Annotated in this window: 104 protein-coding genes, 1 tRNA gene, 2 rRNA genes and 1 pseudogene (1 of these 108 only partly in view); 37 read left to right on the top strand and 71 right to left on the bottom strand. The window is 32.9% G+C overall.

The annotated features are described in order from the left end of the window. Both E9099_RS00540 and rrf read left to right on the top strand, forming a co-directional pair. Positions 1–749 (top strand): 23S ribosomal RNA (locus E9099_RS00540); it begins 2,072 nt to the left of the window's first position. A gap of 102 nt (positions 750–851) precedes the next feature. Then, a 5S ribosomal RNA gene (rrf, locus tag E9099_RS00535) occupies positions 852–959 on the top strand. Between the two features lie 1,552 nt (positions 960–2,511). Here rrf and E9099_RS19415 read toward each other — a convergent pair. From E9099_RS19415 to trmD, 9 genes are all read right to left on the bottom strand, one after another. Further along, complete coding sequence (locus tag E9099_RS19415; RefSeq protein WP_136581819.1) at positions 2,512–2,754, bottom strand: DUF6095 family protein; 243 nt, start codon at positions 2,752–2,754, stop codon at positions 2,512–2,514. Next, positions 2,744–3,583, bottom strand: coding sequence for an N-acetylmuramic acid 6-phosphate etherase (murQ, locus tag E9099_RS00525; protein ID WP_262710441.1), 840 nt, complete (start codon positions 3,581–3,583; stop codon positions 2,744–2,746). Before murQ ends, E9099_RS19415 begins: the two co-directional genes overlap by 11 nt. An 84-nt stretch (positions 3,584–3,667) precedes the next feature. Beyond that, on the bottom strand, positions 3,668–4,480 hold the full coding sequence (locus tag E9099_RS00520; RefSeq protein WP_136581817.1) for a DUF4249 domain-containing protein: 813 nt from the start codon (positions 4,478–4,480) through the stop codon (positions 3,668–3,670). 5 nt (positions 4,481–4,485) lie between these two features. Then, a complete protein-coding gene (locus E9099_RS00515; protein WP_136581816.1) occupies positions 4,486–6,861 on the bottom strand; it encodes a TonB-dependent receptor in 2,376 nt (791 codons plus the stop codon). 234 nt (positions 6,862–7,095) lie between these two features. Beyond that, positions 7,096–9,321 carry an NADP-dependent isocitrate dehydrogenase gene (locus E9099_RS00510; RefSeq protein ID WP_136581815.1) on the bottom strand — a complete coding sequence of 742 codons (2,226 nt, stop codon included), beginning with the start codon at positions 9,319–9,321 and terminating at the stop codon, positions 7,096–7,098. A 153-nt stretch (positions 9,322–9,474) separates the two neighbouring features. Further along, positions 9,475–10,047 (bottom strand): pentapeptide repeat-containing protein, encoded by a 573-nt coding sequence (locus E9099_RS00505; protein WP_136581814.1) that lies wholly within the window; start codon positions 10,045–10,047, stop codon positions 9,475–9,477. Positions 10,048–10,639: 592 nt separating this feature from the next. After that, on the bottom strand, positions 10,640–11,647 hold the full coding sequence (locus tag E9099_RS00500) for an IS30 family transposase (RefSeq protein ID WP_136581813.1): 1,008 nt from the start codon (positions 11,645–11,647) through the stop codon (positions 10,640–10,642). 248 nt (positions 11,648–11,895) lie between these two features. Continuing rightward, complete coding sequence (rplS, locus tag E9099_RS00495; protein ID WP_101018052.1) at positions 11,896–12,249, bottom strand: 50S ribosomal protein L19; 354 nt, start codon at positions 12,247–12,249, stop codon at positions 11,896–11,898. 190 nt (positions 12,250–12,439) lie between these two features. After that, positions 12,440–13,117 carry a tRNA (guanosine(37)-N1)-methyltransferase TrmD gene (gene trmD, locus E9099_RS00490; protein WP_136581812.1) on the bottom strand — a complete coding sequence of 226 codons (678 nt, stop codon included), beginning with the start codon at positions 13,115–13,117 and terminating at the stop codon, positions 12,440–12,442. Between the two features lie 487 nt (positions 13,118–13,604). Here trmD and E9099_RS00485 point away from each other — a divergent pair, with 487 nt between their 5' ends. After that, positions 13,605–14,228, top strand: a complete 624-nt coding sequence (locus E9099_RS00485; protein WP_136581811.1) for a hypothetical protein — start codon at positions 13,605–13,607, stop codon at positions 14,226–14,228. Between the two features lie 523 nt (positions 14,229–14,751). Here E9099_RS00485 and E9099_RS00480 read toward each other — a convergent pair. Continuing rightward, complete coding sequence (locus tag E9099_RS00480; protein WP_136581810.1) at positions 14,752–15,570, bottom strand: hypothetical protein; 819 nt, start codon at positions 15,568–15,570, stop codon at positions 14,752–14,754. 175 nt (positions 15,571–15,745) lie between these two features. Between E9099_RS00480 and E9099_RS00475 the strand changes: the two genes are divergently transcribed. Next, entirely contained in the window at positions 15,746–17,383 is a 1,638-nt protein-coding gene (locus tag E9099_RS00475; protein WP_136581809.1) for an ABC-F family ATP-binding cassette domain-containing protein, read from the top strand. Between the two features lies 1 nt (position 17,384). Here the strand turns inward: E9099_RS00475 and E9099_RS00470 are convergent, their stop codons facing one another. Genes E9099_RS00470 through E9099_RS00455 form a run of 4 tightly spaced genes read right to left on the bottom strand, consistent with a single transcriptional unit; the run spans position 17,385 to position 21,237 of the window. Continuing rightward, a complete protein-coding gene (locus tag E9099_RS00470) occupies positions 17,385–18,392 on the bottom strand; it encodes a hypothetical protein (protein WP_136581808.1) in 1,008 nt (335 codons plus the stop codon). 28 nt (positions 18,393–18,420) lie between these two features. Beyond that, complete coding sequence (locus E9099_RS00465; protein ID WP_136581807.1) at positions 18,421–19,347, bottom strand: DUF4421 family protein; 927 nt, start codon at positions 19,345–19,347, stop codon at positions 18,421–18,423. 2 nt (positions 19,348–19,349) lie between these two features. Then, positions 19,350–20,021, bottom strand: coding sequence for an SIR2 family NAD-dependent protein deacylase (locus tag E9099_RS00460; RefSeq protein WP_136581806.1), 672 nt, complete (start codon positions 20,019–20,021; stop codon positions 19,350–19,352). A gap of 1 nt (position 20,022) precedes the next feature. Next, positions 20,023–21,237 (bottom strand): hypothetical protein, encoded by a 1,215-nt coding sequence (locus tag E9099_RS00455; protein WP_136581805.1) that lies wholly within the window; start codon positions 21,235–21,237, stop codon positions 20,023–20,025. Between the two features lie 106 nt (positions 21,238–21,343). Here E9099_RS00455 and E9099_RS00450 point away from each other — a divergent pair, with 106 nt between their 5' ends. Together E9099_RS00450 and E9099_RS00445 are read left to right on the top strand one after the other, a co-directional pair. Beyond that, a complete protein-coding gene (locus E9099_RS00450; RefSeq protein ID WP_136581804.1) occupies positions 21,344–22,165 on the top strand; it encodes a hypothetical protein in 822 nt (273 codons plus the stop codon). A 64-nt stretch (positions 22,166–22,229) separates the two neighbouring features. Continuing rightward, positions 22,230–22,898: a TrmH family RNA methyltransferase gene (locus E9099_RS00445; RefSeq protein ID WP_136581803.1), complete on the top strand. Its 669-nt coding sequence runs from the start codon at positions 22,230–22,232 to the stop codon at positions 22,896–22,898. A 94-nt stretch (positions 22,899–22,992) separates the two neighbouring features. Here the strand turns inward: E9099_RS00445 and E9099_RS00440 are convergent, their stop codons facing one another. The 4 genes from E9099_RS00440 to E9099_RS00425 all read right to left on the bottom strand — a co-directional run bounded on the left by E9099_RS00440 (position 22,993) and on the right by E9099_RS00425 (position 27,854). Then, positions 22,993–23,826: a carboxypeptidase-like regulatory domain-containing protein gene (locus tag E9099_RS00440; RefSeq protein WP_136581802.1), complete on the bottom strand. Its 834-nt coding sequence runs from the start codon at positions 23,824–23,826 to the stop codon at positions 22,993–22,995. 115 nt (positions 23,827–23,941) lie between these two features. Continuing rightward, a complete protein-coding gene (locus E9099_RS00435) occupies positions 23,942–25,828 on the bottom strand; it encodes a DEAD/DEAH box helicase (protein WP_136581801.1) in 1,887 nt (628 codons plus the stop codon). A 310-nt stretch (positions 25,829–26,138) separates the two neighbouring features. Then, a complete protein-coding gene (locus E9099_RS00430; RefSeq protein ID WP_136581800.1) occupies positions 26,139–27,167 on the bottom strand; it encodes an acyltransferase family protein in 1,029 nt (342 codons plus the stop codon). Positions 27,168–27,278: 111 nt separating this feature from the next. Further along, the gene (locus tag E9099_RS00425) at positions 27,279–27,854 is read right to left on the bottom strand and encodes a non-canonical purine NTP diphosphatase (protein WP_136581799.1); all 576 of its coding nucleotides are present in this window, start codon (positions 27,852–27,854) and stop codon (positions 27,279–27,281) included. A 76-nt stretch (positions 27,855–27,930) separates the two neighbouring features. Between E9099_RS00425 and E9099_RS00420 the strand changes: the two genes are divergently transcribed. Together E9099_RS00420 and E9099_RS00415 are read left to right on the top strand one after the other, a co-directional pair. Then, positions 27,931–28,119 carry a hypothetical protein gene (locus E9099_RS00420; RefSeq protein WP_136581798.1) on the top strand — a complete coding sequence of 63 codons (189 nt, stop codon included), beginning with the start codon at positions 27,931–27,933 and terminating at the stop codon, positions 28,117–28,119. A gap of 78 nt (positions 28,120–28,197) precedes the next feature. Next, complete coding sequence (locus E9099_RS00415; protein ID WP_136581797.1) at positions 28,198–30,360, top strand: prolyl oligopeptidase family serine peptidase; 2,163 nt, start codon at positions 28,198–28,200, stop codon at positions 30,358–30,360. Positions 30,361–30,379: 19 nt separating this feature from the next. Here E9099_RS00415 and rlmH read toward each other — a convergent pair whose 3' ends face one another. Beyond that, complete coding sequence (rlmH, locus tag E9099_RS00410) at positions 30,380–30,853, bottom strand: 23S rRNA (pseudouridine(1915)-N(3))-methyltransferase RlmH (protein WP_136581796.1); 474 nt, start codon at positions 30,851–30,853, stop codon at positions 30,380–30,382. A gap of 113 nt (positions 30,854–30,966) precedes the next feature. Between rlmH and nadC the strand changes: the two genes are divergently transcribed. The 4 genes from nadC to priA all read left to right on the top strand — a co-directional run bounded on the left by nadC (position 30,967) and on the right by priA (position 35,731). Next, on the top strand, positions 30,967–31,827 hold the full coding sequence (nadC, locus tag E9099_RS00405) for a carboxylating nicotinate-nucleotide diphosphorylase (protein WP_136581795.1): 861 nt from the start codon (positions 30,967–30,969) through the stop codon (positions 31,825–31,827). Between the two features lie 63 nt (positions 31,828–31,890). Beyond that, entirely contained in the window at positions 31,891–32,820 is a 930-nt protein-coding gene (locus E9099_RS00400; protein ID WP_136581794.1) for a YihY/virulence factor BrkB family protein, read from the top strand. 2 nt (positions 32,821–32,822) lie between these two features. Then, positions 32,823–33,242, top strand: coding sequence for a DUF2147 domain-containing protein (locus tag E9099_RS00395; protein WP_136581793.1), 420 nt, complete (start codon positions 32,823–32,825; stop codon positions 33,240–33,242). A 35-nt stretch (positions 33,243–33,277) separates the two neighbouring features. Then, the gene (gene priA / locus E9099_RS00390; protein ID WP_136581792.1) at positions 33,278–35,731 is read left to right on the top strand and encodes a primosomal protein N'; all 2,454 of its coding nucleotides are present in this window, start codon (positions 33,278–33,280) and stop codon (positions 35,729–35,731) included. Between the two features lie 191 nt (positions 35,732–35,922). On the opposite strand, the gene E9099_RS00385 is transcribed toward priA, so the two are convergent. Beyond that, positions 35,923–36,618, bottom strand: coding sequence for a LytR/AlgR family response regulator transcription factor (locus E9099_RS00385; RefSeq protein ID WP_101018070.1), 696 nt, complete (start codon positions 36,616–36,618; stop codon positions 35,923–35,925). Between the two features lie 212 nt (positions 36,619–36,830). On the opposite strand from E9099_RS00385, the gene rpsF reads away from it, so the two are divergent. The 7 genes from rpsF (at position 36,831) to hisS (ending at position 44,328) form a co-directional block, all read left to right on the top strand. After that, on the top strand, positions 36,831–37,169 hold the full coding sequence (rpsF, locus tag E9099_RS00380; protein ID WP_101018071.1) for a 30S ribosomal protein S6: 339 nt from the start codon (positions 36,831–36,833) through the stop codon (positions 37,167–37,169). Positions 37,170–37,171: 2 nt separating this feature from the next. Further along, positions 37,172–37,468 (top strand): 30S ribosomal protein S18, encoded by a 297-nt coding sequence (rpsR, locus tag E9099_RS00375; protein WP_101018072.1) that lies wholly within the window; start codon positions 37,172–37,174, stop codon positions 37,466–37,468. A gap of 13 nt (positions 37,469–37,481) precedes the next feature. After that, on the top strand, positions 37,482–37,925 hold the full coding sequence (gene rplI / locus E9099_RS00370) for a 50S ribosomal protein L9 (protein WP_136581791.1): 444 nt from the start codon (positions 37,482–37,484) through the stop codon (positions 37,923–37,925). Between the two features lie 143 nt (positions 37,926–38,068). Further along, positions 38,069–41,215: a carboxypeptidase regulatory-like domain-containing protein gene (locus E9099_RS00365; RefSeq protein ID WP_136581790.1), complete on the top strand. Its 3,147-nt coding sequence runs from the start codon at positions 38,069–38,071 to the stop codon at positions 41,213–41,215. 129 nt (positions 41,216–41,344) lie between these two features. Continuing rightward, positions 41,345–42,250: a glycerophosphodiester phosphodiesterase family protein gene (locus E9099_RS00360; protein ID WP_136581789.1), complete on the top strand. Its 906-nt coding sequence runs from the start codon at positions 41,345–41,347 to the stop codon at positions 42,248–42,250. Between the two features lie 5 nt (positions 42,251–42,255). Then, positions 42,256–42,723: a DUF6495 family protein gene (locus E9099_RS00355; protein ID WP_136581788.1), complete on the top strand. Its 468-nt coding sequence runs from the start codon at positions 42,256–42,258 to the stop codon at positions 42,721–42,723. 222 nt (positions 42,724–42,945) lie between these two features. Next, the gene (hisS, locus tag E9099_RS00350) at positions 42,946–44,328 is read left to right on the top strand and encodes a histidine--tRNA ligase (protein WP_136581787.1); all 1,383 of its coding nucleotides are present in this window, start codon (positions 42,946–42,948) and stop codon (positions 44,326–44,328) included. A 285-nt stretch (positions 44,329–44,613) separates the two neighbouring features. On the opposite strand, the gene E9099_RS00345 is transcribed toward hisS, so the two are convergent. Continuing rightward, a tRNA-Met gene (locus tag E9099_RS00345) sits at positions 44,614–44,687 on the bottom strand. Positions 44,688–44,829: 142 nt separating this feature from the next. On the opposite strand from E9099_RS00345, the gene E9099_RS00340 reads away from it, so the two are divergent. Together E9099_RS00340 and E9099_RS00335 are read left to right on the top strand one after the other, a co-directional pair. Beyond that, positions 44,830–45,216, top strand: a complete 387-nt coding sequence (locus E9099_RS00340) for an START-like domain-containing protein (protein ID WP_101018077.1) — start codon at positions 44,830–44,832, stop codon at positions 45,214–45,216. A gap of 52 nt (positions 45,217–45,268) precedes the next feature. Then, positions 45,269–46,111 (top strand): aminotransferase class IV, encoded by an 843-nt coding sequence (locus tag E9099_RS00335; RefSeq protein ID WP_136581786.1) that lies wholly within the window; start codon positions 45,269–45,271, stop codon positions 46,109–46,111. Here E9099_RS00335 and E9099_RS00330 read toward each other — a convergent pair. The 5 genes from E9099_RS00330 to E9099_RS00310 form a co-directional block, all read right to left on the bottom strand. After that, positions 46,108–46,668: a YqgE/AlgH family protein gene (locus tag E9099_RS00330; RefSeq protein ID WP_136581785.1), complete on the bottom strand. Its 561-nt coding sequence runs from the start codon at positions 46,666–46,668 to the stop codon at positions 46,108–46,110. The two genes, E9099_RS00335 and E9099_RS00330, sit on opposite strands and share 4 nt — an antisense overlap. Positions 46,669–46,789: 121 nt before the next feature. Next, complete coding sequence (locus E9099_RS00325) at positions 46,790–47,062, bottom strand: HU family DNA-binding protein (protein ID WP_136581784.1); 273 nt, start codon at positions 47,060–47,062, stop codon at positions 46,790–46,792. Between the two features lie 192 nt (positions 47,063–47,254). Continuing rightward, complete coding sequence (gene fmt, locus E9099_RS00320; protein ID WP_136581783.1) at positions 47,255–48,205, bottom strand: methionyl-tRNA formyltransferase; 951 nt, start codon at positions 48,203–48,205, stop codon at positions 47,255–47,257. Next, the gene (locus E9099_RS00315) at positions 48,202–50,103 is read right to left on the bottom strand and encodes an ATP-dependent DNA helicase RecQ (RefSeq protein WP_136581782.1); all 1,902 of its coding nucleotides are present in this window, start codon (positions 50,101–50,103) and stop codon (positions 48,202–48,204) included. The genes fmt and E9099_RS00315 overlap by 4 nt, the downstream gene beginning before the upstream one ends. After that, complete coding sequence (locus E9099_RS00310) at positions 50,103–50,645, bottom strand: AAA family ATPase (protein ID WP_136581781.1); 543 nt, start codon at positions 50,643–50,645, stop codon at positions 50,103–50,105. Before E9099_RS00310 ends, E9099_RS00315 begins: the two co-directional genes overlap by 1 nt. An 89-nt stretch (positions 50,646–50,734) precedes the next feature. Here E9099_RS00310 and E9099_RS00305 point away from each other — a divergent pair, with 89 nt between their 5' ends. The 5 genes from E9099_RS00305 (at position 50,735) to E9099_RS00285 (ending at position 56,046) form a co-directional block, all read left to right on the top strand. Further along, positions 50,735–51,028 (top strand): DUF493 family protein, encoded by a 294-nt coding sequence (locus E9099_RS00305; RefSeq protein WP_136581780.1) that lies wholly within the window; start codon positions 50,735–50,737, stop codon positions 51,026–51,028. 71 nt (positions 51,029–51,099) lie between these two features. Further along, on the top strand, positions 51,100–51,765 hold the full coding sequence (locus E9099_RS00300; RefSeq protein ID WP_136581779.1) for a DUF4290 domain-containing protein: 666 nt from the start codon (positions 51,100–51,102) through the stop codon (positions 51,763–51,765). Positions 51,766–51,773: 8 nt separating this feature from the next. Further along, positions 51,774–53,090, top strand: coding sequence for a UDP-N-acetylglucosamine 1-carboxyvinyltransferase (gene murA / locus E9099_RS00295; protein ID WP_136581778.1), 1,317 nt, complete (start codon positions 51,774–51,776; stop codon positions 53,088–53,090). A 198-nt stretch (positions 53,091–53,288) separates the two neighbouring features. Next, positions 53,289–54,968 (top strand): right-handed parallel beta-helix repeat-containing protein, encoded by a 1,680-nt coding sequence (locus E9099_RS00290; protein ID WP_136581777.1) that lies wholly within the window; start codon positions 53,289–53,291, stop codon positions 54,966–54,968. 361 nt (positions 54,969–55,329) lie between these two features. After that, positions 55,330–56,046, top strand: coding sequence for a hypothetical protein (locus tag E9099_RS00285; RefSeq protein ID WP_136581776.1), 717 nt, complete (start codon positions 55,330–55,332; stop codon positions 56,044–56,046). Positions 56,047–56,386: 340 nt separating this feature from the next. Here the strand turns inward: E9099_RS00285 and E9099_RS00280 are convergent, their stop codons facing one another. Both E9099_RS00280 and E9099_RS00275 read right to left on the bottom strand, forming a co-directional pair. Then, entirely contained in the window at positions 56,387–56,899 is a 513-nt protein-coding gene (locus E9099_RS00280) for a hypothetical protein (RefSeq protein WP_136581775.1), read from the bottom strand. A 506-nt stretch (positions 56,900–57,405) separates the two neighbouring features. After that, a complete protein-coding gene (locus E9099_RS00275; protein ID WP_136581774.1) occupies positions 57,406–58,173 on the bottom strand; it encodes a hypothetical protein in 768 nt (255 codons plus the stop codon). Positions 58,174–58,584: 411 nt separating this feature from the next. Between E9099_RS00275 and E9099_RS19410 the strand changes: the two are divergent. Then, positions 58,585–58,731, top strand: a pseudogene (locus E9099_RS19410) (IS110 family transposase); the annotation flags it as partial. Positions 58,732–58,780: 49 nt separating this feature from the next. Here the strand turns inward: E9099_RS19410 and E9099_RS00265 are convergent. From E9099_RS00265 to E9099_RS00230, 8 genes are all read right to left on the bottom strand, one after another. Beyond that, positions 58,781–60,442 (bottom strand): serine hydrolase domain-containing protein, encoded by a 1,662-nt coding sequence (locus tag E9099_RS00265; protein ID WP_240788926.1) that lies wholly within the window; start codon positions 60,440–60,442, stop codon positions 58,781–58,783. A gap of 54 nt (positions 60,443–60,496) precedes the next feature. After that, positions 60,497–61,567 carry a hypothetical protein gene (locus E9099_RS00260; RefSeq protein WP_136581773.1) on the bottom strand — a complete coding sequence of 357 codons (1,071 nt, stop codon included), beginning with the start codon at positions 61,565–61,567 and terminating at the stop codon, positions 60,497–60,499. 808 nt (positions 61,568–62,375) lie between these two features. Then, complete coding sequence (locus E9099_RS00255) at positions 62,376–62,936, bottom strand: hypothetical protein (RefSeq protein WP_136581772.1); 561 nt, start codon at positions 62,934–62,936, stop codon at positions 62,376–62,378. 891 nt (positions 62,937–63,827) lie between these two features. Then, positions 63,828–64,187, bottom strand: a complete 360-nt coding sequence (locus E9099_RS00250) for a hypothetical protein (protein ID WP_136581771.1) — start codon at positions 64,185–64,187, stop codon at positions 63,828–63,830. Between the two features lie 1,043 nt (positions 64,188–65,230). Next, positions 65,231–65,590 (bottom strand): hypothetical protein, encoded by a 360-nt coding sequence (locus E9099_RS00245; RefSeq protein ID WP_136581770.1) that lies wholly within the window; start codon positions 65,588–65,590, stop codon positions 65,231–65,233. A gap of 173 nt (positions 65,591–65,763) precedes the next feature. Continuing rightward, on the bottom strand, positions 65,764–66,579 hold the full coding sequence (locus tag E9099_RS00240; RefSeq protein WP_240788886.1) for an IS3 family transposase: 816 nt from the start codon (positions 66,577–66,579) through the stop codon (positions 65,764–65,766). A 35-nt stretch (positions 66,580–66,614) separates the two neighbouring features. Continuing rightward, complete coding sequence (locus tag E9099_RS00235) at positions 66,615–66,986, bottom strand: transposase (RefSeq protein WP_100945294.1); 372 nt, start codon at positions 66,984–66,986, stop codon at positions 66,615–66,617. Positions 66,987–67,766: 780 nt separating this feature from the next. Then, the gene (locus E9099_RS00230; RefSeq protein ID WP_136581768.1) at positions 67,767–68,552 is read right to left on the bottom strand and encodes a hypothetical protein; all 786 of its coding nucleotides are present in this window, start codon (positions 68,550–68,552) and stop codon (positions 67,767–67,769) included. A 626-nt stretch (positions 68,553–69,178) separates the two neighbouring features. On the opposite strand from E9099_RS00230, the gene ltrA (E9099_RS00225) reads away from it, so the two are divergent. Next, positions 69,179–70,459 carry a group II intron reverse transcriptase/maturase gene (gene ltrA, locus E9099_RS00225; protein WP_136581767.1) on the top strand — a complete coding sequence of 427 codons (1,281 nt, stop codon included), beginning with the start codon at positions 69,179–69,181 and terminating at the stop codon, positions 70,457–70,459. A gap of 102 nt (positions 70,460–70,561) precedes the next feature. Here ltrA (E9099_RS00225) and E9099_RS00220 read toward each other — a convergent pair whose 3' ends face one another. Together E9099_RS00220 and E9099_RS00215 are read right to left on the bottom strand one after the other, a co-directional pair. Then, positions 70,562–72,004, bottom strand: coding sequence for a hypothetical protein (locus E9099_RS00220; RefSeq protein ID WP_136581766.1), 1,443 nt, complete (start codon positions 72,002–72,004; stop codon positions 70,562–70,564). Positions 72,005–72,883: 879 nt separating this feature from the next. After that, positions 72,884–73,669: a hypothetical protein gene (locus E9099_RS00215; protein ID WP_136581765.1), complete on the bottom strand. Its 786-nt coding sequence runs from the start codon at positions 73,667–73,669 to the stop codon at positions 72,884–72,886. Positions 73,670–74,297: 628 nt separating this feature from the next. Between E9099_RS00215 and ltrA (E9099_RS00210) the strand changes: the two genes are divergently transcribed. Continuing rightward, positions 74,298–75,578 carry a group II intron reverse transcriptase/maturase gene (gene ltrA / locus E9099_RS00210; RefSeq protein ID WP_136581764.1) on the top strand — a complete coding sequence of 427 codons (1,281 nt, stop codon included), beginning with the start codon at positions 74,298–74,300 and terminating at the stop codon, positions 75,576–75,578. Positions 75,579–75,666: 88 nt separating this feature from the next. On the opposite strand, the gene E9099_RS00205 is transcribed toward ltrA (E9099_RS00210), so the two are convergent. Together E9099_RS00205 and E9099_RS00200 are read right to left on the bottom strand one after the other, a co-directional pair. Beyond that, positions 75,667–76,287: a hypothetical protein gene (locus tag E9099_RS00205; RefSeq protein WP_136581763.1), complete on the bottom strand. Its 621-nt coding sequence runs from the start codon at positions 76,285–76,287 to the stop codon at positions 75,667–75,669. A gap of 210 nt (positions 76,288–76,497) precedes the next feature. Continuing rightward, complete coding sequence (locus E9099_RS00200) at positions 76,498–77,457, bottom strand: transglutaminase domain-containing protein (RefSeq protein WP_136581762.1); 960 nt, start codon at positions 77,455–77,457, stop codon at positions 76,498–76,500. Positions 77,458–77,703: 246 nt separating this feature from the next. Here E9099_RS00200 and E9099_RS00195 point away from each other — a divergent pair, with 246 nt between their 5' ends. Both E9099_RS00195 and E9099_RS00190 read left to right on the top strand, forming a co-directional pair. Continuing rightward, positions 77,704–78,696 (top strand): IS110 family transposase, encoded by a 993-nt coding sequence (locus E9099_RS00195; protein ID WP_136581761.1) that lies wholly within the window; start codon positions 77,704–77,706, stop codon positions 78,694–78,696. Between the two features lie 208 nt (positions 78,697–78,904). After that, positions 78,905–80,464: an IS1182 family transposase gene (locus E9099_RS00190; protein WP_136581760.1), complete on the top strand. Its 1,560-nt coding sequence runs from the start codon at positions 78,905–78,907 to the stop codon at positions 80,462–80,464. Between the two features lie 109 nt (positions 80,465–80,573). Here E9099_RS00190 and E9099_RS00185 read toward each other — a convergent pair whose 3' ends face one another. From E9099_RS00185 to E9099_RS00070, 24 genes are all read right to left on the bottom strand, one after another. Next, entirely contained in the window at positions 80,574–81,122 is a 549-nt protein-coding gene (locus E9099_RS00185; protein ID WP_136581759.1) for a hypothetical protein, read from the bottom strand. A gap of 6 nt (positions 81,123–81,128) precedes the next feature. Beyond that, positions 81,129–81,599: a hypothetical protein gene (locus E9099_RS00180; RefSeq protein ID WP_136581758.1), complete on the bottom strand. Its 471-nt coding sequence runs from the start codon at positions 81,597–81,599 to the stop codon at positions 81,129–81,131. 156 nt (positions 81,600–81,755) lie between these two features. After that, the gene (locus E9099_RS00175; protein ID WP_136581757.1) at positions 81,756–82,253 is read right to left on the bottom strand and encodes a hypothetical protein; all 498 of its coding nucleotides are present in this window, start codon (positions 82,251–82,253) and stop codon (positions 81,756–81,758) included. Between the two features lie 4 nt (positions 82,254–82,257). Further along, on the bottom strand, positions 82,258–82,491 hold the full coding sequence (locus E9099_RS00170) for a hypothetical protein (protein WP_136581756.1): 234 nt from the start codon (positions 82,489–82,491) through the stop codon (positions 82,258–82,260). A 700-nt stretch (positions 82,492–83,191) separates the two neighbouring features. After that, the gene (locus E9099_RS00165) at positions 83,192–84,496 is read right to left on the bottom strand and encodes a cryptochrome/photolyase family protein (RefSeq protein WP_136581755.1); all 1,305 of its coding nucleotides are present in this window, start codon (positions 84,494–84,496) and stop codon (positions 83,192–83,194) included. 3 nt (positions 84,497–84,499) lie between these two features. Then, positions 84,500–84,961 carry an SRPBCC family protein gene (locus E9099_RS00160; protein ID WP_136581754.1) on the bottom strand — a complete coding sequence of 154 codons (462 nt, stop codon included), beginning with the start codon at positions 84,959–84,961 and terminating at the stop codon, positions 84,500–84,502. A 9-nt stretch (positions 84,962–84,970) separates the two neighbouring features. After that, on the bottom strand, positions 84,971–85,432 hold the full coding sequence (locus E9099_RS00155) for a TspO/MBR family protein (RefSeq protein WP_136581753.1): 462 nt from the start codon (positions 85,430–85,432) through the stop codon (positions 84,971–84,973). Then, positions 85,429–85,971, bottom strand: a complete 543-nt coding sequence (locus E9099_RS00150) for a glutathione peroxidase (RefSeq protein ID WP_136581752.1) — start codon at positions 85,969–85,971, stop codon at positions 85,429–85,431. The genes E9099_RS00155 and E9099_RS00150 overlap by 4 nt, the downstream gene beginning before the upstream one ends. A 3-nt stretch (positions 85,972–85,974) precedes the next feature. Then, positions 85,975–86,658, bottom strand: coding sequence for an SDR family NAD(P)-dependent oxidoreductase (locus E9099_RS00145; RefSeq protein WP_136581751.1), 684 nt, complete (start codon positions 86,656–86,658; stop codon positions 85,975–85,977). A gap of 97 nt (positions 86,659–86,755) precedes the next feature. Further along, positions 86,756–86,980: a hypothetical protein gene (locus E9099_RS00140; RefSeq protein ID WP_090840613.1), complete on the bottom strand. Its 225-nt coding sequence runs from the start codon at positions 86,978–86,980 to the stop codon at positions 86,756–86,758. A gap of 4 nt (positions 86,981–86,984) precedes the next feature. Beyond that, positions 86,985–87,680, bottom strand: a complete 696-nt coding sequence (folE, locus tag E9099_RS00135) for a GTP cyclohydrolase I FolE (RefSeq protein ID WP_136581750.1) — start codon at positions 87,678–87,680, stop codon at positions 86,985–86,987. Positions 87,681–87,740: 60 nt separating this feature from the next. Then, positions 87,741–88,019, bottom strand: coding sequence for a TIGR03643 family protein (locus E9099_RS00130; RefSeq protein WP_136581749.1), 279 nt, complete (start codon positions 88,017–88,019; stop codon positions 87,741–87,743). Next, complete coding sequence (locus tag E9099_RS00125; protein ID WP_136581748.1) at positions 88,020–88,448, bottom strand: hypothetical protein; 429 nt, start codon at positions 88,446–88,448, stop codon at positions 88,020–88,022. Positions 88,449–88,558: 110 nt separating this feature from the next. Continuing rightward, a complete protein-coding gene (locus tag E9099_RS00120; protein WP_136581747.1) occupies positions 88,559–90,043 on the bottom strand; it encodes a cryptochrome/deoxyribodipyrimidine photo-lyase family protein in 1,485 nt (494 codons plus the stop codon). Between the two features lie 52 nt (positions 90,044–90,095). Then, on the bottom strand, positions 90,096–91,628 hold the full coding sequence (locus E9099_RS00115) for a cryptochrome/photolyase family protein (RefSeq protein WP_136581746.1): 1,533 nt from the start codon (positions 91,626–91,628) through the stop codon (positions 90,096–90,098). Between the two features lie 1,466 nt (positions 91,629–93,094). After that, positions 93,095–94,408 (bottom strand): DASH family cryptochrome, encoded by a 1,314-nt coding sequence (locus E9099_RS00110; RefSeq protein WP_136581745.1) that lies wholly within the window; start codon positions 94,406–94,408, stop codon positions 93,095–93,097. Beyond that, positions 94,378–94,530, bottom strand: coding sequence for a DUF2256 domain-containing protein (locus E9099_RS00105; RefSeq protein WP_136581744.1), 153 nt, complete (start codon positions 94,528–94,530; stop codon positions 94,378–94,380). The genes E9099_RS00110 and E9099_RS00105 overlap by 31 nt, the downstream gene beginning before the upstream one ends. After that, positions 94,523–95,947, bottom strand: a complete 1,425-nt coding sequence (locus E9099_RS00100; RefSeq protein ID WP_136581743.1) for an SDR family oxidoreductase — start codon at positions 95,945–95,947, stop codon at positions 94,523–94,525. Before E9099_RS00100 ends, E9099_RS00105 begins: the two co-directional genes overlap by 8 nt. 234 nt (positions 95,948–96,181) lie before the next feature. Continuing rightward, the gene (locus tag E9099_RS00095; RefSeq protein WP_136581742.1) at positions 96,182–96,802 is read right to left on the bottom strand and encodes a flavin reductase family protein; all 621 of its coding nucleotides are present in this window, start codon (positions 96,800–96,802) and stop codon (positions 96,182–96,184) included. Further along, complete coding sequence (locus E9099_RS00090) at positions 96,803–98,113, bottom strand: ABC1 kinase family protein (RefSeq protein ID WP_136581741.1); 1,311 nt, start codon at positions 98,111–98,113, stop codon at positions 96,803–96,805. Between the two features lie 93 nt (positions 98,114–98,206). Continuing rightward, positions 98,207–98,866, bottom strand: a complete 660-nt coding sequence (locus E9099_RS00085) for a TetR family transcriptional regulator C-terminal domain-containing protein (protein ID WP_136581740.1) — start codon at positions 98,864–98,866, stop codon at positions 98,207–98,209. A gap of 167 nt (positions 98,867–99,033) precedes the next feature. Next, positions 99,034–99,483 carry an N-acetyltransferase family protein gene (locus tag E9099_RS00080; RefSeq protein ID WP_317130635.1) on the bottom strand — a complete coding sequence of 150 codons (450 nt, stop codon included), beginning with the start codon at positions 99,481–99,483 and terminating at the stop codon, positions 99,034–99,036. A gap of 40 nt (positions 99,484–99,523) precedes the next feature. Further along, the gene (locus E9099_RS00075; protein ID WP_136581738.1) at positions 99,524–99,994 is read right to left on the bottom strand and encodes a DUF6428 family protein; all 471 of its coding nucleotides are present in this window, start codon (positions 99,992–99,994) and stop codon (positions 99,524–99,526) included. A gap of 34 nt (positions 99,995–100,028) precedes the next feature. Continuing rightward, positions 100,029–100,358, bottom strand: coding sequence for an ArsR/SmtB family transcription factor (locus E9099_RS00070; protein ID WP_136581737.1), 330 nt, complete (start codon positions 100,356–100,358; stop codon positions 100,029–100,031). 148 nt (positions 100,359–100,506) lie between these two features. Between E9099_RS00070 and E9099_RS00065 the strand changes: the two genes are divergently transcribed. Then, positions 100,507–101,355 carry a DUF2911 domain-containing protein gene (locus E9099_RS00065; RefSeq protein ID WP_136581736.1) on the top strand — a complete coding sequence of 283 codons (849 nt, stop codon included), beginning with the start codon at positions 100,507–100,509 and terminating at the stop codon, positions 101,353–101,355. 85 nt (positions 101,356–101,440) lie between these two features. Here E9099_RS00065 and E9099_RS00060 read toward each other — a convergent pair whose 3' ends face one another. The 4 genes from E9099_RS00060 to E9099_RS00045 all read right to left on the bottom strand — a co-directional run bounded on the left by E9099_RS00060 (position 101,441) and on the right by E9099_RS00045 (position 105,713). Further along, positions 101,441–101,878: a GNAT family N-acetyltransferase gene (locus tag E9099_RS00060; RefSeq protein ID WP_136581735.1), complete on the bottom strand. Its 438-nt coding sequence runs from the start codon at positions 101,876–101,878 to the stop codon at positions 101,441–101,443. Between the two features lie 67 nt (positions 101,879–101,945). Then, entirely contained in the window at positions 101,946–102,575 is a 630-nt protein-coding gene (locus E9099_RS00055; protein ID WP_136581734.1) for a tRNA (guanine-N1)-methyltransferase, read from the bottom strand. Positions 102,576–102,704: 129 nt separating this feature from the next. After that, the gene (locus E9099_RS00050) at positions 102,705–104,153 is read right to left on the bottom strand and encodes a glyceraldehyde-3-phosphate dehydrogenase (RefSeq protein WP_136581733.1); all 1,449 of its coding nucleotides are present in this window, start codon (positions 104,151–104,153) and stop codon (positions 102,705–102,707) included. Positions 104,154–104,300: 147 nt separating this feature from the next. Next, positions 104,301–105,713 carry a trypsin-like peptidase domain-containing protein gene (locus E9099_RS00045; RefSeq protein WP_136581732.1) on the bottom strand — a complete coding sequence of 471 codons (1,413 nt, stop codon included), beginning with the start codon at positions 105,711–105,713 and terminating at the stop codon, positions 104,301–104,303. Positions 105,714–105,839: 126 nt separating this feature from the next. On the opposite strand from E9099_RS00045, the gene dapF reads away from it, so the two are divergent. The 5 genes from dapF to E9099_RS00020 all read left to right on the top strand — a co-directional run bounded on the left by dapF (position 105,840) and on the right by E9099_RS00020 (position 109,864). Then, a complete protein-coding gene (dapF, locus tag E9099_RS00040) occupies positions 105,840–106,619 on the top strand; it encodes a diaminopimelate epimerase (protein ID WP_136581731.1) in 780 nt (259 codons plus the stop codon). After that, entirely contained in the window at positions 106,613–107,146 is a 534-nt protein-coding gene (locus E9099_RS00035) for a GNAT family N-acetyltransferase (protein WP_136581730.1), read from the top strand. The genes dapF and E9099_RS00035 overlap by 7 nt, the downstream gene beginning before the upstream one ends. Beyond that, positions 107,136–108,179: an endolytic transglycosylase MltG gene (gene mltG, locus E9099_RS00030; RefSeq protein WP_136581729.1), complete on the top strand. Its 1,044-nt coding sequence runs from the start codon at positions 107,136–107,138 to the stop codon at positions 108,177–108,179. Before E9099_RS00035 ends, mltG begins: the two co-directional genes overlap by 11 nt. 4 nt (positions 108,180–108,183) lie before the next feature. Continuing rightward, complete coding sequence (locus tag E9099_RS00025; protein WP_317130634.1) at positions 108,184–109,092, top strand: DUF2279 domain-containing protein; 909 nt, start codon at positions 108,184–108,186, stop codon at positions 109,090–109,092. 106 nt (positions 109,093–109,198) lie between these two features. Then, positions 109,199–109,864: a peptidoglycan-binding protein LysM gene (locus tag E9099_RS00020; protein ID WP_136581728.1), complete on the top strand. Its 666-nt coding sequence runs from the start codon at positions 109,199–109,201 to the stop codon at positions 109,862–109,864. Here the strand turns inward: E9099_RS00020 and E9099_RS00015 are convergent. From E9099_RS00015 to dnaA, 3 genes are read right to left on the bottom strand one after another with little or no spacing between them, the layout of a single operon-like run. Continuing rightward, entirely contained in the window at positions 109,861–110,580 is a 720-nt protein-coding gene (locus tag E9099_RS00015; protein WP_136581727.1) for an SAM-dependent methyltransferase, read from the bottom strand. The two genes, E9099_RS00020 and E9099_RS00015, sit on opposite strands and share 4 nt — an antisense overlap. Positions 110,581–110,597: 17 nt before the next feature. Next, positions 110,598–111,059 (bottom strand): low molecular weight protein-tyrosine-phosphatase, encoded by a 462-nt coding sequence (locus E9099_RS00010; protein ID WP_136581726.1) that lies wholly within the window; start codon positions 111,057–111,059, stop codon positions 110,598–110,600. 13 nt (positions 111,060–111,072) lie between these two features. Then, complete coding sequence (gene dnaA, locus E9099_RS00005; protein WP_136581725.1) at positions 111,073–112,500, bottom strand: chromosomal replication initiator protein DnaA; 1,428 nt, start codon at positions 112,498–112,500, stop codon at positions 111,073–111,075.

Below are 112,500 nucleotides of genomic sequence, written 5' to 3'. Positions count from 1 at the left end.
AGACTTTGAAGTGGCGTCGCTAGGCGTTGTGGAGTCATTGTTGAAATACCACCCTTTGCTTGTCTAGAGTCTAACCTTCAATGAAGGGACAGTGCTTGGTGGGTAGTTTGACTGGGGTGGTCGCCTCCAAAAGAGTAACGGAGGCTTCTAAAGGTACCCTCAGCACGCTTGGTAACCGTGCGTAGAGTGCAATGGCATAAGGGTGCTTGACTGAGAGACCTACAAGTCGATCAGGTTGGAAACAAGAGCATAGTGATCCGGTGGTTCCGTATGGAAGGGCCATCGCTCAAAGGATAAAAGGTACGCCGGGGATAACAGGCTGATCTCCCCCAAGAGCTCATATCGACGGGGGGGTTTGGCACCTCGATGTCGGCTCGTCACATCCTGGGGCTGGAGAAGGTCCCAAGGGTTGGGCTGTTCGCCCATTAAAGTGGCACGCGAGCTGGGTTCAGAACGTCGTGAGACAGTTCGGTCTCTATCTACAGTGGGCGTTAGAAATTTGAGTGGATCTGACTCTAGTACGAGAGGACCGAGTTGGACTAACCTCTGGTGTATCTGTTGTTCCGCCAGGAGCATTGCAGAGTAGCTACGTTGGGAAGGGATAAGCGCTGAAAGCATATAAGCGCGAAACCCACCACAAGATGAGATTTCTTTAAAGGGTCGTAGGAGATGACTACGTTGATAGGTCATAGGTGTAAAGGCAGTAATGTCATAGCCGAGTGATACTAATAACCCATAGGCTTATTGTACGCCTGTTTTTTTACAAAGTTCAATACAGATTTTCATGAATCATTTTTTCAATATGTTATTTTATACGGTCAAGTAGTTAATACTACATACACCGAAAGATTTAAGGTGATTATAGCGATGGGGCTCACCTCTTACCATTCCGAACAGAGAAGTTAAGCCCATTTGCGCCGATGGTACTGCATTTGTGGGAGAGTAGGTCGTTGCCTTTTTAGAGAACCCTTCATATTTATTTATGAAGGGTTTTTTTGTGCCCTAAATTGTAATGAAGTAGAAGGCGGAAGTAAAGAGGGAAAAGGGAGAAGGTAAAAGGGAGGAGGCAAAAGCAAAAGGAATAAATGACTATACCTAAGTTATAAATTTAAGAAGGCAGAAGGCAATAAAGGTATTAGTCGTTATCCAAGGATATAATATTCAAAATTAGAAATTGTTCAATCGGGATCTTAATATTTTAAAGGATGTGCTAAGCACTAAGTAGAAAGTAAAAGTCAGAATGTAGAAGTGAAATAAGATTAAGGTAATAAGATTGAAACATTATGAGGAAGTATCAGTACTTCTGGTATCAAAATAATTGAGTATGTTTTTTTAATCAATAGACATACTTCTTGCAATGGTATTGAAACTTTTTAATTTTGTTGTCTTATCTATTATCCCATTTAGCTAATCGTAGTAGTGTTGATTTTTTGTCTTGAGTGTTATTAAATATTGGCGTTAGATTTCGGCATAATTTATATGCTTTTTCTAAATTTGGATAGAGAAAAAAAAATATCAATTCTTTTAGATTGATTATTATTCCATTTTTACTTGATTTGTATTGCAAATATCTGTTTCTGGCTGATAGTTGTTTCAAAGCATTTTTGTTATATAGTAATTTCGGTTTTAGTTTGACAGATTCATTTGGAGTAGTTTCTATAACATTGTTCTCAACGTTTATAACATTCCTTCTGTGTCTGTTCTAATGTCCTGTGGTAAAGGCTATGTTAGTTTTTTAAGATGAAACCGATGTATAACAAGTGTTGCATTAGGGAGTAATTTATTTACTTTGAGTATCCTGTTCTCAGGCATATCCAAGATTGTTTCTTTCCCTTTGCTTTATTATTCGTCAATATGCTATATAAATCACAAGAGGAGAGTCATGTTTGGTCTAAAGAAGGATGGGGTTCTATCTTTTTTGTAAACAACAACTAATCTTTAGCATGTGGCATTTGATTAAGCGATTTAAAATTGCTTAACTAATCGTTGTATTGTAATTGTGATCTTTTGGGTTTACCTCATGATAATTCGCATCATCCGTTGTGCTGGAATGATTGGTATTAACGTAGGATTTAAAAAAAGTAACTAACTATTGATTGTAATGCCTTTCTCTATTAATTGTCAATCTCGTGTTACTGCTTTGATTGTAGATTTATACAACCATCTACGTCGTGTTATATGCAAAAACAGATGTTTTCCACGTATATGAAAATCTTAAACCGTAGATTTAGTGAATAAGTCTTTCGAATTAAACTTGACCCAATTAGTTACTTTGGAACTTCATTTAGCTTTCTCAAATAAAAGTGAATTTCTGCCCCTATTATTTCATACTTGTTCAAATCAAAATAACTGACAATTATTTCAGGTATTAATAATTTTGCAATAGTTAATAAGGAGTCTGAAACTATATAAAGTTATAAATCAAAGGACAGTCAATTATATTTAATCGACAACTATATGAGTTGATCCGAAGTGGTTGTAATTTTGTTAGTCAGGATTATCTAATTTATATTATTTCGTTTTTTTGCTTTTAAAAAGGCTGTCTAATATTGTGTTGATACCTTTGAATATAAAAAATAGGGCTAAAACACATAATAGAATTGCTATTATTAATAAGGGAATATAAAAGTCTCTTTCTCTATTGGTTAATACTAAATGTAGTAACGTAGGTCCAGCAAACATAAAGAATAGCGATATCCCAAGCTGTTGCAATCCTTTTACTAATATGTCTTTGTCGGTGGATTTAGTTTTCATTGTTATAATTAGTTATTGCATTACGTACATTTTTATGCGTTTTAAGCAAGTTTTCTGCTTCGGAATAGGACACGTTTATTTCTGACATAATCATTTTTGTACCGCGGTCTACTAACTTGTCATTGCTTAATTGCATATCGACCATTTTGTTTCCTTTTATTTTACCTAGTTGTATCATTGCAGTTGTAGATATCATATTAAGCACTAGTTTTTGAGCTGTACCTGCTTTCATACGAGAACTACCGGTTACAAATTCTGGACCAACAATAACTTCGATTGGATATTTTGATACTTGACTTACTGGACTATTATGATTTGAAGTTATACATCCTGTTATGATGTTATTCTCGTTACATTGAGTTAGTGCAGCTATAACATAAGGTGTGGTACCTGATGCTGCAATACCTATGACTACATCTTTATCTGATATATTGTGTTGCTTTAGATCCTCCCATCCTTGAGTTTTAGAATCTTCAGCAAACTCAACTGCTTCTCTAATCGCTTTGTCACCACCGGCAATTAAACCTATTACTAAGTCATAGGATACTCCAAAAGTTGGAGGACACTCTGATGCGTCAACAACACCTAATCTTCCGCTTGTTCCGGCGCCTATATAAAATAATCGTCCGCCTTCTTTTAGTTTTATTACAATTTGAGAGACTAATAATTCTATTTGTGGTATGGCTTTTTTTACGGCATTTGGTACTGTTTGATCCTCTTTGTTTATATTTTGAAGCAAGTCTTTTATAGACATTTTCTCTAAATGATTATATTTTGAGTCTTGTTCTGTTGTTTTTATAAAATCCATATTTTGATTTAGGTTCTGTATTGCGTTAGTGATTGAGGCATTTGTTGAAGCTCCTCGTAGAGAGCGACTGCCGAAAGCGCGACCCTTGGGGTAACGCCCAAATTGTTATTCTACAATATAAGTCGTTTGATAAGCTTGTGATAGTCTGAAATATCCTAATGGGAAATTATCTGGGTTTGAGATGTTAATACAGTTACCTCTTACGGTTGCTGGTTGTGTTTGAAATGGTCCACCGCCACCATCTGAGGTTTGTTGTAATAATAAATCCATGAACTGATAGAACTGATCTGATACACCATAATTATTTATGATGACTTGGTTGCCTGATTCTAGATCTTCTTCTGTATAGAATGCAAATATTTGATTTCCGTCTGTAAATTGGTCATCATAGACTGTTAAAACAGGTATTTCTGGTATGTCAGAAATAAATTCGTAAAAGTAATAGTTATCTATATTAGCTGGATCTGTATAATAGGCTTTAAGTTCTATGTCCTCTCCAGAGAAACCACCGTCGTCATTCTGCTCGATATAATCTATGGGCGTAACTGAGGTTAATATTTCTGTTCCTATGTATGTTTGGTTTTCATAAGTGATGGTCAGTGTATATTCCTGATCGATTTGAGGAATAAAGTTTGTTGTTTTATAGACGCCTGTTGCGTTATCTTCAGTAAAATTGAACTGATTACCATTAGTATCTTCTACTATGACCATGGCATTGTTTGCAGGCGGTACTTCTGCATCAAAAAACGGGGCAGAAAGCGTTAATTTTATTTCCTGTTCTGATCCATCTGTTCCATCAAACCAGTTTAAAGATGCTTCTATTACTAGTTTGGGTTGTGAAGTTGGTACTTTTAAATCTATTACGTCTTCACAGTTAAATAGTGCGAAAGCGATGAGTATGTATAGTGCTTTTTTCATTCTGATTAAAATTTAAAATTGTAAGACACTGATGGTATCAAACCAAAAATAGCTAGTCTTGTTGCTTCGTTAGTACCTGTCATTCTATTTTCTCCAAAGGTTATGGAAGCTGCATTTCGTCTATTATAGACATTATAAACACTAAATACCCAATAGCTTTGCCATCCTTTTGTTTTATCAGGTTTAGGGGTATAGTTAGCCGAAAAATCTAAACGATGATAGGCCGGTAATCTATCCGCATTTCTATTACTATAACTTGGTATGTTTACACCATTATATACATATTGTCCATTTGGATAGGTCGTTGGTTGACCTGTTTGGAATAAGAAATTTGCGCTAAAGTTCCATTTTTTATTCCAGTCATAACTACCGGTTAGTGATATGTCATGTGTTTTATCATATGGCGTGTTGTACCAATTACCATTATTTATACCTAACTCTGAAGATGTGAAACCTGGGGTTCTCTGCTCTGATTTAGATAATGTGTAAGCTAACCAACCTTTGAAGCGTCCTTCATTTTTTCTTAATAAGACTTCTAAACCATAAGCTCTTGCTTCTCCGTTAAGTATAACTTGTTCTATAGCATCGTTTGCAATTAAGTCGGCACCATCTATATAATCAATCCTATTTTGAATTTTTTTGTAATACGTTTCGACTTCTAAACTATATTTATCGTCATTTATACTTCTAAAATAACCTAAAGCGACTTGATCTAGCAACTGTGGTTTTACATATTTACCACTTGGTGTCCAAACATCAAGCGGTGTAGGGGAAGATGTATTGGATAGTAAATGTAAATATTGTGTCATACGGTTATAACTAGCTTTTATTGAGGCATCGTCACTAAGTTGATAAGCTAGGGATGCTCTTGGTTCTAGATTTGCAAAACTTTCTATTATATGACTACTGTTATAAGTCTCCGTACCTGTAGGTGTTGCTTTTTGGTATATCTGAAAACTATCATTAAATACCACCGCTTGATCATTTTGATAGGTGTTAAGTTGGTCTTGTCCTAATCGTAAAAAGGAACTGAATCGTAGGCCATAGCTTAAATTTAATTTATCGTTTATCTTGTGTTCTGCATCGATGTACACGGAATTTTCAAAAGCATATTTATCTGTTAATTTAAAAGAATTTATGCCAGAAGTTGGTGTTGAAGGTTCAATTTCGCCAGGATTGAATTTGTAGTACATACTATTTATACCGTATTGTAGTTTAAACCCATCTGCGACGTAATGCTTGAAATCGTATTTAAAGTTAAAGTTTTGAATACCAGAATTCCAATCGAACTCTACAAAGTTTAGTTTTAAACCATAATAGTAGTCGGAATATATTAGGGACATATTAGAGAATAGTTTGTCAGAAAATAAATGATTCCATCTAAAATTAACGACCGTATTACCATAAGTATTTTCAAAACTATCGGCAATACTAAACACATCACGACCAAAATACCCAGAGAGATAGACACTGTTTTTATCGTCTAGATCGTAACTTAATTTTGTGTTTAAGTCATAAAAGTAGGCTTTGTTATCAATATCAAATAAGGGTAAAAACAAATGCGCATAGCTACTGCGTCCACCTAACAAAAAAGAACCTTTATCTTTTTTGATAGGACCTTCTGCTAAGAGTCGGCTTGCTATAATCCCTATTCCTCCATTGATATGAAACTCTTTACTATTTCCTTCCTTTTGATAAATGTCTAAAACTGACGACACGCGTCCTCCATAACGCGCAGGAATACCTCCTTTATATAATTTTATATCTTTTATCGCATCTGGATTAAATACAGAAAAGAAACCAAAAAGATGAGACGAGTTAAATACGGTTGCTTCATCCAATAAAATTAAATTTTGATCAACAGCTCCACCACGAACATTAAACCCAGAAGCCCCTTCTCCAGCATTAGTAACTCCTGGTAATAATGTGATAGCTTTTATAACATCTGCTTCTCCAAAGACTACAGGTATATCTTTTATAGTGGCAGAACTAAGAGCATTAACACTCATTTGAGGTTTTTTAATGTTTAGTTTTTCTATGTTTTCTGTTATAATCACTTCGTCTAAATTTTCAAACGACTCTTCCAAACTAAAATTTTTGGAGGTATTCTTATCTAAAGTTATGGTTTCTATAATATCTGTAAATCCTAAATAAGAGACCGCTACTGTATAGGTGCCTTCAGGTAATGTGATAGAGTAAAAGCCATATTCGTTAGTGACTGCTCCTGTATTAAGTTCTGGAATAATTACATTGACACTTATTAAAGTTTCGTTACTACTAGCTTCTGTTATTTTACCACTTAAAGTATATTTTTCTTGAGCAAAAGCTATAGAACAACTAAATAAAAGGAGTAATAATATAGAGTTGGTGATTTGTTTCATTTCTTGATTTTGGATAGTAAAAATAAAGAAAAAGCTATTTAAATAGTAACTTTTTACAATAGGATTAAGTTATTATTTGCTTTTGAAGTGTTTTAAAAAAACTATGGATTAGATATGGAATAGTTTAGCAATCTTTAAAACTAATTATTGTGTTGGTTATTGATTAATATATATAATCGTTTAAATAAAAAAAGCTCCCAAAAGGGAGCTTTTTATTAATATGAATTCAATAATTTAGATGCTTTTAAGCAAGTCGTTAAACGATTGAATTGGTCTCATTGCTTGTACTGTTAATGTCTCATTTGGTTCATAATACCCTTCAATGTCAACAGGTTCTCCTTGTATATCATTTAAAGCAGGAATAATAGTCGCTTCTTCCGCTTGAAATGCTGTAGCAACAGGCGTAAATTGTGCTTTTAATTCAGCATCTTTATCTTGTTTTGCTAAAGCTTCTGCCCAATACATTGCTAGATAAAAATGGCTACCTCTGTTATCAATTTCTCCTACTTTTCTAGAAGGGCCTTGTTTGTTTTCTAATAATTTTTCAGTAGCATCATCTAATGCATCACCTAAAATTTTAGCTTTTGGATTGTTATTTACTTGACTATAGTGTTCTAGAGATACAGCAAGTGCTAAAAATTCTCCTAAACTATCCCAACGTAAATGATTCTCTTCTAAAAATTGTTGTACATGTTTTGGAGCAGATCCACCGGCTCCAGTTTCGAATAAACCACCACCGTTCATTAAAGGAACAATCGATAACATTTTTGCAGATGTTCCTAATTCTAAAATTGGGAATAAATCTGTTAAGTAATCACGTAATACATTTCCAGAAACAGAAATTGTATCTTCTCCAGCTTTAACACGTTTTAAAGTGAATTCGGTTGCTTTGATAGGAGACAAAATATGAATGTCTAAATCAGAAGTATCATAATCTTTTAAATATAAGTTTACCTTTTTGATTAACTCGGCATCATGTGCTCTGTTTTTATCTAACCAAAATACAGCAGGAGTTTTAGATGCTCTTGCACGTAATACTGCTAATTTAACCCAGTCTTGGATTGGCGCATCTTTTGCTTGACACATTCTCCAAATATCTCCAGCTTCTACATTATGTTTTATTAATACTTTTCCGTTAGCATCAATCACTTCGACTTTTCCATCAGCAGCAATTTCAAATGTTTTATCATGTGAACCATACTCTTCTGCTTTTTGAGCCATCAAACCGACATTAGGTACGGTTCCCATAGTTGTTGGGTCAAACGCACCGTTTGCTTTACAAAAATCAATTGTTGCACTGTAAATTCCAGCATAACTACTATCTGGTATTACTGCTTTGGTATCTTGTAATTTACCATCTGCATTCCACATTTGACCAGACGTACGGATCATTGCTGGCATTGATGCATCAATAATCACATCACTAGGGACGTGTAAATTTGTAATTCCTTTTTCGCTATCTACCATGGCTAATTCTGGTCCATGATCCAGAGCAAATCTGATATCTTCTCTAATTTCGTCACGTTTGTCCTCAGGTAATTCATTTAATTTACCTAATAAGTTTCCGAAACCATTGTTTACATCTACACCTATCTTTTTAAAGCTTTTTCCATGTTTTTCAAATAAATCTTTGAAGAATACACGAACGGCGTGACCAAAAATTATTGGATCACTAACTTTCATCATTGTAGCTTTCATATGTAATGAAAACAACACATTTTTATCTAAAGCATCCTCTACTTGTTCTTCTAAAAACTCAATTAATGCTTTTTTACTTAATACAGTTCCATCAATAATTTCTCCTTTAAGTAAGTCTAAATTATCTTTTAAGATGGTTTTTTTCCCGTCTTTAGCTGTTAATTGTATTTTTATAGATGTTGCTTCAGGTAAAGTTACCGATTTTTCGTTGTGTGCAAAATCACCATGTGTCATTGTTGAGACATGAGTTTTAGAATCTTTAGACCACGCTCCCATAGAGTGCGGGTTTTTCTTAGCATAATTCTTAACAGCTTTAGGTGCACGTCTATCAGAATTACCTTCACGTAATACTGGATTTACAGCACTTCCTTTAATTTTATTGTAACGTTCCTTTGCATCCTTTTCTTTATCGTCAGTTGCTTCTTCTGGATAATTAGGAATTGCAAAACCTTTAGATTGTAATTCTTTTATTGCTGTTTTTAATTGTGGTACAGAGGCACTAATATTAGGTAGTTTAATAATATTTGCTTCAGGTGTTTGAGCCAATTTTCCTAAAAATGCTAAATCGTCAGACACACGTTGGTCTTCCGTTAGGTAATCAGGGAATGTTGCTAAAATTCTAGAGGCTAAAGAAATATCTTTAGTTTCTAATCCAATTCCTGAAGAGGCTGTAAACGCTTGTACTATTGGTAAAAATGAACGCGTAGCTAATGCTGGCGCCTCATCTGTGATGGTATATATAATTTTTGGTGAATTTGACATAAATGTAAATGTATTTTAGTTTAATTTTAAGCTTGGCTAAGATACAAAAAACAGTAGGGTTTTTAAAGCGAAAACGTTTACTTAACAACTATGTTAAGATAAAAAAATCAAAATCACTATTTTTTAAGGAATTGATAAAAAATGAATCGTATTTTAAGAAATCACTATTTTGTATTGGTCTAATAAGCCTTGAATTTGGTCTTTTGAAAATTTAGCACCTTTAATTTTATTATTTTCTGGATGAATAGAGTAGTTGTAAGAGGTCTTAAAATTGGTGTTTTCTAAATTTGTATGAAAGAAGACGGCATTTTTGAAGTTGCAATCTTCAAAAGTTGATTTAGAAAAGTTTGCTTCTGTAAATTCAGTTGTATCAAATTGACATTTAGTAAAATGAGTACTGACTAGCTTTACTTTAAAAAAAGAGGCATAATTTAATTGGCAATTATCAAATGTAATAGAGAGTAATAATTGGTTACAGTCATTATATAACATGCCCAGTAACTTACAGTTTGTAAAAGTTATATCTTTAAATGTTGTGTCTTTAGTTTTGCTATTACTTAAATCACAGTCTATAAATTGACAATCTAAAAAGCTAATTGCGGATAGATAGCATGCATTAAAATTGCAATTAATAAAAGAGCAGTTGTCGTATTCTCCTTTTGGGAATTCTTTTTTAGTGAAGTCCTCATTTTTAAAAGTTTTGTCAGCAATAAAAGGGAGATGCATTATTTTTTTTCGTAAATCTATAAAATATAATGTCGTTTTTGTAAAAATGACTACTTATTTAACTGGGATTAATTTAGTGGTAATTATGTTTTGAATGGATTACGCAGTAATAATAAAAGCCATAACATAATAGATTTAACTAGTGTTGCCATGGCTTTCTTGAATTAACGCTTTGTTGTCTTATTTAACTTTCATTAAATCAATCCAAAACTAACGTTTTACATTTTTTCAGAACAAACTGCCGTTAAATCAATAGTACATTTGGGTGTAACTTTCAAAATGTGTTGACCTGTTACTAAAAGTCCTAAGTAATTGTTTTTCTTTTATTCTTATAGCGCTTGTTTACACAAAAGCTATTCTCCTAAAAAGTTTGTTTTATTAAAACACGTTTGCTTTCGCGCTTTTATTTTATTTAAAACGGTCTACTTTGCGAGTTGAATCCTGCAAGCATTATCTACTTTTTAAAGTATCATCGCCTTTATGTACACACGACTACACATGTACCTTTCAAAACCTAAAAAAACAATTTAACTAAATCAAATTCAATATTTAATTGAAACTAAATATTACAATTATTATTAATTCGCTGAGTTCAACCCATAAGTGCAACACTCATACTTTTTAGGGTTTCAATAGGGTTATTATAATTAAACTTTCTAATAGGTCTGTAATTTAGTAATCTTTCTACTTCTTTTATTCTTTTGTTAGAGACTTTTCTAAGGTCTGTTTTCTTTGGAAAAAATCTTCTTATTACCCCGATTCTGTTTTCTACAGTTCCCTTATCCTGAGAGGTGTATGGTCTTGTGAAATATGTTTTCGCATTGACGTCTTTTGCTATTTCTCCATGGCGAGCAAACTCCTTTCCATTATCAAATGTTATTGTCTTAACCCAAGATGAGTCAAAATTAGTTAGGCGTTGATTCATTTTTTGATAAACTTCATCTGCATTTTTACTACTGAGCTTTTCTATCATCGTTACAAGAGTTGCTCTGTCTGTCATAACCAGTAATGCTGATTTATGATTACTACCCATCATAAGATCGACCTCTATATCTCCAATGCGTGAACGTTCTTCGACAACCTTAGGTCTCTTATCTATCCCTATACGACCGATAATAGCTCCTCGTTTATCTTTTATGTTATTTCTCTTTTGCCTTCTACCAGTGTGGCGCAAGTGCTTGTATAGTTTCTTGTAAGCATTGTGATTTCTATGGTTGCTGTGCTTTGCTGTCCATATCCATTTATAGATAGTCTCGTGGCTAACGCAGAGTTCAGATTCTTTTACTAATCGTTTTGCAATCAATTCTGGACTCCACTTCTCATGTTCCATTAAATCGGCTATTCGTTTTTTAAGTCCATCAGTTAAAATAATTGATTTTGGTTTTAGGCAATGTCTATTAAGCGCTTTATGTTGCGCGTGTTCTGCAATGTAAATGCCAGCTGTACGACCTCGACTGGGAGTATTCCTTTTTAATTCTCTTGATACGGTACTTTTATTAACACCAATAATTTTTGCTATTTGTGTTATACTAATTCCTGTCTCTAATAATGCAGAGATTTGATACCTTTGTAACAAGGTCAATTGTTTGTAATGTTTCATCCAAAACGAATATAAATATTGAGCCTAAAATAGATGGGGCTAGCTCCATCTATTTTAAATAGTCGTGTTGCACTTATGACTTGAACTTGGATTCTTTTACTAAATTAAAAATTAAATAGGAGTTGGGTGTTAAAATAAGTTGTTAGATATCAACTAGTTATGAATCGTGTTTATTAACAAAAGTTAATAACGTAAAAAAGCCTAACTTATAAAAGTTAGGCTTTTTAATATGATTAAGGTTGAAGAGATTATTTTCTTCTAACTTCTTTAATTCTAGCTTTCTTACCAGTAAGACCTCTAAAGTAAAAGATTCTAGCACGACGTACTTTACCTTTTTTGTTAACTTCAACTTTTTGTAATGCCGGTAAGTTAACTGGGAAGATACGCTCTACACCAACTGTTCCTGACATTTTTCTAATTGTAAATGTTTCAGTAGATCCACTTCCTCTTCTTTGGATTACTACTCCTCTAAAAAACTGAGTACGTACTTTTTCTCCTTCTCTAATTTCATAGTACACAGTAATCGTGTCTCCAGCTGAAAATGCAGGGAAGTCCTTTGTTGTTACAAACTCGTCTTGAACAAATTTTATTAAAGATTCCATCTTTATTTTAATTTTAAATGATTGTTTCAGAACAACATTCGCGTATCTCGCCAGAGGTTAATCCGAAATTGGGTGCAAATATAAGTAAAAAGTAAAAAGTAGAAAGTAAAAAGATTAAAAAATGTAAAGCTTTTTTTTGAAACAATTAAGATCCATCTATTTAGTTTTTATAATTATGACAAAAGACTATTTAGTCTTCAAGTAAATCAGGGCGTCTTTCTTTAGTACGCTGGTAAGCTTGCTCTTCTCTCCATTTATCAATATTAGCGGCATGACCACTTAATAATATTTCTGGTACTTCTAATCCTTTATAGTTTCTTGGTTTAGTGTATATTGGTGGGGCTAATAAATTATCCTGAAAACTATCCGTTAAAGCAGAAGTCTCGTTACCTAAAACACCAGGTATTAATCGTATTACAGCATCGCAAAGTACGGCAGCACCAAGCTCTCCTCCAGATAATACATAATCACCAATAGAGATTTCTTTAGTAATAAAAAGATCACGAACACGTTGGTCAACACCTTTATAATGTCCACAAAGAATAATAATATTTTCTTTTAATGAAATATGATTAGCAATACCTTGGTTAAGTGTCTTCCCATCGGGAGTCATGTAAATCACTTCATCATAAGTTCTTTCGCCCTTTAACTGTGTAATACACTTATCTATAGGTTCAATACTCATAACCATTCCAGCACCACCACCAAACTGCGTGTCGTCAATAGATTTATAGTTGTCTGTCGTGTAGTCTCTTAAATTATGAAAATGGACTTCTACCAATTTTGCCTCAATCGCACGTTTTAAAATTGACGCTTCAAAAGGACTTTTTAATAATTCTGGTAAAACAGTTATAATATCTATTCTCATGGTTTTGCTTTATAGTTTGCAAAGATAACGGAAATGTTTGAGTTGAAGATCGCTTTTTTATGCGGTTAATTTTACTTGTTTCTATTACTAAAGATTATTTTTTTTCAAAATATTAATCGGAATATATTAAAAACAACCTCTATAAATTAAGGTTATTAATAATTGTCTAATCGCTATTTAAACTTCTTACAATAGAAGAGAACGCAAAGTTTAATTTAAGCAATAATAAGTAGGGTATAAAATAGTAAAGGGGTTTTATATTATTAGTAGTAATAAGGTTTTAGGTTAACAATAGTAATTAAAACAGTTTTTTAAAATCTAATAGGAGGTGTTTCTTTGGAATTAATGTTAAAGTTGATGATTTTTTGAGTTGTTTTGATGTATTTAATTTATTGATTTATAAAACTTTATTTTTTTTTCATACATTTAGCCCCTAACTCATATTAAACTAAATCAAACTAACCAAACTAACCAAACTAATTAAATTATGAAAAACCAAATCAAAAATTTATTTACACTACTACTTCTTGGTACATTTTTTTTTACTTCCTGTAAATCTGAACAGGAGGCTATAAGCGAAAACTCTTATAAAGTTAGAGATAATGTTGTACAAGCTAAACTGAGTAAATTAGTAAAAGCAAAATTGGAATATCCAGAGAGTTTTGAATTTGTTGAACTTAAGGTTAAAGATTCAGTTTTGTATAGTGATAATATAAAAAATACTAAAGATTATTATGAACAAATTATTGTTGCAGATAAGAAAATTATAGAAAAGCAAAAGTTATATCAAAAAGAAGGGTCGTCAATGTATAAAGAAGAAAAAGTAAAAGACCTAGAGGCTTCAATTATTAAAAATGAGAAAATACTAATAGAGATAGATAAAATATCTACAAAATTAGGAGACATTAATAGTGAGACCGCCTCTTGTAATTATTCTTATAAGTTTAAAAGCAAAAATGTTTCAGGAAAATTAGGGTCTTATAATTATTTTGCTCAGGCAGGACATGCTCCAAACTATAAAGTGGTAATGGTTGCTGAAGAAAAAAACCTGAGAAGTCCAAATCCAAATGATTTTCCAGGTTACAACGAAATGATTCAGTCATTTGAGTAAACCTAAAATTGATATCATAATTGGGTTAACCCTTTGTCGTGTTCAAATGCTTTAAGTTGAATTCTGTTTATTTACTTGAATTACTGTAGGGTATTATGCTTGTAATGATGTTAAAATAGTTAGATTTTATGATCATTCTATCAATAAGATCATAAGTTAAATAAAATATACAATAGTTTATCAAGGGTGATAGATTGTGTGTTTTGTAAAATAATTCCAATTTCAATAAATTGTTATTAAGGTCCGATTTTGTAAAGAATTTAATTTCTTTATTAAATCGGACCTTACTTTTTAAGAGTTGTTTACTAGATATTTATAAGGATTCTTAAAGTCATAGACTTCGTTTTGGAGAAAGTGAAGGAATATATCTATACTAAAATAGTTTAAACGATATCTTTTAAAAATAGCAACTTGTTTGTTTTGTTGTTAATTGAGAGGGTAGATATTATACAGATGAAAACAAATTTTAGATTTGTTACTATGACTAACGGTTATTAGTGTATTTTAATTACGGTCTATTGCGTTATTTTAATGTGCCTTCTAATAGTTTTTGTAGTTCTGATGTTGTTTTTGTATCAATAATATCAAGTAATGCACCATTATTAAAATCGTATTTTTTAATTAAAGTAGGCTCGTTATGTTCATTAAATTGGCCATCATTATTTTTATCAACTCCAAAAGCTATTATTAAATCTTTACTTTTATCTATAAAAGTATAATTGTAAACATCCATACCGTCCATATTTATTTTTTCTATTTTATTTTTGCTGAAAGAATAGAGGTATAACGATTTAAGGTCCTGTAAATCTATAACACCATCTTTGTAGGTGTCTTTTTCGGATGCTTTAATTACTAATAGAATGTCATTGTCATAATACGTTGTATTGATGGTATTAAAACTTACTCGGTGGTCAAATAATTTTTTATTTGTTTCGTCCTTTGGATTGTAAATAATAACATTATTATAAGCCCCATAAAAGTCATTAGAGTATCTGTTTTCTGCTGATTCATAGTTTTCATAGGAAGAAAAAGCATTCAAAACCTCATTGATGTCCTCTGTTTGGTTTAGCGTTTTATGCGAAACAGGTATAATATAAACCAAATTTAGCGTATCAATAAGTTTTGGTGTTTCGTATGAGATGATTTGTTCTCGTTTATTTTCTTGTTGTAGTTTTTCAATCTTTTCATCAGATAAAATCCCTGTCTCAATATCATCATAATTATATCGACGATGTTCCATAATAGTAATCGCAATAATTGCAACAAGAGCAACTGTTAAAAAAAGGACTCCAATGGTTCCTAAAATTGCTAATAATTTTTGATTGTATTTTTCTATAGTCATTTATAATTTATTTCTTTAGATCTGTTAGGAATTTGCTTCAGCCGATATTTTAGTGCACTATTTTTATTTTTTTAAGGTGTTAAAACGAAGTTCGGTTTTTTTTCTGACAAAGTCAAATCAAGATTGTTTTAGATACTAGTCTTTTTATTACTTTCGCAACATTAAAAAACAGACTATGATTTCTATAGATAATTTAGCAGTAGAGTTTAGTGGAACCACTTTATTTAGTGATGTATCTTTTGTTATTAATGCAACAGATAAAATTGCATTAATGGGAAAAAATGGAGCTGGTAAATCTACTATGATGAAGATTGTAGCAGGTAAGCAGAGCCCAACCAGAGGACATGTTAGAGCACCAAAAGATGCTGTAATTGCTTATTTGCCTCAACATTTATTAACAGAAGATGATTGTACTGTTTTTGAAGAAGCTGCTAAAGCTTTTAAGCATGTTTATGATATGCGTGATGAGATGGAGTCACTTAATAAGGCATTAGAAACTAGAACAGATTACGAAAGTGATGCGTATATGTCTATCATAGAAAAAGTCTCTGATTTAGGTGAAAAATACTATGCGTTAGAAGACGTTAATTATGATGCAGAAGTAGAGAAAGCATTAAAAGGATTAGGATTTAAACAAGAAGATTTTGTTAGATTAACTAACGAGTTTTCTGGCGGCTGGCGTATGCGAATTGAGCTGGCTAAAATACTATTACAAAAACCTGATTTAATATTATTGGATGAGCCTACTAACCACATAGATATCGAGTCTGTGATTTGGTTGGAGGACTTTTTAGTTAATAAAGCAGATGCCGTAATGGTAATATCTCACGATAGAGCTTTTATTGATAATATCACCAATCGTACTATTGAAGTTACTATGGGGCGTATTTATGATTACAAAGCTAATTATAGTCACTATTTACAGTTAAGAGAAGATAGACGTGTCCACCAAGTTAAAGCCTACCAAGAACAACAAAAATTTATTGCAGATAATCAGACCTTTATTGATCGTTTTAAAGGGACATATTCTAAAACTAATCAAGTCACCTCAAGAGAACGTATGCTTGAAAAGTTACAAATTATTGAAATTGATGAAGTCGATAATTCGGCATTAAAACTTAGCTTTCCTCCGGCACCAAGATCGGGAGATTACCCAGTTGCTGTACAAGGTTTGACAAAAAAATATGATGATTTAGTCGTGTTTAGTGATGCAAATATGTCTATAAAAAGAGGTGAGAAGGTCAGTTTTGTTGGTCGAAACGGGGAAGGTAAGTCTACTATGATTAAAGCTATTTTAGGAGAGATAGAGTATGATGGACAATGTAGTTTGGGACATAACGTGCAAGTGGGTTATTTTGCACAAAATCAAGCTGCTTTATTAGATAACGATCTTACCGTTTTTCAAACAGTGGATGAAGTGGCTAAAGGAGATGTTAGGACGGGTGTTAAAAATATTTTAGGTCGTTTTATGTTTAAAGGCGATGATATTGATAAAAAAGTAGGTGTTTTATCTGGAGGAGAAAAAACAAGATTAGCCATGGTTAAATTATTATTGGAACCTGTTAATCTGTTAATATTGGATGAGCCTACAAATCACTTAGATTTAAAGTCTAAAGATGTCTTAAAAGAAGCGTTAAAAACGTTTGATGGTACGTTAATATTAGTATCTCACGACAGAGACTTTTTACAAGGGTTGTCAGAAAAGGTGTTTGAATTTAAAGATCAACGTGTTATTGAACATTTTGAAACTATTGATGCTTTTTTAGAGCGTAATAGAATTAAAAGTATTGCAGATATTAATTTGATGAAATAAGTTATTTTTGTTTGTAATTTTTGATAGAAAAAACTTCTTTTATCGTTAATGCATTTAAAGGAAATTCTAAAAATACATGCAGAAAGCTTAAAAAGAATAAAGCAATGAGACCTGTTTTATAATCATAAATATAAAGGGCTATAGATAGTGACCAGATACAAATTATTAGGATTCCTTTTTGTTTAGTAATTGATTTTTTCCAACCTATAACAGAGGTCTTGGAAAACCAATTAAGATAATGGTAGGTGTACGCAAAGCCTATAAATACTTGGATTTTTAAACCAATCTCTGAAAGTGCCATAAACTGACCATTTTGTAATAGATTTAAATACGCTGCAATTTTAGCATTTACGCCCATCATATTAGTTGCGATATAAGTTTCTCTAACAGTTTGACTTAAATTATAACTTTTTGGATTGATTGGAATAAACCAAATAATAAAAGGAACACAGAGCATTATAACTGCTAAAATAAACCCATTTTTACTCTTTGATTTTAGAGCACCAAAAACAATAAAAAGAAAAGTGAATAAATAGACATGTACAATTGTAGGTAAGAATAATCCAATAAAAATTAGAGTGCTCGGGATGTAAAGTGTCAAGATTATAGCTAATAGTATTGCTAAAAATAAAACTAAAAATATGTGTTTTGCTTTAGTTACAAATAACAATCCTAGAGCAATAAAAAAACCGATTAATAGTAACGTATTACTATGACCATTAATTAGTATCAAAATATCATTTAAGGAGTTACTAATACCAAGATTGAGAAACGCATAGATCGGGTAAATAGCAATAATGATTGGAAATAGTATGAATAAATAAGTCCATTTTTTATTTGACTTAATAAAGTAATGATGCTCTTTTAACCAATTGATTTCTGTTAGATAATGGAGAGGTCCGAGTACAGCGTAGGAAAATAAAAATAACTCAAAAGGTAGTTTAAAAGCGACTAACAGTGATATAGCGACAAGACCTATATTGAGAAGGTCTAAATTTTTTGTATTCATTTTTTTGGTGTCATTGTTAATACTAAAATTATAAACCTAATTGGTCTTCAATAGTTTGCGCAGTTCGTTTTAAAAAATTAGGAGGTTCAAATCTGTAACCAAAATAAAGGCTTGCATAACTTTTATCTGTAACGACACTTTGTGCGATATCTTTATTTATGGCATTCGAGTCAAAATTAAAACTAGCACCAGCACTAATAGTTTCAGAAGTATAACCAAATTGTAATGTCAGATCTAAAGCACGTGATACAAAGATGTCTTTGCTTGTCGTTTCATTAAATTTTTCGGTAGTAAATCGTAAGCCTACTGCAGGAGCTATAGAGGAGGAGATAAACCAATGCTCTTTAAATGCCCAGGTATAATAATAAGCTGGGGCAATAGATATATCAAAACTATTTTCTACAACCTTTTGATTGTCTATGATGTTACTTAATCTATTAAAACCATATTTTAATGTGGGTACAAAACTACCGGCAGTTTCTCTTTGCCATTCATTTAAATGCGTTAAGTGTTTTAAAGAAAAATTATTATTTAAAACATAGGATGTTGTCCCGATCCAACTCGTAGTTTTTAATTTAGGGAACTGCGTCAATAACTCGGCATTATTTTCTTGATAAAAACCTTGAACCTTTCTATATTCAATACTTTGTATCCATTGTTTTACAAAAACGTTTAGCTGATAATTTAAAAATTTGGATTTAAAATTGGAGTTTCTACTACTTGGGGAAAAGCCGATTTTTAAGCCTAGAAATTTATAATTAGCAGCAACTTCTAATCTATAGGTGTTATTAGCATTTACTAAAACAGATTGGTCGTTGTCTTGAATAGAAAAGGATTCACTTTGTGTATTAATATTTGATTTCAGTAATAACTTTTCTCTAAAAGAAAGGACAGAGTTTTGGCTGTTAGCGTGTGTTGAAAAAAATACTGAGAGCAGTAACAAGGTGTATTTCATAATTAAAAAATCGAAATAAAGGTGTTAATACCTTGCGTAGCAGTTTCAGCAATAACAGTTAAGTCTTTAGTACTGGAAATAGAAGGATTAGGATCGATAAAAAACTTGGGTATATTTTCTGGGACATAGTGCATTAAACTAGCTGCGGGATAGACCTGCAACGAGGTACCGATAATTAGTAATTTATCTGCTGTTGCACATATTTCCATAGCTTTATCTATTAATGGTACAGCCTCTCCAAACCATACGATATGCGGTCTTAGTTGGTTTCCTTTTTGATCAACATCTCCAATAATAAGGTTTTTTTTCCAGTCTAAAACGACGTTTTTATTTTTGGTGCTTCTTACTTTTAATAATTCGCCATGCAAATGCACAACGTTTGTACTTCCTGCTCGTTCGTGAAGATCGTCAATATTTTGAGTAATAATAGTGACTTTAAAATGTTTTTCTAGGTTAGCGAGTTCTAGGTGTGCTTTATTAGGTTTAACTTTTAAAAGTTGCTGTCTACGTTGGTTATAAAACTCTAAAACCAGTTCAGGGTTAGCAGCAAATCCTTCTGGAGATGCTACTGTCATAACATCATGTCCCTCCCATAAGCCATCTGCACCTCTAAAGGTTTTTATGCCGCTTTCGGCACTCATACCTGCGCCAGTAAGTACTACTAAATGTTTCATATTAATTTTTGGTCTTAAGTTTCCATGATTTGTATGGTTCGGATTGGACTAAGGGATCTAGTATATTTTCGCCATAAGCATCATTTTTTTCAATGTAATTTATTAGTGCATCTCTTTCATAGCCTTCAGAAATTAAAGTATCTATAAAATCGGTAACTTCGGTGTACTTTTTCATCATTGCTAAAGTATTTAAATAACCAGCTTGTCCTTCAAAGAAATCGGGATAGTTTTGAACCATATAGTCATAGTTATTTAATGCAAAATCAAAGTTTTCATCCTGAAAAGCAACATTAGCTTTTAGAAAATTTAAAAAATCATCTTCTGTGTTTTCTTGTAGCTGATTTATAACTTGTATAGCTTCAAAATAGTTGCCTTTATAAATATAATAGTCTATTTTATTTAAAACAATTGTAGGGTCGTCGGAAAAATTTGTTAATAATTCTTCTAAGGCATTTAAATAAGTTGCATCATCAATAGTACTGGCAATAATAGTTTTAAAAACAAGAAAAAATTTCTCTTTAGAAATTTCTGAAGTAATACTATTTATCAGTGCATAGGCTTGTTTAAATTCACCTGTTTTTTTGTATTGTATGGCTTTAAATAAATCAGCGACACCTTCACGTTTAGTATTTTCTATAAGCCCTAATATTTTTTTATTAGGCATAGCATAGCCCATTAATCTCGCCATAGTTTGTGATATATCTTCACCCGAAAGGTAGAGGTAGGCATCAGAGATTAGCATCTCTCCATCTTTTTTATGAATTCTATAATCATGATAATTCATACCGCTTTCCGAAGAGTATAATCTAAATAAGATATAATAAGTTTGACGATAGTGGTCATACCTGTAATTTACAAAATCATAATAAGCACCATTTTCTACGTCTCTTATAATTTCTAGCGGAAATTTATTTAGCCCTTGTTGTATGCCTTTAGCAAAAGGCTTTATGACTTCAGTATTTTGACTAATTGAAGGATTTATATCTAGAATGCGCTTTACAAAAACATTAGTATAAAATTTTGATATATATACTTCAGGTTCGCTTTTATATATCGTGGATTCAATCAGGTTTCCTAATGCTATTACTTTTTCTGAATTAATAGCGCTGTAAGCAACTGTGTCTTTTGGATTAAACGGTATGGCAACCTGTGCTATTGCGTTCAAAGCGTATAATGAACAGAATGATAAACAGGTGAATAGTTTTATTAGTGCCATTATTTTTTTTAGTACTTTTGATATCAGATTATAAACTTAAGATTAATTCCCTTTAATACCTTAGTGCTTAGAAAAAAAATAAGTCATTTATTTAAAAAATTAATCCATGAAATCCCTCAAGTACCTTTTAATTATTTTTTCCATTACTCTATTTACTAATTGTTCTGATGATGATACACCAGAAGTAATTACGCAAATAGACTCTAAATCATTTAGCATAGAACGTTTTAATAATTCTGGAATTTATGGAACTGCTAATTTTATAAAAAATTCTAATAATTCTGTTACTATCGCTATTAATTTAGTTGGGACAACTGCAGAAGAGTTGTATCCAGCACATATTCATTTTAATACAGCAGCCGAAACTGGCGCAATTGCAGTTAGTTTAGTGTCTGTAAATGGAACCACAGGATATAGCGAAACAACATTTAGTACTTTAGCTGATGGTAGTGCAATATCTTATGAAAACCTGTTGGATTATGACGGGTATTTTGCAATACACCGTAGTGAAACAGATAATGCTATTGTTGCAGAATCTGATATTGGTCAGAATGAGTTAACAACAAATACGGTAAGTTATCCATTAAATGAAGTTGATTTAGATGGTGTAATGGGAACAATTGTGTTTACAGAGCGTGTTAATGGAGAAGCTTTAGCGGTTATAGCATTAACAGGAACACCTAACGGAGGTGTACATCCAGCACATATTCATTCAGGAGCTATTGCAACAGCACCTGGCGCTGTTTTGTTCTCTTTTGCTACAATAAACGGAACAACAGGGATAAGTAGATCTAATATAGATATGTTAGACGATGGTACGCCTTTTGGGTATAATGATGTGCTAGCTGTCGATGGTTATGTTAATGTGCATTTAAGTCCAAGTAACTTAGAGTATTTAATAGCACAAGGAAACATTGGTGTTAACTAATTTAAAATTTTAATCCATATTTAAAACCTGATGATAAAATATCAGGTTTTTTTATTTTTGTAATATGATAGATATACAATTATTAGAACATTTAGAAACATTTTTAACAGATCATAGATTGGGACGGTTTAAAAAAGTGTTAAGTCAACGAACTAAGCATTTTACGGTTGCAACAGAAGATGTCTATCAGCTACACAATACAAGTGCAGTGATGAGAACTTGTGATGTTTTTGGTTTGCAAGAGTTGAATATTGTAGAAGAAACTAATAGTAAAAGTATTGATCGAGAAATAGCGATGGGTGCGCAAAAATGGGTGGATTTAAATAGATACCATTCTGTAAATGATTGTATCAAAGATATGAAGGACAAAGGTTATCAAATAGTTGCGACAACACCGCATACTGATGATTGTGATTTATATGACTTTGATGTGACTAAAAAGTCTTGTTTTTTCTTTGGAAGAGAAACAGAAGGTTTGTCCTCTGAGGTATTAAAACAAGCAGATAGCTTTTTAAAAATACCAATGGTTGGTTTTACTGAAAGTTTAAATATATCAGTAAGTGCTGCAATAATACTGCAACATGTGACCTCTAAATTAAAAAAATCAGAAGTCAACTGGAAACTTAGTGAAAATGAAATTTTAGAAAAGAGATTCGATTGGTGTAAGCAGACTATCAAAAGTTATGATAAAATTATAGAACGCTATTACAACAAGCCGACGACAGATATTTAGTGATTATAGCTGTATTAAAAGTATGCTTTAAAATACCAATAAAAAAAACGCCAATTATTTAATTGGCGTTTTTTTTATTGGTATCGACTATTTATTAAATTCTTTTTTTGCGACCTCTGTTTAATACTTTGTATTCTTCATAACATTCGCTAATCGCATCCAAAATCTGAAGATCGTTTGCTGTACTAACAAATTCTAGAGAATAGTTACATTGGCTAACAATTTCGTCTAAATCAACTTTATTGACTCCAAGTAAAGCGGTTAATACTTCTCGGTCAAATCGACCAGCTAGAGTATTTCGAATGTTATCATCCTCTTTCATTTGCTTTAATTTGCGTAACTCTTTGCCTTTTTTACTAAACGTATTATATAAAAAGTCTAAAGGGTTAAATATGGAACCTAAGACTTTAGTAACGGCACTTGCTTGTCCTTTTCCTGCTTCATAACCATTTGATAATCCAGAAATACTATATCTGTAATTGGTATTAATTTTAACTTGTTTGATGTCTACTTCTAAATATCCCGTTAATTGAAGTCCAGTAACAACAACTTCTTCTAAAGCTAAAGCTAGTTCTGTAAGTGTAATTGTAGATTTTTCTATTCTATCAACCCAGTCATTAGTTACCTTTACTTTGATGGACTTAAAACCTAAATAGGAGAGGTGTAGTGTGTCATTTGCTCTAGCACGTAATTCAAATTCACCTTTAGCATTAGTTGCAGTACCAATAACTTGATTTAAGTTAACAATATTTACATTTTCTAAAGGTTGATTAGATGTGGCATCGATAATAATACCTTTAACTGTAGATTCTGATTTTGCAGTTATAGAGTCCGTGCTTTTTTTAGCAGTTGTGTTTTCTGCTTTGTTTTGAGACAAACCGACAGAGGTGCTCAAAGCAAGTAGAAAAATAAATAAATAATACTTCATGTAGAATAGTTCTGATATAAAAATAACAAAGAAAACGCTAAAAATGGCGTCTTCTTTGTTATTTGACTAAATATTAACAAAAAGGTTTAAGTTTTTGTTGCTCTATTTTATAAGATTAATCTCTACGTCTAGATCTTGTTGGTCTTGAGTGAGAGGTTTTAAATTCAGATTTATCTCTGTCTCCACGTCCTCCATTGCTGTCAGAGTTACCTTCATTACTTCTACGTCTGTCACTTCTGCTTCCAGAACTGTCATCACTTCTTCTAGAAGAACGTCTTTCTCCTCTTGGTTTGTCATCGCGACGTCTTCCGCCACCACTTCCACCTTCACGACGTCTTCCACCACCGCCACCACGGTTTCTATCACGACCACCACCACGACTTCCGCCTCTGTCTTCTGTAACTTCTACATTAACAAAACGTCCATTGTCTTTGTAATCTGTAAAGAATGCTAAGACTTTTTCTTGGTGTTCTTTTTCTGTATTAAAGAAAGAGAATGTTTCTTTAACATCTACTTTAAAGACATCATCACGACCTAAATCTAAAACTTCTTTCAAGAAATCTTTTAATTTCATCCAGTCATAACCATCTTTTTCTCCAACATTAATAAAGAAACGTGCTGCGCTTCCAGAAGATTGAGGTCTTCCTTCACGACCACTATCACGACCAGAGTCTCCACCTGCAACATTTAAGTTTTTAGATTTTTGATAATAGTTAAAGAAACGAGTAAACTCTACAGAGAAGAATTTTTTAATAAGTTCTTCTTTTGAAGTGTCTTCAAATAAAGTATTAATATCTCCCAAATATTTATCAATCTCATGATTGATTTCTGTGTTATGTATTTTATTTGCTAAAGACATTAATTGTACTTCGCAAATAGCCATTCCGTTAGGAATTTCTTTTAATTCAAATTTCTTGTTAATAATACGCTCGATACTTTTTAAACGACGTACTTCACTTTTAGAAACAATTACCATAGATACACCTGTTTTACCAGCACGACCTGTTCTACCAGAACGGTGTGTATAAGTTTCTATCTCGTCACTTAATTGGTAATTAATAACGTGTGTAATATCATCTACATCAATACCACGTGCAGCAACATCTGTTGCAACAAGCATTTGGATTTGACGAGATCTAAATTGCTTCATTACAATATCACGTTGATTTTGAGATAAATCACCATGTAATGCACCAGCACTGTAACCGTCTTCTATTAAGTTTTCAGCTACTTTTTGCGTATCACGTTTTGTTCTACAAAATATAACTGAAAATATATCAGGATTTGCATCTGCTAAACGTTTTAAAGCTTGGTAACGATCACGAGCGTTAACCATGTAATATTCGTGAGAGACGTTACTTGTACTTTCATTTTTATGCCCCACAGTAATTTCTTGTGGATTAACCATAAATTTCTTAGCAATAGTGGAAACTTCTCTTGGCATTGTAGCAGAGAATAACCATGTGTTCTTGTCGTCAGGAGTACCAGATAATATGTCTGTAATGTCTTCCTTGAATCCCATGTTTAACATCTCATCAGCTTCATCTAAAACCGAATATTGGATTTTAGTAATGTCTACTAAGCGACGATTGATCATATCTTTCATACGACCAGGTGTAGCTACAATGATTTGCGCTCCACGTTTTACTTCTCTTGCTTGATCAGTAATACTTGAACCACCATATATAGCGACAACATTTAAACCTTTACAGTATTTACCGTAGGCTTTCATTTCATTCGCAATCTGTAAACAAAGTTCACGTGTTGGAGATAAAATTAAACCTTGAGTGGTACGACTGTTTACGTCAATCTTCTGTAACATTGGAAAACCAAATGCTGCAGTTTTACCAGTTCCAGTTTGCGCTAACGCTACTAAATCTGTTTCTTCGTTTAATAAAATTGGGATTGCTTTTGCTTGTACTTCTGATGGTTTTTCAAAACCTAAATCGTTAATACCTTTTAATAGATCTTCGTTTAGACCTAAATCTTGGAATGTGCTCATTCTTTTTTGTTATGTATTTCAATGTCAATCTGTTTGGTGTTACAAATAGAAGCGCATTGAATATACTTAACCTTAACTTCTAATAACACATCCTCTCTCTGAGGAATAGAGAAACCCTCATGGGTTTTTCAGGTTGCAAAGGTACACTTTTATTTTGATATTCAATTTTTTAATTAATAAAGTGCTAAAGTGTTCTAAAACAAATACATGGAAAGCTATTAATAGAGAAAGGTCAACTTTGATATTTTAATTACGTTAAATAATAAATGATGTATTTTTATTTAATGCAAAGAATTTTTTTTTAATAAACTTATAAAGTGTCAATAGTTGATTTTTTTTGTTTAGAAATAGTTGTAGGTTGACGTAGTTTATATATTTTTTTTATGAATTTCCCGGTTGGTTTCTCAATATATTTATTCAATAGAAAGGATAATCCTATTGTGAATATTATGGCAATAGTTATAGAGATTATAGGATGTATATCATATTGATATCCTTTTCTAATAATTATATATCCTATGTTTTGGTGTATTAAGTACAAGCTGTAAGATATAGTTCCGAGGAATATTAGTTTTTTGTTTCTTAGAAAGCTCATTTTGTTATTAACTGCTAAATATAAAATTATAGTAAAACAACTATAAATTATGAAGCTCTTAAACGAAAATATAAGTATTGTTATTAGAAGCGATAATGTTAAATTTACAAATGTAAAGGTGTTATGTTTTTTATTTGAAATTTTATAAAGACATATTCCAATACTGAAAAGGGCAAACCATTGGAACATTAATAGTTCTTTTACCTGTCGCGGTAAGTGTATAATTTTTAAATGAATTAAGGCGCTTAAAATTAGTGCGAAAAGGATAATAATATTTATTTTATGGAGTTTTTTTAGGCTTAAGATTACTAAAATCCATAAGTAAAACGTAAGCTCTACTTTTAAAGTCCAGTAAACTCCATCTACGCTTGGTATATCGAAATAATCATGAAACATTAGAAAATTTCCTATAAACGAAGGTAAATCGACAGCTCTTCCAGGTAATTCAAAAAAGCCAACAAATAAGAAGGTTAATATAACGGCAATCCAATATACTGGATATAAACGAGAGAAACGTGAGACAACAAAGTCTAAGGGTTTTTTTATACTATTTAAGGACCAAAAGATGACAAAACCACTAATTATAAAAAATAATTCGACACCATTTTTTCCATAAGCAAAAAATGCTCCGTCCATATTTGGATGTCCAAATAATTGATTGTATCTGAAAAAATAATGAAATAAAACCACAGAAATTGCAGCAATACCTCTTAAAGCATCTAATTCTTCTATTCTTTTTCTCATTTATGTATTAGTATAGTTTTTAATCAAAGACATGACTAATAAAACAGTTTACACGTTTATTAGTGATTTTATTAATTTGAATGGTAGTTTTTTTCTTTTTGGTACGAGTCGTTAAAGACTATTTAAATAAGCAACTAATTGTTGTACTGCTTTTCCGCGATGACCAATACTGTTTTTTTGTTCTAAATCCATTTGAGCAAATGTATTCTCAAACCCTTTTGCTTTAAAAATAGGGTCGTAGCCAAAACCTTTTTCGCCTTGTTTTGTAGTTGTTATTTCACCTTTACAAATTCCTGTAAACGTTTCCATTTTATTATTTATGTTTAAAGCGATAACGGTTTTAAATTGTGCCTTTCTATTATCTTTAGTCTTTAATTTCTCTAATAGTAAATTCATGTTATCACTATCATTACGTTGTGGTCCAGCATATCTGGCGCTAAAAACACCAGGCGCTCCATTAAGTGTTTCTACCTCTAAACCTGTATCGTCCGCAAAGCAATCGTAACCATAGTGCAGTTTTATGTATTCTGCTTTTTGGATGGCGTTGCCTTCTATATTGTCTTGAGTTTCTGGTACGTCTTCAAAACAACCAATATCTTTTAAGCTTAGTAGTTTTATATGACTTGGTATTAAGCTTTGGACTTCTTTGACTTTGTTTGAATTGTTTGTAGCGAAAACGAGTTGCATGAGATTGTTTTTGGTGCAAATTAATAATAACTTATAATGTTTGTAACAAAATAGACGTATTTATGTCTAATTAAGTATGAAAAAACTAATATTAATAAACGCAATTGTATGGGTTACTATTGTTTTGGTAGGTGCATGCCTTTTTAAAGGGAGCGAGAATTGGAACTACTTATTTGGTACTATATTGGTTGCTTTTTCTATTGTAAATGGTCTGATGACCAATCAAATGAGAAAAGATAAAAAGGAATGTGCAGGTTTGAAATAGTATAAAGTACTTTAGTAATTCTAAGTGTATTTTTAACAATTTAAGTACATTTGATACAAATATTTAAATTAATAATTAATGGTTCGATTTTTTATTATCACTTTAGTTTTAGGCGCATTAACAAGTGCAAATGCTCAAAAATCACATGATTACCCGGTTACGCCCAGAGATTCCACAGTTGATGTTTATTTTAATGATAAAATTTCAGACCCTTATCAATGGATGGAAAACTCTGAGGATGTTAGATTACCAGATTGGTTAGCTGAGCAGACTAAAATAACAGATAAAAATAAAAAACGATATACTAATTGGTGGGTTCTTAGAAATCAAATAGCAACCATGTATAATAGTGTTCGTACTAAAGAACTTTCGACTTATAGAGAAAAGGAAGATAGTTTAAAGAGTAAATATGAATTTGATTTTAAAAATGACAATTCAAACCGGGCACCTGACTTAACGTATAGAGTTAGAGGTCAAAAAAACTACAGACGATTAGTTAGGATTAAAGACTTTATGATAGATAAAGAGGATAATGTTGCTATAACAAATCGTTATTTAAATGAAGACGATAATTTAATAGCTGTCGAAATATCTCATAATGGAGGGGATTGGAGAGAAGTGTTCTTTTTTAATTTATTAACGGGAGAGCAATTAATAGACAGATTATCTAATTTAAGAGTGAGTAGCAATATAATCTGGCAAGGGAAGGATGTGATATATGATTCTTATAATAAAGCGGAACCGGGGAGAGCGCTTTTAGATAAGGCTACAGGTCAAAAATTATATTACCATAAATTAGGACAAAATCAGTCAGAGGATAAACTATTATATCAAAATGGAGATACTTCTGGAACCAATAGTTTTACTTATTTTAAGTTGAATGATAAGTTGTTTTTTAAGCATTATTATACGGTAAAAGGTACTATTTATAGAGCCTTATCTGTCGCTAATGTCAATTCGGAATCGTTTTATTTGACTAATTTTTTATTATATCCAAATTCGCCAGGACTTTATGTTAGCATAGAAGAACTTTTTGGTAATACAGCTATTTTAAATACAAACTGGGACGCTAGTAATGGTAGAGTTTTAGCTGCGGATATCACAGCATTAAATAAAGTCTCAGAATTAGTAGGAGAGTATGATATTTTATTATCTAAGGTTAATAAATTGGGTAAAGATAAAATAGCGTGTATCTATACTGATAAAGGAAAAAATATTGCTTTAATTTTCAATACGACAGGAGAATTATTGCGTAAAATCGATTTTCCAGAAGGAAAACAATTAAACTATTTTTACGAAAATGAAGACAGTGCAACGCATACCGATTTTTGCGTATCGTCGTTTTTTCATCCTAAGATATGGTATCAACTGACCTTGTCAGATTTAACTTTTAAACCAATTCAAGTGTTATCAGTTCCTTACAAAGTTGAAACCTTAGAAACTAGATATATTAACTACAAATCAAAAGATGGAACAGAAATACCTATGTACATTTCTTGTCTAAAAGACACTAAATTAGATGGTAGTAACCCAACGTTATTACGCGGTTATGGAGGTTATGGAACAACCATTGTTCCTAGTTTTGACGAGTCTTTAACCTTGTGGTTATTACATGGAGGTATTATTGCGGTACCTAACGTTAGAGGCGGTGGAGCAAAAGGAAGTGATTGGGGATTAGCAGGACGTAGATTAAACAAACAGGTTGCAATTGATGATTTTATTGCTGCTGCAGAATATCTTATATCTGAAAAATATACTAATACCAATAAGTTAGCTATTAATGGAGGATCTCATGGTGGTTTGTTAGTTGGGGCAGCCTATACACAAAGACCAGAACTGTTTAAAGCAGCCATCGCTCAAGCGGGGGCTTTTGATATGTTGCGTTTTTCTGAATTTACAGTAGGTTCTGTTAATACTAATTTAAATGAATTTGGTACACCAAGCATTGAAGAAGACTATTTAAATCTTAAATCATACTCACCATTACATAATATTAAAGACAATGTAAATTATCCTAATCTAATGTTAATCACAGGTAAGAATGACGATAGAGTGCCTCCGTTACATTCTTATAAGTTTTTAGCGACACTTCAAGAAAAAGGGAGTGATGAGTCGCTTTATAGTCTATTACTTATTGATGGGACAGGGCATGGAGGCGCCTTAAATAATAAGGATTTTGAAAAACTAACGTTATATAAATACGCTTTTCTTTTTGATCAATTAGAGGTTAAAATTGACTAATTAATTATGTCATTTAAGATTACCTATGATGATACGGTTCGTTCCGTAAAATTGTAAAACCACGATATAATTGCTCAATAACAAATAAACGAACCATTTGATGGGAAAATGTCATTTTTGATAATGATATTTTTCCTTGTGCTTTGGCATATACTTCAGGACTAAACCCATAAGGTCCTCCAATAACAAAAACAACTTGCTTGGCACCAGAATTCATGTGCTTTTGTAGGTAGTTAGAAAAACCAACGCTGTCAAATTGTTTCCCATTTTCGTCCAGTAATATTAAAACATCGGTCGGTTTTAGCTTATTTAAAATAAGTTCGCCTTCTTTTTGTTTCTGCTGGTCTTCACTTAGGTTTTTTACTTTTTTTAAATCAGGAATGATATCTAGATCAAAACCAATATAGAAACCTAAACGTTTAATATAATCGTCAATTAGCTGTTGTAATTGCTTATTGTCAGTTTTGCCTATGGCTAGAAGTTTTATAGTCATAGGCAAATTTACAATTTATGATATAAGATTCCTTAATATTTTCGTTTGAAAAATCATAAATCAAAATCGTTATTCAAAAATGTATTCTTATTTTTACATCAAATAATATACAAATGATAAGTCAAGCGCAATTTGATACAGAAATAGAATTAATTATTACCAATGCTATTAGAGAAGATGTTGGAGATGGTGATCATAGTTCATTATCTTGTATTCCTGCATCGGTACAAGGTAAAGCTAAGTTGTTAGTTAAGGACGAAGGTATTATTGCAGGAGTAGAGTTTGCTAAGCAGGTCTTTAGCTATGTAGATGCAGACCTGAAAGTGGAAACACTTATTGAAGATGGAAGCAGAGTTAAGTATGGCGATATCGTTTTTTACGTCACTGGAGCATCTCAATCTATTCTAAAAGCAGAACGTTTAGTGTTAAATGCTATGCAACGCATGAGTGCTATTGCAACAAAAACGAGACAGTTTGTAGATTTGTTAGAAGGTACAGGAACAAAGGTTTTAGATACACGTAAAACAACACCGGGAATTAGAGCTATCGAAAAATGGGCAGTTAAAATTGGTGGTGGAGAAAATCATAGGTTTGCATTATATGATATGATAATGCTTAAGGATAATCATATTGATTTTGCGGGAGGCATTACAAAAGCTATCGAAAAAACAAAACACTATTTAAAAGAGACCAATCGTGATTTAAAAATTATTGTTGAAGCTAGAGATTTAGACGAAATTAAAGAAATTTTGAAAACAGAGGGTGTCTACAGAATATTAATCGATAACTTTAACTATGAAGACACAAAAACAGCAGTTAAACTTATTGGAGACCAGTGTTTAACAGAAAGTTCTGGAGGAATTAATGAGGAAACCATCAGGGACTATGCTTTGTGTGGTGTTGATTTTATTTCGTCTGGTGCATTAACACATTCTGTTTATAACATGGATTTAAGTTTAAAAGCAGTAGATTAACCCACTGATATATCTTAAAGGTTATACTAAACAAAATATCGCGTAATCCAATTTATCTAATTAATGTCTCAAGCAATAGAAGAAAAGCTTAGTAAAATACCTGTAGTTAATCTTTTGGTTAAATTATTAGGTAAAGTAAAACTACCTGGTTTAGAAGGGTTGTCTTTATACGATTTAGTGGAGTTATACGTTATAGGTATAGCTAAAGGTGCCTTAACAGCTCGAGCAAGTGCCATTGCATATAGCTTTTTTATGGCATTGTTCCCTTTTTTGCTGTTTGTCATTATTTTTATACCACATATACCAATAGATGATTTTCAAACTGACTTTTTAGTCTTTTTAGAGTCTATCTTACCACCAACAACATCAGATTTTTTCTCTGATAATATATTTAGTAATATTGGAGGTAATCAAAACGGTAGTTTATTATCCTCTGTGTTTTTATTGTCTATTTTTTTAATGGCCAATGGTATTAATGCTTTGTTTTCTGGTTTTGAAAACTCGTATCACCAACAGTTAACACGTAGTGGGTTTAAGCAATATTTATATGCTTTAGGGATTGCTTTAATACTATCCTTTTTATTAATAGTCACAGTTGCTGTTTTGGGGTATTTTAATATCTATGTTATTGATAATTTGTCAGATCATGGTTATATTGCAAGACGTCAAGTTAATATTTGGAGTACTTTAGCGCAGTATGGTTTTTTTGTTATTATGGTATATTTGGCTACCGCAGTATTATATTACTTTGGGACAGCAGAAGGACGGTCGTCTAAGTTTTTCTCCGTAGGGGCATTATTTACTACGATTTTAATTTTGTTAACGTCCTTTTTATTCGGTATTTATATCGAGAATTTTGCACAATACAATGAGCTGTATGGTTCTATTGGTGCATTATTAATTTTATTATTTTATTTATGGCTTAACGCGAATATCTTATTGTTAGGATTCGAATTAAACATGTCTTTAAAACAACTTAGAAAAACTTTTTAAAAATGAAAAAAATTAGCTTTATTGTAATTATTATGTTATTCAGTTTTTCTGCTGGAGCACAAACTATTCTTGGACAATGGAAAACTGTGGATGATGAGACCGGTGCAAAAAAATCTATTGTAGAAATTTATAAAAAAGACGGAAAAGTCTTTGGTAAAATCATAGAGATTTTTGATGAGAAAAAACGCGCTAACCTTTGTGCAAAATGTGAAGGTGCCGATTATAATAAACCTGTTTTAGGTTTAGATATTATAAAAGACATGGTTAAAGACGACGAATACTATAAAGAAGGTACTGTTGTAGATCCACAAAACGGAAAGCTTTACGATTTACGATTAGGAGTAATGGAAGACGGAACACTTCAAGTGAGAGGTTATATCGGATTTTTCTATTCTACGCAATACTGGGAAAGAGTAAAATAACCCAGTAAATCAATAATCTACTCAACAAATACAATTTGCATTATATAGATGTTATACTTCCAATTCCTTTAGAAAACCGTTTTACGTATAGTATTACGGAAGCAGAAAGCGGTTTTCTAAAGATAGGGATGCGTGTGTCTATTCCTTTTGGTAAGACAAAAATCTATACAGGGATTGTTGCTGCTATCCATCAAACCAAACCTTTAATTTACGAGGCTAAGGAGATACATCAGATTTTAGATGATACGCCGATAGTAACACCTACACAGTTGCAATTATGGCAATGGATTGCAAAATACTATATGTGCACAGAAGGCGAAGTGATGCGCGCTGGATTACCCAATGCTTTTTTGCTTGAAAGCGAAACCATTATTAGTAAAAATGAAGCTTTAGAATTAGATATAAACGATTTAAAAGACGATGAGTATTTAATTTATGAAGCTTTACAGCATCAATCATCACTTAAAATTCAAGATATTTCTAAAATTTTGGATAAGAAAAGTGTGCTTCCCGTTGTTAAACGTTTAGTAGAAAAGGAAGCTATTATTTTAAATGAAGAAATCTACGACAAGTACAAGCCAAAATATGTTAGATATGTTAAGCTAACAGAAAGTTATACCTCTCCAGAAGCTTTAAACCAATTGTTGGGCGAGTTAAGCACTAGAGCAAAAAAACAACGTGATGTTGTTATGACTTTGTTTTCAATTTCGGCTAAGACTAAAAAGCCAGTTAAAGTATCAGATTTAGTAGCGGAAAGTAAAACGACCTCTTCGACAGTAAAAGCGTTAGTTGACAAAGGAATTTTAGAAGATTATCATATTCAAACGGATCGTGTGGTTTATGATGGTGAAGAAAATGAAGCCTCTAAAGCTTTAAACGAATTTCAAACGGAAGCTTTACAACAGATACACACCAATTTTGAAACCCAGAATGTAGTATTGTTACATGGTATAACATCTTCGGGTAAAACGGAAGTGTATGTCAAATTAATAGAGGATATAATTGCCAAAGGACAGCAGGTATTGTATTTGCTTCCAGAGATTGCATTGACGACACAGTTAGTGACGCGTTTGCAAAATTATTTTGGAGAGCAGGTCGCCGTGTTTCATAGTAAGTACTCAGCACATGAGCGTGTTGAGGTTTATAATCAAGTATTGAATAATTCAGCGAAAGCGAAAATAGTGTTAGGTGCGCGTTCATCTATATTTTTACCTTTTACTGATTTAGGATTAATTATTGTGGATGAAGAACACGAATCTTCTTTTAAGCAATTTGATCCCGCACCACGTTATCATGCACGAGATGCTGCAGTTGTTTTAGCATCGCTTTTTAAAGCAAAAACGTTATTAGGTAGCGCAACACCTAGTGTAGAAAGTTACTTTAATGCTCAGGAAAACAAGTATGGTTTAGTCGAAATTAATAGACGATATAATAATGTGCAGCTTCCAGATATCGAGTTGGTTGATATCAAAGATAAACAGAAGCGTAAAAAGATGAAAGGGCATTTTTCCGATCGATTAATCGAAGAAATGACAGAAGCTATTGCGGATGGTCACCAAGTTATTTTGTTTCAGAATAGAAGAGGGTATTCTCCAATTGTCGAGTGTAATACTTGCGGACATTCGCCGCAATGTCCTAACTGTGATGTTAGTCTAACGTATCATCAATACCGTAAACAATTACGTTGTCATTATTGTGGTTATAATAGTGCGATGCTTATCAAATGTCTTGCTTGTGGTACGCCAGGGTTAGATTCTAAAGGTTTTGGTACGGAGCAGATAGAAAGTGAGGTCAAACTTTTGTTTCCTGATCTTAAAGTGGGACGTATGGATTTGGATACGACACGGGGTAAGTTTGGTTACGAAAAGATTATAACCGCTTTTGAGCAACAAGAATTAGATGTATTAGTTGGTACGCAAATGTTAACTAAAGGACTGGATTTTAGAAATGTCAAGTTGGTTGGTATCATGAATGCGGATAATATGCTAAACTTCCCGGATTTTAGAGCACACGAACGTAGTTTTCAATTAATGCTTCAGGTGTCGGGTAGGGCAGGACGTACCAATAAACAGGGTAAAGTATTAATACAGACTTATAATCCATATCATAAAATATTGCAACAAGTCTCAACTAACGATTATGCTGGTATGTTTAAAGAGCAGTTGGAAGAGCGTTATAATTATAAATACCCACCGTATTACAGGTTAATAAAAATCACGTTAAAACATCGTGATTATAATAAGGTAGATATGGCTGCGGATTGGTTAGCAAAAGCATTAACGCAATTGTTTAAGCATAATGTGTTAGGACCAGAATTTCCGCCAATATCTAGAATACGTAACCAGTATCATAAAAACATCTTGATTAAGATACCGCAAGGACAGCCATTAGGTAAGACAAAAGAAGCTATTAGAAAAGTAAATGCTAGTTTTGGAGCTATTGGAGGTTTTAAGGGCGTTCGTGTTATTATAAATGTAGATAATTATTAGCGTTTAGGCTCGGCTTCCAATTATAGATAGCTTAAAAGATGTAATGCAACTTTATTTTTTTTGTAAGAACCTGTGTATTGTCTTAGATTATGTTGGTTTTCTTTTTTAATGACAATAAATAAATATAGAAACAAAAAATCCCACTTCAAAGAAGCAGGACTTATATTTATGGGGGTAAATTAGTGTCTTTTTTAAATGCTATTTAAAGCGTCTACTAATTGTGTTTTTTTGTTTCTACTTAATGGGATTTCGTAAGCACCGACTTCAACATTTTTACTGTTAAATCTATCTACTTTGTCTAGGTTAACAATGTAAGATTTATGGATTCTTAAAAATTTACCTTCTGGTAATTCACTTTCAAACGCTTTCATTGTGGATAACACAACAAGACTGGTATCTTCAGTTACTAATTTTACGTAGTCACCAAGGGCCTCAATCCATTTAATATCTCTAATATAAACTTTACGTTTTTTAAGATTACTTTTTACAAATATATGTTCTCCTTCTTCTTGATTGTAATCTAGTTTTAATTTATGGTGTTCTACAGCTTTATCCACCGCTTGACTAAAACGTTCTCTTGTAATAGGTTTTTGTAAATAATCAGTAGCATCGTAGTTAAATGCTTTAAATGCGTATTCTGTTTTACCAGTGACAAACACAATTTGTGGTTTGTTATTAAGTACGTCTAATAGCTCAAAACCATTCAATACAGGCATTTCAATATCTAAAAAGATAAGATCTACTTTGTGTGTGTTTAATCCGTTTTTAGTCTCTAACGCACTGCTGTATTCAGCAATCAAGTTCAGATGATTATTGTTTTCTATTAATTTTACAATAGAAAGTCTTTGTATCGCTGAATCATCAACTACTACACAATTTAATATCATAGTATTTGTATTATTATAGGTTAAGTTATCGACAATAGTACGAAAAATTCGGATAAAATCCAAAAAACATCGCTTAAACGTAAAAATTAACATTTAAATTCACTTGATTTTGACTTACTATTAAAGTCTAAATTATTTTAAAAAAGTATTTGTTTCATTGAATAAAAAGAATTACTTTTGCACTCATTTTTAACACAATAAATTAGATTTTTATGAATCATTATGAAGCTGTTTTCATCTTAAATCCCGTTTTATCTGAAACACAGATAAAGGAAACAGTACAGAAATACGAAGAATTTCTTGTAACTAGAGGAGCTAAGATGATATCAAAAGAAGATTGGGGGCTAAAGAAATTAGCTTACCCTATCCAAAACAAGAAAAGTGGGTTTTACCATTTATTTGAATTTCAAGTAGACGGAGAACACATTAATCCTTTAGAAGTAGAGTTTAGACGTGATGAGCGTTTTATGCGTTACTTAACTGTAGCTATGGACAAACATGCAGTGTCATGGGCGGAACGTAGAAGAGTTAAACTAAAACAAAAAGCGTAATTATGTCAAGTATAGAGCAACAATCAAAAGGAAAAAAAGAAGGAGAAATTAGATATCTTACTCCTTTAAATATTGAAACTAACAAACAGAAAAAGTATTGTCGTTTCAAGAAATCTGGTATTAAGTACGTAGATTACAAAGATGCAGATTGGTTATTAGGATTTGTTAACGCACAAGGTAAAATTTTACCAAGACGTTTAACAGGTACATCATTAAAGTATCAAAGAAAAGTGTCTGTAGCTGTAAAAAGAGCACGTCACTTAGCTTTAATGCCATATGTAGCAGATTTATTAAAATAAAAATATCATAACAATGGAACTTATATTAAAACAAGACGTTGAGAATTTAGGATTTAAAGACGATGTTGTAACGGTTAAGAACGGTTATGGTAGAAACTTTTTAATCCCTACAGGTCATGCAGTTTTAGCAACAAAATCTGCTAAAAAAGTATTAGAAGAAACTTTAAAGCAACGTGCTTATAAAGAAGCTAAAGAAGTGGAAGAAGCTAATGTAGTAGCGGAAGCTATTAAAGCTTTAGAAATAAAAATAGCAGCTAAAGTTGGTCAAGGAGACAAATTATTTGGATCTGTAAACAACATTAATGTTGCTGAAGCATTAGCTAAAGCAGGTCATTCACTTGACAAAAAATACATCTCTGTAACAACAGTGAAGCGTTTAGGTAAATATAACGCTGCTGTACGTTTACATAGATCAGTAAATGTAGATTTAGAATTTGAAGTTATTGCTCAAGCATAACTCTAAGTTGTTGTTAACAAAACGTTAATAAATTATATCTTAAAATTAAAGCCACTCTGAAAAGAGTGGCTTTTTTTGTTATATTTTTGTTAAATATTGTAGCTACACAATATTTAACACAACCAAAACAACAACACAACACAATGAAAAAAATTAATCTAATCATTACTTTACTGTTTTTTACTGTACTGAGTTTTGCTCAAGTCACAACGTCAAACATTAAAGGTCTTGTAGAAGACGACACTAATGTGCCATTACTTGGTGCTAACGTGTTAGCAGTTCATGGTCCAACAGGAACCAAGTATGGTGCTATTTCAAACTTTGATGGACGCTATAACTTATTAAACATGAGAGTTGGGGGGCCATACACGGTATCTATCACTTATGTTGGATTTAAAGAGCAAACATTTACTAACGTATATTTAACGTTGGGTAAAACAACAAATCTAGATGCTGTGATGAATAGTTCAGCAGAGTCTTTAGAAGAGGTTGTTATTACAGGATCAGCATCTGGGACTTTTGGTAGTGACAGAACAGGTGCAGAAACTAGTGTTGGAAGACGTGAATTAACAACGTTACCAACTATTTCTAGATCGGCAGCTGATTTTACAAGATTAGAACCTTCGGCTTCAGGAAACTCTTTTGGAGGAAGAAACGATCAGTTTAACAACTTTAGTCTAGATGGTGCTGTTTTTAATAATCCATTTGGATTGGATTCAGCAACTCCAGGAGGTCAAACAGATTCTCAACCAATTTCACTAGATGCTATCGAACAGATTCAAGTATCGTTAGCTCCTTATGATGTTACGTTATCTGGTTTTACAGGTGCAGCAGTTAATGCGGTTACAAAAAGTGGAACTAACGAATTTCATGGGACTGTTTATGGTTTTACTAGAAACGAAGACATGACCGGAGGACAGATAAAAGGCGAAGATGTTTTTCAAGCAGATTTAGAGCAAAATCAATATGGTGTTAGTATAGGTGGACCAATTGTAAAAAATAAATTATTCTTCTTTGCTAACTTTGAAAAGGACGAACGTTCTGATTTAGGGACCAATGGTTTTGCTCCTAATACTGGAAGTGGCGCAATTAACGAAACACGTGTTTTAGAGTCTGATTTATTAATCGTTCAAAATGCGTTATTAGATTTAGGGTATGATCCAGGACGTTATAAAGGCTTTAATTATGACTCTAATTCGACTAAAGGTATCTTTAAATTAGATTGGAACATAAATGATAATAACCGTTTAGCTGTAATTTATAATTTCTTAAATGCGTCTAAACAAAAACCAGCACATCCATCTGCATTAGGGCTTAGAGGTCCAAGCACAAATACATTACAATTTGAAAATACAGGTTACGAAATCAATAATAACATAAAATCTGTTCAAGTAGAATTAAATTCTACATTATCAGGTAATGTGACTAATAAGTTTCAAATGGGTTACACGCATTTTGATGATTATAGAAATGCATTATCAACACCAGCTCCTACCATAACTATCACAAATGGTGGGTCTAACTATATTATTGCAGGGCATGAACCTTTTTCTATTAATAATACATTGGATCAAAAGGTCTTTCAATTTTCAAATAACCTTAATTACGTAGAAGGTGATCATACGTATACTATTGGTTTCTCTTATGAGAAATTTCAGTTTGATAACTCTTTTAACTTAGGTGCTTACGGTGCGCAAGGGGTGTTTTTTCCAACGACAACAATGGCAGATTTTCAGAACTTTGCAGATTCAGGGCAATTACAAACCTTATTTGACGAGGCAGCTGCTGCAAATGCAAGCTTAGCAGCAAATGGAGCTGGCGTTGCTGGTGGTTGGACTTTAGCTGAAACAAATGTGGGTCAATTAGCATTTTATGTTCAAGATGAATGGAATGTTACAGAAAACTTTAAGTTAACATATGGTGTTAGATTTGATAAGCCATTGTTCTTTGATTCTTCTTCAAAAGCACAAGATGTTATTGATAGAGCATGTTGTTATGCACCAGATACAGAATATGTAAATCCTAACACAGGAGAAACTGTGTTTTTAGATAACACTAAAATGCCATCAAATAAAGTGTTAATCTCGCCAAGAGTAGGGTTTAATTATGATGTAAAAGGAGATAATAGTTTTCAAGTGCGTGGAGGAACAGGTTTATTTACAGGTCGTTTACCATTTGTATGGTTAGGTAACCAAATAGCTAATCCAGAAGCATCCTATTATCAAGTAGTAGATCCAAATTTTAAATTTCCTCAAGTATGGAGAACAAATATTGGAACAGATTACCGATTTGATAATGGTATAGTGGCAACAGGGGATATCTCTTATACAAAAGATATTAATGGCGCGCATGTACAAAACTGGGGCTTACGTAATCCTTCAGGAATTTTAAATGCACCAGGAGATACTAGAGCAATCTATACGTTAGGAGATAAATTAAGTAATAATGCCTATGTTTTTACAAACTCAAACAAAGGTCGTGTTTGGAACTTTACAGCTAAAGCTCAAAAAACATTTGATAATGGCTTATATACCAGTGTAGCTTATAACTATTTAGATTCTAAAGATGTTAATTCTATTGAAGCAGAAATCACAGGAGATGCTTTTAATTTTAATCCCGTAGTTGGTAATGCAAATAATGATGTGTTATCAGATTCTAAGTATGGGGACACACACCGTTTTATTGGTGTTGCTAGTAAAAAATTCACTTATGGTAAAGATAAATGGGCAACTACAATATCTACATTCTTTGAGTATGCGCAAGGTGGACGTTTTAACTATACGTACGGTGGAGATTTAAACGGGGACGGTTCTGTCTTAAACGATTTACTTTACGTGCCTACGACTGCAGAAGTACAAGAGATGCAATTTACGGGAGCAGGACAAGCAGAGGCTTTTGAATCTTTTATCCAACAAGATGATTATTTAAGTGATCGTCGTGGGGACTATGTAGAGCGTTACGGTGCTTTAGCGCCTTGGAGAGGGCGTTGGGATCTTAAATTATTACAGGACTATAAGTTTAATGTAGGTGGTGGTAAAACTAATACAATACAATTTAGTGTTGATATATTAAATGTTGGGAACTTATTAAATAGTGATTGGGGGGTAGTACAACAACCAGCAAGTGTACAGCCAATAGGATTGTTAAGTGATGATTATGGTGTCGTAATCTTAGATGCTAATGGAACACCTACTTATGAGTTTACTGGAGATGTGCAAGAAACGTTTACTTACAACACAAGCTTATTATCAAGATGGCAAGCACAATTTGGAGTTAGATACATTTTCTAGTCCATACGTCATAGATATTTTTTAAATTTGCGCTCCCTAAAAGGAGCGCATTTTTTTTTCAACTTACTTTTAGACTTAAAACATTTTTGTATTAATTTTTTATTAAACCGCTTTCGCGGAAATCAAGCCATGAAACATTTATATTTAGTATTACTTTTAATAGGACTTGTGTCTTGCAAGAAGCAGCCGTCTAAAGTTCCAAAGACTACAGAAACTAAAGAAGTAGAAGTCGTATCAGAAAAACAATCGGCCTTAATTGAAGCTTTTAAATACACCCCAGACCAAGAAGTTATAATAAGTGTGCATAGAGGCGGAAAAGGCTTAAAAAACTATCCTGAAAACTGTTTAGAGACCTTAAAATATATTAACGATAGTATTCCTGCTATTTACGAAATTGATATTGCGCAAACTAGAGACAATGTTTTAGTCTTGATGCATGATAATACATTAGAACGTACGTCAACAGGAACAGATAAATTAAATAAATATACATATGAAGAGCTGCAAGCTTTTAATCTTGAAGATGATTATGGTAATGAAACTACATTTAAAATACCAGCGTTAAAGGATGTGTTACTTTGGGCTATAAAGAATAATGTAATACTAACTTTAGATAAGAAAAGAAGTGTGTCTTTTGATGCCATCGTCGCATTGGTAAAACAAGTAGAGGCAGAGGATGTTTCTATAATTATTACTTATGATATGGAACAAGCAACTGAAGCTTACAAATTAGCGCCAAATTTATTGTTATCGGTGTCTGCTAGAAATCAAAAAGAATTAGATTGGCTATTACACTCCAACATACCAACACAAAATATGTTGGCGTTTACAGGTACAAAATTAGCGCCAGTTGAATTTTATAAAACGGTCCAATCACATGGTATTAAAACAATGCTAGGGACTTTAGGAAACTTAGATAAACAAGCCGAAGCAAAAGGAGAATTACCATACACTATTTGGAAAGATAAAGGGATAGATCTTTTTGCAACAGATAGACCTTTTGAAGTGGCTAAAGTATTAAACATTAAGAAATAGAGAAGATGAAGTATTCTAGATTAACAAAAGAACAATTTGAAGAATTACATAAAGAGTTTATAAACTTTTTAGCAACACAGACTATTACAGCAGACGAGTGGACTAATTTAAAAGCTAATAAACCAGAATTAGCAGAAGTAGAATTGGATATTTTTAGTGATTTAATTTGGGAAGGTGTTTTAAATCAGACAAAGTATTTAGAGCATATTTCGCCTAAAGACATTCATTTGTTTGCTTTAAATGAGGACCATATGCATTTAATTGGTATCAAAGTAAAAACAGATCAAGATTTAACAACTACTGAAGGTTTTAATTGGTTGCGAGAAAACTTAATGCATGATGATGTCGAGTTTGTACAAGCCAAAAAAGACTACACAGAAGATAAAAACTTAGATAAGTTTACACTTATAGAGCAGGGCGCAAATATTACAAAAGGACAGTTATATAATTATATGGCTAAACTTATTAATTAAAACCTTTATGTATCGGCAGTAATCCAGCATTAAAGCCATTCATTCCAATTTGTAATTTCTGTAAAAAAAAGAATTGTAGACAACGGTTTTAAAGTTTAAATTATCGTCTAAAAGCTTTCAAAGACAACAGTATTATATATTTTTGTCAAGCCTACTTTGATAGGTGTTATTTTAAAATTAGAAGTAATCATTAAAAATAATTCTGCTTTAGCAGAAAATATTATGGCACAAAAACCAAGCATACCAAAAGGAACAAGAGATTTTAATCCAGAACAAGTCGCAAAGCGTAATTATATTTTTAGTATAATTAAGTCTAGATTTGAACGTTTTGGGTTTCAACCTATAGAAACACCAAGTTTTGAAAACTCGGATACCTTGATGGGTAAATATGGTGAAGAAGGTGATCGCTTGATTTTTAAAATTTTGAATTCTGGTGATTATTTGTCAAAAGTAAACGAGGCGTTATACTCGGAAAAAAATTCAAATAAAATAACAGCTAAAATTTCAGAAAAAGCATTGCGCTACGATTTGACGGTACCATTTGCAAGATATGTGGTACAACATCAAAACGATATAGAGTTTCCTTTTAAGCGTTATCAAATGCAACCCGTATGGCGTGCAGATAGACCTCAAAAAGGACGTTTTAGAGAGTTTTATCAATGTGATGCAGATGTAGTAGGAAGTGATAGTTTATGGCAGGAGGTCGAGTTTGTGCAATTGTATGACGAAGTATTTACGGCTTTAAAACTAGAAGGTGCAACTATTAAAATTAATAACCGTAAAATCTTATCTGGTATTGCTGAGGTTATTGGAGCAAGTGATAAGCTAATTGATTTTACTGTAGCGTTAGATAAATTAGATAAAATAGGGGAAGAGAAGGTTAAAGAAGAAATGCTTGGTAAAGGTATTTCTGAAGAAGGGATTGCTAAATTACAACCGTTGTTTACTTTAACAGGTGATTTTGGTACGCAAATAGAGAGTTTGAAATCTATCTTATCCACGTCTGAAGAAGGACAAAAAGGGATTGAAGAATTAGATTTTATTAATACCGCAATTTCTACTTTAGGCTTAAAATCAGCTAAGTTACAATTAGACGTTACCTTGGCAAGAGGCTTAAATTATTATACAGGTGCTATTTTTGAAGTGTCTGCACCAGAAGGTGTCGCTATGGGATCTATTGGAGGCGGTGGTCGCTATGATGACTTAACGGGGATTTTTGGACTTAAAAATGTTAGTGGTGTCGGAATTAGCTTTGGTTTAGATCGTATTTATTTAGTTTTGGAAGAGTTAGGTTTATTTCCTGAGACAATTACAAAATCGACAGAAGTCTTATGTGTCAACTTTGGAGATACCGAAGCGTTGTTCTGTTTGAAAGCTGTAAAGGCATTAAGAGAAGCAGGAATAAATGCCGAATTGTACCCTGATAAAATTACAAACGGTAAGCACATGAAGAAACAAATGAATTATGCTAACAAGCGTAATATCCCATTTGTTGTTTTAGTAGGAGAGGAAGAATTAAATAATAATCAATTCACTTTAAAAAATATGGTGTCAGGAACTCAAGATACGGTGGACCTAGAGACTATGATTTCTATGTTGAAATAGCATATTTTATTTATACAGGACAAAAAAAAGCCAAAACTAACGTTTCGGTTTTTTTTTATATATCCCATTTTATGTAAAAAAAATGTCGTGTGTAATTAATGTTTTAGACTGGTAATTTAGGTGTAGACGTTTCGTTTTGTAAATAATAATACACGGATCAAATTAAATAAAAAGACTTCAAAAATGTTTTTTTAAATATAGTCTTATGATATACAGTGTATTGTGTAGATAAGGAGAGTCGAGTTTAAGCAAAAAAAAAGACTTACAATTGTAAGTCTTTTTTAGTAGCGAGAACGGGGCACGATCCCGTGACCTCTGGGTTATGAATCCAACGCTCTAACCAACTGAGCTACCTCGCCATAATTTTGAGAGTGCAAATATATAAACAATATTAGAGTTGACAAACAATTTTGTAAATAAAAATTTTTATTTAATTTTTTTTCTAAACTTATTAATTAATGTATATATTGAACATTATAAAAATAACAAGATTAGAATTAAATGGAAGATAAAATTAAGTACGAAATGGAGTTTGTTGTTCACGCGTCTCCATCATTACTATACCAATATATTTCTACGCCTTCAGGGTTATCAGAATGGTTTGCAGATAATGTGAATTCTAGAGGAGAGTTGTTCAAGTTTATCTGGGACGGTTCTGAGGAACAAGCTAAATTACTGACTAAAAAATCAGGAGAGCGTATTAAATTTAAATGGTTGGTAGATGAAGAGGCTCCATATTTTTTTGAAATTAAGATACAAGTAGACGAGATCACTAAGGATGTGTCCATTATTATTACAGATTTTGCTGAAGAAGATGAGGTGGAAGAAGCTAAAATGCTTTGGACTAATCAGATTTCTGATTTAAAACAAGTCATAGGTTCTGCTTAAAAATAAATACATTTAAAGTATATTTGTCCCATTGAAAAATGGGACTTTTTTTATGATAAATTTTAACGGTAAACTTCAAGAAAATAATATAGTAATTTCTAATAATAATCGTGGCTATTCTTACGGCGATGGGCTTTTTGAAACTATAAAAGCAGTACATGGTAAGTTATTGTTTTTTGAAGATCATTATTTTAGGTTAATGGCTTCGATGCGTATTTTACGTATGGAAATACCTATGAACTTTACAATGGAGTATATTGAGGAGCAGATAAAGCAAACCTTAGATGCTAATAATCTATTAGAGCAGTCAGCGCGTGTTAAAATACAAATTGATAGAGTAGAAGGTGGTTTGTATTTACCGGAGTCTAATGATGTTAATTTTATGATTAGCGTTAAGACAATCGATGCAGATTTTTATCTTTTAAATGAAACTAAATACGAAGTAGATTTATATAAAGACCATTACTTATCGCCAAGTTTAATATCCACTCTTAAAACTAACAATAAAGTAGTAAACGTTATTGGTAGTATTTATGCTAAGGAAAATAAGTTAGATAGCTGCTTACTTATTAACACAAACAAAAGTGTTGTTGAGGCCTTAAGTGGTAATTTGTTTTTAGTAAAAGGAAACACTATAAAAACGCCTCCTTTATCAGATGGGTGTTTAAAGGGAGTTTTAAGAAAGCAATTACTAGAAATCATTAAGCTAATTCCGGAATATAACTTAGAAGAAACATCCATCTCTCCTTTTGAGTTGCAAAAAGCAGACGAGTTATTTACAACCAATGTTATAAAAGGAATACAACCTATAACTAAGTATAGAAAAAAACAGTTTAAAAATGAAGTCTCAAAAATGTTATTGCAAAAATTGAATGTAAAAGTAAGATTAGGCTAATTGTAACTTGGGTTTTCTGGTGCATTAGACCAGATAGAATAATCTCCACCAAGTTCTACCATTTTATCTTTCCAGAAACTTTCATAACTTTTTTCTATGATATCTTTCTTATAGGTGTTTTTAGTAACCACCCAGGCGTTAGATTTTAACTCCGTTTCTAATTGGTTGCTATCCCATCCTGAATAGCCTAAAAAGAATTTAATATCTTTTGCTGTTATTTTTTGCTCTGCTATAAGCTTGGCAACGACACTAAAATCACCACCCCAAAATATCCCTAAAGAAATTTCGACGCTATTTGGTATTAAATCAGGGCGTTTATGTATAAAATAAAGGTTATCCTGTTCAACAGGGCCGCCATTATAGACTTTAAAAGACGCGTCTAATTCTGGGATTAGGTCACTAATATTGTAATTTAAGGGCTTGTTTAATATAAAACCAATAGCGCCTTCTTTATTATAATCTGTTAAAAGTACTATGGATCTATTAAAAGACATATCTCCTATAATGGAAGGCTCAGCAATTAACAAGTCACCTTTTTGTGGTTTGGTTGTAGTCATTTTTAAAAGGATTTGTTTTTTAAATGTAGCATTAATTTTGTTAAAAAACAATATTATCAGTGATATAAAATAAAAAAAGCCTTCATTACTGAAGGCTTTTTTAAAATATCTTAAACAAATACTAGTTAACAGCATTTGCTAAATCAGAACCAGCTTTAAACTTAACAACGTTTTTAGCTTTAATCTGAATAGTTTTTCCAGTTTGTGGATTTCTTCCGTCTCTAGCAGCTCTTTTAGATACTGACCAAGAACCAAAACCTACTAAAGAAACTCTATCACCTTTTTGTAAAGCTCCTTCGATTTCAGTTAACGCACATTCTAAAGCTTTCTTTGAAGCTGCTTTAGTAATTCCTGCGTGTTCTGCCATAGCATCGATTAAATCTGTTTTGTTCATAATTTTAATTTTTATTATTAATAAATTGTTGATTAACAGTTTTTGTTAAATCCTTTTACAAATTTATACGGATTATGCTACTATGCAAGTAATAGCAAGGGAAATGCGTTGATTTGTTAATAACTTTCGGCATTTGTTAATAAAGAGGACTCTTTTTTAGTGTTTTATAACAATATCAATGATAATAAGGGTTTAGCGCAGTTTTGCATCTTCTTCAAAACGATAACCGTTTAAAAGTGATTTAACATCCATGTTGCGTTTTCCTGGTAGTTTTAAATCTAATATTTTTATAAAGCCTTCTTTTACAGCAACCTTAAGTGTTGATTTGTCACTAATAATTGTTCCTGTTTCTAAGGTGTGTGTGTCTATTTCTTTTTCAGCTTTATAAATTTTGATATCTAAGACGTCGTTATTATTAACTAATTCGCACCAAGCAGCTGGATACGGGCTTAAACCTCTGATTTTGTTGTATATATTATCGATAGTGTCAGAAAAATCTATTTTGCAATTGTCTCTGTCCAACTTATAAGCTGTTCTAATTACGGCATCTTCTGGCTGAGGTGTTGTTTTAACAGCGCCTGTTTCAATAAGTTTAATGGTGTCTATAACTAGGTCACTTCCAATAGTCATTAATTTGTCATGTAAACTTCCCGCGTTTTCAGAAGGATCTATAGCAATGTCTTGTTGTAAAATCATTTCACCGGTATCAATTCTTTCATCAATAAAAAAAGTAGAGACCCCTGTTTTTGTTTCACCATTAATAATAGCCCAGTTAATCGGAGCAGCACCACGGTAGTTGGGTAATAAAGAGGCATGAAGGTTAAAAGTACCATGTTTAGGCATGTCCCAAACCAATTTAGGTAACATTCTAAAAGCGACAATAATTTGAAGGTCTGCTTCAAGTGCTTTTAAGTCTTCTAAAAAATCAGGATTTTTTAAATTGGTTGGCTGTAGTATATTTAAACCTTTGTCTTTGGCAAATACTTTTACCGCAGATTCGTTTAATTTACGACCACGTCCTGCTGGTTTATCTGGAGCGGTAATAACACCAACGACATTATACTTGTGATCTAAAATAGTTTTTAGGGTGGTTACAGCAAAATCTGGCGTTCCCATAAATACAATCTTTATAGCTTTATTCATATGTGTTTTAATTTGTAGCTATTGGTGTTTGTGATCACTATTATGTCATCTTCCAATAGGGTTTTTAAGGTGTTATTGATATCAATCTCAGTAAACGGTAATACTTTAAATAAATCTTTAGAGTTTTTTGCACCAAACTCTAAGGTTTCAATTATCTTGTTTTTTACGGTTTTATAATCTGTTTTAGGTTTCGCTTTCGCGGAAACACAAACACTACAAATCCCACAAACATTGACATCCTTTTCGCCAAAGTAAGTTAGCAATTGTATGCTTTTGCAAATTTGATCATTATTAACGTAATCTAAGACAGCTTTGACTTGTTTTTGTTTTAACGTGTTTTGTTGTTTTATAATAGTCGCGATACGGTTTATTGTTTTTTCGTCCTCGCGAGGTTCAATAAATGTAATCTGTGCATCCGTTTTATTAGATATAAGAGAGATGATTTCGTCTTTTTCTAATTGCTCTAAAATGGAGATTAATCTAAATTCCTTTACGGAAGCTTTATCAGAAATTAATGTACTATTTATTTTTGTGCTGTGTTCAAAAATCCCACCGTATGTTCTTAAGACCGATTTTATTACGATTTCAAAATCTTTATGAGATTCTAAATATTTAAATAACGCATTGCTGGATACTAAAAATTGGACTTCAATACGCTTGTTAAACTGTTTGCTTAAGGTAATAATACTGTTATTGTCTAAAATGTTTAATGTATTGTAAGTCGTAACGGTATTAAACTTATAGGTTTTACAAAATTCATTGAAATTAAAATCAAAGGTTTGATAAGCGCCTTCGCCATAAGAGACTTGAAAATAACTACATAGTTTTCTATACACTATTTTGACATAGTCTACCGTTGGTAAAACTTTTAAAAATTGATTGTGTAATGCATTATCGTCATTTTTGTTTTTTAAAATAACAGCATAGGCTTTATTTTCATCACGTCCAGCACGTCCAGCTTCTTGAAAGTAACTTTCTATACTATCTGGTAAGTTAATATGTATGACCGTTTTCACATCAGATTTATCAATTCCCATTCCAAAAGCATTGGTGGCTACCATAACTTGCTTTTTGTTATTTATCCAATCATTTAAATGGTCATCTTTAATCTTATTATTTAATCCACCGTGATAATAGGTGCTAGTAATATTTTTTTGTTCTAAATATTGTGTGATTTCAAGTGTCAGCCGTCTATTTCTAACATAAATAATAGAGGGTTGTGGATTTTTTTTTAATATAGCTTCTAATCTAAAGTATTTGTCCTCTTCAGTAAAGACCATATACGCGATATTAGGTCTATAAAAGGACTGCTTAAAAACCTTAGGACTAATAAAATCAAGTTCTGTTATAATATCCTGAACAACTTCTGGCGTGGCACTAGCAGTTAAGGCTATGACATTAACTGTTGGATGTAATTGACGTAAGATATTTATATTTTTATAAGCAGGTCTAAAGTCGTTTCCCCATTGACTAATACAGTGGGCTTCATCCACTGCAATAAGGTTAACATTCATTTGTCTAATACGATCTTGTACTAGCTCTTGCTGCAACCGTTCTGGCGACAGGTATAAAAATTTATAATTTCCGTAAATACAATTGTCTAAAAGGGTATCAATTTCCCTATTTGGAATACCACTGGTTAAAGCCAATGCTTTTATTCCTTTATTTTGAAGCGCACTAACTTGGTCTTTCATTAATGCAACTAATGGTGATATAACAATGCAAATGCCTTCTTTAGCTAAAGCAGGAATTTGAAAACACACACTTTTACCACCACCAGTGGGTAGTAAAGCAAACGTATCTTCGTTATCAATCACCGCATTTATAATCTCTTCTTGCAGAGGTCTAAACGCTGTAAATTTCCAATAACGTTCTAATATGTTTATGGGGTGCGTCATTATAAGGCTTTAACCACGTCTAATATATGTTGCGCTCTAGTCTCAATACTACCAAAAGGAACATCTTGCAAGTTATAATCGTATTTTTCGTAACTTTTTAATAGATTTTGATGTATAATTTTAGCTTGTTCAAAGCTTTCATAACGTACGGCATCACTTTTATAAATTTCTTGCCATGGGGCTAAAATAAAGACGTAGTCGTAAGTGTTGTCAATACAGGATTTAGTAAATTTTTCAGGATAGTCTTCCTTAGCATAGTCCATGTATGCCACAACGTCAGGTACACCTCTGTCCAAAAACACAAACTCGCTAGTACTATTAACAGCGTCTACGTACTGTTGTTCTCTTCCTTTTAATAATAACTCACTAAATAATAAAGGTTCAGTCAAAAACATTTGTTCAATCCCTTTTTCTCTTGCTTCAAGTGTGACTTGACGAGATATTTCTTCGTAGCAGGTGTAGCCTCGTTTTGTTAATTCGTCAATAATTGCTGACTTTCCTGTACTTGGGCCTCCGGTAATAACTATTTTTTTTGCTTTCAATTGAAATTAATTTATGTGTAAAAATCCGAAATTAATTCATTAAAAAAAAATATAAACAAAATGGTATATTTGTTGTTTATAAAATAGGCATGAATAAGACACCAAATCCAGAAGAATTTTACGCAAAATTAAAAGAACAATTATTGGACACATCAACGTGGCCCAGTGAATATTTATATAAATTTATTATAATCTCTGATTTAGAAAAAATGGCAGAAGTCGAAGCTATTTTTGATAATATGGGATCTGTAATTAGAACAAAAGAATCTAGTAACGGTAAATATACAAGTGTATCTATTAGAGTTATAATGAATAATCCGGATCATGTTGTAGAAAAATATTTAGAAGTTACAGAAAAAGTAGAAGGCGTGATTAGTCTTTAGTTTTTTTTTGTATTTTGCACAAGCATTAGAAACTTCGATGCAACACTTATAAATTCTACACTTTTTTTATTTTGATAGACGACATAGAGTACAACACAGAGCGTGAGCATTTAATTATTCCTGAGTATGGACGCCATATTCAAAAAATGATTAATTACGCAAAAACAAGAGAGACCAAAGAGGAGCGTAATAAATTGGCGAAATCTATTATAGCGGTAATGGGTAATATGCAACCACATTTGCGTGATGTTGCCGATTTCCAACACAAGCTTTGGGATCAGCTATTTATAATGGCTAATTTTGAGCTTGATGCGGACTCACCTTATGGCGTACCTTCGGAAGAAGAACTGTCAGAACGTCCAGCACCTTTAGAATACCCACAAAATTTCCCCAAATATCGTTTTTATGGTAATAACATAAAGACAATGATTGATGTGGCTAATACATGGGAAGATGGTGAGATGAAGGAAGCGCTGACGTACACGATTGCAAATCACATGAAAAAGTGTTTTTTAAATTGGAATAAAGATACGGTGGAAGACAGCGTGATTTTTATTCATTTGTTTGAATTATCTGATGGTAAAATAAACCTAAAAGGTAGTGAAGAAGCACTGACCGATTCTGGACGCTTAATGAAAGCTTCAAGTGGTAAAAAATATTCGACCACTTCTAGTCACAAAAAAGTGCCAAATCACAAAAAAAATAATACTCTAAACCGAAACAGAAAACGATACTAATACTATTTATGGGAACATTTAAAATTGAAGGTGGTCACCAACTTAAAGGAGACATACAACCTCAGGGCGCAAAAAACGAAGCATTACAAATATTATGTGCGGTTTTATTAACTCCAGAAAAAGTAACCATAAATAATATTCCTGATATTATTGATATTAACAAGTTGATATCGCTTTTAGGAAATTTAGGTGTTAAGGTTGAAAAGTTAAAAGACGAATCATACGCTTTTCAAGCAGATGAGATTGACTTAGAGTACATGCAAACTGCCGATTTTAAAAAAGAGGGTAGTGGGCTAAGAGGATCTATTATGATGGTGGGACCATTATTAGCGCGTTTTGGTAAAGGGTACATCCCAAAGCCAGGAGGAGATAAAATTGGACGTCGTCGTTTAGATACACACTTTGAAGGCTTTATAAAATTAGGGGCTAAGTTTAGATATAATCGTGAAGATTATTTTTATGGTGTAGAGGCTGATAAGCTTGTTGGAACAGATATGCTTTTAGATGAAGCGTCTGTAACAGGTACGGCTAATATTGTAATGGCTGCTGTTATGGCAGAAGGAACAACAACAATATATAATGCCGCTTGCGAACCTTATTTACAGCAATTATGTAAAATGCTGAATAGAATGGGGGCGAAAATTACTGGTGTTGGATCTAACCTACTAACTATTGAAGGTGTTGATAGTTTAGGAGGAACGGAGCACACGATGCTACCTGATATGATTGAAATTGGTAGTTGGATTGGTTTGGCTGCTATGACAAAAAGTGAATTAACCATTAAAAACGTAAGCTGGGATGATTTAGGTCAAATACCAGATGTGTTTAGAAAAATAGGAATTACTGTCGAAAGACAAGGTGATGATATCCATATTCCTGCACATAAAGATGGTTACGAAATTCAAAACTATATTGATGGTTCTATTTTAACTATTGCAGATGCGCCTTGGCCTGGTTTTACTCCAGATTTATTAAGTATTGTCTTAGTAGTAGCCACACAAGCAAAAGGAGAAGTGCTAGTGCATCAAAAAATGTTTGAAAGTCGTTTGTTTTTTGTCGATAAACTTATTGATATGGGAGCAAAAATTATATTGTGCGATCCACACAGAGCAACCGTTATGGGGCATGATTTTAACTCGCAATTAAAAGCGACAACCATGGTATCACCAGATATTAGAGCAGGAATCTCTTTATTAATCGCTGCATTATCGGCAAAAGGAACGTCAACAATTCATAATATTGAACAAATAGATAGAGGTTATCAAAAAATTGTAGAGCGTTTACAAGCTATTGGTGCTAAGATTGAACGTATAGAAGGAAATTAAAAAATAAAATAATTTGTAAAAAAGCTTCAGTGAAAACTGAAGTTTTTTTTGTTCATAGAATTAAATTCATTTTATAGGTTATTAGAGCTTTGTATTGCATACATTAGAGGAGAAATAAATTATTGAAAAACATTCGATTTAGGTTTGTGTGTTAGAGTAGTAATTTTAAAATTTATCTTAATTAATAAAATAATAAGTATGAAAAGAGTTTTGTTGTCAATTTGTTTACTATTTATTGTTGTCACGAGTTGTAGTGATGATGATATTAATAACTCTAACACTGAGGAGTTACCTAATTCTGAGGTGGAAGGTGATTATGTGCCCCCTATAGGGATTCCTAATGCTTGGATTTCTCCAGATATTGAGAGTCCAGAGCGACCTAGTGAATGGGAGACAGAACTAACAGGTTATTATTTTGTAGAGTATTCTGTTGGCTCTGATACGGATAATACCTATGGTACGCCAAGTACGCCACGTAAAACAATTCCTTTTCCTGTTCCGGCAGGATCCTATGTTGTAGTTAAGGGGAATTATAATTATGTGCAAAATGACATTAAACTTAGGGGAGAAGGTACTGGAGATGCATGGGTTGCTGGTGTTAGTGGTCCTACTTGGATTGTTGGTGATGCAGATGATAGAGCCGAAATTACAGGTAACAAACTACTAGTTTCAGGAAGTTATGTGTATTTGGATAATTTTTATTTTCACTCTAATGGTCGTGTGCAACTAGGATCTTATGTTTCAGGATCTCAAGTCGATCATATCTTAATTAGAAATAGTGAAATGAAAGGCGAGGTTGATGTTGCTGGTGGTATTTTGATAAGTACTGTTGGTTTAGTTGACGATCCAGCAAGCGATATTATTATTTATAACAATAAAGCACATAGAATTGGACCGCTTGATTCGGAAGTTGATATTGATGCTAGAGGATGTTCTATTCAAAGTTACACAAGCAATATGTGGGTGGTAGATAATGAATTTAGTGACTCGTCTGCAGGACTTCAAGTCGAAGCGGGTTCTATAGATCGTCAAGCAACTACGCATCATATTTATATAGGACGTAATCATATCCATAATATTGCGCAGGCCGGTATTGGTATAAAATATGCTTTAGATATTATTATTAGTGAGAATAATGTTCATGATATTATTGACACACCTTGGTCACCATCTAAAGGTATTGGTTTCCAATATGCCCCTGATCGTGTTTGGATTCTTTTTAATCAAATTTCAAATGTATATACAGGTATTCGTGGCGCAAGTGATAATGGAGGTGCGGGATCTATTGGTCAAAGTGTTTTTATTATTGGTAATTTAATCAAAGATGTCACTATAACTGGTACGGCTTATAATGGAGCAACAGAAGGTTTAGGGATTGAGATTAATAATGGTGCTACACCAAGATATATTATTAATAACACCATTGTAGATAGTGATATTGCAATTGGAAATGGATACTATAATTCTACTATGATTATGGAAAATAACGTTATTTCTAATACTAGAGACTTTGATATTATGCTTGAGGATAGTTATCAGACAGGAACGTTATCTACACTTAGAAATAACCACTTTGATGCGGAAGCTAAAATTAGATGGAGTAATGGAGTTACACATAATCTTGAGAGTTTTCAAGCCGCTTTTAGTAAAGGAGAAGGTTGTATTAGTGCCGCACCTTTGTTTGTAGATACTAGTTCAGATGATTTTTCATTACAATCGGCTAGTTCGGCTGTTGGTAGTGGTTTATCCGCAATTGATTTAACAGTTGATGTATATGCTCTTTTTGAGACTTTATATGGTCTAGATATAAGAGTTGATATAAATCAAGTTACTAGACCTGATACAGGGCTTTGGAATATGGGAGCTTATGAAAATTAAAGACTAAGATACTACTAATTAAAAAGGGCTCTTTACTATAAGGAGCCCTTTTTATTTTGTTGTTATATTAGTTAGCATAGTGATCTTATTTAGCCCTACGTGTTCTAATAGCTTCACTTTAAGCGGTTTATTTTTTACAACATTAATAGTGGATGTTTAAAAGTGTGAAGGATAATGCGTCATTAGCGGTAATGCGATTAGTCTAATAGTTTCTATATGTTCAAATAATATTATCATAATAAGCAAAACTATATTTGGGATTCCTTCTAATAGTGCAACACTATTAATTGGGTAAAGTCGTCTGTTTCTACAATTTTTTCTTTGTAATATTGCAAGACGTATTTTTGTTAAAACAACCAAAATGAATTTTTTTTTATACCAAGTAATACCCGTTAATTATACCTATGGTTTTTTAGCGCTAACCCTATTATTAACTTTCTTTATTGCGAAACGATCAGGAAAAACAGGTTGTATAGGGTTTGGATATATCGCTTTGATTGTTGGTGCAATTAATCTGTTTACAGTATTGGTTTTCTTTTTAATATCGACCGCTATTAAAGATCTTTATGCCATTCCGTTTGGGACAAACTATACAGCAGAAGTTATTGATTCTGTTTCAAAATCTACAGAAGATGGTACGATGTATTCTCCGATAGTTACTTTTACAACGCAATCAGGAGCTACAGTCATTGAAGAACTAAGTTTCTCTTCTGGAAGTTTGCAAAATAGTTATTATATAAACTATAATGAAGACACAGGAAAACTCATTCCGCTTGGGTTTATTTTGGCATTAGAACTTGCAGCAGCCATACTTTTTGGAGTGATTTTTATATTCTCATTTACGGGCATTATTCTTTATGCAGGGGGAATAAATATGAGTGGTTATTTAGAAGTTATAAAAGTGGTTGGTCTTAAGTTTTTTCTTCCGCTTATAATGATTGGTTTTGATGCATTACTTATTTATGCACTGTTTTACGGAAATGAAATGCCTATTTTTATTTCAGGGATTCTTGTGTTTTTTATTTTTATGCTGACATTAGGCATTTTTGGTTATATTAAATCGGGTATTTGGAAGTAAATTGATGGAGTGAATTTATAGATTCGTTTCTTTACAGTGCGGTTTAATTAATATTCAATAGTATTTTGGTAATATATTTTTAATCGCTTTCAACGCTTAAAATTTAACATTCGAGTAAGTGCTTCGTAAGTCAAATCACGTCATATTTCGATATAAAGTTGTAATTAAAATAGGTGCTATTTATTGCGTTTGAGTACATTTTATAAGCAATGCTAACAAGTTAACCTTCAAAAAAATCTAGAGAAATAAGCGTTCTAGATTTTTTGACTACTATAAAAACATTGTATTTAGCCGTTAAATATGCTTACATTTTGGTAAGATCATCTGTATAGATTCTGAATTAATATACAGTATAGCTTTCGTCAATAATTGTATCTGTCGAAAGATGATTAAATCTTTGTAAATCTGTGTGGTTATTGTCTAAGAAATTAGTTAGGTGGGTTACTGTCTCTTCTTGCAAAACACCTGTAGCTGCAGTTTTATTTTCTTCAACAGCTTTTTCTTTAGAACCTCCAAAAAGCTGACTAAATTTTGAAGTAGGCACTATTTTAGATGACATAAATTCTAACACCAGTTTAATTGCTTCTGGTTGTACAGATTTACTAGGGTAAAGGTGTGGATGAATATGAATAATAGATTCTTTTTTGTTGTTTTTAAATGTAACCGAAAAATTCCAAGAGTTGTCATCAACTATATCAGAGTCGTTTTGGTTTGCATCTGTAGCTTTAGTTAATAGGTTAAACCAATTAATACTTTTGTATAGTTCCATTACTTCTAAGCTAGAAGAAACTGTCGTATCTATTTTCTTTTCTCCGGACGAAAAGTTTTCGAAACAAATTATATATTTTCCCATTGTGTTTTTTGAGGTTTAAGAAGCTAATTTAGTAAAAAAAACACACTCGGATTTTAATACTTCGGGTTCTTGTTTATATTCATTTGTATTAACATGAGATATTTTTAAAAAAAATGTATCTAAAAGTTAAGCGTAAAAATCTGATTCAGTTAGGTATAGAGCCAGGACAAGCTTATGCTTGGAATAGAACCAGGATGGGAGGTTGTGGAGTGGTTTAAAATCTTATTTTAGAGCCTGCTATCACAATTTCTAGGCTTAATCGAAAAGGGTATAAGCCTTTGTTAGATTATATTAATAATACGCGAACTTCCATTTGGTTAACCGCCGTATACGTTCCTGAGTTGTATTGCTAGTAGCAATAGGGACGAAAGGACCAACGTAGTTACGTACGTGTGGTGTGAGAGGCGCACTCCGGCTATTTTAGTCGGAGTCGTATATTCGATTGTTAATAGTGCTTTGTGTTAGTTTGAAATCAATTCATAATTCTTGATCATTTTGATATAAATTTAAAAACGTTTTCTAATGATATTAAAAATGCCTTTTATTATCATTAATATTATTTGTAACACGACAATAGCAACAATAGCAACAATAACAGCGGGAATAAGCATTAAGCCACTAATAGCAAGCCAGCCAGCAGATAAGCCAATTAAAATCAATCCACCAACAACTAGAATCATTATTATAACAATAACTGGTTTCATCCATTCGTCTCCTTTTTTTGTATAATTAGTTTTTTTTAGTATAAAACCTTTTTTGCCTTTAAGATTATCGATTTCTATAAAAATATATTTTTTACCAAAGACATTATTAATTATATAAAAATGCTCTTTCTTTTTTAGAACGAAAGGATCCACTTGTATCAAATCTTTATTATATGCTAATTGAATATCTATTTTTTTACCTTCCTTAGCATCTTCAATACTTTCAGCTTTGATAATACCTATATTTTCTATTTCAGTTAGAGTGTCTTTTTGGTGAAAAAGGGAATCAAATAATGGTTTTTTACTTGTTTTATAAATAACACTAAAGCCTTGAACCGAATCATCATCCAGTATTACATTTTGACATTTATAAAAATTATCGTGGTCCTTTTTTATATATGCTTCTTTTTTATCTTCAATGTAAATTTCCATCCAGTTTACTTTATCTCTTCTTTTTTCTCTATTAAAAGAAATTATAGTATCTGGTTCTAATGTTGTTAAATGACTTGAAGATAATTCGTGCCTGCTGTAAACCTTTGTAGGCTTTAAAATTCGTAAATAACGTTTCATAAAATAATTAGTATTTAGCTTTAGGAAATTGAGTTTAGAGAATAATATCGTATTGTTACCAACGTCTTGGCTATGATTAGTACGGGAATTAAAAGAAATTAATTTGCGATTAAGCACTTAACCAAAACTTTTTATTTTGTTTTATCTTTTTTGTTCTAAAGCCAAATCAAAAGATTTTGCGGACTTGGTTAAAAGTTCTAAACTTTGGATTAAGCACTAAAACCCTTATTAATTATAGGTGTTGTTTGTGCCCAGCATGAGCGTCTTTTTATTTGCGGAAAGGTAAATAATTAATCTACATGGTGCAAGTTTCTTATGCGCAGTCGTAATCCATCGGCTACGCTTAGGACAGGCTTATTGAAGTATTAGTAAGTAGCAAGGCTGAAAAACGTGAGGTTTTGTCTGAATGCTATTTATGAGCGATTAGTAGCCAAAGGAAAAAGCAAAAAACTAGCCTTAATAGCGGTTTGTAATAAGTTATTAAAACAAGCCTTTGCTATTACTAAATCAGGGTTAATATTTGATAAAGAATATAAAAGTACGTTAGTGAAAAATTAATGAGATTTTACTTATTTTTTAACACAGTACTTTGTTGGTGGTAGTTTTTTTATTGTTTTACATTTTCTAGAGTTATTCCTAATCCTTTTAATACTTGTAATCCATTATTATTCTCAGGATTTAGTTTTATAGATTTTTTATAATTTTCAATTGCTTTTTTCTTTTCACCTTTTTTTAAAAGAGCTTCACCATAGCTATCATACGCATTGGAAGAATTGGGGAATGCTGCGACATATATTTCAAACACAGCGAGTGAGAAGTCAATATTCTCTTTACTTAAATAATAATATCCTAATTCGTTTAATTGCTCCTCTGAAATGCTGTATTTACCTGATTGGTTATTTTTTAATTCGAAGTATTGTTTCTGAATATCTTTGACACCATTGATATCTATTATTTTTTTTATTTTATTCGCTATAGAAGGTAAGACTGCGCAATTGTCTAATGATTCTTCATTAGTTACCCAGTTCATCCATTCGCAAATTATTTGCCCATAGACCTTACCTCCAGAACCCCCGTTAGTGAACATGACAAAACCATCATCAGTAGCAGGATTAACCATAAATAAAGCTTGCCAACCAGTATTAGCACCTCCGTGACCATATAAAACCATTGAATGCTTTGGCATTGATTCTACTTGATACCCTAAACCATAGCTACCATTTGAAGCAGGAGCTGGTAGCATCATCTGTTCTAGATAATTAGCTGATAGAATATTTTGAGAATATTGTTTATTTTTATATAGGCTTGCTAATGCAAATTTTGTAAAATCTTCGATATTTGTATGTAAACCCGCAGCTGCTTTCGCTGTAAAAAGTTCAAAATCGATTTCTTCTCCAAACATATCATATTCTCGGGACGATATACTCATTATCTTATCATCAATAGTAAAACTAGTATTTTTCATGCCTAAAGGTTGAAGTATTTCTTTTAGCATGTAATCTTCAAATTTTTGTTTGGTAACTTCCTCAATTATGAGCTGAAGAATTGAATAGCCTCCTCCAGAATATTTCCATTTTGTTCCAGGTTCCATGATAATTTCCACACGTCCAGGTCCATTGTTTTTGCCATTTAAAGATTCTTCAATGGTGGGTAATTTGTCTTTTGGTGACCATCCTGGGTATCCGTGTAGCGATAATCCAGCAGTATGACTTAGGATTCTTCTTATGGTAACTTTATTTGAATCAAACTCTGATTCTGGTAAATGCCACCTAGTAAGATATTTTTCAGCAGGCGCATCAAGGTCAATTTTACCTTCTTGAACTAGTTTCATGATGCCCCATGCAGTAACAGTTTTGGAAATAGACCCAATATTAAAACCAGTAGTAATATTAACTTTGGTTTTATTGTCAATATTAGAACAGCCATAACCTTTCTTTAGGATTATTTTACCATTTTCTATAATAGCAATTGCTGCCCCTGGAACATTAAAGTCGTTTAGTAGTTTCGGGACTTTATTATTTAGTTTATTTACAAATTGGTCAATGTTTTTTGACTCCGCTTGAGCATTAATTTTTAAAGGAAGAATGAAAATAAAAAGTAATATTAATCTTAATGTCATTTGTTTTACTTTTATTGTTATTAATGAATGAAGTTTTATTTGGAACACAACTCTTCCCAAATTACCACCAACGGTCTTGTGTATGATTAGTAGCGGATTTATACATTTGCTTTTCAGTTCGCTACTATCGTTTGAGTTTATAAAATCCATCTTCGTTTTAGCAATTAAACCATTATTATTTTTATACCTTGTTAGCGATAGTATTTATTTTTTTGGTTTGATTATCTTTCTCTTTAAATTGTAAAACTCTCTTTTGGAATTTTGAATGTAAACATTTGATTTCAATCTATTCTGTTTTATTATTTCAATCGGAATTTCTTTATTAAAATTAATATTATTCCTATCGTTTATATAGTTTTCAGATAGTACTTCAGAAGATGAATAATTTAATGACACAAAATCATTTTTCTTTTTTGGTTTTAATCTCCAGCTCATAGTTGTTAAATCCAATAATCCATATTTTCCGTTAGTCTTTAGTATTGCAAAGCCTATTGTCTTTGCGTAGTTATTTAGATTTAATGGTCTATCAAAAAGACCACTGATTTCTTTGTTTTTCAAGAGAGACCTAAATTTATATTTTCCAGCTTCAGTTCTAAAATAAAACCATATATCATCTGAGTCTTTGTAATGAAATACCTTTATTGGAAAATTTGATAAATTTTCAAACCCTTCCATTTCATCTCCTTGTTGATTAACTATAGAATATTTGTTCTTATCGTTTATTTTTTCTGTTACTATAGCATAATAATTATTTTTAAATTTGATTGCCCAAGTTTTTAAAATTGATTTCTTTGTTTTTTTGTTATAAAACTTAGAGTTAAATCCTATTATCTTGTTATTATCATTTACCTCAAAACCAGAAATCTCATCATTAATTAATTTTTCATAATTTATTTTAGGTGTTGTTTCGCTCTCAACATCATAGACTTGATAGTCGCTTTGTTTAATGAATTCAATTTTATAGTTTTCTTTAGAACCCAAAATATTAGCATCGCATCCATTTTCTTGATTCCCATTATTCATTTCATAAAATAATCTCAAATTAGGTTTGAAAAAGTGAACTCTATTTAATATTGGGCTTGTCACTATTTTTCTTGTTTTTTTATCAAAAAAACCCCATTTATTTTCGGTTTTTGAGAAGTAGGGAATCAAATTAATGGATTCATGTTTTTCAACTTTATCAATTAAATGTTTAGAGACTTTATCTTCACAAGAGAAATTTTGCGAAAAAAGGTTATTTGAGATTATTAAAAAAAATATTAATGTTCTTTTCATAATTTATGTTCGTATTATCGCTAACGTTTAGTATATGATTTAGTGCGGGAATAGAAAGTCAGAGTACTTTCAATTTAGCACGAGGCAAAGCATTTTGTTTGCCTTTATTTTTTTGTGTACTAAAGTCAAATCAAAATGATTTGACGGATTTAGTAAGTATACGCAAAACTTTTGATTAAGCACTAAACCCGGTTTAATTATATACATTGTGTGTGCCCAGCATGGGCATCTTTTAATTTACGGAAAGGTAAATAATTAATCTAGAGGGTGCAAGTCCCTTATGCGCAGGAGTAACGTCTTGAAGCATTAGTAAGTCGCAAGGGTGGTAATCGCGAGGTTACATCTGAAGGAAGCGAGACTACAAAACTCGGTACTGATACTTCGACTGCGCTCAGTATAAACTAAACAGAAATCGTATACAGAGGCATGGTTATTCGGGTAAGCAAGCACATCATTGTAACGCCCAAACAGTAACAAAAGGGTAACTATGTAGATACGGCAGTGATTGAGTGAAAGAGGATGCCATTACCTGGGGAGGTCTCCAAAGTTACGAGTTGACTATATGGAGAAGTCAGCAGAAGTCATAGTACTTACAGGAAACGAGTTGAGGCAATACCTCAGAAGGTCTCACAAGTAAGGAAGGACTGAACGTAATTCTCTTCAAAATTCGCATAGGAGCACTAGTGGTAGCCTATGCCTAAATTAGAAGATAGTGTCAAGGGTGAAAAGAGCTTTGGCGTGATGATTTACGAACCGCCGTATACGAGACCCGTATGTACGGTGGTGTGAGAGGCGCACTCCGGCTATTTTAGTCGGAGCCGTCTACTCGATTAGCTGTAGTTTTTTTCAACAGGTCATTTATTTTAGGTTGCATAATCCAAATTCCAATAGGGTATATTAAAAGGAGAAAAAAATCACCAATAAAATCCATAAATTTAGTCCTTTTATTTAATTTATATGTCTTGAATGATTTAGCAGCAAAATAAATTGAATGAATTATTCCAAATATCGATAATATATGTAAAGATAAAAGTATTCTCTTTTGATTATGTTCGATTCTACCAATAATATTTTCTAAAAAAACATTATAAATAATAAGATATATTAGAGATATAAAGAAGAATATTTTAAATCTATTGTTTTTTGTTTTTTCAATGATTCCATTTTGAAATGTTGTAAAAATTTCCCAAATCCAACTAAATAAAACCACAATATTTAATACTTGAAAAAACTTTTTTAAGTAAATAAAGGTTTCTTTTGATAAAGTGTTTGAAATTATATTTTCACCAAATACAATAAATACTATAGGTATAATAAACATTAATGTAAATAATTGCCAATGTTTAGCGCTCAAAATTTTTTTATTCATTTTTTTTGTTTTTGTTAATTACAACTAACGTTTCGGCTATGATTAGTACGGGAATTAAAAGTAATAAACTTCCGATTAAGCACTTAGCCAAAACTTTTTATTTTGTTTTACCTTTTTCTTTATAAAGCCAAGTCAGAAAGATTTGGCGGACTTTGTTAAAAGCACTAAACTTTAGGTTAAGCACCAAAACTCGTATTAATTATAGCCCTTGTGTGTGCCCAGCATGGGCATCTTTTAATTTACGGAAAGGTAAATAATTAATCTAGAGGGTGCAAGTCCCTTATGCGCAGGAGTAACGTCTTGAAGCATTAGTAAGTCGCAAGGGTGGTAATCGCGAGGTTACATCTGAAGGAAGCGAGACTACAAAACTCGGTACTGACGAACAGAAATCGTATACAGAGGCATAGTTATTCGGGTAAGCAAGCACATCATTGTAACGCCCAAACAGTAACAAAAGGGTAATTATGTAGATACGGCAGTGATTGAGTGAAAGAGGATGCCATTACCTGGGGAGGTCTCCAAAGTTACGAGTTGACTATATGGAGAAGTCAGCAGAAGTCATAGTACTTACAGGAAACGAGTTGAGGCAATACCTCAGAAGGTCTCACAAGTAAGGAAGGACTGAACGTAATTCTCTTCAAAATTCGCATAGGAGCACTAGTGGTAGCCTATGCCTAAATTAGAAGATAGTGTCAAGGGTGAAAAGAGCTTTGGCGTGATGATTTACGAACCGCCGTATACGTTCCTGAGTTCTATTGTTAATAACGATAGAGACGAAAGGACCAACGTAGTTACGTATGTACGGTGGTGTGAGAGGCGCACTCCGGCTATTTTAGTCGGAGCCGTCTACTCGATTGTACCACGTTTTGGTTAATTCTTAATATTATTATTTTAGTTATATTTTTTGTCCTTTAAAATAATAACTCTAATAGATTCTCCATAATTAGATCCAAATCTTTCTGCTAATTGAAATTTGTATCCTTTCCACAATACTGGTCTAAAACGTTCCTCTTCTGAAAGTCCATCTTCAGATTCAGATTTTCCTTGAATTCCACGCACAGAAAGATTTATTTCTCCAAGTGTATTGTCTTTAGTAACAATTAAAGTAGCTGTTGCTTGTGTTGAACCTCCAATACGTGGTCGTTTATGAGTAAAATATGTTAATTTAATCAACAGAGAATTATCAATAGTTACATCTTCATTAATTTTCAATTCAATAATGTTCCCATATTTATAATTCGATTTATTCATTCCCAATTTATATTTAGTAGCACAAGACTGAAATAAGAGAATCAAAAATAAAATTAGTAGTTGTTTCAATATTTTCATCAACCTAGTTTTAATGTGGTACAACGTTTAGTATAAGGAACGTAGGGCGGTTAAAAGGCACTACGTTTTGGTTTGGCACTTAGCCAAATATAACATTTTGCTTTTATTTTTTGCTTGAAAACGTCAAATTTTATATTTGGCGGACTTCATAAATAAACACAGACCTTTGGAGTTTACACAAATGCCCTATGTTTTTTATACATTGTGTGTGCCCAGCATGGGCATCTTTTTATTTACGGAAAGGTAAATAATTAATCTAGAGGGTGCAAGTCCCTTATGCGCAGGAGTAACGTCTTGAAGCATTAGTAAGTCGCAAGGGTGGTAATCGCGAGGTTACATCTGAAGGAAGCGAGACTACAAAACTCGGTACTGACGAACAGAAATCGTATACAGAGGCATAGTTATTCGGGTAAGCAAGCACATCATTGTAACGCCCAAACAGTAACAAAAGGGTAACTATGTAGATACGGCAGTGATTGAGTGAAAGAGGATGCCATTACCTGGGGAGGTCTCCAAAGTTACGAGTTGACTATATGGAGAAGTCAGCAGAAGTCATAGTACTTACAGGAAACGAGTTGAGGCAATACCTCAGAAGGTCTCACAAGTAAGGAAGGACTGAACGTGATTCTCTTCAAAATTCGCATAGGAGCACTAGTGGTAGCCTATGCCTAAATTAGAAGATAGTGTCAAGGGTGAAAAGAGCTTTGGCGTGATGATTTACGAACCGCCGTATACGAGACCCGTATGTACGGTGGTGTGAGAGGCGCACTCCGGCTATTTTAGTCGGAGCCGTCTACTCGATTAGCTTTTAGGACTTGTGATTTCTATTCTTTTTTTGCTTTCAATCCAATTCTAATTTTTTCAATCTATCTTTTCTTTTTTTAAGATTTTCCTTTTAATTTAATCTTCAGTATTTTGATTCTGTTTTTATGTACAGATTCGTTTTATTTGATTAATAGCTCTAACTAAAAACCAATACTCATATTATCAATACATACAGTAAAAATTCCAAAATATATTATCATAAAACCAATCAAAAACACTAAAAATGATAGTATATTTTTCATCTCAAAACCATTATATATAAAAGTTAAGATGATAAGAGTTCCTAAAAATATTAGTGAGTATGGAATCTCAAGTAACAAATATTCTGCGAAATTCAAATGTAAGAATATAAAAGAAAGCCATAGCCCCAATATAGGAACAGCCATACAGATACTAGCTCTAAAAATGAGCCGACCTATTTGTTGTTTAGAAAAAAACACAACTCCTAAAATGCATATAATTCCTACTAAAATACAAGAATAACCAATTAGTGTTTCCATTATTTATCTTTTTGTTGTTTAAATTTTATTTCTGGTAATGATTTTTTATAAAGCTAAATTCTGAAATATTTCAAACATAAAAATAGATATTTATTCTCTCAATCTATTCATTGAATACAACCCAATGTTTTTGTATGTCTTGTCCTGAAATATGGCTACAGGTTAAAATTGAATTAAGCTGATAATTTATATACCATATTAGGTGTTTTATAATCTAAAGATAAATGTAATCTAACTTCGTTGTATAAATTAATTGCATTTTTTGCAGCTCTCTTTGCGTGACTCACGTTATCAAAGGTTTGGTCGAGATAAAATTCATCTTTTAAAATTCCATTTACGCGTTCTGCCATTGCGTTTTCGTAACAATGATTTTCTTCTGTCATACTAATATCTATTTTTTTTCTTTTGAGTATTTGTGTATAAACATTGCTACAATACTGTATTCCTCTGTCTGAATGATGTATTAATTCTTTGATATTTTTAGCTTGATAAATAGCCTTATTAAGCGCTCTCACACATCCTTTGAGTTCCAAGCTATCACTAATATCATAACCAACTATTTTCCTTGAATGCATATCTGTTATTAAAGCCAGGTAGCAAAAGCCCTTTATGGTTCTAATGTATGTGATATCAGATACCCAAACTTGGTTAGCTCTAGTAACTTCTAAGTCTTTAATGATGTTATTATATTTGTAAAAACGATGATAAGAGTTTGTAGTTCTAGCACTGGTTTTCCTTCTAAGTGTCAGCATTTGATGTTTTCTAAGCACATTAAATAAAGTATCTCTACCAACTTTAATCTTGGCTTTATTAAAATCGGCCTTTAATGATTTTACAAGTTTTCTCACGCCTTCTCTAGGAAGGGATTTGCGTCTTTTTCTAACGATATTAATAATCTGTAGTTCTAGGTTTAAACGCTTATCAGCTCTGTTTTTATGCTTGTAATAAGCATTGCGTTTAAGTCCAAAACAATGGGTTATAGTTGTCAAAGAAGCAAATCCCTTAGATTTCTCTTTGGCTTTTATTAAGGCTTTATACTTAACTTTTTTTTTAGTTCAGCAATAGATTTATAACCTAAATCTTCAGCAGCTACTTCTAGATAGGATTCTTCTACCATAGCATCGAGATCCTTTTTAAGTAGTAACTTTTTAAGCTGTTCAATTTCTTTTTGAAGTGCTTTAATTCTAGATATTTCGTCTTTTGTTTCCACTTTTACTCTGGTGTTCATTAAGTCTTTACGATTGTACTTTTTAATCCACACGTTCACAGTTGTAGGTGCAATAGAGTAGAGTTTACAAAGTTCACTCTTTGTGTGTTTTCCGATTGTAAGTTCGGCTAAAATTTTTAACTTAAAAGGTTCGCTGTAACGTCTAATTACTTTGTCATTTCTATACATAATGTTTAAAATTATGTAGCCTTATTTCAGGACGGGTCAGTATTAAAGCTAACGTTGATGTGTATGGTTAGTTGCGTGGTTTAGCAACTAATTTAGTAAACTTTTACGAACCTGAGAATATTCCGAAGGAATATTCCAGATGAGCACTTACAAAGCAATAAATTATATACGTTGTGTGTGCCCAGCATGGGCATCTTTTTATTTACGGAAAGGTAAATAATTAATCTAGAGGGTGCAAGTCCCTTATGCGCAGGAGTAACGTCTTGAAGCATTAGTAAGTCGCAAGGGTGGTAATCGCGAGGTTACATCTGAAGGAAGCGGAACTACAAAACTCGGTACTGACGAACAGAAATCGTATACAGAGGCATAGTTATTCGGGTAAGCAAGCACATCATTGTAACGCCCAAACAGTAACAAAAGGGTAATTATGTAGATACGGCAGTGATTGAGTGAAAGAGGATGCCATTACCTGGGGAGGTCTCCAAAGTTACGAGTTGACTATTTGGAGAAGTCAGCAGAGGTCATAGTACTTACAGGAAACGAGTTGAGGGAATACCTCAGAAGGTCTCACAAGTAAGGAAGGACTGAACGTGATTCTCTTCAAAATTCGCATAGGAGCACTAGTGGTAGCCTATGCCTAAATTAGAAGATAGTGCCAAGGGTGAAAAGAGCTTTGGTGTGATGATTTACGAACCGCCGTATACGAGACCCGTACGTACGGTGGTGTGAGAGGCGCACTCCGACTATTTTAGTCGGAGCCGTCTACTCGATTGCCCACAGTTACTTTTCAGATTCATTTTCGTAAACTTCCTTAAATTCTATTTCTTCAGTATAATCTGGTAAATCAGATTTATTTTTTTCTTTCGAAATTATTTTAATCTTATTTTCTGTTAAAAGCGCTTTTGTAATTCTATAAATAATTTCTTTTTTTGGTTTCTCAATTAGAGTAATTCCAATATAATTTGGAAGCTCTTTCTCTTTTACATTTATAGTTTGATTTTCTGTTATATAACCATCTCTTTTTTCTCCATTTGATAAGGAATATTCAAACCTAATTGATGCTAAATTTTTACGATTCGGAATTTGATTGAAAGGAATTTTTAATCTTAAATCATTATCCAATTCCATATTGAGTTTAACATCTTTAAAATCCGCATCAAAATCGTAAACGAATTGGATTTCAATATGTTTGTCAGTTAGTTTTGATTTTTTATCAGTTCTAAATTCAAGATGATAATATTCGTTTTGACTTTTGTTCGAAAATGTAAAACGTGCATCACTTTCTACAACTTCATATTGTTCAGAAAAAATAAGAGTATCGTTTTTCCTTTCCCAAGTTCCTTTATATTCTCTCCAAGTCAAACAACTTGATGGAATTGGAAAACTCCGAAATTCAAATTCGGTTTTTGAGGTCAAAGTAATTTGACTTATTCTATTATCAATAAACCAAGGATTAGCATCAGCTAAACTGTCTTTTTCATTATTCACATAGGAAATTGGTGTTTTTTGTCCAAAAACAGAATGTCCAATTATTAGTATAAATATGAAGGTAAAGATGTTTTTCATAATTGTGGGCAACGTGTTTGTGTATGGTTAGTTGCGTGGTTAAGCAACTAAGTTAGCAAACATTTACGAACCCGTGAATATTCCGCAGGAATATTCGCAAGTAAGCTCAATGCAGCAATTAATTATACACGGTGTGTGTGCCCAGCATGGGCATCTTTTTATTTACGGAAAGGTAAATAATTAATCTAGAGGGTGCAAGTCCCTTATGCGCAGGAGTAACGTCTTGAAGCATTAGTAAGTCGCAAGGGTGAAAACCGTGAGGTTTTATCTGAAGGAAGCGGAACTACAAAACTCGGTACTGACGAACAGAAATCGTATACAGAGGCATAATTATTTGGGTAAGCAAGCACACCTTTGTAACGCCCAAACAGTAACAAAAGGGTAATTATGTAGATACGGCAGTTATTGAGAGAAAGAAGATGCCATTACCTGGGGAGGTCTCCAAAGTTACGAGTTGACTATTTGGAGAAGTCAGCAGAAGTCATAGTACTTACAGGAAACGAGTTGGGAAACCCCATAGGTCTCACAAGTAAGGAAGGACTGAACATTAAATTACGTTGTAATTCGACTAGGATGCTTAGCTAGCCTAGTTTTAGAGCAACAGGAGTACACGTATTATTAACCCTATGATTGAAAACGTATTAGCAGCGACAAACCTTTATAAAGCAACACGACAAGTGGAGCGCAATAAAGGTGCGAGCGGTGTAGATGGTATGAAAACAACGAAGCTTTCTAAATATATATTAGAAAACCGTTCAATAGTACTATCCACCATTCGAGAAAACCGCTATACTCCAAAACCAATATTAGGGGTAAGCATTCCAAAAGGACAAGGTAAAACTAGACTTTTAGGAATACCCACAGTAGTAGATAGATGGCTACAACAGGCGGTAAGTCAGCAATTAATGGTTCATTTTGAGTATGATTTTGAACCTGTTAGTTACGGTTTCCGTCCACAAAAGAACATCCAAAAAGCAGTACTACAAGCTCAAACGTATATCAATTCAGGTTACCAAGATATTGTAGATATTGATTTAAAAGGATTCTTTGACCAAGTAGACCACTGTATTTTACTACAACTTATTTACCACAAGGTAAAATGTCCAACCACCTTACGGTTAATCCGAAAATGGCTAAGAGTTCCCATTTTAATAAATGGAAGACTCAAAAAGCGCAGAAAAGGAATCCCGCAAGGCAGTCCAATAAGTCCCTTATTATCTAATATTATGTTAGATGTATTGGACAAAGAAATGAAAAGTATGGGCTTGCGTTATGTGCGCTATGCTGATGATTTTAGCGTTTACGCTAAAAGTAAAAGCGAGGCGAAACAAATAGGAAACAAACTGTTTGTCTTTTTAAGAGACAGACTTAAATTGCCTATAAATAAAGCCAAAAGTGGCCTGCGTAGACCTTTAAATTTTGAGTTACTCGGACATGGTTTTGTACCCGTTTATAAAAAGGGTGTGAAAGGACAATATGCATTAGTGGTAGCTAAGAATAGTTGGGCAAAGTTTAAACGTAATCTAAAAAGTATCACCAAGAAAACCAAACCGATGTCGTTGTTAGAACGTCTTGAACGGCTTAACCAAGTCTGCCGAGGTTGGATGACTAATTATCGCTTAACAAACATCTATGCAAAAAGTAAAAAGCTAGATGAATGGTTAAGAAATCGATTACGCTATTGTATTTGGCACGATTGGAAAAAACTAGAACGCAAGCGTAAAAACTTGATTCAATTAGGTGTAGAGGCAGGACAAGCTTATGCTTGGAGTAGAACCAGAATGGGAGGTTGGGCAGTAGCTCAAAGTCCTATTTTAAAGACTACCATCACAACTTCTAGGCTTAAACGAAAAGGGTATAAACCTTTGTTAGATTATATTAATAATACGCAAACTTCAATTTGGTGAACCGCCGTATACGAGACCCGTACGTGCGGTGGTGTGAGAGGCGCACTCCGGCTATTTTAGTCGGAGCCGTCTACTCGATTACCTGCAGTGCTTTGTTCATTACTATACTTTGGCTTTTAAAAAGAAATCATCTAATGCTTCCTTTAGTTTTTTATTTTCCATTGATAATGCTTTATTTCTAATGTCATTTGGTTCGAAATAAGATACTTTATATTTTGAAGCTGATGTAGAGACATATTCTAGTTTTTCTATAGCATCATCTGTAAAGCCACCAGTTGACCAAAATTCAAATTCAATTTTTTTCTTTTTCCACGTTTCTTGTTTTTTAATCCATTTTTTAAATGCTGGAATTTTTTCTCCTAACCATTTATCTATCGTTTCAAGGTCTATCATCGAACGTTTTGCTTTGCATTCCGCTATAACAATTCTGTCGTTATATATTGCTAAAACATCCATTTCGTGGCGAGAATCATTTTCATAAATTTCACGACCTAAATCAATACTACTATTACTATCTAAAGAATGAATATGTCCAACGACAAATTCGAAAAGTGCTCCTCTTATATTATTAGCTAAACCTTCATTATACTTTTTTAGTTCTTTAATTAAATCTAGATATTTTTCAGGTGAAGATTTTAAACTAGCTCCAGCATTATTTAGAACACTAATTAACTCTTTGAGAGTTTCAGCATATTTTTGACCAAATAATTCTTTAATAAAACCTACAGCAATTCCGTGAAATTTTAAAGTAATTAAAGCTTCTTTGCTTAAATCATCTACTATTAGAAAAGGAATAATTCTTGAAGCATTATTAAAGCTCTGAATATGCTTTATTTTTTCAATAAAGAATGATACATCTTTCTCATTAATTGAAGTTCCAATTAGAATATCAGCTAATACAAATCCAGGTTTATTTCCTTGCATTAATCCTGTAATATTTGAAACACCTTTAAAAGCCCATCTGAATTTCCCAAATTCCGCATATTTTTCAGCAGTATTGTATGAAATGAGTCCTATGTTTTTATTTAAAGTACCAAAGTCAGTAAGAATATTTTCTTTAATAGCCTCTATTGTTTTATAGGTCAATGAATTGAAGTTGGTTCTTTTTAGTTTAGGGGAAATGTAATAATACTCACTATTATAATTTAGTATATTAGATTTTATGAATTTTTGAATTATTTTTTTGAAGGGTAAATGTCCTTTTAAAGCTATAATTGGATAGTTAGTATAACATTCTAAAAATTTTTGATTAATAATTCCTCCGTGAAGTTCTAAAGCATTTAAAGTATACCAATACTTTTTTCCATTTTCGAACATTGCTTTATTTAATGAATCAAACAAAAGTCCATCTTCAATGTGTTTTTCTAGATAACACAAGGATAAATTACTTATAAAATACCCTTTAATTTTTAGTATTTTTTTATTTCTCGCAACCCTTTGACTAGCTGTATTGTAATTGATGTTTTCGGATTTCTCTATTAAGCTAGATAATTCATTTGACATCAAAGGTCCTTTTCTATTTAATATCTTTTCTATTGATGTCATATCACACTATATATAAATAAACTCTTTAGAGTTTAGAGCCTAGTTAATTTTTTTTGAGTTAGCTCAATGTTTGCGTTGTTTTTTTGTGAAAAGTTCATTAAAAAGCTGTCATATCAATATTTGAAACGGTTTTCTTCGCATTGCAGGTAACGTGTTTGTATATGATTAGTGGCGTGTTTCGGCACCTAATTTAGTAAATAAAAACCAAATAGAAAATTCGGAAGAATTTTCGTAAGCAAGCTAAAACTAGCCATTAATTATATACGGTGTGTGTGCCCAGCATGGGCATCTTTTAATTTACGGAAAGGTAAATAATTAATCTAGAGGGTGCAAGTCCCTTATGCGCAGGAGTAACGTCTTGAAGCATTAGTAAGTCGCAAGGGTGGTAATCGCGAGGTTACATCTGAAGGAAGCGAGACTACAAAACTCGGTACTGACGAACAGAAATCGTATACAGAGGCATAGTTATTCGGGTAAGCAAGCACATCATTGTAACGCCCAAACAGTAACAAAAGGGTAACTATGTAGATACGGCAGTGATTGAGTGAAAGAGGATGCCATTACCTGGGGAGGTCTCCAAAGTTACGAGTTGACTATATGGAGCAATCAGCAGAAGTCATAGTACTTACAGGAAACGAGTTGAGGCAATACCTCAGAAGGTCTCACAAGTAAGGAAGGACTGAACGTAATTCTCTTCAAAATTCGCATAGGAGCACTAGTGGTAGCCTATGCCTAAATTAGAAGATAGTGTCAAGGGTGAAAAGAGCTTTGGCGTGATGATTTACGAACCGCCGTATACGAGACCCGTATGTACGGTGGTGTGAGAGGCGCACTCCGGCTATTTTAGTCGGAGCCGTCTACTCGATTGGCAATAGTAATTTAGTTTTTATCTTCTGGAAAAATATCTTTGAAGGTGCAATAAATAACTTGTCCTTTTTGAGTAGATATTTTTTCTATTATTGATGTATTAGCATTAACAAAAAAGTTGTTGATTTCGTATTTATGATACTTATGGTCACTAACATCAATTTTTGCCATTTGTACGTCTTTATCTTCGCTGATTAAGCAACAAAATGAATTTATTTCATCTAAATATGCTAACTCAATGAAATCGACTTTTTTGTCTTTAAATCGTTTGTCCGATTTGACTTTTTCTAATGCAGTGCAGGGTTCAATTAGCTTTTCAAATTCAGGATTGAGTGAGAAGTCAGGAAATTTGTTTTCAGAAACCATTTTTCCGTCTTTATCAAATTCCAAACCAAATCCATATTCAATTCCATTATTTCGATAAGTATATAAAATCCAATAAGTATGAGTTGGATAATTTGATAGTTCATATAGTTCTTGATTGGAATAACTTATGTCAATTTCTTTATCATAGTTAACTTCGATTTGATGAATTTCTAATCGATTATAAAATTCCGAATTGGCTCTTTTTGTTATAAAATCTTTTGCTTTTGGGATTATTACATCGAGATACTTTTGAATTTTTTTTGAATCACAGCAATACTTAATAGTGTCAGAAATTTCCAAATCAAAAGGAATATAATTTCTCGTTTTGGAAAGATAAGTTCCTCCAAATTCCAACTTGTCAATATCATCGCATTGAGAGAATCCGTTGAATGAAATCAGAAAGATTATTAATATGCTAAAAGTTTGTTTCATTATTATTGCCAACGTTTATGTATAAGAATAGTTGCGGGTTTGTATGCGAGGATTTTCCGCAGGAAAATCAGACGTAACAAACACACAACGACCTTTGATTAAGCACTAAACCGCAATTATTTTTATACGGTGTGTGTGCCCAGCATGGGCATCTTTTAATTTACCTAAAGGTAAATAATTAATCTAGAGGGTGCAAGTCCCTTATGCGCAGGAGTAACGTCTTGAAGCATTAGTAAGTCGCAAGGGTGGTAACCGCGAGGTTACATCTGAAGGAAGCGGAACTACAAAACTCGGTACTGACGAACAGAAATCGTATACAGAGGCATAATTATTCGGGTAAGCAAGCACACCTTTGTAACGCCCAAACAGTACCAAAAGGGTAATTATGTAGATACGGCAGTGATTGAGTGAAAGAAGATGCCATTACCTGGGGAGGTCTCCAAAGTTACGAGTTGACTATATGGAGAAGTCAGCAGAAGTCATAGTACTTATAGGAAACGAGTTGAGGCAATACCTCAGACGGTCTCACAAGTAAGGAAGGACTGAACATTAAATTACGTTGTCATTCAATTAGGATGCTTAGCTAGCCTAGTTTTAGAGCAACAGGAGTACACGTATTATTAACCCTATGATTGAAAATGTATTAGCAGCAACAAACCTTTATAAAGCAACACGACAAGTGGAGCGCAATAAAGGTGCGAGCGGTGTAGATGGTATGAAAACAACGAGGCTTTCTAAATATATATTAGAAAACCGTTCAATACTACTATCCACCATTCGAGAAAACCGCTATACTCCAAAACCAATATTAGGGGTAACTATTCCAAAAGGAGAAGGTAAAACTAGACTTTTAGGAATACCCACGGTAGTAGATAGATGGCTACAACAGGCGGTAAGTCAGCAATTAATGGTTCATTTTGAGTATGATTTTGAACCTGTTAGTTACGGTTTTCGTCCACAAAATAATATCCAAAAAGCAGTACTACAAGCTCAAAGGTATATCAATTCAGGTTACCAAGATATTGTAGATATTGATTTAAAAGGATTCTTTGATCAAGTAGACCACTGTATTTTACTGCAACTTATTTACCACAAGGTAAAATGTCCAACCACCTTACGGTTAATCCGAAAATGGCTAAGAGTTCCCATTTTAATAAATGGAAGACTCAAAAAGCGCAGAAAAGGAATCCCGCAAGGCAGTCCAATAAGTCCCTTATTATCTAATATTATGTTAGATGTATTGGACAAAGAAATGAAAAGTATGGGCTTGCGTTATGTGCGCTATGCTGACGATTTTAGCGTTTACGCTAAAAGTAAAAGCGAGGCGAAACAAATAGGAAACAAACTGTTTGTCTTTTTAAGAGACAGACTTAAATTACCTATAAATAAAGCCAAAAGTGGCCTGCGTAGACCTGTAAATTTTGAGTTACTCGGACATGGTTTTGTGCCCATTTATAAAAAGGGAGTGAAAGGACAATATGCATTAGTGGTAGCTAAGAACAGTTGGGCAAAGTTTAAACGTAATCTAAAAAGTATCACCAAGAAAACCAAACCGATGTCGTTGTTAGAACGTCTTGAACGGCTTAACCAAGTCTGCCGAGGCTGGATGACTAATTATCGCTTAACAAACATCTATGCAAAAAGTAAAAAGCTAGATGAATGGTTAAGAAATCGATTACGCTATTGTATTTGGCACGATTGGAAGAAACTAGAACGCAAGCGTAAAAACTTGATTCAATTAGGTATAGAGGCAGGACAAGCTTATGCTTGGAGTAGAACAAGAATGGGAGGTTGGGCAGTAGCTCAAAGTCCTATTTTAAAGACTACTATCACAACTTCTAGGCTTAAACGAAAAGGGTATAAACCTTTGTTAGATTATATTAATAATACGCAAACTTCAATTTGGTGAACCGCCGTATACGAGACCCGTACGTGCGGTGGTGTGAGAGGCGCACTCCGGCTATTTTAGTCGGAGCCGTCTACTCGATTGTGCATAGTTATTTTTTCCAAATGTGAAATTCAGTCCGGATTAAGTCCAAAATTTCACATATATAATTTAATTCATCAATTTCGGGATAATGTTTTAAATATCTGTCGGGATTAGAAAATTCAAATTCATTCGCTCTATTCCAACCTTTGACCTTAACTTTAAATCCTTCTCCGTCCAAAATCGCAATCTGTTTGTTCATTAATTCGTATTCCTCAATTTCTTTTCCTCGATATTTATTTTTTACTTTTTCTACATTTCCACGAGTTACTAATTTCCATTGTATTTCGCTCAAACTTGGCAAGTCTAAAATATGACTCCGAACAAAATTTTGAAATATAAACTCCATATCTTTTTCCGATGTTAGAGTTTGCTTTTCAGTCCGTAATTCGGCTTGTCCGTTTACTTTTGCGTAATGCTCGTAAAATTCCGCTGTCCATTTCTCCGATTTGTCTTTAAACATTCTAAAAAGTGAAGAATAATTAGTTATTCCACCACCTTGATAAATTCGGACTTCAGTTTCGTAAGTTAGCGAATCAGATAGTTTTAAATCAGAGTTGATTTCAGTTATATTTTGTGCTGAAATTCCAATTGAAAATAGAAATATTATTAAAATCTGGATGTTTTTCATAATTATGCACAACGTTAAGTATAAGAAATGTAGGGCAATAAAATAAGCACTTTTGTTTCGGTTAATTACTTAGCTAAATATAAATATTTTGCTTTTATCTTTCCTCTTAAAATGCCAAATTTTATATTTAGCGGACTTCATTAATAAGCACAGACCTTTTAGTTTATCACAAACGCCCTATGTTTTTTATACAGTGTTGCCACCAGTTACTTATAGTTTAAAGTTAATAACATCTTTATGTTCAGTTTTCATATAGTCATTTCCAACATATTCAAATTTCACTAAGTTAACTTTGAAAAAAGCTGTTTTGGGTATTTTATCCTTACTAAATCGAAAATAAATAAGACCATCTTGTTCAATTAATTTAATATCACTCATTCCATTAAAATTAATGTTGTCAGAGCTTAATTGTAAACCAACTGACCATTTGTTTTCTGGAATATTTTGAAATGTGAAATAGTAAAATTCTTGGTCAGACATTAATTTTGGTGTTTCTGTGAATCCTATCATAAACCAAAATGGTTTGACAAATTGAGATTTATTAAATTCTTCAAGATTCAGAGGCTCTTTTAGTAGTTGCCATTTACTATCTTCAGGATAATGCGTAATTATTGACAATTCGGGTTTAATATTGAAATAGAATTCAGAGGTTTCTTTTTCTTTAGAAGTTCCCCAAGTTGTATCTACTAGAATCCATTCATCGTTTAATTTAATAGCATTCCAAGCGTGTCTATAACTATCATCAGTTTCTAATTCAACATAATGATTTCTTAAATCTCGAATATGTCCAGATACAACAACAGTTTCTATATCGATCCATTCCAAAAACCACTTGTATAGATTCGCATAACCAGCGCAAACTCCGGTTCTGTTATTATAAACAACAGATTCATCTTGGCTTTTCCAAAAATCTTCATTACTTATTTCTCCATTTATAGTTTTCAAAAATGTCTCTTCATCATATTGAATATTCGAGCCAATCCAATAGTAGAAAAATTTGGCTAATTCTTCTTTATCCTTAATGTTTTCCTCCGCAAAAGTGGTTAAGTCTCGCATATCAAGATTCAATTCATTAGTTTTTTCAATTAACGCTTCTATAGATTCGTTTTGAGAAAAGACTGAATTAATGAAAAAGAGACTAACAAATGTGATAAATACTGTATTTTTCATAATTGGTGGCAACGTTGTTCTTTACTTTATACTCATTACAAAAGTAGTTATTACTTTTACTAGGAAACAAGAGGAGAACTAGAACGTTGTTTAGAATAATAGTTCCACTATACGTATAAGTCCTCTTGTCTTTCTTAGGTTGCTTTAGGACCATTTGGAATACCAGGAATCACTTCCTAATAAAGGTGATAGTCATAGCAACATTTATTAATCATTCCTCTTTGAGTAGGAACAATATTTAAAAATATGAAAAAATATGTAGATGTTATCGGTATTGATGTATCTAAATTAACAATTGATGCACATATTTATAATAGAGGCGTTCACCGTGTGTTTTCCAATACTTCAAAAGGTTACAAAGCCCTATTATCTTGGGTCGAAAAGCACCTTGGTAAAGACCTCTGTTTTTTCTGTTTTGAGAATACAGGTCATTACTCTACAAATCTTAGTGTTTATTTATCAGAAAACAACATAGATTATGTAGAAGAAAGTCCTTTGACCATTAAACGATCTTCTGGAATTGTTAGAGGAAAAACAGATCAGCTTGATTCCGCAATGATTGCGAGATATGCATGGCTTTACAAAGAAGAGTTGACTCTAAGTAGTCCAAAAGCGCAAGATATTCAAGAGTTAGGACGTTTGTTATCCTTTAGAGAACAGTTAGTACGAGACCGTACAGGTAAGATGAGTAGTCTTAAAGAAATGCAGACCTTGCTTAGTAGTCCATCGACTGATGATTGTTGTATAATTGTCAAAAAGATGATTCATTATCTAACAAAACAAATTACAACACTTGAGCAAAGTATTAAAAAACTAATACGAAGTGATGAGTTATTGGAAAAGAATTATCAACTTTTAAATACCTTAAAAGGGGTTGGTCTAATATTATCATGTCAATTGTTATACCACACGAACAATTTTAAGCGATTTGATAGTTGGCGTCAGTTTTCAAGTTATTGTGGTGTAGCTCCTTTTGAGCACAGTTCAGGAACCAGTATTTACCGGAAAAACAGAATTCATAAGATAGGAGACCGGAAAATGAAAACACTCTTAACACTTGCCAGTGTTAGCGCAATACAGTGCGATAAAGAATTAAAACAGTATTACGAGAAAAAAGTTGCAGAAGGTAAACCAAAACTGGTAGCTTTAAATAATGTTAGAAATAAGATTTTGTCAAGAGCTTTCGCAGTGGTAAAAAGAGGAACACCTTATGTCGAATTACAAAAATTTGCAGCATAGTAAAAAGGTCTTTAAATAATTAGGTTTTGACCTTGGAATACGTATATGGTTTGTTGCGTGGTTTAAGCAACTAATTTAGTAAATAATTACCGACCAAGAAAGTCCGCGAGGACTTTCGTAAGTAGGCGAGAAGCCAGCAATAAATTATATACGGTGTGCCTGTTGCACAACGTGTTGTTAAAGATATAGAAATTTCGTATATTTAATAATGCAAGGCACAAAAATATATCAAGAGAAATTATTCAACAATTTCCAGTTGAGTCGTCGGGTTCCCCAAGACAATTTTTATAGACGATTATCAGAAATTTTAGACTTAGAATTTCTACGGAATCAAACAAAAATCTATTACGGAAACTGTGGACAAAAAAGTTTAGATCCCGTGGTGTTTTTCAAATTCTGTTTAGTTGGTTATTTAGAGAATATCACCAGCGATAGAAAATTGGTGTTACATTGTAGTCTTCGACTGGATATTCTGTATTTTCTTGGCTATGATATCGATGAAGAATTACCATGGCATTCTACGTTAAGTAGAACACATCAACTGTACCCAGAGTCAGTTTTTGAAAATCTATTTACTCATGTTTTCAAAATGTGCGTAGACATGCATATGGTAAGTGGTCATACCCAAGTTATCGACGCCGCACCTGTAAAAGCAAACGCTTCGATGGATAGTTTAGAGCTTAAAGTACCAGAGGAAGATTTAGAGGCTCATTTACGCGCCTTACGACATATAAGCAATAGAGATAAAGCAGTGCCACTTCGATCAGCCAAAGTTAATAAAGCCCCAAAATTGCAACAAGAATTATCAGCAAGCCGTCAGGAATTACAAGCGATAAAAAGCCGAAACAAAAAATGGTCAAAAGATCAAAACCATCGTCCTGGAGCAGGAAATAAAGGCTCACGTTATACGAGTAATAAAACGCATTATAGTCCAACCGATCCCGATGCTCGCATAAGTGTAAAACCAGGAAAAGCAAGAAAGCTAAACTATTCAAGTCAACTCACGGTAGATGCCGCACATCATGTAATAAGTGATATCAAGGCCTATCATGCCGATGGCAAAGACAGTCAGCATTTACCAGATATTGTATTGCGTGTAAAACGACGCTTATGGCAATCTGGTCTTACCATAGACACCTGTCTCGCGGATACTGGTTACAGTAGTGGCGAGAATTATGCTTTTTTAGAAAAGCAGGATATTACCAGTTACATTCCGCCACACGGCACCTTTAAAGGAGGGCCAGATGAATTTATTTATAATGAAAAAGAAGACCACTACACCTGCCCTCAAGGGAAAATTATTCCCTTTAAAAAGGTGTTTTACGAAAAGAAGAACAACACCAAAAAGAAGGCCTATAGAGGTTCAAAAAAACTTTGTATAGATTGCCCAATACGAAGCGCTTGTTTAAGCAAAACGGCACAAGAAAAGTCATTTTCCGTAACGTATTACCGCGCAGAATACCTACGGAATATAGCACGAGTTGACAGTAAAAAAGGAAGCTATATGAAAGGAAAACGACAAAGCACGGTAGAGCCTGTATTTGGTACATTAACCCAGTTTTTAGGCATGGGAAAAGTGAATACCCTTGGGATTAAACAAGCTAATAAATGTATGCATCTATCCGCAACAGCCTATAATCTTAAAAAGTATTTAAAATATATGAAAAACTTACCAGAAAGTATAGCAGGACTACTTGCTTTTATTAAAAGCACCAAAAACCACCTAATAAGCCTTCGAATACTATGTTTTAAGCCACTTGCATTTTAGAGAAAGTATGGCATATTAAAATTAAAAACAGCTTAAAATCAAAGATTTTAAGCTGTTTTTATGCTTTTTTAAGGGGTTGTGCAACGGTTACCGGTGTTGTATGCAGTTTTTATTTTAATTTCTCTTTTTGTAATTCCACAATTGTTTCTAATATTCTTATTAATGGTTCAAGAAGCATTCTTTGTGACTCTTCAAAGTGTTTTTCTCCGTGTTGCATATTGCATCTAACATTATAAATCGTACTAACAGAAGCTTGAGCTTTAATTGTTGGATTCTCATTCTCTAAATTATTCATCAATTCAATGTCAATATCTTTTTTTGAAACTCCGTCAGCAAGATTTATGTGAAAAATATCGTTTCTAATTAAATCTGCAATTATATTAATATCCTCAAAATTATTATTCTCTTTTAATTTGGAAACTATATCAGTAGCAGAATTAAAATCAACTACTAATTTAGTGGCTTTTTCGAAATCAGAGTATCTAGATTTAGTCAAATTATTACTTTCTTTCATTTGTTTGAAAGATTCATTGTAAAGCCTATCGTATAATGTATACAGAGCTGTGTATTTGTCGAATAACGTGCCTAAATCATCATTTTTGTATGATGAAATTTTGGTTGTCCAAGTTTCTATATATTTTTTTGTTTCCTCTGTCATTACTTATTAATATTTTATTTCTTTTGCTCTTTGTAATATGCAATGATTCTTATAATTATTTTGTCCTGAATTAGCTATTTGTGTTAACCAAGTCATTCGTGATGTTCTTATTTCATCATTATTTCCAATATCTATCATATTCATTATTTCAATATTTTCAATAGGTATGTTTTTTCTTAAAATAATGTTTTGGAATGGTTGAGTCCATTCTACTCCTGCTTGTTTATCTTGTATTATTTCTTTGGAAGTAAAATTATTTAACTTTTGAGGGAATTTTAGAAATACAATAGTTTCAGTATCATAAATTTCAGGTAGTTGTTCTAAAGCAATTGCTAATAAAATTGGTAATTCACCAACTCTTGAAACGAAAATTTTTCCTTCTGTAGAATGGAATCCATTTATTTTAATTCCCTCCCAATTTTCTATTGTTGTAATATGATAAAAGGTCGCTTCTTCTTGATTTAGAAAGGTATTCATAGTTTTTGTTTAAATTGCATACAACGTGTTTGTGTATGATTAGTGGTGTGTTAAAGCACCTAATTTAATAAATAATTACTGAATAGAAAATCCGCGAGGATTTTCGTAAGTAGGCGAGAACCAGCCATTAATTATACACGGTGTTGGCAATAGTTTTTATGTTACTTTATCTTCAGCCAATTGTCTAAATATATTTCTCAAATCAGTTTCCTTAGTCAGTTCAAAAATTTCTAATAAAGAACAAACACTTTCTGCTTCCCAACCATACTGAGTATCTTTCCGATTATATTTTTTCAAGAGTTTTTTGAGACTTGTTTTAGTCACAGTTCCTCCAGTTTCAGTTTCAAGTACAATTATAAAATCGTTTAAAGATTCCTGAGATGTAATTTTCCAATCCCTTTCTGCTTCAAATATTTTTTCTGCAATTTTTTTGTCAGTCGGGTTTTCAAAACGATTTTCTTCAATTAGATCAAATAATTCGTCAAAAGTAAGTGAGGGAATTTCAGTCATATCATTAATTTCTGATAGGTTTTCATTAACCATTTTCTTTTCGGCATTTCGCTCTCCTTTCCAGAAAAATCGTTTTCCAATTTTCCTTAAATGTTTATGCCATTCAGAATCTGTTGTCAATTGACCTTTTCGTTTATTTCCCATTTCTCTATTCAATTGGGTTTTCAACTTGGCTTATTTCTCTCAAAACACTTGCAAGTCTATCAAAATCTACAAATGTGGCAATACGTTCATTATCAGAAATTATTTTTTTTAATTCCATTACATCGTCTTGTAAGTCACCTTGGTCAATTTCAGATGCAGAAAACCAATCTTCAGGTTTCTCAAACTTATTCCACTTTTCGGTTGGAATCAATCTGTAAATTATAGTTTTTAGTTCCATTTCTGTATCAGTACCGTATTCCGTTTCGAGTTTTTCAATAACTCTTTCGAATAATGTTTTTAGTTCTGAAACTTTAATTGTACTGATTTGTTTTAATTGTTGCCAACGTGTTTGTGCATGATTAGTATGCGACGTTAAGCCACTAATTTAGCAAATAAAAACTAACCATTAGTGAAATTCGGCAGAATTTCACGACAATAAAAACCAAGCATATTAATTATGCGCGGTGTTAGCAACTGGTTTAATTCCGTTATTCAGCTTTCTGTTTTTTTAAAATTCAGCTTTGTCCTTTGGTTTTCTAAGTTGTTGTCTTTAAAAACAAACCGGGGAAAATCCATTTTCATAATATTCAGCCGTAAAGATTAGATTCTGTTATAATCAAACTCAGAGTTTAGCTATTTTATAAAAAGCTAAAAGCGATCTTTTTGCTAAAATTTTCGATGCAAAAATCGACTTCGGGCAAGCCAAAATTCAGAATTAATATGTTTGTCTTTTTTGATTAAACATGTGGTAAAAGAATATATTTTTTTCAGAGCGTACCAACCTGAATTCCCCTTTTTAAATAGACAATAAACTTTGGCTTAAAAACTTAGTTTGCTGATTTACACACTTGTTGCTAACTAGTTATATGGTGACTAAAGTACTAAATATCCCCTAAATATTACGGGATATGAGGAAGTTTTGTTCCTGATTTTGGTTTTTAACTAACGGCTGCTTTGTATACTTTTAGGCAACGTTCTCTGGCTTCTTTATGATCTACTATGGGCTGTGGATAGGTTAATTCTTGATAGTCTGGTACCCATTGGTTTATGTAGTCATGTTGTTTATCAAACTTGTCAATTTGTGTTGTTGGATTAAAAATTCTGAAGTAAGGCGATGCGTCAACACCAGAACCGGCAACCCATTGCCAATTTCCAACATTACTAGAGAGGTCAAAATCATGTAGTTTTTCTGCAAAATAGGCTTCTCCCCAACGCCAATCAATTAGTAAGTGCTTACATAAAAAACTGCCCACTAACATACGGATGCGATTATGCATAAAACCGGTTTGATTAAGCTGTCGCATACCAGCATCAACTAATGGGTATCCTGTTTTGCCTTCGCACCAGGCCTTAAATTCGACGTCGTTATTTCGCCATTCAATTCGGTCGTATTTAGCTTTGAAAGCATCTTTATAAGTATGCGGGAAATGCCATAAAATTTGCATAAAAAACTCGCGCCAAATTAGCTCTTGCCAGAAAATCTCATTCTTTTCGGCAATAGCCTTTTTTACCATTTTTCTAACACTGACTGTTCCGAAACGTAAATGGGGGCCTAATTTGGATGTTGTATCTTTTGCAGGAAAATTTCTAGTGGCTTCATAATTTTGAATTAATTCAGGGGTAACCGTGTAATCTTCTATATTTTGAGTGGCCGGTACAAAACCTATGTCTGTCAAAGTAACGTTTGTTAATTTGGTGTCGGATACTAGGTTATTTAGTATAGGCGCTGTGTCGTATATTTTTAATTCTTGCGTTTTAAAGGTTGCTTTCCAAAGGCGCATATAAGGTGTGTAAACCATATACGGTTTACCATCTTTTTTTACAACCTCATCTTTTTCAAAGATAACTTGATCTTTAAAGGTTTTTAGTTGTATGTTTTGTTCTAAAAGTTGTGCTTTAATTCCGGAATCACGTGTAGTAGCATATGGCTCATAGTCGTGATTGGTAAATACGGTAGCAATAGTATAATTTTCTGCTAAGGTCTTAAAAGTATTTTCGGGCGTGCCGTAAAATATAGCAAGACTACTATCATGTTTATCTTGAAGCGTACGACGCATTTTTTGAAGCGTTTCAAATATAAAAGAAACGCGTGCATCGTCTTCGGGTAGTTGGTCTAAAATATTGGAATCAAAAATAAAAATAGGAAGTACAGGATGTTCAGATTGTAGGGCATTATAAAAACCAATATTATCATCTAATCTTAAATCGCGTCTAAACCAAAATATATTTACAGGTGTTTTCATGTATTAATATTTACCAAAAAGTTGTTCTAACTTGTGTGTTCTATAATTAAAAATTTCTTCTAATTTAGGTTTCACTAATATCGGGTGCATTAGTTGGCCTAAAATACCCATAGGGATTTTATAATCAATGATGTCTTCCATCTCTACACCGCCATCAATTTCATTAATAAAATGTTTATGGTGCCATAAGGCGTAGGGACCAAAGCGTTGCTCGTCAACAAAATATTCACCGTCTTTAGTATGTGTGATTTCAGTTACCCATTTGGTTTTGATACCTAAGATAGGTGTGACAATATATTGGATAATTTGACCTGCAAACATTGGTCTATCCGCTCCAGATAAAATATTAAATCCCATGTATTCTGGAGTTATCGTTTTTAAGTTTTTAGGATCTGACAAAAACGCCCAAGCTTGCGCTTTTGTAATTGGTAAATTTTGTTTTTTATGTAATCGGTATATTTTCATAACTAGGGTCTAATTATTTAATAAAATGTATGCATTTAATGATGTTGCAATTAATAGCCATACCATATAAGGTAGAAGTAAATAGCTTAAATTGTTTATGATTTTTTTATACTTAAAAAAGAAATAAAAAAGGACTAGGGTTAAACTGCTAATGGCTATTAAACCTAATAGAATTAGGTGTTGATTAAAAAATAAAAAGTTCCAAATACTGTTTAAAAACACTTGCAGCAAAAAGACTAGTTTAAGGTGTTGTGTATTACTTTTATTAAATAAATAAGCTAAATACACCGAAAAGCAAATCATTATTACGGTCCACGCGGCGCCAAAGACCCAACCTGGAGGTGTCCAAGGTGCACGATTTAAGTTAGTGTACCAATCGGATGATGGACCATTACCCATGAGATAAATTCCAAGCGCTAAACTCCCAAAGTTGATACATAAAAAGAAGACTAATGGTTTTAGTATTTTCATTTTAAATATTTAATAATTTTAGAACTATTAGGCGTTGTAGTAGAGTAGAAGTAGTCTAATAGTTTACCGTCTGGACTAACCATATACTTTTGGAAATTCCATTTTACAGAAGAACTACTTTTGCCATTTTTGCTAGCTTTAGTTAACCAAGCATATAAGGGGTGTTGTTGTTTTCCTTTAACATCTATTTTTTCTGTAATTAAAAAGGAGACCCCATAATTGACTTCGCAAAAGACTTCAATAGCATCTGCATTACCAGGTTCTTGACTTCCAAATTGATTACACGGCACACCAATGACTGTTAGCGTCTCGCTATAATTTTCTTGTAACTCCTGTAATGCTTTATATTGTGGTGTAAATCCGCATTTTGACGCCACATTAACAAATAGGATATGTTTTCCCTTAAAGGTTTTTAAATCGATAGGTTTACCTTGTAAGTTATTAATGCTAATATCATAAATACTGGGTAGCGTATTCAAATCTATAGCGGAGGTGTTTTTAGAAAACAGGGTAGCAGCAAAGGCTTTAAATGGATTCATAATTTATATTTTAAAACTAACAATACCACAATCCATTTCAAAAATTTGTCCAGAGATTGAGGCTGCTTTTTCTGAGGTTAAAAACTGAGCCATATCGGCAACTTCTTGCGGGTTTAAAAACTTTTTAAGCGGATGACGATCGGTAATGTTTTCAATCATTTTCTCGTTACGTAATAATTTAGAGGCTAAAGTTGTGTCCGTAACAGTGGGGGCAATACCATTAATTCTGACCGTTGGTGCTAGTTCTGCTCCAACAGATTTAATAAGACCTTCTACTGCGCTTTTAGAAGCAGCGACGCTAGCATGAAAAGGCATTCCTAATTTTGCTGCTACAGTACTAAATAATACAATAGAGGGTTGGTGTCCTTTTTTTAATGGCGCTAAGTAGTGCTGAATCGCTTTTACCGCACCTATGACATTAATTTCAAAATCAGCTCTAAAATCATCTAATTTTAATCGTGTGATGGGTTTTAGGTTTATACTACCAGGACAATAAATTAATGTATCTACTTCGTCCAGTTCTGGTAGGTCTTCGGTTAATATATCACAGGTGTAATGTGTTAAGTTGTCATGCGTAAAGTCTGGTGCAGTACGACTAATATTACTGACTTTATGAGTGTCTAAAAACGTTTGTGTAATGGCTTTTCCAATACCTTTACTACCTCCAATGATTACTAAATTTTTCATGTTTTTTTAGATTTTAGGTATAAAAAAAGTGGTATCAACAAGATTGCTCTTATTAATTAATACCACTTAATATGTAATTTAGATAGTTGTCTACAGCTTATGCTGCAGATGGTCTTCCTTTTAATCGCTTTTCAATTTTCTGTTTAATCACAGTTAAGGCCTTCATAATATCCATTAATTTTGGATCTTTGTTTTCCTTGTAAAGCTCATTAACACCAAGAATTAAATCCTTCGCTTCTCTTGAAGCAAGAATACGATCGCTGGTTGTAATAAACTTGTGCTTTCTTTCTGAAAATTCTATTGCTTTGTCTACGATACTCATAATGCTACTCTTTTAAATAATTTTGTAATTCGGCTATTTTTTCTGGTGTATTAAATTTACCACCATAAAAAGTCGTCACTGTTGCAGAAGATTCATCTTTAATACCTCGTGACGATACACATAAGTGTTTGGCATCAATTATAACAGCAACATCATCTGTTTTTAATGTGGCTTTTAGCTCTTCTGCTATTTGGTTTGTTAAGCGTTCTTGTACCTGAGGACGTTTAGCATAATACTGTACAATTCTATTTAATTTAGATAAGCCTATAACTTTCCCTGAAGAAATATAAGCTACATGAGCTTTACCTATAATGGGTACAAAGTGATGCTCGCAGTTGGAGTAGAAAGTAATATTTTTCTCCACCAACATTTGATTGTACTGGTATTTGTTGTCAAATAACGCAATTTTTGGCTTATTTTCGGGGTTTAATCCGGAAAATATTTCATCAATGTACATTTTGGCGACTCTTTTTGGTGTGCCTTTTAATGAATCGTCTGTTAAATCCAATCCAATAACATCCATTATTTCTTCAAAAAGTATCGCAATTTTTTCTTTTTTTTCTGTGTCAGAAAGCTTGAAAGCATCTGCTTTCATTGGTGTTTTTAAACCTGTGTAGAGATGGTCGTCTCCTATATCATCAATAGCAATACCGTTTAGGTTGTTGTTATTTTCTTCCGTCAATGTGTGTTCTTTGTTCATGTGCTCTTTTTAATGCTGTATTTGGTTTAACAGACCAAATCAAAGCAGTTTTTGTAATATCTAACGTTTAGATATTTTATTGTGTGTAATTTGTTTTTGTCTAGAACATTTAAAACGCCCCTCTTCAAACAGTCTTTTTTTACTATGCTTAGTGTGTCTTCCTTGTACCCTTTGTCGCCACATTTTAAAACTACTTAGTTTCATTTCGCGACGCATAATATCTATAACCTCTTGTTCTTTAATACCAAACTGAAATTTTATAGCATCAAAAGTCGTCCGGTCTTCCCAAGCCATTTCAATAATCCGATCCAATGCTTCTATTGTAAATTCGTGTTTCATTTAATTGGGCGAAAAATTAAATTGTTCGTCATATTTTATCTTCTCATTCATCAGTTTATCAAAAAACGCTTTATTCTCCTTAAATGTTTTATCATCTCTAAAGTGCATAAATTTTCCATTAGCATGGATACTAGATCCATTGGTTTTATATACCACTAATTGATAATAGGGTATAGCCCAAGTAAAATTTTGTAAGCCTTTAGTAACATGTATTAAAATCCCTTTAGGTCTTAACTCTATATTTCCATAATTAGTATCACTAACCACATTCAAAATTGATGCCATGTTTGGGCTAACTTTATCAACTACCATACGCTTAGAGCCAATACCTCTTAATTTAATAGAATCAAGTAAAGTAAATGATGGCCCTACAAGGCTGTTAATACGGTCTTTATTTGCTTTACAGGTATGCGTTGTGTTTAGTAGCAATAGATTTTGTTTTGATTATTTAATCAAATATACAAAATGTTTAACCTTTTTCAATATACGTTAAACAATTTTTAACGTATTAGATTTCTCTATATTAAAATAGAAGTAACTTATTGGTTATTAGGTATTCTATTTCTATCGCTTAATGTATGTCGTTTTAAAATACGATAACTTTCTTTTTTGACTAGAGGATTGTCTTTTAAGTTCCAAAGTAAATCGCTAGCCTGTTTTCTGGATTGTTTTTCGTGAATAATAGGAAAAGGGTAATCTGTGCCTAGCTCAAACCCCGTTAACTGTTGGTCAAAATAAGACATCTCACTTGGGTTATGGATAAAAGCAGGATCGAGGCTTGCTAATTCTGGTACCCATTTTTTTATAAAGTCCCCCTTCGGATCGTGTTCTACACTATTTTTTAAAGGATTATAAATGCGTAACGTATTTATGCCTGTTTCTCCAGCTTGCATTTGTATTTGCGGATAATGGATGCCTGGCTCGAAATCTAAAAATAAACTCGCCAAATGGGCGCTCATATCTTGCCAAGGTTGCCATAAATTGTGCGTAAAAAAGGAAACGACTAACGCTCGCATTCTAAAATTTAAGTAGCCTGTTTCTTGTAAACAGCGCATACAAGCATCGACTAACGGAAATCCTGTTTGTCCCGTTTTCCATGCCTTTTGAAACTCTAGGTTAACTGGTTTCTGTAATTGGTGATAGCCTTTATTAATACTTTTAAATTCCATTTGATGTTCCATTTCAAACTTTTGAATAAAGTGTGCTTGCCACCGTAAACGTGATACAAAGGCATTTAAATGCCGTTTGTGTTGCGTGTGTTTTACAACATCTGACGCGCCGTTTATAGCTTGTTTTACGGATAGATTGCCCCAAGCAATATAAGGTGACAGTCTACTGCAACCAGTTCTGGCTTCTAGTGGTTTTGAGATATGGAACATGTAGTTTTTATAGCGCCCATTATAAAAGGATTGCATGTATTTAAAGGCTGTAGTGGTGCCTCCTTTTTGAAAGGTGCTATTTTTTACCGTTTTCACGGAAATTAGGCATTGCTCACTTTCAAGGGTTTCAATTTGTTGAGGCGTTAGTAATTGCTCAGGTTTGGGATGAAACCGAAACTCTGCCTGCATCATGTAGTGATCCCAGTTTTGATACCATGTATTTCGGTTAGTTAGTCCGCGTTGGACACCATTGTTGTCGTTTTCTGTCCAAATAATGTTTTGATGCTTACAAAATTCAGCGAAAGCGATATCTCTTTTAAAAGTAGAATGGATACCTGTTTCTTTATGCGAAAAAAGGTCTGTGACGTTATACGTGTTATTTATATGTTTAATTATTGAAGTTATGTTACTATTTACGATTAGCACCTTAGAATTTAAAGGTTGTAATTGTTGGTTTATATCCTCTAGGGATTGTTTTACAAAATCCCAGTGGCGCTGACTGTAATGGTTGTCGTTAGATAAAAAATCTTCAAAAACATAGAGTAGGAGTACACGTTGCTGAGTATTTATGGCGTTAGTAATCGCTTCGTTGTCAGTTAGTCGAAGGTCTCTTTTTAACCATACTATACTTAAATTTTGTTTCATTATTTTGTTACTATTTGATGCTATCAATCCATCGCGTTATTTTTATTTACTTTTAAAAATTATCAGGATTTTTAATGATTTTTTGCGCTCTTTCTTTCAGACTAACTAATTGTTCGGTATCCATTTTATCTAATAAACTGTACATCATTTTCATTCTAAAGTTATCGCCTAATTGTTTGCGTTTATCATCTAGGAAATTCCAATACAAACTATTAAAAGGACAAGCTTTATCGCCTAGTTTTTCTTTTTTATTGTAATGGCAACTATCACAGTAATTACTCATTTTATTAATATAGCTTCCACTGGATACGTATGGTTTTGTTGCTATTTTTCCGCCATCAGCAAACTGACTCATACCTCTTGTGTTTGGTAATTGTACCCACTGGATAGCGTCTACATAAATTCCTAAATACCAGGCATCAACTTCGTCAGGATGTACTTGTATCAATAATGCAAAATTACCAGTAACCATTAAGCGCTGGATATGGTGTGCGTAACCATTATCTAAACTGTTGTTAATAGCTTGTTTTAGGCAATTCATTTTGGTGTTTCCGGTCCAATAGAATTCTGGTAATGGGTTTGTGTTTTCTAAGTGGTTTAAAGAGTTGTAATTAGGCATCAAAGCCCAGTACATACCACGCATGTATTCTCTCCAGCCAATAATTTGTCTTATAAATCCTTCTACTTGACTGATATTAATATCTTCACCATGTTTTCTCCAATAATTGAGAACGGTATCGACGATATTTTTAGGAGAGATTAGTTTGATATTCATAGCAAACGATACTCTAGAATGGAATAAATACACGTGATCCGTATGCATAGCGTCCTGGTAATCTCCAAAATGAATCAATAATTGCTCACAAAAATACTTAAGTTGATCTAATGCTTGTGTTCTATTTATTGGATAACTGAATGTTTTTGTGTCAAATTTCCCGATCGTTTTTACGGATTGTTTGTCTAGCATTTGTACGATATCAGAGACATCGTTTTTATAATATTTATATGGGGGAATAGGATGGTTTCCTTTCCACTTATTGCGATTACTTTTATCATAATTCCATTTACCGCCTTCAGGCTGTCCAGCAACCATTAAGATATCGTGCTTTTTGCGCATGTCACGATAAAAATTTTCCATCAGGTATTGCTTTTTACCTTTAAAAAACTGTTTTAAATCTTGACGTTTGGTATAAAAATGCTCTGTTGAAAAGGCTTCTGACTCAATAGTTAGAGCGTTACAAAATTTGGATAATTGCTCGTCTAAGCGGTATTCGTCGGGTAATTGATATTCAAATTTAGTAATGTTATATTCCTTAACTAATAACTGAAGATTGTCGTTTAAATTTTGGGTGTTTTCAGGATCGTCTAGTTTTAAGTAATGAACAGTAAATCCTTCCTCTTCTAAATGCTGACTAAAATCGCGCATGGCTGCAAAAAAGCCAATTACTTTTTGGATGTGATGTGTAACATAATCGGTTTCTTGACGCATTTCAAATAGGCAATACACTATGTTTTCTGCATTGTGTTTGTACCAGCTATGTTTGCTGTTTAATTGATCGCCTAGTATTAGTCTTAATGTTTTCAATGGTTAGTTTTATTTGTTTTTTTAATGTCACACTTAGCGTAGACGAAGTGCTGGTTTAGTATTGAATTTAATGAGGTCTTCGACTGCGCTCAGACTGACAGTTTTATTTTAATTTGTGTTTGTTCTTTGATGTCACACTGAGCGCAGTCGAAGTGCTAGTTTAGTATTGAATTTAATGAGGTCTTCGACTGCGCTCAGACTGACAGTGTTATTTTGATTTATGTTTTGTCTTTTCTGTCACACTGAGTGCAGTCGAAGTGCTAGTTTAGTATTGAATTTAATGAGGTCTTCGACTGCGCTCAGACTGACAGTGTTATTTTGATTTATGTTTTGTCTTTTCTGTCACACTGAGTGCAGTCGAAGTGCTAGTTTAGTATTGAATTTAATGGGGTCTTCGACTGCGCTCAGACTGACATTAGTATTTTGATTTATGTTTTGTCTTTTTTGTCACACTGAGCGCAGTCGAAGTGCTAGTTTAGTATTGAATTTAATGGGGTCTTCGACTGTGCTCAGACTGACAGGTTTATTTTAATTTGTGTTTGTTCTTTGATGTCACGCTGAGTGCAGTCGAAGTGCTAGTTAATATTGAATTTAATGAGGTCTTCGACTGCGCTCAGACTGACAGTGTTATTTTGATTTATGTTTTGTCTTTTCTGTCACACTGAGTGCAGTCGAAGTGCTAGTTTAGTATTGAATTTAATGAGGTCTTCGACTGCGCTCAGACTGACATTGGTATTTTAATTTATGTTTTGTCTTTTCTGTCACACTGAGGGCAGTCGAATTGCTAGTTAATATTGAATTTAATGAGGTCTTCGACTGCGCTCAGACTGACAGTGGTATTTTAATTTATGTTTGTTCTTTGATGTTACACTGAGCGCAGTCGAAGTGCTAGTTTGGTATTGTTTTTATTATGGTCTTCGACTGCGCTCAGACTGACAGTTTTATTTTAATTTGTGTTTGTTCTTTGATGTCACACTGAGCGCAGTCGAAGTGCTAGTTTAGTATTGAATTTAATGGGGTCTTCGACTGCGCTCAGACTGACATTAGTGTTTTAATTTAAGTTTTGTCTTTTCTGCGACATTGAGCGCAGTCGAAGTGCTAGTTAATATTGAGTTTAATGAGGTCTTCGACTGCGCTCAGACTGACAGTATTATTTTGATTTATGTTTTGTCTTTTCTGTCACACTTAGCGCAGTCGAATTGCTATTTTAGTATTGAATTTAATACGGTCTTCGACTGCGCTCAGACTGGCATTGGTGTTTTAATTTAAGTTTTGTCTTTTCTGTCACACTGAGCGCAGTCGAAGTGCTAGTTAATATTGAATTTAATACGATCTTCGACTGCGCTCAGACTGACATTAGTATTTTGATTTATGTTTTCTTTTTTCTGTGACACTTAGCGCAGTCGAAGTGCTAGTTAATATTGAATTTAATAAGGTCTTCGACTGCTCTCAGATTGATATTGCTATTAAAATAGCGTGTCTTGTAACCATAAACGTTGATACTTTCCATTGGTATCATAGCGTTCTGCTTGCAGTTTTACATTAAACTTTCTGTCTCTTGGATCGTTACCAACGCCTGCAACATACATCCAGTTTCCATAGTTACTGTGGACATCATAATCTATAAGTAGACTTTCAAAATAGCTTGCACCAATACGCCAATCTAATTGTAGTGTTTTTGCAAAATAACTGGCGACATTTTGGCGTCCACGATTACTCATCCAGCCTGTTTTTTTTAGTTCAAGCATATTAGCATTTACAAAAGGCTCTTCTGTTTTTCCGTCTATCCATTGTTTAATTTTAGTAGAGTCTTGAGACCAATCATAGTTTTTATTTAAAAGGCCTCCTAATTTAAAAATTTGATTACCGTGCTTTAACGACACGTATTTAAAGTAGTCACGCCAAAGTAATTCAAAGAGTAACCAATACGTGGATTCATTTTTAAAGTGTTCTTTTTCAAAACGGTTGACTTCATAATATATCTGTTTAGCGGATAAACTCCCGTTAGCTAACCAAGGAGAGAATTTAGAACTAAACTCCGTACCAATCAATCCGTTTCTGGTCTTTTTATAAACACCAAGTTTTTTAGTTTCAAAAAAATAAGAATGTAACCTTTTTAAAGCTTCTGTTTCTCCTCCTTTAAAAGGGAAGGCGGTATTTGGGTGTCTGCTAATCTGACCTAATCCTAAGTCTTCTAAAGTTGGAATTTTAGTGTCGTTTTCTATTGTTTTTAAGTCAGTTGACTGAGAGTCAATATGTGTTAAAGGTCTAACTGAACTTTGTTTTTCTAATTGCTTTCTAAATACGGTAAAGACTTTTGGTAATGTTTCTGTATTAAACGGAATATCTTCTGGGTGAAATAGAAACTGATCATAACTTTCAATGAATGAAATTGTTTGTGGACAGTTTTTCTTAACTTCATTTAAAATAAATACCGCTTCGTCAGTCCATTCTTGCTGAAGGTAAATGTTAGAAATAGCTTGATTTTTAATTAGAGCAGGAATGCAATGTTCTGGTTTTTCCGTGTAAACGAACAACGGAATGTTAAGCGTATTAAGTTGCTGTCTTAAATCGGTAATAGTTTCAATTAAAAACTGAGCTCTATAATTTTCTGTTTTTTTAAACCCAAAAGTTGAGGTTTCAAATTGTCGAGGATCAAAACAATAGACAGCTATAGTCTGATTGCTATTTTTAATGGCCTTTTTTAGGGCACTATTATCATGGATTCTTAAGTTGTTTGTAAACCAAATTAAGGTATTTTCGTCTTGTTTTGTCTGCATTTATCACTACAATATTTTACATGATCCCAGTTCTTTTTCCATTTTTTACGCGAGGTAAAAGGAAGTGCACATGTGGGACAGATTTTGGTTGGTAAGTTTTCTTTTTTAATAGATTTAGGCATTTGCTAGTTTTTTGATCATGCCTTTAAAGATAAAACCATGAAAAGGTAATACACTGTACCAATATAAACGTCCTGCTAAACCACGAGGTCTGAAGGTGGCCCTTTGATAGACCTTGCCTTTAACGACTTGAAATTCTAGCCAGGCTTCACCAGGGAGTTTCATTTCGGCAAAAAGAATGAGCCTTTTTTGTTCTTTATCAGCTAGTAGCACACGCCAAAAATCTAAGGCATCACCAGTTTTGATATCCGTTTTATTGGTACGACCGCGTCTTAGTCCAATACCACCAAATAGTTTGTCTAGATAGCCTCTGATTTTCCATAAAAACGTACCGTAGTACCAACCGTTTTCTCCCCCAATCGCCCATATTTTGTCTAATGTGCGTTGTTCGTCTAAGACTTCTAACTCCTTAATGTCTTTAAAGCAACCGTGCTTTGGTACTTTTAGATATTTAGTAGAGGCTTGTTTTTTAGTACGGCTACTAATAAAGGCATCTTTCCAGCTGGAGATGATTTCGTTTCCTTCAATTTTTACAAAAGCAAATTCTACTGCCTGTTTGTAAGACATTGGTGTAATGTCCAACAGCGTATTAATATTACTTTTTGTACCTATAATTTCAATCCCCATACTGTTTACAAGCGAAGAGGCGAGTTTATAGGATGTTGAGGTTACAAAATATAACCAATAGCTTGACAGCTTAGGCGTCATTATTGGGACTGTTAAAATGTAACGTTTTAGGTGTCTTATTTTAGCAAACTCTAATAACATTTGCTTGTAAGTCATTACTTCCGTTCCAAAAATATCGTGGGAGGTATTAAATAATTCTTTTTTATTCAATCCTTTAGTTAAAAAGGCTAAAACATCCCGAACGCCTATTGGTTGTGTTTTTGTATTTAACCATTTTGGCGCGACCATTACAGGCAGTTTTTCGACTAAATCTCGGATAATTTCAAAACTTGCACTACCAGAACCAACAATTATCCCAGCTTTAAAAACAGTTAATGCGTAATGGTTTGATTGTAATGTGGTTTCGACATTTTTTCTGGATAGTAAATGTTTAGATAGCTTGGTGTCGTTTGTAATGCCGCTTAAATAAATAACTTGTTTGACCGCAGTGGTTTCGATGTAGTTTTTGAAGTTAATGGCACAATCTTCTTCCATCTGATGAAATTGATCCACAGAATTTGACATTGAATGTATCAGGTAATAAGCAGCATCAATATCTTTTGGAATATTAACTAAGGTTTCCGGTTTTAGAAAATCGGCTTCAATAACATGTAAATTATCTTCTTCCGCATATTTACGTTCTGTACGTAATTTTCCACGAACAGCACAAACGACGGTGTGTCCTTGTTCCAATAGTAACGGGATAATGCGCTTACCAATGTAACCTGTTGCTCCTGTTACTAATATTCTCATAGATTTGGTATTTTTAATTGTGTGATTCTAATTAATTCTATTCATTTTGTCTTGAAACAAAACGAACCAAAAATTCCAATCAATTTGAGGGAATTCATTCTCTAAACTTCATGCTTGAAGCTTTGCTTCGTAGTTACGTTTCTTCACTCTTTATTTCTCCAAATTGATGATTTCGACTATCTCGAAATTCGGGACTTTCTTCCTGAAATAGTTTGTTTTTATTTCAAACTATTTTTATTCTTTTTTTGGTCTTTGGTATTCTAAACGTTTTTCTAATCTTGGAATAGTGTAGCCGTCTAAACCATTAATGGCGGCAATATTAGCTTTAGATAGATTTATAAAGCCATCGTCTTCTAATAAATCGCCATTAATATATAAGCCTTGAATTTCTCCTATTACTAGAATAGTGTCGTTAGCTGTTATATGATATTCTTCAATAAATTTCATCTCTAATTGAATTGGAGCGCCTTTAACAAAAGGGGCGTCGCAATTTGCTTTATATTCAGATTCTAGAGTGGTCTTATCAAATTCTGAAATCGATTGGTCATATTTAGCAGAGGTGTGATGTGCCTCTTCAAAATTATCTAAATGGATATGATTGATGGTGTAACCTCCTGTGGATTTTATATTATCATATGTATGTCGAGTCACAGTTGTAGGTCTACAAAAAAAGCCAAGTAGAGGTGGACTACTTCCAATATGTGTGACGGAACTAAAAACAGCAACGTTTTCCTGTCCATCTGCAGATTTTGTGCCAATTAAATTGGCGCTTTTAAAACCAGAGCAACTGTTTACTAGATTTATTTTATACAAATGCTCTAGCTCTTGAATTTGATTTTTACTGAAATACGGCATTTATAAAGTTTTGTAATTATTGATGGAAACGGCGTTTGCTTTTAAATCAAACATTAAATTATAGAGTCCAAAAAAGGTTCTATTGATATAAATGAAATGTTTTGAGCCTCTATTACCATTCATTTTTCTAAGTTCTGTGCTTTTACTGTAGCGTTGTCCCATTTCTGAAATGGCATTAAAGAACTCAGGATCAGAAAAATCAAAATTTTCAGAATGAAAAGGTTTAGTAAATAAGCTTAATAACTCATGAAACATGGCAGAGAAAAAATCTAATTCCTCTTGCGTATCATCTGCTCTTAAGATTTCTAACTCATACATTTTAGCGGTAAACAATTTAGTGTTTCCTATAACTTCCGGTTTTGCCAATTCAAAATAAGGCACATAAAAATCTAAGGGCACTTCCTTCATGCAACCAAAATCTAAAGCAATTAAATCACCGCTTTTAGACACTAAAAAATTTCCTGGGTGTGGATCTGCGTGCACTTTTTTTACAACATGCATTTGGTACATATAAAAATCCCAAAGGGCTTGGCCTAATTGGTTCGCTTTATTTTGATCTTTATTATACGCCGTAAATTCTGAAAGGTGTTCGCCTTCCATCCAATCCATAGTAATAATACGTTCTGAAGATAATGCTTCGTAGTAATTAGGGAATTTTAAATTAGGAATATGTTTGCAAGCTGCAACAATAGCTTTACTTTGTTGGACTTCTAAGATGTAGTTAGTTTCTTCTACTAGTTTATTTTCTACCTCTTGAAAGTATTTGTCAGAATCCTTTCCTTTAATGTTAAACATCTTAATAGCGATAGGTTTTACCATAGCCAAATCCGAAGCGATGCTATCTGCAACACCAGGGTATTGTATTTTAACAGCTAGTTTTTTGCCATCTTTTTCAGCTAAATGTACTTGACCGATGCTAGCGGCATTAACAGAATGTAAATTGAATGTGTCGTAAATCTCACTCGGCAGTTTTCCAAAATACTTTTTAAAGGTTTTGCTAACTAGAGGCGCTGATAAAGGTGGGACAGAAAATTGTGCCAGAGAAAATTTTTCGACATAAGCTTGTGGCAAAATACTTTTTTCCATGCTTAACATTTGCGCTACTTTTAAGGCACTTCCTTTAAGTTGTTTTAAACCATCGTAGATGTCTTCGGCGTTATTCTCGTTGAGTCTGGCTTTGGCTTCTTCTTCGGTTTTTGTGAGCTTATCACCGTAATATTTTAAATAATTTACGCCAACTTTAGCGCCAGTAGTTACCATTTTAGTGGCTCTGGATAGTTTTGATGTCGGTATTTTGTCTATCGTTTTCAATAGTTCTATGTTTTAGATTTATATAATAACATAAGATCAGTAAATTATTATATTGAAGTTGAGCATTTATGGGATGCTTTAAATAACATGGTTTTAAGATTTCATTTGAATCTTTTCTTTGAAGATGAATTTTCCAAAGTCAATTAAACTTTTTAAAGGGACTATATTCAAGATGTCAAAACTGGTATTAACTGATTTTTCAATGAAAATATCTGTTTTTTCGAAAGACGAAGACGTGTCGTCCATCCAAAATTTGATGGTTAATAATAATTGTAACCAAGCGGTTTCGGTAAGACCTCTGTCTTGAATTTTATTAAGCTGTTCTTGTTTAACGTCAATTAAATCAATCCCCAAATCTTTGATGTAGTGTGTAAAACATCCTTTTAATTCGGATAACGCAGCAAAACCTTTAAGACTATTTTTATGTTTATGTAAGGCATAAACGACATAGCTTCTGTTAGCGGTTAAATTTTCAAAAAAGGTGAAGTAGAAGCTTAGGAGTTTGTTTCTGGGTTCAAAATGTGCATACTCTTCACTAGACTCTAAAGCCTTGTGTGTATTGTCAAAAAAGGCTTTGAAGATTCCTTTTTCTACAGCTTCAAAAGTACCAAAATGTTCATAAAATTTAGATTCCTCAAAATTATTGTGCTTCGCAAAGGCGTAGACAGATTTTGGTTGTTCATTATGCTCTAGGACATAATCCATGTAAAATGAAATGATGTCGTTGTTACTTATGTTTTTCTTTTTTGCCATTACGATCAAGTTTAGTAGCATAAAGATACAAAATGTTTAACGATGTAAGATAAAAGCTAAACAAAATTTAACAAGACTTTGTGCAAGTACTGTCTTTTTAGTGTCGAGTGAGCATAAAGTATGGCATTAAAACAGTTGATTAGTAACTTGTTGTATTTTATTATAGTTTATAAACCAACAGTATGACTTCGTCTTTCTAAAATAATATTATCTAGCCAAATACCGTTTAGTTGTCCTATTTTTTCTTTGTTACCAATAAGTCTAAAGTCATTGTTTTTATGTAGTTTAAGGCTAGGAGTGTTAGCTCTCATTATTCCAGATTGCAAAGTCCAGATGTTATTTTTCTCACTGATTTCTATCAATTTTTTAAGTAAAAAATCACCAACGTTTTGCCCTCTAAATTGTGCATCCACATATACGCTTACTTCTGCAACACCAGTATATACTTTTCTTTTGGATACAGCACTTAATGCGGCCCAACCTAACAATTGAGTATTATTTTTAGCTATAATTCGACCATAAGGCAAATGGTTGGTATCCCAATAGTGCCAATCAGGAACTTCCGTTTCAAAAGTTGCAGCACCTGTTAGTATACCTTGCTGGTATATGTGCTGCACTTTTGAAAAGTTAGTTTTATCTATGTTTATAATTGTCATGTTAACAACAACCTGAGCCTGGAGTACAAGTATCTCCTGGTTTAATTTCTGAAAATTGTAATTTTTGTTTTGGTTCTGGAATACCACATTTATCTTTAGCTAAACAGTCGGTTACTAAAGAGGTTAGTTGGAAGGCATTGTTTTCAAAACTTAAACCAAACTTTTGAATGGTTTGCTCGCCTTGATATTCTACTTCAATCTCTAAATCTTGAAGATTAAAGATGTCTTCTGATAATTCTATAATTTTAACTAGCTTTTCAGGATGAAGTCTGTGATCATAATCCTCTGCATTCCATAACTGAAAATTAACCTTTTTTTCTTCTCTTACAGTACCACCGCAATCGACAAAATGCTTGGTGACTTTACCAACTTCTGTTACATGAAAATGATTTGGTACTAGACTACCATCAGGTAGTGTAAATGAAATAGTGTCTAGCTGTGATAAGTGTGTTTTTATTTCTGAAAGTGTCATAATTTAATGTGTTAGTACAATTAATAATATAAGTTTAGCAACACGTATTGTTGTTAACGTCGTTGTTTAAAAATCCATTTAAAACGGTTTTCATTGCAGTCCAATTAGCTTTGTTAATACAATAACATACACTGGTACCTTCAATAGTACCTTGTATTAAATCGAGATTTTTAAGTTCTTTTAAATGTTGAGAAATAGTGGGCTGTGCCAATCCGATTTCTTCAACTAAATCACCACAAACGCAAGTGTCTATTTTAAACAGATGTTGAATAATAGCAACCCGTGCCGGATGTCCAAATGCTTTTGCAAAGCGTGCAATTTGATTTTGTGAATCTGTGAATTTTTCAGTTTTAATTAACCCCATTAGTTTTTGTTTAATTAGTATAACGCAATATTACGATTAATAGTTTGATTATGACAATTAATTCGGCTTATTTTAAGCTTTTATTAACAAACAAACTATTACTTATATGTAATTTTACACCATATATTAATTATTAAAAAATTCAACCATGAAAAAATTATTTACACTTATTATGGTGTTAACAGTCTCTTTTGCTGTTAATGCGCAAATAGAAACACCGCAGCCTAGTCCTTCTCAGAAAGTAGAACAAAAGGTAGGATTAACAGATGTGACTTTAGAGTATTCTAGACCATCAATGCGAGGTCGTGCTATTTTTGGAAACTTAGTGCCTTACGGTAAAGTATGGAGAACGGGAGCAAATAAAAATACAATTATTACTTTTAGTACAGAAGTTACAATTGGAGATAACACTTTAAAAGCCGGATCTTACGCTATTTTTACTAAGCCGAATGCTGGAAATTGGGACGTTATGTTTTATTCTGATACAGAAAACTGGGGAACGCCTAAAACATGGGACGATTCTAAAGTAGCAGCTAAAGTATCTGTTAAAGCAACAATTTCACCAATGACTATTGAAACGTTTACGTTTACATTTGATAACTTAACTAATGATTCTGCAGTATTAAGTTTACTATGGGAAAATACTATGGTTGATGTTACAATCGGAGTGCCAACAGACGCAACGGTTACCGAAGCTATTTCTAAAATAATGAATGGACCAAGTGCTGATAACTATTATGCATCTGCACGTTACTACTTAGAATCAGGAAAAGATATTAAACAAGCGGCAGTTTGGATTGATAAAGCGATTGATATGACTAAAGCAGAGCCTAAATTTTGGTGGTTACGTCAACAGTCTTTAATCCATGCTAAAGCAGGAAATAAAAAAGAAGCGATTAAAGCTGCTAAATTATCTTTAGAGTATGCTGACAAAGCAGAAAACGCTGATTACGTAAAGATGAATAAAGCGTCTTTAAAAGAGTGGGGAGCAATGTAAAAAAGGCTTTAGCTAAAGGAAGCCTTTAGTTATTATACAAGCATATTAAAAAAGTGCAATCATTATGATTGCGCTTTTTTTTTGTTTAGTGATTAATCCAAAAGTATTGCAATGCTTTATCTAATGTCCACCCTTGACTTTCATAAAGTTCTTGGGCAGGATTAGTCGTTTCCGTTTGTAAAGCAATGCCTTTATAACGATGCATTTTACAGAGGTTTTTCGATTTGTTTAAAAGGGCTACGCCAAAGCCTTGTTTTCTGTAATTTTCATTTACAAACAAGTCGTTAAGTATAAACAAGGGTTGCATACTAACACTTGAGAAGGTGTGAAATAATTGCGAAAATCCCACTGGCTTATCTTCTGCGTAAGCAAGTAAAATGATCGTGTCTTCCTTTTCTAATCGGGTCTTTATAAATGTTTTAGCTGCCTCTAAATCTGAGGCTTGTCTGTAAAATACACGATATTGATCAAATAAAGTCGCAATGTGATCTAGGTGAGAAAGGTTGGCTTGAATTATAGTCATAAAAAAAAATCTGTAAACGTGAATTTACTGATTTTAATTGAATTTATAAGTGTTGAAAAAGCCTTAATTAGCTGTTTCTATTTTTATTAAGTTCGTCTTGAAGTTGACGTCTCACTTTTTGCTCACGCTCTAAAGCATTACGTCTGTGTTCTTCAAATTCTTCCTCTGTTTCGTTAAGTCTTAATCTTGCTTCTTTAGTAACAGCATTACTATTTTTAAATTTAAAAATAAAGAAGAATAAAAAAGCTAATAGACCTGCTATGATTGACCAGAGTAAAGTGTTATATCCACCTTTACTCATTTGCAAGCCAAATAAAGACATGCTGTCTTTTTCCTGATTGGTTTCTTCTAAGCTAGTTTTAGTGTTACTTAAACTGCTTTTAAGTTGTTCTACTTCTTGACTTTGAGAAGTGACTACATTTTGAGTGTCTAGTAATTCTTTTCTTAAAACTTTAAGCGAGTCTAAGGTGTGTGATTTTAGTTTTGCAATCCATTCGTTTCTTACGACTTCATACGATTGTCCACGCTGATCTCTCCAGTTATTTGATTTTTTAGTAAGATATTCAAACTGGCTCTCTAATGTTCCTGAATCTAAAGATAATTTATCATTTTCTTCTGTTGTTTCTGTTTGTGCAGTAACGGTCAATGAGAATAGAAAAATAAAAAGGGTAGCTAATAGATAATTTGTTTTACGCATGGTCATTATTTTGTTGTCTTTCGCTTTGCGAAAATATAAAAAAAGGATTGCTTTTAGGCTAAAAATATAACAAAAAGCCTCACGATTGTGAGGCTTTTACTATATACGTTACTAATTAAAATTTGGATGTTAGTAATATGTAAAACGTCTTACTTTAGCAATATATTTTGCTAATCTAATGACTTGGTGGCTGTAACCATACTCATTATCATACCATACATATAAGATTGCATTTTTACCATCTGTTCTAACAATGGTAGCTTTACTGTCAAATATAGAAGGCGCAGAGCTACCAATAATGTCTGTTGACACTAATTCATCACTCATTTCATACTTGATTTGTTCTACTAAATCACCTTCTAAAGCATATTTTTTAATTGTTGTATTAATATGCGCTACAGTAGTTTCAGAGTCTAACTCTAAATTTAAAATGGCTAATGATCCGTTTGGTACAGGGACACGAATAGCGTTAGAGGTTAATTTACCTTCAAAACTAGGTAAAGCTTTAGATACTGCTTTTCCAGCTCCAGTTTCTGTAATTACCATGTTTAAGGCTGCTGCACGACCACGACGGTATTTACTATGGAAATTATCGACTAAATTTTGGTCGTTAGTATACGCATGAATCGTTTCTAAATGGCCACTTTTTACACCGTAAGTATCTTCCATTGCTTTTAAAATAGGCGTAATAGCATTGGTCGTACAAGAAGCTGCAGAAAAAATATCGATTTTGTCAGGATCATTTTCTAGGTGATTAACACCATAAACAATATTTGGAATTCCTTTTCCTGGTGCAGTTAATAATACTTTGTCCGCGCCTGGAGATTTTTTTAATCGTGTTAACGCTTCTTTATCTCTAAAAACACCTGTATTATCAATAATTAATGCATTATTAATACCATACTTAGTATAATCGATATCTTCTGGTTGATTGGCATTAATAATTTTAACGGTAGTACCATTAATTATTAAGGCTTCATTTTTTAAATCCGTAGTTACAGTTCCTGAAAAATCACCATGTACCGAGTCATTACGTAATAAAGCCGCACGTTTTTCTAAAACAGTAGCATCTAATTTACCACGTGTAACAATGGCGCGTAAACGGAGTTGGCTTCCTTTACCAGTACGAGTCATTAACTCTCTAGCAACTAAACGTCCAATACGCCCAAAACCATAAAGCACGACATCTTTAGGTTTGATATCTTTAGTTTTATTAGCACCTTTAAGTTGGTTAGCCACAAAAGCTAAAGCATTACTGTATTTCTTTTCTTCTAAATGATACTCGTAAGTTAATTTACCAATATCAAGTTTAGCAGGAGGTACGTCTAGCGTTTGGATGGCTTGCGCAATCTCTACAGAATCAAAAATCGAAATCGGTTTTTGAACAAATTCACCAGCATACTCATGAAGGTTTAGAATTTGAGAGACATTTCTATCAATTAATTGGTTTCTAAAAAGGACCAACTCGATAGACTTGTCATACCATAAATCGCTAACAATTTTAATAAATTCGACGGTAGCTCTTCGTCTGTCTGCTTGAAAGGCTAATTCGTTTTCGTAAGTTTCGTTAATGGACATTTTAAATTATTTAGTGTGTTGTTAATTTAGTATGTAAATTTCGGCAAAAGTATAGATTTCAAACGATTTCGTAAAGCAAAAACTGTAAAAATTTAAAAGCCCTTAATTTTTAAAATTAAGGGCTTTTAGAAAACGTTTAGTCTGTGATTATCTTAAACCATAACGATTGGTTTCTCCTTTAGAATTTATTAATTCGATACTTAAAGGTTGATACGTGTCTCTATTTTTTAATATCGTATCTACTTCCTCAACACTATTCACTTTAATATTGTTAATAGCAGTAATAATATCGCCTTCTTGGATACCTTCACCTTGCAGATATTGACCGTAAGTACCATTTACTTTAGTGATTTTTACACCATTTTTAGTCTTATACTTTTTTAGGTCTTCTGGTTTAGCATTTTTAATAATACCAATTACAGGTAGAATGTAAGTCTCGTTTTTAAGCAAAGTTACGGCCACTTCTTTTTTATTACCATCACGCAATAAGGTTACATTAACAATATCATTTGGACGTTTAGTGTCTAAAAACCCTCTAAGATCACTAAATTTCTTGATTTTAATGTTATCAATCATTTTAATAATATCACCACTTCTTATTCCAGCTTCATAGGCACCAGTATCCTCTTCAACATCGTCTATATAAAAACCTTCTGTTTCTTCAACACCAAGTTTTTCAGCAGAAGCACTATTTAAAGAGCCTCCAGTAACACCTAAAATTCCATTTTGGACATTACCAAACTCCATAATATCTTGCACTACTTTTTTAGCGATATTACTTGGTACGGCAAAAGAATAGCCAATATACGATCCTGTTTGAGAGGTGATAGCGGTGTTTATACCAATAAGTTCTCCAGCGGTATTAACTAAAGCACCACCAGAATTACCTGGGTTTACAGCCGCATCGGTTTGTATAAAAGACTGTGTGCTTCTGCCACTTAAATCTCTTGATTTGGCACTAATAATACCTGCAGTGACTGTGGACGTTAAATTAAAAGGATTACCGACTGCTAGCACCCATTCTCCAATTTTTGCAGTATCACTATCACCAAATGTCGCATACGGTAATTGATCCTCTGTATCAACTTTTAATAACGCAATATCAGTTTTTGGATCGGTACCAATAATTTTTGCATTTAGAGTTCTGTTGTCATTTAATGTAATACTTAGTGCTTCAGAATCTTCAATAACATGGTTATTAGTAATTATGTAGCCATCAGGCGATATAATCACACCACTTCCAGTACCTAATTGCCTTTTTTGTGGCACGTGACCATAAAATAAATCTTGTAATGTGGGTTGTGCACTATTTAGCGCGACGTTTTTGACATGCACGACCGCATGGATTGTTTTATCTGCAGCAGTTGTAAAACTAATGCCTTCAGCAGCAGCTAAAGTCGTCGGGGTTGTTTTATAATTGGTTGGTAAAAAATCAGGGGTTTCCTGAGTGGTTGTATTTGCAATTTGCTGTTCATCTTTTTCAAGAAAGGTTTTGTATGTTCCTAGAGTAATTGCACCTCCTAATACCGAAACTAAAACCAGAGTTAACATCTTCTTCATATAATACTTAGTTTAGATTTAATTAGATAACGATTAAAATTAATTAAATATTGAATGCCTATTTCAACTTTAACGGCGTTTTAACAACTGAAAAAACTTATATTTGTGCTTCAATTTTTGATACCAATGACATTGACTTTTTATAAATATCAAGGAACCGGTAATGACTTTGTCATGATCGATAATAGACAAAACGTGTTCGACAAAAACAATACCAAATTGGTTGCTTTTTTATGTGATCGTAAATTTGGTGTGGGTGCTGATGGTTTAATTCTATTAGAAAATCACCCTAAAGTAGACTTTAAAATGGTCTATTATAATGCGGATGGAAACGAAAGTACCATGTGTGGTAATGGGGGACGTTGTATTGTCGCTTTCGCGGAATTTTTGCAGCTGATTACTAACCAGACCACTTTTGAAGCGATAGACGGTATGCACTTTGCTAAAATCGAAGATAATTTAGTCCATCTACAAATGAAGGATGTAGAGACTATCGAAACTTTTGATACCCATCAATTTTTGGATACAGGCTCACCACACCATGTACAGTTTGTTAATAATTTAGCACAGTTTGCTGTTAAAGCAGAAGGTGAAAAAATACGATATGGTCAACCGTATAATGACGAAGGAACTAACGTTAATTTTGTGGAAAAAAATAACGACGATACGTATACCGTTAGAACTTACGAAAGAGGCGTAGAAGACGAAACTCTATCCTGTGGTACAGGTGTGACTGCAGTGGCGATTGCCATGCATGAGATTGGAGAATGCACAACGTCTAAAATTAATTTAAACGTACAAGGTGGTCAGCTTAAAGTGTCGTTTGAGAAAGTAGGAGACACCTATAAAAAGGTGATGTTAATAGGACCTGCAACCTACGTTTTTAAAGGTGAAATAACATGTTAACATTAAAAGGAGAGCACACTTATTTACGACCGTTAGAACCAGAAGATTTAACGTTTATTCACAACATAGAGAATGACGAATCTATTTGGGAGATTAGTAATACGATAACACCTTATTCTAAATATTTAATCAAACAATATTTAGAGCATGCACATAAAGATATTTTTGAAGTTAAACAGTTACGATTGGTTATATGTAATTATAAGCATCAGGCAATCGGAATGATAGATGTTTTTGATTTTGACTTCAAAAACAGACGCGCAGGGATTGGTATTTTAGTAAGAGATACAGAAAATAGACAAAAAGGGCATGGTAAAGAAGCGTTACAACTATTAACCAATTATTGTTTTACACATTTAGATTTACATCAATTATATTGTAATATCAGTGCCGATAATACGGCAAGTTTAGCATTATTTAAAAGTCAAGGATTTATGGAGATCGGTCTTAAAAAAGACTGGAATTTTATAAACGGAATTTACAAAAACGAATATTTATTTCAATTAATTAACACAGATGTATATTAAAAAAATTTTATTAGCAATTGCTTTAATCGGAATAGGAGTAGCTGCCTACTTTGCGTACTTTGTTTATGGCGCTATGTTTAAAGAAAATACAGCGTTTAATAATGAAGAGGCTTATATTTATGTACCTACAAATGCAAGTTACGATCAAGTTAGAGCACAGTTGGTCCCTTTGCTAAAAGATATCGATAGTTTTGATGCTTTAGCACAACGTAAAAAATATACATCCAATATTAAGGCAGGACGTTTTGCTATTACTAAAAACATGAGTAATAATGATATTATTAATTCTATTAGAAGTAAAAATATCCCGATAAAACTGAGTTTTAATAACCAAGAGCGTATTCAGAACTTGGCAGGACGTATCGCACAACAGATAGAACCTGATAGCATTACGCTTTTAAAAGCTATGACGGATAAAGCCTTTTTAGACACCAATAAATTTACGGAACAAACGGTTTTAAATATGTATGTGCCTAATAGTTATGAAGTCTTTTGGAATACATCCGCCGAAGGTTTTAGAAATAAAATGCTAAAGGAATATTATCGTTTTTGGAATGCGTCGCGTCAAGCTAAACGTAAAGCACTAAACTTATCTGTAAATGAAATCGTGACAATTGCCTCTATCGTGCAAAAAGAAACCGCTAAAGTAGACGAAAGACCTAGAGTCGCAGGTGTTTATTTAAACAGAATAAAAAAAGGAATGCCACTTCAAGCGGATCCAACAGTTATTTATTCTAAAAAATTAAAGGAGAACGATTTTGACCAAATTATTAAACGAGTGTTATATAAAGATCTAGAAATCGATTCGCCATACAATACTTATAAATATGGAGGTATTCCTCCAGGACCAATTACGATGCCAGATGTATCTGCTATTGATGCTGTGTTAAATTCAGAAAATCATGACTATTACTATTTTGTAGCTAATGTCAAAAACTTTGGATATCATAAATTCGCAAAGACATTAAGTCAACACAATGCTAATAAAAATGAGTATGTGCGTTGGATTAATAGTCAAGGTGTAAACCGTTAAACTGTTGTTTAAATTAGTTTCAGTACTCTCGACCTTATTTTTGACGATGTTCGCGGTTGCGCAAACAGATGGTGTATCCTTTTTTAAAGCTAGCGATAGCCTTAATACGTCACGTAGGACTACTGTAATATTAACAGAGGCCAGTTTAGCGACCTTATCTATTGTAGGTTTAAACGCGTTGTGGTATTCTGATTATGAGCGCTCCAAGTTACATAGTACCAATGATAATTCCGAGTGGTTAAAAATGGATAAGTTAGGGCATAGTTTTACGGCTTATCAATTAGGACGTTTTGGTGCTCAAGCTCTTAATTGGAGTGGTGTTAGCGAAAAAAATCAATTGATTTACGGCGCAACATTGGGATTTTCTTTTCTAACGGCTGTTGAGGTTTTGGATGGTTTTTCAGCAGAATGGGGCTTTTCTTGGGGCGATTTTACGGCAAATGCAGCAGGAGCAGGGGTGTATGTTGGACAAGAGTTGTTATGGCAAGAGCAACGTGTCCAATTAAAATACTCCTTTAGCCAAAGCGGATTTGCAAATCAAAACCCTAATAAGTTAGGTGATGGATTGACAGAAGCGTTTTTGAAAGACTATAATGGTCAAACGTATTGGTTGAGTGCAAATTTACAGTCCTTTTTTAAAGAGACAACTATCCCAAAATGGTTGAATGTTGCAGTAGGTTATGGAGTCGATGGTTTATTATATGGTAGTGCAGATCTTCAAAAAATACATTTTCCTAATCAAGAAAGAAGCCAACAATTTTATTTAAGTCTAGATTTGGATTTGACTAGAATTAAGACCAATTCGACCTTTTTAAAGCAAGTATTTAACGTGATCAACGTGATAAAAGTACCCTTTCCAACCTTGGAAATAAATGGCAAAGGCAAGCTAATTGGGCACTTAATCTACTTTTAACATAAGTTAACATGTTGATTTTTAGTATTTAATTATTTGTTGTATATTTGCACGCTGAAATTTAAGTCTATATAATATTAATAAACAGACTTTTAAATCGTAACAAATGAAAATAAATATTGGAAAGTTATTATCCCTAACGTTTACAATAGCAATTTTACTACTAGTCGTTTTTATTAATACTGAAAATAACACAACACTAGTAAATGACATTGAAACAGAAAACGTTGACTTTGAAGCGTTACAATATGTTAATATTGCTTCAAATTTAAAGTTTGTCCAAAAACCATTATTCTCGCCTCAATTAGGTAAAAGTTTTACTGGTTTTAAAGAAGCTTTAGGATTTAAAGAATCTCAAAACGATTATTTTAGAGTTAATCAATTTGGTTACCTAGGTAAATATCAATTTGGGAAAAGTACATTAAGAGTATTAGGTATTTATCATCCACAATTCTTTTTAAGTAATCCAGAATTACAAGAAAAGGCGTTTATTGCTAATACACAACGTAACAAGTGGGTTTTACGTAAGGATATCAAACGTTTTAAGAACACGTACATTAAAGGTGTTAAGATTACAGAATCAGGTATATTAGCTGCAGCGCATTTAGCAGGACCTGGAAGTGTAAAGAAATTTCTTAGAAGTTATGGAGAAACTGGATTTGCGGATGCAAACGGGACAACCATAAAGTATTACATGAAAAAGTTTTCAGGATACGATACGTCTTTGATAAAACCATTAAAAAAGGTTAGAGTAAAATACGAAAGCGCTTAATATTGGCTTTTGTGAATTATAAATAGTGTTGGTCTCTTATGTAGGTCAACACTATTTTTTTTCCATTGACTTACTGTTTGCGTTTTAATAAACTCTGTAGGCAATGTAATGTCACAAGCAACACAAATCTCCGTACTATCACTTAAGATACTGCAAAGGTCTTCTAATAGCTTATTATTTCTATAAGGCGTTTCAATAAACGATTGCGTTTGGTTGTGTTCAAAACTTAAACGTTCTAAACGTTTTAATTCTGATTTCTTTTCACTTTTGTCAATAGGTAAATATCCGTTAAAAGCAAAACTTTGACCATTCATTCCAGAGGCCATCATAGCTAGTAGGATAGAAGACGGTCCAACTAGTGGGACAACTTGTATGTTATTTTTATGTGCTAAACTTACAATGTCAGCACCAGGATCTGCAATTCCTGGGCAACCAGCATCAGATATTAAACCTAAATTCTGACCTTCTAAACAAGGTTTTATAAAATTTGGTAAATCTGTAGGTTCTGTAAATTTATTAAGTTCAAAAAGGTTTAAACTTGACTGTTGCTTCTCTGGAGCAATACTTTTTATAAATTTTCTAGCGGCTTTAGAGTTTTCGACAACAAAGGTATCTAAACTATCAATAATAGTTTTTACTTGCGCTGGTAGTACATGGAATGGATTGGAGTCTCCTAGTGTACAAGGTATTAAATATAGTTTTCCTTTAGTCATCATATTATAAAGGTATTAATTTAAGTCAGACTATTTAATTGTTGACTAATTTTTTGGCAAGCATCGTCTAAAAGTATGAATACGTTATCAAAACCAGTATCACCACCATAGTAGGGATCTGGTACGTCTAGATTTTTAGCGGGAAAACTTTCATTTAAAATCAATTTTACTTTTGATTTTTCAGCGTCATTTTCAGCTAAAGCGATAATGTTATCATAATTGGAATTATCCATGGCGTAGATAATATCAAAATCTATAAAATCTTGTTTTATAAATTGTCTAGCTTGTTGTTTTGTAATATCAATTCCATGCTGTTTGGCAACAGCAATAGATCTTGGGTCTGGTTTATTTCCGATATGATAGCTACTTGTTCCGGCAGAATCTACTTTAAATAATTTGTCATCTAATTTAGATTGTAGGATACCTTCGGCCAGAGGAGAACGACAAATGTTTCCTAAGCATACCATTAAAATTTTAGTCATTTTAAAATGAAATTTAAACTGAAAGTTTCTTTGTTAAATCCTCAACATATTTTTTAAACTGCTTGTCTGTAGACGATAAGTTATCGACTGTTTTACAAGCGTGTAATACTGTTGCGTGATCACGTTTTCCAATTTGAGAACCAATACTAGCAAGAGAGGCCTTAGTCAGTTTTTTTGCAAAAAACATGGCTAATTGTCTAGCTTGTACAATATGACGCTTTCTAGTTTTAGATTGTAGTGTGTCTACATCCATTTGGAAATAATCAGATACAATTTTCTGAATGTAATCTATAGAAACCTCACGTTTCGTGTTTTTTACAAACTTTTCAACAACTTGCTTAGCTAGCTCAATATTGATTTCTTTTTTATTAAAAGACGATTGCGCAATTAAAGATATAATAGCACCTTCTAGCTCGCGGATATTAGATTTTATGTTTTTAGCAACATATTCAATGATATCTTCAGGCATTTCAACACCATCTCTATATAATTTGTTTTTCAATATAGAAACACGAGTTTCAAAATCTGGTGTTTGTAATTCTGCAGATAATCCCCATTTAAATCTAGATAATAAGCGTTGCTCAATATCTTGCATGTCTACAGGCGCCTTGTCACTAGTTAAAATAACTTGCTTTCCGTTTTGGTGCAAGTGATTAAAAATGTGGAAGAATACATCCTGAGTTCCTGATTTACCAGATAAAAACTGAACATCATCAATAACCAATACATCAATTAACTGGTAAAAGTGTATAAAGTCATTTCTGTTATTCTTTTTAACCGAGTCTATATATTGTTGCGTGAATTTTTCAGCAGAAATATATAATACCGTTTTCTCTGGGTACTTATCTTTTATATCAACACCAATAGCATGTGCTAAGTGTGTTTTTCCTAATCCAACACCACCAAATATTAATAAAGGATTAAAAGAGGTTCCACCTGGTTTTGCAGATACAGCTAAACCAGCACTACGTGCTAAACGGTTTGAGTCACCTTCTAAAAAGTTATCAAAGTTATAGTTTGGATTAAGTTGAGATTCGATTTTTACGTTTCTAATTCCAGGAATTATAAACGGATTACGTAATTCGCGGTTCTTATTATTAAGCGGCACATCGACATCTTGCGACTTTACGCCACCACGGTTAGAACTTGGAATACGTTCTGTAAAAGGTTGTTTATTGCCATAGGTGTTTTCCATTTTAATAATGTAAACCAATTTGGCAGTTTCACCCAACTCTTTAGTTAAAGATACTTTTAAAAGCTTAACATAATGCTCTTCTAACCACTCGTAAAAAAACTTGCTTGGCACTTGTATACTAAGCGCATTATCTGCAAGCTTAACCGCTACAATAGGTTCAAACCAGGTTTTGTAAGCTTGTGGTTGAATGTTATCCTTTATAAAAAGGAGACAATTGTTCCAGACCGTTTGCGCAGTTACACTCAT

It is taken from the genome of Psychroserpens sp. NJDZ02 (assembly GCF_004843725.1).
Lineage (GTDB): Bacteria > Bacteroidota > Bacteroidia > Flavobacteriales > Flavobacteriaceae > Olleya.
This window is presented reverse-complemented; position numbering and strand designations above follow the sequence as displayed.

Excerpts from the sequence above, each read along its gene's own strand:
- E9099_RS00250 (WP_136581771.1), bottom strand. The coding sequence starts at position 64,187 with ATGAATAAATCGAATTATAAATATGGGAACATTATTGAATTGAAAATT.
- E9099_RS00185 (WP_136581759.1), bottom strand. The coding sequence starts at position 81,122 with ATGACAGAGGAAACAAAAAAATATATAGAAACTTGGACAACCAAAATT.
- E9099_RS00520 (WP_136581817.1), bottom strand. The coding sequence starts at position 4,480 with ATGAAAAAAGCACTATACATACTCATCGCTTTCGCACTATTTAACTGT.
- E9099_RS00340 (WP_101018077.1), top strand. The coding sequence starts at position 44,830 with ATGGAAGATAAAATTAAGTACGAAATGGAGTTTGTTGTTCACGCGTCT.
- E9099_RS00180 (WP_136581758.1), bottom strand. The coding sequence starts at position 81,599 with ATGAATACCTTTCTAAATCAAGAAGAAGCGACCTTTTATCATATTACA.
- E9099_RS00165 (WP_136581755.1), bottom strand. The coding sequence starts at position 84,496 with ATGAAAACACCTGTAAATATATTTTGGTTTAGACGCGATTTAAGATTA.
- E9099_RS00200 (WP_136581762.1), bottom strand. The coding sequence starts at position 77,457 with ATGAAAAATACAGTATTTATCACATTTGTTAGTCTCTTTTTCATTAAT.
- E9099_RS00065 (WP_136581736.1), top strand. The coding sequence starts at position 100,507 with ATGAAAAAATTATTTACACTTATTATGGTGTTAACAGTCTCTTTTGCT.
- E9099_RS00395 (WP_136581793.1), top strand. The coding sequence starts at position 32,823 with ATGAAAAAAATTAGCTTTATTGTAATTATTATGTTATTCAGTTTTTCT.
- E9099_RS00100 (WP_136581743.1), bottom strand. The coding sequence starts at position 95,947 with ATGAGAATATTAGTAACAGGAGCAACAGGTTACATTGGTAAGCGCATT.
- E9099_RS00355 (WP_136581788.1), top strand. The coding sequence starts at position 42,256 with ATGAAGTATTCTAGATTAACAAAAGAACAATTTGAAGAATTACATAAA.
- E9099_RS00450 (WP_136581804.1), top strand. The coding sequence starts at position 21,344 with ATGAAATCCCTCAAGTACCTTTTAATTATTTTTTCCATTACTCTATTT.
- dapF (WP_136581731.1), top strand. The coding sequence starts at position 105,840 with ATGACATTGACTTTTTATAAATATCAAGGAACCGGTAATGACTTTGTC.
- E9099_RS00245 (WP_136581770.1), bottom strand. The coding sequence starts at position 65,590 with ATGGAAACACTAATTGGTTATTCTTGTATTTTAGTAGGAATTATATGC.
- E9099_RS00360 (WP_136581789.1), top strand. The coding sequence starts at position 41,345 with ATGAAACATTTATATTTAGTATTACTTTTAATAGGACTTGTGTCTTGC.
- E9099_RS00440 (WP_136581802.1), bottom strand. The coding sequence starts at position 23,826 with ATGAAGTATTATTTATTTATTTTTCTACTTGCTTTGAGCACCTCTGTC.
- E9099_RS00170 (WP_136581756.1), bottom strand. The coding sequence starts at position 82,491 with ATGGAACTAAAAACTATAATTTACAGATTGATTCCAACCGAAAAGTGG.
- E9099_RS00385 (WP_101018070.1), bottom strand. The coding sequence starts at position 36,618 with ATGATATTAAATTGTGTAGTAGTTGATGATTCAGCGATACAAAGACTT.
- E9099_RS00330 (WP_136581785.1), bottom strand. The coding sequence starts at position 46,668 with ATGACTACAACCAAACCACAAAAAGGTGACTTGTTAATTGCTGAGCCT.
- E9099_RS00195 (WP_136581761.1), top strand. The coding sequence starts at position 77,704 with ATGAAAAAATATGTAGATGTTATCGGTATTGATGTATCTAAATTAACA.
- E9099_RS00285 (WP_136581776.1), top strand. The coding sequence starts at position 55,330 with ATGAATTTTTTTTTATACCAAGTAATACCCGTTAATTATACCTATGGT.
- E9099_RS00190 (WP_136581760.1), top strand. The coding sequence starts at position 78,905 with ATGCAAGGCACAAAAATATATCAAGAGAAATTATTCAACAATTTCCAG.
- E9099_RS00515 (WP_136581816.1), bottom strand. The coding sequence starts at position 6,861 with ATGAAACAAATCACCAACTCTATATTATTACTCCTTTTATTTAGTTGT.
- rpsR (WP_101018072.1), top strand. The coding sequence starts at position 37,172 with ATGTCAAGTATAGAGCAACAATCAAAAGGAAAAAAAGAAGGAGAAATT.
- folE (WP_136581750.1), bottom strand. The coding sequence starts at position 87,680 with ATGAACAAAGAACACACATTGACGGAAGAAAATAACAACAACCTAAAC.
- E9099_RS00175 (WP_136581757.1), bottom strand. The coding sequence starts at position 82,253 with ATGGGAAATAAACGAAAAGGTCAATTGACAACAGATTCTGAATGGCAT.
- E9099_RS00035 (WP_136581730.1), top strand. The coding sequence starts at position 106,613 with ATGTTAACATTAAAAGGAGAGCACACTTATTTACGACCGTTAGAACCA.
- E9099_RS00280 (WP_136581775.1), bottom strand. The coding sequence starts at position 56,899 with ATGGGAAAATATATAATTTGTTTCGAAAACTTTTCGTCCGGAGAAAAG.
- E9099_RS00510 (WP_136581815.1), bottom strand. The coding sequence starts at position 9,321 with ATGTCAAATTCACCAAAAATTATATATACCATCACAGATGAGGCGCCA.
- E9099_RS00215 (WP_136581765.1), bottom strand. The coding sequence starts at position 73,669 with ATGAAACAAACTTTTAGCATATTAATAATCTTTCTGATTTCATTCAAC.
- rplS (WP_101018052.1), bottom strand. The coding sequence starts at position 12,249 with ATGGAATCTTTAATAAAATTTGTTCAAGACGAGTTTGTAACAACAAAG.
- E9099_RS00070 (WP_136581737.1), bottom strand. The coding sequence starts at position 100,358 with ATGGGGTTAATTAAAACTGAAAAATTCACAGATTCACAAAATCAAATT.
- E9099_RS00420 (WP_136581798.1), top strand. The coding sequence starts at position 27,931 with ATGAAAAAACTAATATTAATAAACGCAATTGTATGGGTTACTATTGTT.
- E9099_RS00505 (WP_136581814.1), bottom strand. The coding sequence starts at position 10,047 with ATGCATCTCCCTTTTATTGCTGACAAAACTTTTAAAAATGAGGACTTC.
- mltG (WP_136581729.1), top strand. The coding sequence starts at position 107,136 with ATGTATATTAAAAAAATTTTATTAGCAATTGCTTTAATCGGAATAGGA.
- E9099_RS00045 (WP_136581732.1), bottom strand. The coding sequence starts at position 105,713 with ATGAAGAAGATGTTAACTCTGGTTTTAGTTTCGGTATTAGGAGGTGCA.
- E9099_RS00235 (WP_100945294.1), bottom strand. The coding sequence starts at position 66,986 with ATGTATAGAAATGACAAAGTAATTAGACGTTACAGCGAACCTTTTAAG.
- E9099_RS00305 (WP_136581780.1), top strand. The coding sequence starts at position 50,735 with ATGAATAAGACACCAAATCCAGAAGAATTTTACGCAAAATTAAAAGAA.
- E9099_RS00265 (WP_240788926.1), bottom strand. The coding sequence starts at position 60,442 with ATGGATTTTATAAACTCAAACGATAGTAGCGAACTGAAAAGCAAATGT.
- nadC (WP_136581795.1), top strand. The coding sequence starts at position 30,967 with ATGATAAGTCAAGCGCAATTTGATACAGAAATAGAATTAATTATTACC.
- E9099_RS00460 (WP_136581806.1), bottom strand. The coding sequence starts at position 20,021 with ATGAAACATTTAGTAGTACTTACTGGCGCAGGTATGAGTGCCGAAAGC.
- E9099_RS00110 (WP_136581745.1), bottom strand. The coding sequence starts at position 94,408 with ATGCAGACAAAACAAGACGAAAATACCTTAATTTGGTTTACAAACAAC.
- E9099_RS19415 (WP_136581819.1), bottom strand. The coding sequence starts at position 2,754 with ATGAAAACTAAATCCACCGACAAAGACATATTAGTAAAAGGATTGCAA.
- murA (WP_136581778.1), top strand. The coding sequence starts at position 51,774 with ATGGGAACATTTAAAATTGAAGGTGGTCACCAACTTAAAGGAGACATA.
- E9099_RS00430 (WP_136581800.1), bottom strand. The coding sequence starts at position 27,167 with ATGAGAAAAAGAATAGAAGAATTAGATGCTTTAAGAGGTATTGCTGCA.
- E9099_RS00400 (WP_136581794.1), top strand. The coding sequence starts at position 31,891 with ATGTCTCAAGCAATAGAAGAAAAGCTTAGTAAAATACCTGTAGTTAAT.
- E9099_RS00155 (WP_136581753.1), bottom strand. The coding sequence starts at position 85,432 with ATGAAAATACTAAAACCATTAGTCTTCTTTTTATGTATCAACTTTGGG.
- E9099_RS00205 (WP_136581763.1), bottom strand. The coding sequence starts at position 76,287 with ATGAAAAACATCCAGATTTTAATAATATTTCTATTTTCAATTGGAATT.
- E9099_RS00120 (WP_136581747.1), bottom strand. The coding sequence starts at position 90,043 with ATGAAACAAAATTTAAGTATAGTATGGTTAAAAAGAGACCTTCGACTA.
- rlmH (WP_136581796.1), bottom strand. The coding sequence starts at position 30,853 with ATGACTATAAAACTTCTAGCCATAGGCAAAACTGACAATAAGCAATTA.
- E9099_RS00365 (WP_136581790.1), top strand. The coding sequence starts at position 38,069 with ATGAAAAAAATTAATCTAATCATTACTTTACTGTTTTTTACTGTACTG.
- E9099_RS00315 (WP_136581782.1), bottom strand. The coding sequence starts at position 50,103 with ATGACGCACCCCATAAACATATTAGAACGTTATTGGAAATTTACAGCG.
- E9099_RS00060 (WP_136581735.1), bottom strand. The coding sequence starts at position 101,878 with ATGACTATAATTCAAGCCAACCTTTCTCACCTAGATCACATTGCGACT.
- E9099_RS00500 (WP_136581813.1), bottom strand. The coding sequence starts at position 11,647 with ATGAAACATTACAAACAATTGACCTTGTTACAAAGGTATCAAATCTCT.
- E9099_RS00325 (WP_136581784.1), bottom strand. The coding sequence starts at position 47,062 with ATGAACAAAACAGATTTAATCGATGCTATGGCAGAACACGCAGGAATT.
- E9099_RS00435 (WP_136581801.1), bottom strand. The coding sequence starts at position 25,828 with ATGAGCACATTCCAAGATTTAGGTCTAAACGAAGATCTATTAAAAGGT.
- E9099_RS00050 (WP_136581733.1), bottom strand. The coding sequence starts at position 104,153 with ATGTCCATTAACGAAACTTACGAAAACGAATTAGCCTTTCAAGCAGAC.
- hisS (WP_136581787.1), top strand. The coding sequence starts at position 42,946 with ATGGCACAAAAACCAAGCATACCAAAAGGAACAAGAGATTTTAATCCA.
- E9099_RS00445 (WP_136581803.1), top strand. The coding sequence starts at position 22,230 with ATGATAGATATACAATTATTAGAACATTTAGAAACATTTTTAACAGAT.
- E9099_RS00470 (WP_136581808.1), bottom strand. The coding sequence starts at position 18,392 with ATGAATACAAAAAATTTAGACCTTCTCAATATAGGTCTTGTCGCTATA.
- E9099_RS00075 (WP_136581738.1), bottom strand. The coding sequence starts at position 99,994 with ATGACACTTTCAGAAATAAAAACACACTTATCACAGCTAGACACTATT.
- E9099_RS00105 (WP_136581744.1), bottom strand. The coding sequence starts at position 94,530 with ATGCCTAAATCTATTAAAAAAGAAAACTTACCAACCAAAATCTGTCCC.
- E9099_RS00230 (WP_136581768.1), bottom strand. The coding sequence starts at position 68,552 with ATGAAAAACATCTTTACCTTCATATTTATACTAATAATTGGACATTCT.
- E9099_RS00020 (WP_136581728.1), top strand. The coding sequence starts at position 109,199 with ATGAAAATAAATATTGGAAAGTTATTATCCCTAACGTTTACAATAGCA.
- E9099_RS00255 (WP_136581772.1), bottom strand. The coding sequence starts at position 62,936 with ATGAATAAAAAAATTTTGAGCGCTAAACATTGGCAATTATTTACATTA.
- E9099_RS00055 (WP_136581734.1), bottom strand. The coding sequence starts at position 102,575 with ATGCGTAAAACAAATTATCTATTAGCTACCCTTTTTATTTTTCTATTC.
- E9099_RS00010 (WP_136581726.1), bottom strand. The coding sequence starts at position 111,059 with ATGACTAAAATTTTAATGGTATGCTTAGGAAACATTTGTCGTTCTCCT.
- E9099_RS00260 (WP_136581773.1), bottom strand. The coding sequence starts at position 61,567 with ATGAAAAGAACATTAATATTTTTTTTAATAATCTCAAATAACCTTTTT.
- E9099_RS00130 (WP_136581749.1), bottom strand. The coding sequence starts at position 88,019 with ATGAAACACGAATTTACAATAGAAGCATTGGATCGGATTATTGAAATG.
- E9099_RS00425 (WP_136581799.1), bottom strand. The coding sequence starts at position 27,854 with ATGCAACTCGTTTTCGCTACAAACAATTCAAACAAAGTCAAAGAAGTC.
- E9099_RS00220 (WP_136581766.1), bottom strand. The coding sequence starts at position 72,004 with ATGACATCAATAGAAAAGATATTAAATAGAAAAGGACCTTTGATGTCA.
- E9099_RS00140 (WP_090840613.1), bottom strand. The coding sequence starts at position 86,980 with ATGAGTATCGTAGACAAAGCAATAGAATTTTCAGAAAGAAAGCACAAG.
- E9099_RS00015 (WP_136581727.1), bottom strand. The coding sequence starts at position 110,580 with ATGATGACTAAAGGAAAACTATATTTAATACCTTGTACACTAGGAGAC.
- rpsF (WP_101018071.1), top strand. The coding sequence starts at position 36,831 with ATGAATCATTATGAAGCTGTTTTCATCTTAAATCCCGTTTTATCTGAA.
- trmD (WP_136581812.1), bottom strand. The coding sequence starts at position 13,117 with ATGAGAATAGATATTATAACTGTTTTACCAGAATTATTAAAAAGTCCT.
- E9099_RS00160 (WP_136581754.1), bottom strand. The coding sequence starts at position 84,961 with ATGAAAATATACCGATTACATAAAAAACAAAATTTACCAATTACAAAA.
- E9099_RS00095 (WP_136581742.1), bottom strand. The coding sequence starts at position 96,802 with ATGCCGTATTTCAGTAAAAATCAAATTCAAGAGCTAGAGCATTTGTAT.
- rplI (WP_136581791.1), top strand. The coding sequence starts at position 37,482 with ATGGAACTTATATTAAAACAAGACGTTGAGAATTTAGGATTTAAAGAC.
- E9099_RS00475 (WP_136581809.1), top strand. The coding sequence starts at position 15,746 with ATGATTTCTATAGATAATTTAGCAGTAGAGTTTAGTGGAACCACTTTA.
- ltrA (WP_136581767.1), top strand. The coding sequence starts at position 69,179 with ATGATTGAAAACGTATTAGCAGCGACAAACCTTTATAAAGCAACACGA.
- ltrA (WP_136581764.1), top strand. The coding sequence starts at position 74,298 with ATGATTGAAAATGTATTAGCAGCAACAAACCTTTATAAAGCAACACGA.
- E9099_RS00485 (WP_136581811.1), top strand. The coding sequence starts at position 13,605 with ATGAAAAACCAAATCAAAAATTTATTTACACTACTACTTCTTGGTACA.
- E9099_RS00290 (WP_136581777.1), top strand. The coding sequence starts at position 53,289 with ATGAAAAGAGTTTTGTTGTCAATTTGTTTACTATTTATTGTTGTCACG.
- fmt (WP_136581783.1), bottom strand. The coding sequence starts at position 48,205 with ATGAATAAAGCTATAAAGATTGTATTTATGGGAACGCCAGATTTTGCT.
- E9099_RS00465 (WP_136581807.1), bottom strand. The coding sequence starts at position 19,347 with ATGAAATACACCTTGTTACTGCTCTCAGTATTTTTTTCAACACACGCT.
- E9099_RS00455 (WP_136581805.1), bottom strand. The coding sequence starts at position 21,237 with ATGGCACTAATAAAACTATTCACCTGTTTATCATTCTGTTCATTATAC.
- E9099_RS00145 (WP_136581751.1), bottom strand. The coding sequence starts at position 86,658 with ATGAAAAATTTAGTAATCATTGGAGGTAGTAAAGGTATTGGAAAAGCC.
- E9099_RS00480 (WP_136581810.1), bottom strand. The coding sequence starts at position 15,570 with ATGACTATAGAAAAATACAATCAAAAATTATTAGCAATTTTAGGAACC.
- E9099_RS00085 (WP_136581740.1), bottom strand. The coding sequence starts at position 98,866 with ATGGCAAAAAAGAAAAACATAAGTAACAACGACATCATTTCATTTTAC.
- E9099_RS00275 (WP_136581774.1), bottom strand. The coding sequence starts at position 58,173 with ATGAAACGTTATTTACGAATTTTAAAGCCTACAAAGGTTTACAGCAGG.
- E9099_RS00415 (WP_136581797.1), top strand. The coding sequence starts at position 28,198 with ATGGTTCGATTTTTTATTATCACTTTAGTTTTAGGCGCATTAACAAGT.
- E9099_RS00150 (WP_136581752.1), bottom strand. The coding sequence starts at position 85,971 with ATGAATCCATTTAAAGCCTTTGCTGCTACCCTGTTTTCTAAAAACACC.
- dnaA (WP_136581725.1), bottom strand. The coding sequence starts at position 112,500 with ATGAGTGTAACTGCGCAAACGGTCTGGAACAATTGTCTCCTTTTTATA.
- E9099_RS00335 (WP_136581786.1), top strand. The coding sequence starts at position 45,269 with ATGATAAATTTTAACGGTAAACTTCAAGAAAATAATATAGTAATTTCT.